The organism is Acidicapsa borealis (assembly GCF_059115245.1).
This window is the reverse complement of the sequence record NZ_JCACNY010000001.1, coordinates 3,395,863-3,511,205: the sequence shown is the minus strand read 5'-3', so window position 1 is coordinate 3,511,205 and position 115,343 is coordinate 3,395,863. Positions and strand designations below refer to the sequence as shown.

Below are 115,343 nucleotides of genomic sequence, written 5' to 3'. Positions count from 1 at the left end.
GTTTATCGGTCATTATGTGATGGTCTGCGAAGACCCTTCGAACACGACGCTGTGGGCGCGTGTGGGCACTTCGACATACTTAGACTTTTCAGGCGACGTTCTGCCGCTGAGCGATGACGTAAAGCAGTTGCCGCTTCCGTTTCTGGATACGGAAACGATCTCCTCGCCGAAGATACCGGTGCTCTTCCCGTCTGCTCCTTCGACGAAAGCGATTCAGGCTGCAGGCATCGTAACCTCGTACTTTGGCATGGAGTCCGAGAATCGTCCGGCGCGCTTTCCGACCTACATTGGCGCGGTGCCGGCAGGGAACTCGATCATCATTGCTGAGAATCCCGCGACTCTGCCGGGAGGCCTGAATCTAGGCACGATCACCGGGCCAACCGTGGCGATGAAGCCCAACCCCAGCGATCCGTACAGCAAGGTACTCATCGTTACGGGAGCCGATGCGGACCAATTGTTGATCGCGGCTCAGGCGGTAGCGTTGCATTCGAGCTTTCTCCAAGGCTCGGTCGTGCAGGTAGGGGACACGCTCAAGTTGCCCGACAGCCCAGGCGTAGATGAGGCGCCGCGATGGGCGCGTATTGACGGATCGATTCCCCTATGGGACTACGCCTCCGCGGATTCACTGCAGGGCGACGGTTCAGCGCCTGTCAATGTCTACTTCCGCGTTCCGCCAGACATCTACTACAGCGAGCGCAAGCCCAATGCCGAGCTGAACATGGTTTACCGGTATAACCCAATCCCAATCGGGCCAATCTCGAGCATCCAGGTGCGTGTGAATAATGCGTTCCTCGGATCGCTGCCGTTGACGCCTAGTTCTGAAGCCTCAAAGGTGATGAGCAAGCGGGTTCCGGTGCCGGTCGTCAACCTGCGACCCTTCTCGAACTCGCTCTCCTTCGACTTCACCTTCCAACTGGTGAAGAAGGGCGGTTGCACCGACACCACGCCGATCAACATGCAGGGCGCGATCATGAAGGATACCTTCCTCGATCTGCGCGGCTACGCTCACTATGCGCAGATGCCGAACCTTGAGATCTTCGCCAATGCCGGCTTTCCCTTCACCCGCCGTGCGGATCTGAGTGAGACAACCGTCATCCTGCCGTCCCTGCCGACACCGCAGGAGCTGGAACTGTTCCTTACCCTGATGGGCCACTTCGGCCGCCAGACAGGCATGCCGGTCTTTCGCGTAAAGGTCGATGGTTCAGACGCTATGAAGGCTGGCGCGAATACCGACTTCCTGGTGCTCGGCACGGGCGACGATCAGCCCGGATTCGAAAAGCTGCAGACCAGCCTCCCGGTAAACGTACGCGGCGGCCAGGTCCAGTTGAAAGACACGGAAGGTCTGTTCGGCCTGCCGCACCGGGCCTGGTGGAAGATTCCCGCGCCGGAGCATACAGACTCCGGCGACCTGACTGCCTCTGGAGCTCCTGACTCGGTCATTGAAGGTGCAGAGTCACCCTATCTGGCTGGGCGCAGTGTCGTCGTCATCAACGTGAAGGACGCAGCCACCTACGACAACTTCCTGACCACTTTCCTGAAGGTTCAGCAGGCGAGCGATATCAGCGGCTCCGTTTCGGTACTGCATGGCTCGCTGTTCCAGTCATTCAAGATCGGCAACAGCAAATACTTCATCGGCTCGCTGCCGCTTTGGACCAGGCTGACAAACTGGTTTACGACGGTGCCATGGCTGGCGGCTCTGGGCGCGCTGGGACTCTCCTTTGTTTTGGCGATCTGGGTTCGCATCTGGCTCCGTACGCATGCCCGGAAGCGGCTGCAACTGGACGACAACTAGGGCGTTTCTTCGAAAGATTTTCAAATCAGGATGCTGGCTTCGCAGCGATTCCGCAAATCGAACGGGAAAGCTGCACAACATCGCGGCAGTATTAGGAGAAGCGCTCTCATGCTGGGATTGAATCGACGGGCACTACGGGGAATCGCAATGGCAGGTTTACTCGGGTGGCTTGGATTGAGCGGAGCGCAACGCACCAGCGCGCAGACCGACCATGATCGGCTCTGGCAGGCGTACGCCGGCCGCTTCATCAGCGGCGACGGCCGCGTCATCGATCCGCAGGGCGAGGGGCGCACGACCTCCGAAGGCCAGAGCTACGCGATGTTCTTTTCGCTGGTGAACAACGACCGCGCCCACTTCGACAAGCTGCTGGCGTGGACCGAGAGCAACCTGGGCAAGGGCGATCTGGGCGCTCACCTGCCGTCGTGGAGCTGGGGTCAGGCAAAGGACGGCACTTGGGGCGTCCTCGACGCGAACTCGGCTTCGGACTCCGATCTGTGGATTGCCTACGATCTCATCGAGGCTGGGCACCTTTGGAACGATCAGCGATATGCCCAGCTCGGCCGCAAGATAGCCCGAATGATCGCGCACCAGGAGGTCACCACGCTTCCAGGCTTTGGACCCGCTCTGCTGCCGGGTCCAACCATTGCTTTCAAGCTCGGCCACAGCTACGTCCTGAACCCAAGCTACTCGCCAGTCTTCCTGCTGGACCGCATGGCAGCCGTTGACCCTGCCGGGCCGTGGGCTGACGTGGCGGCGATGGTGCCGGTACTCCTGCAGAAAAGCTCCAAAAACGGTTTCGCGATGGACTGGGTCTGCTACACGCCCGGCGAAGGATTCTCTCCCTGCCAGGCGAACGGGAAAAAGGCGCCCCCGCCATTGGGCAGTTATGACGCCATTCGCGTCTATCTCTGGGCAGGCATGCTGGCGAACTCGAATACGGAGAAGAGCAAGATGTTGCAGGCAGTGCCAGGCATGAACTTTTATCTGCAGCATTATCCGGCCCCGCCAGAGAAAATCAACAGCGACGGTTCAGCCCAGAGCCAGCCCGGTCCGGTAGGATTTTCCGCGGCACTCTTGCCATATTTGCAGAGTGTTTCGAACGACGCAGGGGTTGCCCAACAGATGGTGCGGCTAAAATCGCAACTCGATGAAAAATCAAATCTGTACGGACAGGGTTACGGATCGGGTCCGACGTATTACGATCAGAATCTAGCTTTGTTTGGAACCGGCTGGATGGAGAAGCGCTTTCAGTTTGGAAGCAGTGGGGAGCTACTAGTACGATGGAGTCGCTAATGCGACAGGGCCAACAACGGCGTTTACTTATGCGGGTGGTCGCGGCGGTGTTGTGCCTCGCGATGCCGGCAGCGAGTTCGGCTCCCGCTTTCGGGCAGGTGCCGAAGCAGAGTGACGCGGAAAAAACGCTGATCCAGAAGGCGCAAGCACTGGAGAATCGCGGCCGTCCCGACATCGCAGTCCAGGTCTGGCAGCAGATCCTGGCCGCCGATCCGAACAATCAGCTCGCCCTTCAAGGGGTCGCCAGGGATTACCGGCTCAGCGGCAACTCGTCCGCCTCCGATGCGGCTCTGGACAAGCTCCGCAAGATCAACCCCAGCGACCCAAACATCAGTCGCATTCAAGGCTTATCGAGCAATAAGACCCGCGACGTGCGGTTGGGACAGGCCGGAGCGCTGGCCAAGGCGGGCAATCCGGAAGCAGCAATGAGGATTTATCGCGAGTACTATGGCGACCATCCGCCGGACGGCGACATTGCGCTGGCCTACTACGAAACGCTCTATGCCACTCCGAACGGCAAACAGGAAGCACTGAACGCAATGCGTGCCGGAGCCGCTCGGAATCCGGGCGATCCCCGGTTCATCGTGACCCTGGGCCGGATGCTCACCTACGACGCAAAGACCCGCGCCGAGGGCATCAAGATTCTGCGCGAGCACTCGGACAATTCCGACGCCCAGAACGCGCTACGCCAGGCCTTGATCTGGGATTCTGCCAACCCCACTTCCGCCGCCGAGTTGCGCGAGTATCTCAAGTCGCATCCTCGTGACACAGAGCTCGAAGACAGGCTGAAGGCCAACGAAGGCAAGCTGGCCGAGATGAACGCAGGCATTGCGCGGACTCCGGCAGAAAAGGCAGCATTTGCCGCGTTGAATGCGCACCGTCTGCAGGAAGCAGAAGAACGCTTCCAGGCCATGCTCGCCGACGATGACAAGGATGCACGTGCCGCTGCTGGCATGGGCTTTCTGCGCATGCAGCAGAACAATTTCGGCGAGGCCATCACTTACCTCGTCCGCGCCGAGCAGAACGGCTTCCGCGATCACTCGGTGGTCGAAGGGCTGGCGACTTCGCGATTCTGGTACACCATGGGCGAGGCTTCGCTCAGCTTCGATGTCAACCAGCTCGATGTAGCTGCGGAGAAGTACAAGGCGGCTTTGGAGATGCGTCCGCGTAGCCCCGAGGCGCTGAACGGCTTGGCCGGTGTGTACTCGAAGAACCAGCAATGGGCGGAAGCAGCCGACCTCTATACGCAGATGCTCAAGGTTCAACCCGGCAATCAGGATGCCTGGCGCGGCTTATTCCTCTCCTACGCGAGAAACCATCAGAACCAGCAGGCTCTTGCGCTGATGCAGCGGTTTCCGGCCGGGGTTAAGTCCAAGTTGAACAGCGACCCGGATTATTTGCAGACACTGGCAAGCATCTATCAGGCCAAGGGCGATGATGCTTCGGCCCAGAAGGTGCTGGCTCAGGCGCTGGCTCTCCCGTTCCCCGACGACGGTTCCACGCTCAAGGCTGGAACCCGTCTCCAGTACGCCGGAATCCTGATGCAGGCCAAGCGCTACGATCAGGCCGCGGAACTCTACAAGCAGGTGCTCAGCGACGATACCAGCAGCCTTCCCGCGTGGATGGGACTGGTCACCGCAGAGCATCAGCTTGAACAAGACCGCGACGCAATTGCATTGGTCGAAAAGATGCCGCCCGACACGTACGAGGCCGCATTGACCGACGTTGGATTCCTGACGATGCTCGGTTCCATCTACCAGCAGTCGAACCAGCTCGAAATCGCACAAGGCCTGCTGGAGCGCGCAGCCAAGCTGCAGGCGCAGGCCGGCGGCCAGCCCGCCCTCGGCGCTCAGATTCAGCTGGCTTCGATCTATCTGCAACAGAATGACGCCGCCCGGGCCTACGCCCTCTATCACCAGATTCTCGAAGCGCATCCAGACAACCTCGACGCCTGGCGCGGCCTGATTGGAACTATGCAGCAGACCCATCGCGATGCCGAGGCGCTGCAGGAGATCAAGCTGATCCCTCCAGCCATTCGCAAGCAGCTCGAGAACGATGTGCAGTTCGAGCAGAGTGAGGCAAGCCTCTACGCCGGAGCGGGAGACACGGTCAACGCCATCGCGCTCTTCAACCGCGTCGAAAAGCACTACGCGCAGCTGCAGCAGACGCCTCCAGCCGACGTCGAGATTCAGAACGCCTATCTGCTCTACAACACCTTCAACGACAGGGCGCTCTATCCCGCGCTCATGAAGCTGGGCGCTCGCGAAGACCTGACCAATGCGCAGCGCGAGACGATCCAGGGCCTCTGGGCCAACTGGAGTGTGCGGCGTTCCGCGGTAGCCTTCGAAAACGGCAACAACCAGCGGGCCATCGACATTCTCGATGCCGCAGCGCAGGCCTTCCCGGACAATGTTGGTGTGCGCAAGGCAGTCGCCGGTGGATATCTCAAGGCTGGCAAGACAAAAGAGTCGTTGGCAATCTTCAAAGAAGTAGACTTCCAGGACGCAACCGCCGGAGATTTCCAGGGAGCCATCGCCGCCGCTCTTGCCGCAAACGACAAGGCGCAGGCCGAAACATGGCTGCGGCAGGCGCTCGACAGGTATCCGCGCGACGCCGCGATCCTGGCGGAAGCAGCGCGTTTCGAGCAGGCCCGCGGAGACAATGCGCGTGCCGCCGACTACTGGCGCGCTTCCCTGGCGGCCATGCCCGAAGTGACCCCGGCAAACCGGCTCGCGCACCAGTTGATGAATCCGGAGCCGGTCAAGCCGAACAGCCGGGCGGCCACCCCGAATGACCTGGCGAACCTACTGAATCCTGACGCGGAGCCGGTCTCGAAGACGGGCAGGACGAATCTGCCTCCACTGCCGAGCTACGGTGCGGATCCATATAATCCCGGTTCGCCGGTAGTGCTCGCGCCGAACCAGACAAATTCCTCCCGGGGTATCACTCCGGGACGCGCCCCCGTCTATCCGGTACCAACGACCACGACCACTCCAGTCCCTTCATCGGAGCTCGTGCAGCCGAACACGCCCATCCCGCCCTACACTCCGCAGTCCTCGAATCGCTCGACGAAAACTCCTGGCGTCAAGCCGAGCGCTGCCGGAAAACCGACAGGCGTGAGTCAAAAACGGGACACAGGAACAGGAACCTTTTCGGGACGGATGCACCTGCCCCAAAGCGGCGATACCGTTTCTTCGATCGACACAGGTTCGCAATCGAACGGGTCACAGGTATCTCAGGCAGGCCAGCCTGCGCCGCTCCCGGCATTGCCTGCTCCAAGACCGCTCCAGGCGCAGCAGCCCTCGTACCCGCAACAGGTTCCCCCGACCTACCAGCGGACAACTCCACCGCAGAACTCTCTGCCAGCTCAATCCCAGGCGACCCTCCCCCCGCCCCGGAATGTTCCCGACGCATCAGCAACCACTGGATTACGGCTCTCTTTCGAGCCCATGAATCCAGCGGCTTCGCGCGCGCAGGCAATGCTCGCAGGGGAGACAGATGGGCAACTGGCGCTGAACTATGCCGCCAACCCAATCCACAACCTGCCGAATGCAACACTCCAATCCTCGGCATACACCGGCGGCACAGCGGACGTAAATTCGACGATCAGCAACACGCAGTACACGCCTTCCGCACAGGACGCGGCGGCGGGCGCATACTCGGCCCAGAAACCCGGCCAGGCGCCCCCGCAGCCTATCGTGCAGCAGCCCGCCCTTTTGCCTGCTCCGCCCGTGCCGCAGCAGCCCCAAACTCCCGCGCCGAAGCTGACAGGAAACAAGACCTCGAAGCGGCGCAAAGCGAAAGCGGCGAGTGGCACAGAGCTCCCAACCCTGGTAACAGCGCCAGGCCAGCAGCAACAGCAGCAGCCTACCCCGCAACTTCCAGTAACGGACGCTCCCACGCAGGGAACGCAGCAGACGACCGGTGCCGGTCTGTCTGATCAGGAGCTGCAGGAGCGCAATCTTCCTCCGCTGCGCGGGCCCTGGTCGCGTGCCGCACACCGTGCGCCCGAAGTATTGAGCCCCAGGGATGAAGCAGAGATGCAGCTTCGCCAGATTGAGGGTGGTTACAGCGGTTGGCTCGGCGGCACTGGCGTTATCGCGCATCGTACCGGCGCAGCCGGGTACGACGGACTCAATTCGCTCGATGCGTCCTTTGAAGCATCGGCTCCTCTCGGCACCAAGGCACGGCTCACCATCATTGCGCGTCCGGTCTTTCTGGATTCAGGGCAGGCAGACGGCAATGCGGTTGTCACGCTCACCACGGGCATCGTGCCAGAGCCCTTCGGTACGGGCGACGGCACGACGGGCGGCGCCAACGATCCCTCGGTCAATCCTCCCGCACAGCAGAACGCAGCCGGTATCGGCGGCGAGGCCCAGTTGGCGATCGGCAATTTTGCGATTGCCGGTGGCTACACACCTTACGGCTTTCTGGTTTCGAACTGGACAGGCCGTGTGGCATGGCGGCCGGGAAAAGGGCCGTTCACGTTCAACTTCAGCCGAGACTCGGTAAAAGACACGCAGCTATCCTATGCCGGTCTCCGCGATCCCTACTCCGCAACCTCCTTCTACCCCGGTAATGTCTGGGGAGGCGTAGTCGCAAACTCCGGCAATCTGCAATTCGCCAAGGGCGATCTGAACTCCGGCTTCTACGCCGGCGCGGGCGGGCAGTACATTACCGGCTATAACGTGCTGTCCAATCAGCGCATCGACGGGTCGATGGGTGCGTATTTCCGCGTCTACACCATGCCTGAATACGGCACACTGAACGTCGGCGCCAACTTCTTCGGCATGCACTACAAGACGAACCTGCAGGGATTCACTTACGGCATGGGCGGCTACTTCAGTCCGCAGGCCTACTTCCTGGCCAATATTCCAATCACTTGGAACGGCCACTACATGACCCGCTGGCACTACAACATCCTCGGCAGCTTCGGCGTACAGGCCTTCGAGACGAACTCCGAGACCATCTTCCCGTTAACCAAGGTCAATCCGATCGGAACCCCGGCACTGCCGGCCCTGACCAGCGTTGGACCAAACTACGATCTGCGCGGGCAGGTTGCATACGCCATCAGCGACCACTGGTTCGTCGGCGGATTTGCAAGTGCGAACAACTCACGCAACTATACGACCGTGAATGCCGGTTTCTCCGTGCGCTATCTGTTTCGGTCGCAGCCCTCGACAGTGGCAGGCCCGACCGGCCTCTTCCAGACGGACGATGCCCACGCGCTGCGCCCGCTGACGGTGCCGTAGGCTCTGAGGCTTATCCCTTACGAATCGGCTTCTGCATCGGAACAACCTGAACCGTTACATCGCGGACTTCGGCGAGGAAACGGTTCAGGACCGAGCCGCGCAGCAAAATATCCCAGCGCGAGCGGACAGACTGCCCGAAGACCACATGCGTAATGCTCTCCTGCTGGGCAAAGCGGATGAGCGCATCGGCAATGTTCTTATCGTTCAGCGTAATAATCTGCGCTCCGAGGTCCTTGGCCATGCGCTGCGTGTCCTGCAGGCGCTGAAAAGCCTCCGGATCGCCATGTCCCTTGTCGTGTTTTGGGCTGTCGACGTAGACCGCGTACCAGTTGGTAGCAAGACGGCCGGCGATGCGCGAGCCAACGCGCACCAGCTTTTCCGTACCCGGCCGCGTCGACAGGCAGACCATCACCTTCTCCGGCGTGGCTGCCTGCTCGAGTCCCTGGTTGCGCCTGTATTGCGCCGCCTGGGAACCGACCTGCTCCGCCGTCGTGCGCAGAGCGAGCTCCCGCAGCATATTCAGGTTGCCCTTGCGGAAGAAGTTTGCAAGGGACTGCTCAACCTTGTCCGGAGCATAGATCTTGCCCTGGCGCAGCCGTCCGCGCAACTCATCCACGGTGACATCGACGTTCACCACTTCATCGGCGCGCTTGAGCACGCTGTCCGGGACCGTTTCGCGAATGGTCGTATTGGCAGAGCGGGCAACGGCGTCGTTCAGCGTTTCTAAGTGCTGGATGTTGACCGCTGTGAGCACATTTATGCCCGCGGCGAGCAACTCCATCACATCTTCATAGCGCTTGCGATTCCGGCTTCCCGGAACATTGGAGTGCGCCAGCTCATCGACGATGACGGTATGCGGCCTGCGTGCCAGAATCGCATCCACATCCATCTCCTTGAGCTGGACGGTGCGGTAGGGAATCTGGCGCAGCGGGATCATTTCCAGGTCGCGAATCTGCGCCTCGGTCTCCTTGCGGCCATGCGTTTCCACCAGACCGATAACCACATCGACGCCCTGCTCGCGAAGCAGGTGAGCGTCGTTGAGCATATGAAACGTCTTGCCGACACCAGGAGCCGCGCCGATATAGATGCGCAGGCGGGCGGGTTCCGGGGTCCGTTCGGGAGCGCGTTCGCTGCCGGGGTCAAGCTGCTGCAAATCAGGAGGTGTGGTGCTCATGGTTTAGCCGACCTCGACCGGGTGCCGGCCGGCTTCGACCGTGGCGATGGGTAAAGTAAATCGGAACGTAGCCCCGTGTCCAAGGCGGCTCTCAACCGAGATCTGCCCCCCGAGCGATTCGATGAGGCGCCGGGAAAGCGCAAGGCCCAGCCCGGAGCCACCATCCGAAAAGGAGCTGAAGCGGTCGAAGATCCGCGGAAGCCGGTCAGCAGCAATACCTTTGCCGGAGTCATGCACAGTGAATTGGATAAAACCCTTGCGTTCCTCCGCTTCAAGCATGACTTCGCTGCCCGCCGGGCTGTAGCGAAGCGCATTCGTAAGCAGATTATCGAGAATTGTCCGCACTGCGCGGCGGTCGGCCTGAATGTACGAAAGGTCGGCAAAGGCATGAACCTCAACGCGAATGCCCCGCGAACATGCCAAATCCGTCATGCGGTTCCGCGCTTCTGTCAGTTCGACAAATGGGCGCAGTCGCTCGATCTGCGGCTCGCGCTTGCCGCTGTCGAGCTCGGCCACTTCAATCAGGTCGCCCATCAGGTCGTCCAGCTTCTGAGCCTCCTGCGTGGCGCCCGTCACCAGCTCAGCCTGCAGCGGGCGCAGTTCGCCGGCAAAGCCCATGGTGAGCGCGTACAGCCCCCGCCGCAGCTGCAGCAGCGGATCACGCAGCTTGGCCGAAGCGACGGCAATAAACTGTGTCTTGAAGCGGTCCGTGTCCTGCAGGGAAGTCACATCTTCAAGCGTCGTCACAGCGCCAAGCAGGCGGCCGTCGGAGTCCCGCATCGGCGTGGTGCGCAGCCGGTAACTCTGCTCGCGCTCACCAATCCGCATCGGCAGCATGGCAGCTTCGCCTTCAGCAGCCACAGCGCGCTGCATCGACACAGCATTGCGAATCGCTTCGAGAATCTTGTCGCCGCCCGGCGTGTTGGCCAGGTTGATCAGCGCCATCCGATCGGTCGCAGCCGCGCCCAGAACCTCGGCAGCCGACTGGTTGATCTTGAGTACGTGGCCCTTGGCATCGGTCACGATAATCGGCTCGAAAATGGACTGCAGCACGGCATCCGAAAGCTGAAACTCCATCTGCCGCCGGCCGGCCTCGGTTTCGCGCAGCTCACGAAGCCGGACAGCAAGGCGGTTCATCTCGTTGGCAATGACGCCGAAGCTGTCGGGAGTCTTACCGGTACTCTTCCACTCGGTGCGATGCGCCAGGTCGCCCTGGGCGATACGGCTGATATCCCTGGAAAGCTGCTGAATCGGGCGAAGGACGAAAATCAGCGTCGCACTTGCGACCAGGATCGCAGCACCCGACAGCAGCCACAAAATCGTCGCGGCGCGGCCCTGGGCTGCGTGCAATGGCACCAGTTCGCGGTGCACCCAGACCGCAAGGGTAATCGACAGTGCCACAAGCACCGTGCATCCGAGCGTCAATCGCTGGGTCAGGTTAAGCAATTCGAGTTCTCCATTCCCTATTCTGGGGGATAGAGCATGAATCGCCAAGTCGTCGCGTCACCGTAGTTCAGCGACAGTGGCCACCGGCTGCAATTTGCACACCGCGTAGCCGCGCTCCTGGTACGGGCAATCGAGTCCCGAAGGCGCTGTTCCGTGTACGACTGTCCAGGTCACTGCGGGATATTTCCGCTGCAAATCCCGAAAGTCGGCAGGCGTAAAGTGATTCAGGCCATAGGTGGCGTTGCTCATCTGCTTCCACTCCGGCGCTAGGGCAGGGAACAGCGAAACCACTCCGCCATCCTTGTAGTAGTCCGCCAGTGCCGATCGCTCGGAAACCGCGCGAAAGCCGTGTACGTCCGTGCCTTCTTCCTCGAAATAGCGCGAGTCCACAGCAAAGACAGCATCCTTTGGCGTATTTCCGCGCACCCAGAGGAGCGCGTTCACCCAGGCATTGGAACTGGTCGAGGAAGGCCATTCCACTTGTGGACTGTGGGCGTACGTCTCCTTCGCAACAAAGAACATCCCGATCGCCAGCGGCACAGCAATCGCAGGCACCACCCAGGCTCGACGTCTGGCCAGATATTCACCCGCGATTCCACCCAGCAGGATCACAAACACAATCGTAATCAGATGGAAAGAACGCAGCGGCTGCAGCCGGGCAAACATATCGAATGCGCTGGATGAGGAGAAGACCAGCGCAACGGCGATCGAAAGCAGCCCGAACGGAATCAGCGCAAAGCTGACCCGGCGAAAGCCATCCGTAGTCCCCCGCAGGTTGCCGCGCCAGAACCAGGCAAGAATCGCCAGCGGAGCAAGCATGCCGATCCAGTGATACCAGCTCCAGTTATAGAGAAAATAGTAATCTCGTGAGTAAAGTGCTTCCCGGTATGGCTCCGTTGCGGGCGTAAGGTGGAAGCCCGTGGGAAGCGCACCGGCCAGAAAGGTGAGGGAAGCCATCACCGGGACTGGCTCTTCCACCCGCGCCTTTTTCCGCTCCGACAGCCAGATGACGCCTGTCAGGAATACCAGGTAAACCACCATCTGGGGATGCACCGCCGCCGTGACGAGTGTGGCAACGCTGACGCGCGCATATTTCCGTTCGAGAAAGCTGGCCAGGGCAAAAAGCGTCAGAGGTGTCGAAAGCGACCGGGCCGTGAGGTAAGGATCGATCAGCAGCAGACCCGTATTGGTGGCGGGCATGGTCAGCACAGCAGTTGCAATGATCACGGCGCTCCATCGCGCCCGAGGAGACTTGAAACAGGCTGCAGCCAGCATCCAGCAGGAAGCAAGCATGGCGAACAGCGTTGCAACATACCAGCCGAGGATCGTCCAGTCCATCGGCAAATGGGTCAACTTCGCAGTCCAGGCCAGTATGGGGCTGAACAAAGACATATGTCCATGGGAGAGAAAGAACTCGGTCGCATACGGATACAGTTCCGGATGCACCAGCCGTTTCGCTGCTGGAATATAAATTTCGCCGTCTTCGACGCCTAAGTGATATCCGTGAATGGCCAGCGCAGCACCTGTGAGGGCGGCAAGGCGCAAAAACGGGAAGCGCCCACTGGGGCTCACCCTCATATGTACTCCTGATCTATCGAAATTGTCTCACTCCCAGGGCACATTGAAGGAAGCAGATTCCAAAGGAATTTTGATCCGCCTTCTAGGGATGCGATTTTGGGAAAAGGCTCGCTATCCACGGAAGATCAACAAACAAAAGAAGGGCGAATGCAGCAATGCATAATCCCAGCGCCAACATCAGTTTCGGCTCACGATACAGCTTTTCGGGATTTTGAACCGCGCTCTCATGGCGAAACGACAAACCGAAGTAGATAGCCATCAGCCACGCTACGAGAGGAAAGGCCACAATCAGTTCCATGCGGTAGCGCATGATGAAAGCACCAAAGAACAGCATGGACGTCGCCGCATAGAAGACCACCGAATTCAACAACGACTCCTGGCGGTAATAGCGAAACGACCTGCGATAGCTCGCCGCAACGCTGTGGTCATCGATCTGGCGAAACTCGCTGAACCGCTTGAGCGCCATAAAGTAAGCCCCCAGCATCCAGTACGAGAGCAGCAGCGAAAGCGGTGGCAGTAGCGCCGCCGTCACGATGTACCAACCGAAGCAGAACCGCAACGGATTGTTGATCGATTCGCTCAGAACGTCGATGTAAGGCAGGTCTTTGCTGCGCACCGGCGGAATGTTGTAGATGCAGCCCATCACCCAGAGCGCGATCGCGCTGAGCAGAAATCCGCGGGAAAGAGTGCTCGCCAGTGCCAGCCCGGCGGCCATCATCGCAATCCACTGCGCATAACCCCAGCCGAAGTGCACAAGTCCGCGCGCTGCAGGGCGGTTCCACTTGGTCGGGTGCAGGCGGTCGAATGGTGCGTCCAGCATCTCGTTCAACACGTAATTGCTGCATGCGATCAGAGTGGCCGAGATCAACCCGATGCCAATGCGCAGGATGAGCGGCCAGCTTAACCGTTCTCCGGTAAGGGCCATCGCCAGGATGATGCCTGGAAGGATGAAGATCTGCTTGACGCTGTGGTCAATGCGCGCGATCCGGAAATGAGCCGCCAGACGGTCCCGCCAGGAGACGGGGAGCTGGCCGATCATGATGCTTTCTAGATTTACTGTCATGCAACGCTGGTCCGGCTGTTCCCTTCAAACTGGATGAGCACGTTTCAGTAAGTATAGACGGCGGTTCGGCGAGATCGTATGGATGGCGAGGGAGAAATAAGCGGTTCCTGCGCATCGGTGATCTGGCACCTCTGAACTGACATTGTCACGTCTATCCCTGTCGAACCACGCGTCTCTTCGACACAACTCGTGACAATGCCCTGCGCAAAACTCGTACTTCGTCTACACCGAATCTCTCGTAACTTCGCTCACGGGACGGCGTTGCCGGAATCTCCGGCAGCGAGCGGTTCGAGAGAATCTCCAACGCCAAACGAGTCCAGGAGATCCTTGAGCGTCACGATCCCAACAAGTTTTCCGGAATCGGCGCGGTGCACCACCGGAAGCAGAGCCAGTTGGTACTTGCTCATGCGCTCCAGGGCAAGGTAGGCCGGCTGATCGGTATGCATGTGTGGAACATTGCCCGAGTGCATCAGGCTCAGCAGTGGTCGACTCGAGTTCCCACCCGCGATCGCTTCCTCAACACTTTCACGGCTGATCAATCCACGGTATCGCGCACCCTCGACGACTGGCCACATGCGTGCGGAACCCGTGCTCATGCGTTCCAGAGCATCCGATGCCGGCATGTCTGCTGACAATACTTCCGGATTGCTCTGCATGACCTGGGCAACGGTCCTCTGCTGCCCCTCATCCCGTTCGGCGGAAGTCGGCAGATGGATGCCGTCCTGGTGAGCGAGAGCTTCGTAGATCGGTTCCTTCTGCAGACGCGATGCAATGAACAGGCTGGTCATGTTCGCAATCATCAAAGGCACAATGACCGCATAGTCATGCGTCATTTCAAAGATCATCAGCACGGAAGTCATGGGCGCCCTGACGATGCCCGCAAACAACGCACCCATACCCACCAGTGCGTAAGCGCCCGGCGCAGCGGTGTAGCCAGGCAAGTAGTGATGCGCTACAGTCCCGATGGCTCCGCCCAACATAGAACCGAGCAACAGCGACGGTCCGAAGATGCCGCCGGCGTTGCCACTCGCGTAACTGACCGTCACACCCAGGAATTTCACGACGATCAACAGCAGCATCATTTTCAAGAACATGTTGCCGTTGAGCGCGTCGCCCACGTAGGTGTAGCCGACTCCGAGAGCCTGCGGCACGAACCATCCCATCGAGCCGACCAGAATCCCGCCCACGACCGGCTGCCACCAGCGCGTTTTGGCCGGCAGCGACAGGAAAAATCCCCTGATCCGTATCAGAGTCTGTGTAAAGGCCACGGAAAGAAACCCGCCTGCAACGCCCAGCAGCGCGTAGATGGCAAACTCCAGCGGATGCACGAGAGTGTATTCGGGCACGTGAAACAGGGGATTGTTACCCAGCAGCAGGCGCAACACTGCCCACGAGGTCGCGGATGCCAGTACAACCGATCCCAGGACAGGCGCGTGAAGATCACCCATCACTTCTTCGAGGGCAAACATCACAGCGGCGAGGGGTGTGTTGAAGGCCGCAGCGATCGCTGCCGCCGCGCCTACCGGAATCAGAGCCTTTACTTTTTCCGGACTCAGGCCCAGCCAGCGGCCGAGCACCGATCCGATGCCTGCGCCTACCTGGACGGACGGCCCTTCGCGGCCTAGCGGAATGCCGCTGGCCAGGGTCGCCGCGGTGCAGCCAAATTTGCCAAGCACAGTGCGCAGGGAAATGAAGCCGTTATGCGCGAAGAGAGCAGCCTTGGTCTGTGGCACGCCGCTGCCGCGGGCGTTCGGGAAGTACCTGTACAGCAGATATCCCATTGCCAGCGAGCCAATGATCGGAGTCAAAAGGCGGCGCAGGGCAGCCGCATCGCCGACCGGAAAGAGCCGTGTCCCCAGGCGCTCTGTCACCAGGATGAACGCGACCACGGCAAGTCCAGTCAAGGCGCCGATGACGAGTGAGAGGACGAGGAAGACACGTTCTTCCCGCTTTAGCAGGTCTGAAACCCAGCGAAGACGCCGATCACTCCGCCATTTTCTCTGATATTGATTTTCTGTAGAAGCGACCAAAGACATGTTTTTAGTCTACTCGCTCATTTTATTCAGGATGAGATCGAGATGACACGCAGGCCAGAAACTAGATCGCGGGCATCAGCATGCGCAGCAGCAGGAACCCGGCTACTCCCGCGAAGAAGACTAGAGCCATGCGGATGCCGGGCTCGCGGTTGACCTCGGGTACCAGGTCGGTGGCAGCTACGTAGAGGGCTACTCCGGCGGAGACGGGCAGGCCGTAGCGAACCATCTGCGGGGCGAGGCCGATGACGAGGACTCCGATGAGCGTGGCGGCAGCGAGTGCTATTGCGGAGTAGAGTGCGGTGCGGCTGCTGCGTCCGCTGGCGAGCATGACGGAGGCCATGGTGAAGCCTTCTGGGACTTTGTGCAGGAAGATGGCGGTGAAGATCAGCCAGCCGAGCAGGGAATTGATGGCGAAGCCGGAGCCGATGGCGACTCCGTCAAAGAGCGCGTGAACCGCGAGGCCGATGAGGACCGAGTAGCTGGTGTGTTGCGAGATGAATTCGCCGTGGTGGGTTTCCTTGCCGAAGTGGAAGTGAGCGTTGATGGTGTGTTCGAGGAAGTGGACGGCGGAGTAGCCGGCCATGACCAGCACTGGCGCGAGCTTCGCGTCCTGCTTGAGGCTCTCGGGCAGCATTTCGAGGACGGTTGTGGCCATGAGGAAGCCGGCGCCGAGTGCGACGAAGTAGCGCAGGTAGCGCTGGATGCCTTCGGCCCGGACCAGCACGAGGCCACCGGCCACGTCCGCGAGGGCTGCTGCTGTTCCGAGGAGTAGAGAGAGCTTTAGCATTCGTCAGGATACTACGGCTGGCTCTCTTGCCCTGTCCCGCGAGATTGGCCGGAGCTTATTCGATGTTGCGAACGGCCCTGGCGATTGCTGAAAATGCTCCCAAGATATATCTAGTGGGGGGGAGGGGTATTTATTTTTTGTATCTTCAACGGAATCAGGGAGATCGGGGCGGTTTTTGGTGCGTTTTGATGCACTTTTGTGCACTTTTCTTGTGCGCACCGTGTGTGCGGCCCGAGGGCTACTTTTCATCTGGAATGAGTTTACGCTTCTGGGGAATAAATATACGCAACTGCGCTCAAGAAAATTTCAGGTGCGCTGAGGTGCGTGGATGCTATCGATTTGCGATTTTTGCGGGGGCTGAAGCCCTACTCTCGACTTGACAGTTTTCGGCCCGGCTGAAGCCATGCCCTTTTGCGAAGCTTTGTTTATCGGAGAAGACGAGGTGTGGTGGGCGGTTGCCGATGAATCAACTGAATCGCGCTATTCGGGTGAGAATCGAGAAGATTTCGATGACGTGACTCGGCAAGAGTCTCGAACTGATCCTAGTGCGATGTCACGTACGGTGCGCGAGATCGTGCCTTGGGATTTAGACCATCTTACGATCCGAGCCACCATCAGTATGGAAGCCAAAGCGTCAGAGAAAGGCTAAACGATTCTGCTACGTATATAAAATCGTCCTAAGCGTGCATTATTGTCATTTTCTGACGCAATCCCATTCGAATCCGCATGTAAAAGCTGCATTGGACACTCAATTCTGATGGTAGACTAGCCAAAAAATTAAGGAATAACCAATGTGCCCGAAGGACCTTTTGAATCGCTGTCATACAACGCTGCTGACAGGCGACGTGCAAGGGGCTATGGAATCCCTCGTAGTCGGGCTGTCAGAGGTTCGCTCCTCGTTAAACTCAACAGAATGGGACACCGTAATCCAAACTGTTTGCAGGAAACACCCCATCTTCGATGACCTACTGAGGGATCCCTTTACTAATAGAAGCTTCAACAAGCCGCGCGGTTACTCAGGGGACGCTGTAATGCTGGATATGATCTACGATTTAGGAGCCGACGGACGTAATCAGGATCAGCTTGGCAAATCTATTCATACCTACACCGCTGGCGCGGGAATATCTCCACGGGCTGTTCGCCACAGGCGTTCAGTAATTGCTAAAAATGTGGACGAAATATGTAGAGCAAGAAAAATGCCTCGCATCCTTTCAATCGCTTCTGGACATCTGCGCGAGGTCGAATTATCCGACGTATTCGCCGAAGGATATGATGGCGAATGGGTTGCTATCGACCAAGATGAACAAAGTCTAGATGAGTGTGCTCGATCCTACAGTCATCGTTCTGTAAGAGTGGTGAAGGGCTCAGTCAGGCAGCTTCTCGCTAAGAAGTTTTCGTTAGGCGAATTCGACTTTGTTTACGCGGCTGGACTGTTCGATTATCTGAAGGCCCCCGTTGCTGAAGCGTTGGTAGCTCGAATGTTCGAGATGCTACGACCCGGGGGTAAGCTTCTCATCGCCAATTTTCTCTCAGGTTTTTTGGACGCGGGTTACATGGAAGCATTCATGGATTGGAAGTTGATCTATCGAACTGAGCCCGAGATGAAAATGCTTCTAAGCGTTCTTAATCCCAACTCGGTTGCTGGTAGAGAAACCTTCATTGACCCAATGAAAGCCATAGTTTACGCCACAGCGAATAAAGCAACCGTCTAGTATCGTTGCAGAAGAGATAATCGTTCATACCCTATTGAAGTTGAATCAGCCTGTCGCAGTGCAGTTAAGCATGGCTCAATCGCACATAGAACCGTTTGCCTCGCTCCAACGGAAACAACGACTCCAACAATCAATCTTCTACCGTTTTCGGAAACGTGGCCTCCCCGCTCCGGTTACTTCGCAACAATGGATACAAGTAATGTGTAGGACTCAAATGTGAGGTGTTGATTGTTACGACAAGGGAAACAGCAGATTCCCTTCGGGAATGACAACAAGAAAGGCAAAGGCAACGACAGGCCGCATTCGCCACTCCCACCTTAACCGCATCTGCTCGCCCCAACTACTAAGACCTGTTGGTTGGGGGCCCGGATTGCGTCGGCAAAGGTGAGGCACCCGGTGGACTGCTTGCGGGAATGAAGGCCAGAAAGACAGATGCTAACGGGGACGGGGAGCTTCTACTGCGACTGACGGCTCGGGGCCGTCGAGGCCCCTCGTCGGTGTTCTTGTTTGGGCTGGATTCAGTGGCCTGAACGCCACTGCTCCCTCCGGTTCGTGCTTTGCATGGCGAGGGTGCATCTGTGGGTTGAGGAGTACAGCAAGTGCAGCAGCAGATTCTCTTCAGGAATGACAGAAAGAAGAGCAAAGGCAACGACGGGCGGGCATTTGTTACTCCCACCTTAAGCGCCCAACCACCCCAGCGGCGAGAACCTGCAGTTGGGGGCCTGGATTGCCACCGGCTTCTACCACGCCGCCTCGCATCCTCGGCAACGACGCTGCGTGGCAAATCAGCGCGTCGTGTATCTTTTATGCGATGGATTTCTACCCGGACAAACCGGCAAGTAGGCAAGTGGCCGGTTTGTCCTCGGTAAAGCCTCTGACCAAATATATTTGGAGTCATATGCCCTGCCGTGAACAGCTGCAGTCATCTCTCGAGGCATGTCTTACGCGCGATTCTGTACTACTACAGTCAATTTTCGCGGAGCTGCGATCCACGGCCGCATGGTGAATCATCAGGCACTCACCGTCGGTTGCAGACTTCTCTTCCAGTCCAAAAGTAACTGCAGAGGTCCTTCATGAGAGTCATTCCGTCTACCCTTCGCCGCCTCCTGATATCGCTCCTGCTGTCACCTTCTGCAGCGCTGCTGTTTGGTGAAAAGCCTGTCATCGATTCGATTGATCCTCCTGACTGGTTCATCCAGCTCCCCAATCCCATGCTGCTGGTCCATGGAACCGGACTCGACCATGCCAAGTTATCCATCCAGGCGCATGGAGTCGAAGTTGAGCGCACCCAGGTTTCACCTAACGGTCACTGGGCTTTCCTTTGGCTCAAGACCGCGGCAGCCGAGGCGCAGACGATTGAAATCGTGGCGGCCAATGGAGAGGGTCGCGCCGCACATCCATTTCTGCTGAAGCCACGCACTGAACCGGCGGACGCCCATCGTGGATTCGATCCCAGCGACGTGATTTATCTGGTCATGACAGACCGCTTCGCGGATGGCGATCCTTCCAACAACCGGCCCGCTTCCAGTCCTAACGGCTATGACCGCACGAAGGCGCGCGGCTGGCATGGGGGCGACTTTGCCGGCATCAGGCAGCATATTGACTACCTGCAGTCTCTTGGCGTCACCGCGCTCTGGACCACGCCGGTGTACGACAACGGCGCCATGCCAGAGTCGTATCACGGTTACGCAGCCACGAACTACTACGCGGTCGATCCGCATTTCGGCACCTTGGAGGAGTATAAGAAGCTTTCCGCTTCTCTTCATGCTCACGGCATCAAGCTGATCATCGACCTGGTTCCCAACCACATTGGCGTACAGCATCCATGGGTGCTCGATCCACCGGCGCCGGACTGGTTTCACGGTACCTTGGCCAATCATCCCAAACTCGGTGGACCGAACTTCGACTACGATCGCGACATCTACAACCTGATTGATCCGCACGCTCCGGCCGCCAGTAAAACTCCCATCACCGACAGCTGGTTCACCGATGCTATGCCCGATATGAATCAGGAGAACCCGCTGGTATCGCAATACCTGATTCAGAACGCGCTGTGGTGGGTCGAAACCGCACAGCTGGACGCGATCCGACTCGACACGTTCCATTGGGTCGGCCGCCCCTTCTGGCACGACTACCACGCCGCACTGCATGCGGCCTTTCCGCATCTGACCACGGTGGGCGAAGTGCTGTATCAAGATCCCGTCCTTACCTCCTTCTTCGCCGGTGGCAGAGAGCATGAGGGAATTGATACCGGTCTTGACACGCCGTTTGACTACCCGGTCTTCTTCGCGGTTCGAGACGTTCTGGCCCATGACAAACCCATGACGGAGCTGAGCGCGATCCTTCGTCAAGACTCGCTTTACCCTCACCCGGATCGCCTCGTCCATTTCTTTGGCAACCACGACCAGACGCGTTTCTTCACCGAAGCTCATGGCTCGTTGCCTCGCCTCAAAGAGGCGTTGGGGCTGATGGCCACTCTTCGCGGCGCGGCGGAACTCTACTCTGGTGACGAAATCGCCATGCCTGGCGGAGAAGATCCTGACAACCGTGGGGATTTTCCGGGTGGTTTTCCTGCCAATGGAATTGACGCGCCGCCGTCTGCTTTTTCGGCCTCCACGCGTACTCCGGATCAGCAGTCTACGTTTGCCTGGACCTCTGCTCTGCTGGCCGCTCGCAAGAGTCATCCTGTTCTGCAAGGCGCCGCCCAGCAGGATCTTTTCGCGGATGACACCGCGATGGTATTCGCGCGTACCGCCAGCCTCAAAGGATGCAATCCCAGCGTGCCGGAAGATGCGGTTCTGGCTGTGGTTAACAAGAGCTTGTCCCCACGTACTCTGACTATCTCAACATTCGCCACGGCACTGGCTGGCTGCGGCCGATTTGAGCCGCTGGCGCCGGCCGATGGCGGCCAAGCCAAACTGGAAGATGGAAGGCTTGAAGTGATCGTACCCGCGGATTCCTTCACACTGTTCTCCGTTCGCTGAGATGCATCGGCAGATCGAAAAAGGAGTTGCCAACGGCAAAACGACGCGGGCGACTTGTCGCGAAGGCGGCATCAGGATCCCGAAACAATCTCGAATATGATTCGTCGTCTCCTACGAATCGACGGCAGGTTGGTGCCAGAGTGTTTGCCAGTTTCAGCGAATCGAACTGCGCAACATTCGACACGATGAAGGCGTGAGATTGAATCTGTGGGGTTGGGAATTGTGACCAGTGCAAGAGCAGATTCCCTTCGGGAATGACAACAAGAAAGGTAAAGACAACGACAGGCGCGCATGTGGGGCCGGTGAACAAGACGACGTTGATCAGGGCTCACTTTGTTTGCCCTGGCACGGGGGCGGCGATTCGGGTTTATGACTGTCTTGTGGCGTCATAGGAGCCTGGGGGCTCACGGAACGGTTCGACCTCGATTCGCTCGTAGCGCACTTCGAGTACTGTGAGGGGTTCTTTGCCGCCTGGGGCTTCGAGAAGGACGGTGTCGCCTTCCGATGACCGCATGAGCGCGCGGCCCAGGGGCGATTGCCAGCTGACGTGGTTGCGGTCGAGGTCGACCTCGTCGGTTCCAACGATGCTGACCTGTCGTTCCTCTCCGGCGGCATTGGCGTAGAGCACGGTTGCGCCGAAGTATGCCTTGGTGGCGCGCAGGCCGGATCTTGGAGCTTCCGGATCCACTACTTCCGCCGCTTCGATCCGCTTGGAGAGAAAGCGGATGCGGCCATCGATCTGGCGCAGGCGGCGTTTGGCGTATTGATAGTCGGCGTTTTCACTGCGATCGCCATTGCTGGCGGCCCAGCCTACCACCTCGGTCACTGCGGGGCGGTCCTTCGTGAGGAGAAACTGGTGTTCCTGCTTCAGGCGCTCGAGTCCGCCGGGTGTGATGTAGTTCTTGACCGGTACTGCTGGCGAGTCATCCTGGGGTCTTCTGGTATAGCCTTTTCGCATTTCGTTATTATCCCAGCATCCATTCAAGCAGCTTCTCTCAATGAAGGCGGATAACGGCTCTGAGACTTTTTAGCCGGGTGCTCGTTGTATCAATCCCGGGTAAGGGCTGTCGCTATGTGTTCAAGACATTCCGTGGCGATTAGCCTGTAGTGAGCTTTGTGGCGTGAGCGGACAAGGGGAATCGTAACTGAGTCGCAGAATGCTAAATCCACTGCGCCCAGAGTGATGGGGGTTTCCCTGGTGACCAATTTCTCTTTCAGGGTATGGTGGCTTCCAAGTTCAGGGGCGAGGAAACTTCGAGCCGTCTTCAGCAAGCTCTCACTCACCGATACGACTGCGATAACCGACGCACTCTGTAGTTTGCGGATGAGATCGACCTGCTCGTCCGCGCGAGAATAGACTACCCCGATCGCTGGCCAAAATGGCGATACGAATGGCTTCATCTCTTCAACAAGGTGATTTGCGACCAGCACCTGAGCGCCGATGGCCAGACCTGGTTCTGTTGTGAGTTCCTCAGGGGAGCAGCCCTCCGAGGACCAACCCAATCGCTCGCGAACTTCTGCTTCCAGGATTTTTCTTAGACCCGGCTCCTGCTCTACGACGAGAACGTGATCCGGTGGCTGAGCCAAGAGGTGTTCACGGACGCGTTGTCTCAGTGCCTGCAAGGTGTAGCCCATCTTTCTGGCACGTTCGATGCTGTCATTGATCAGTTCATCAAGATCATGCGGCAGGCCCAGTGGCGAGCCCGATCCTGTCCTTACTACCAGTCGAGATCCATGACGGCGGGTGAGCCAACCTCGGCGAACGAGGTCCTGGTAGGCTTCGCTCACCGTGTTGTGATGCACATCGCTTTGTCGTGCCAGCGCGCGAACGCTAGGAAGTTCCTGGCCAGCACGAAGCTGGGCAGTAGTAATGAGGAACACTATCTGCTCAGCGAGCTGTTGCCGTAGAGGAACCTCACTTTTTTTACTCAGTACAATCTTCATCGGGCCTGCCTCGGGTCTTCCGTCTCGATATGCCAAGGGAGCGGAAGGTTACATATACAGATAGGTGCTCTCCAGTTGAATGGATGGAACTGACGCTGTGACAGTCTGCGAAACTGTCACCTCCCCGGTGTTTCCGATGACACCGTTCTCCTAGCCTCAGTGCATCGCATCTTCGCGATCGAGGAGATAGCATGTTCCCATTCTTGATAATCGTCGCCGCTACGCTGTTGTTCTTCGTCATCGAAAGGATTCTTCCAGGCCGAGAATTGCCGGAAGTACCTGGATGGTATGCCAGGGCAGCCTTTCTTAATCTTTGCCAGATAGGAATAGTTTTATTGGCAGGGATCGCGTGGAATCGCTGGCTGCAGTCTTGGTCTCTCTTTCACATTTCAAAATCGATCCCATCGATACTGCAAGGATTTATTGGTTGGTTTCTTGGTACGTTCATTTTCTACTGGTGGCACCGTGCGCGGCATGAATGCAAATTTCTGTGGCAAGTCTGTCATCAAGTTCACCATAGTCCGGCGAGGATTGAACTGTTAACGGCATTCTACAAGCACCCCATTGAGATAGCCGCCGACTCCATGATTGCGAGCGCGATGATGTTCTCGTTGCTTGGAGCGTCTCCTGCTGCGGGGGCTTGGTTCAATGTGTTCGCCGTACTAGGTGAGTATTTCTATCACAGTAACCTTCGCACTCCGCACTGGGTCGGATACGTACTACAGAGGCCTGAGCATCATTCGGTCCATCATCAATTGGACGTCCACGGGTTCAATTACGGAGACATCACTTTGTGGGATCGTTTGTTTGGCACGTTTCGAGAGGCAGATGCCTTCGCTCCACAATGTGGGTTCCCTGACGCGCATGAGCGGAACCTGGGAGGGATGCTGGCCTTTCGAGATGAATATTGAAAGATTCTAGCGGCCGCTTGCAACGTCAGACCATGCCCCTGAAGCGATAAGCACAGTTGCCGGAGAAATGGGTGGAAAACGGTGCTTCATGAAACTTGGTCTGACGCCTGCTCCATTCGCTGAATTCTTGTCGCAACAGCATAGGCAATGGATGGGAGAGTGCATCTGTGGAGTTGAGGATTACAACAAGGGCAACAGCAGATTCCCTTCGGGAATGACAACAAGTAAGACCGATGCAACGGTCTCAGCAACTGCTGGAACAGCTGGTGGGTCGGGCAGTTGCGGCAACGCGTGGTTTTTTGTGCGAGGAGGGTACAAACAAAATGCTAAATTTTCCGAAGCTCATCCGCCATGAGCTTTCCTATTTGGTTGTTGATGAGCCATGCTGAAGAGCGCTTAAAATAAGCGGCGATGTTGGTGGCCAGGTAGGGGGCCCATGCGGGCTTGCTTTCATCTCGTTCCAGCGCAAAGCGCGCCAAGGCGTATCCGAACTGTTCCTCTGTGAGATATCCCTGCCGGTTAGTCGACCAGCCCTGAGAATTGGTATCGGTGAACTGCTGGAAGCGAAAGGCGGAGTTAGCCGTAAAAACTCCGAAGCCGAGGAATACTGTCAGGAGATCGTTGAGTGGTTCCATGTCCGGCTCGCGGGGATCGACCACGCCGGGACGTAGGAGGATCATGTGGCCTAATTCATGGGCTATTGTGGCGACGAGTGACATCGGGTCTTTGAGTTGTGCTTTGTTGAAGGAAAGGCGAGGTTTGCTCGTAGGGTCGTGATGATAAAGTCCAGCTGCGCCATTGGATCTACCGGAGTAGAAGGGCATGAGGCTTTTTATCGTCTCGCCTTCGGATTGAAAGAGTGTGATTTCAATTTCGCTGGCATCGACGTCCATCGCGTCGGCAACGCGGACGAAGATTCGTTCGAGAGATTCTTCGGAACGATCGTAGGGGTCGGGGAAGTGATCGGCGTTTGGCAATGCGACCACTCCTTGCAACATGCGTTCATAGCCGAGAAGACTGGCCAGACGAACAAAGCTGCTATCGATCCATTTCTGTTCCTCTGCGGAGACGGGCAGCTTTGGCTTCAGGAGTCCGAACATTTTTTCTTTATACCAGCCTATGCGGGCTAGTCGCGGCCCAGGGTGCCGCTGGTGGAGCCTGCGCTTAAGATGACTACGATTACTCCGAGGAGGAGGACTGCGCCTTCTACTTTTGTGCTGCGGTTGTGGAGGGTGTCGAAGTGGGCGCGGTTGGGGTCGTCTTTGGGGACTGCGTCGATGACGCCGCCGGCGGCCTGGCGGTCGCGTTCCATGGCGGGGATGATGCCGTATTGGGAGTAGGCTGTCAGGCCGATCATGGCGAGGACGAGGCAGACTGAGGCGAGGGCCAGGCGCGGCTTGAAGATGCCCCAGGCGGGCGAGAGGGCCAGCAGGGCTATGAGGACTGTTCCGCAGACCAGGCCCGTGCCGTGGAGGATGCGGAGGAGTTGGCCGACGATTTGTCCGGCGGCGTGGGTGTCTGGCGCGAGGGTGGTGAAGGTGACGGCGGCGACTACGGGGAAGAAGGTTTCCGCGCCGAGCCAGACGATCAGCGAGAAGAGTAGAAGGGTGCGGATTACGGTCTTCATTTTGATGCTCCTCTCGGTTTCGCCATTCTGGTCGGTCTGGCCACAATCAAAGTCATTTGCGTGAATCGACCTTATGTTCCAGTCGTGTGAGCCCAGACTTGAAATGCGACTACAGCTATCGCTCTTACCGCAGACGATACGTAAAATCCGAACAGAAAAAACATCATTCCCAGTTGTCCGGAGTTGAAAGTTCGTCCTCTAAAAAATCTAGCGAACCACCACCACACGACGAGTGGAGCAATCAAGGCGTAATAGAAATTCTCCGTTCTTAGCAGCATCCCAATCAGTCCTTCATTCTGGACTGACAGGGGATGGCTCTTGAGCGGAACTAGAAAGAACTCCAGGACTAAACCAAGAGCCATACCCACGATCGCAGGCTTCTGTTTTAGAACGCTTATTTCTTTCATCTTCGAACTCCAAGATGTGGCTAGTATCTGGCGGCCATTCTTAGAAAAACTAGCTGCTTATTCGCGTCCCAGGGCGCGACGCAGGACGGTTTCTAACGCTGATTTCAGGTCGGCGTATTCTGTGGGGCTTAATTTGCCGGCTATTTTTTCGCTTTCAATGGCGAAGAGTTCTTCTTTCAGGGCTTCGAGCAGTAGTTGGCTCTTGGTGGCTGGGGTCATGGCTGGGGTTAAGGCCGGGGCTGGGGTGTAGGTTGCGTTGGAGATGCCGGGTTGCGGGATGGCTTCTGCGGTGGTGGCGGCTACTCCGGTTGGCTTGCGCAGGAGGAAGGCTGCGGCAACGGCCAGGATCAGGGCGAGTGCCCCGAGGATCCAGTACTTGTATTTGTTGAGGGGGTCAGGGGTGTCGATGGGGTTGGCCATGCCGCCGCCGGGTTTGCCGCCGGGGCCGCTGGCGGTGTCGTCGCCTGCCGGCAGTGCTCCGGGGCCGCCTGCTGCGCCTGGACCGCCTTGTGGGCCTTGAGGGCCGGCCTGGGTGTCGCGGGGCATGGCTCCGGTGCCGGCTACGGTGAATTCGAGGGGCTGGCCGGGCTTGATGTTGCGGGCGAGGAAGGTCTGGATGCTGAGGTCGTCGGGGACCGAGGTGTAGCTGGTGCCGGCGCCGGGCTCAAACTTCATGCTCTTGGGGAGCATGATGGCGACGTTATCGGCGTTCTGCATGAGCTTAGGCGAAAACTTATAGCTGCCGTTGTAGGGCAGGTGGTAGGTGAGCTGGAAGCGCGTCCCGCTTTCGCCTTCGTTGGGGCGGATTGGGAAGTTGAAGGCGTAGTGGCCCTTGGGCTGGACCGGGTCGGGGGTGGCGGCGAGGGGCATGTTGCTGGGGCCGACGGTGGCTGCGCCTTCGAGGGTGGCGTCGGAGGGGAGAACGATTTCGTAGCCGTGGTCGTTGGACTCGGTGCGGGGCGGGGAAGAGATGTTCTTCACGAAGTAGTTTTCGGTGACCTTGAGCTGGCCGTTTTCGGCCTCGATGCGGAGGACGTCGGCTTCGGTGGAGACGCCTTCGACCTTGCTGGCTACGTCGTAGACGGTGATTTCGACCTGGGTGGTGCCGGGCGGGACGTTCTTGAAATAGGCGCCCTTCTGATGCTCGACCTTGATGAGATAGGGAGCTTCCGACGGGGTGGTGAGTTTGAAGTGGCCGGAGCCGTCGGTCTTGGTGGTGCCAACTTCATCGAGCGCGGCGGAGAGGCTGAGCAGGGTGACCTTGTCGCCGGAGGAGACTTTGCCGGTGGTCTTGTTGGTGACGGTGCCGTTGATGGTTCCGGCGAAGGCGAAGGGTGCTGCCGCAAGCAGGCTGAGTGCCGCTGCCTGCAAGGTAAAAGTGCTGAAGCGTGTCAACGTGTCGATCCTCGTCGTTTCTTTGGACTGCTTGTCTTGGTGGCGCTTATTTCTAGCGAGCTGGCGCGGAGAGGGTATCCATCTCAGCGAGTACTGCTGCGGCTTCTTTTTCGAGAATGGTCCGCTGCACTTCGTAGTCTTCTTTGGGGTATTTGCCGGCCTGGAACTCGAAGTTGAGGTCGCGCAGGTTGGTGTAGATCTGCTCTTTCAACTCTTCGAGAAAGTCGAGGCGGGTTTTCTGCCGCTGGACGGCTGCGTTCTTTTCGGGCCAGAAGGCGTAGGCGAAGAGAACGAGTGCCAGGATGCCGCCGAGAATGATGCCTGTGGATTCTGTCATTGCTGCCCCTTACTCCGTGTCCGTTTCGCGGCGGATGCGCTCGCGCATGTCATCTTCAAAGCGTGCCTGTGCCGGATTCTTGGATCGCGCGGCTTGCGTGGCCAATGTCGGTTGCTGCTTGGCCCAGTGACGCACTAGCAGCACGGTGCCGAGCAGGCCCGCGAACGCTACGGCGAAGGGCATGATCCAGGCGAGGAGGTCGAAGCCTTCCGTCGTGGGCGCGGCGAGGACGACTGCGCCGTATTTCTGGACGAAGCTCTGCAGGATGAGGCTGTCGTTCATGCCCTTGGAGATGCCGTCCGAGAGCTCGTTGCGCATGACCGGCGAAACGGGGCAGCCGACGTGGTTGCACTCCAGCATGACCTGGCTACAACTGCACTGGCAAATCATCTTGTGGCCGAGGTCGTTGAAGCGCGACTCGGGGTCGGTGGCGCCGAGTGTGATGCCTACGATGGCTACTACGAGCAACGTTTGCGCGAGCCGGGGAAGGAGTCTTCGAATATGCATTAATCTCCACTCCGGGCCATGCTGGTGGCCGGTGTTGCTCCGGGTATACCGACGGGCTTGGCAGGGACTGCAACTGCCGCGCGGTGGGGCTGGATGCTGGGGATCTGTGCGACCAGGGTGCCGAAGACGACGATGGCGAGGCCGACCCAGATCCACATGACGAGCGGGTTGAGGAAGGCTTTGATGATGGGCAGACCCGTTTCGGTACTGCGGCCTTCATAGACGACGTAGAGGTCCCAGCGCATCATGGAGTGGTTGGCGACGATGGTCTGCGGCTGGCCGTTGGAGGCGTAAACGCGCTTCTCGGGAGCCATAGGCTCGTCGAGGACCTTCTTGCCGTTCTGGTAGACGTCGAGCAGAGAGAACTCGGTGTCGTAGTTGGCGTTCGATTCCTGGGTGTTGCCGAGGTTCTTCAACGTGTAGGGGCCGATGTTGAGCTTGTCACCGGGAGCCATGGGCATTTCAACGCTGCGGTTGAAGGCGTATCCGGCGAATCCGATGAAGATGACCACGAGGCCGAAGTGGACGAGGTAGCCGCCGTAGCGGCGGGTGCTGCGGCGGACGAGCAGGATCATGGACGAGAGGAAGTTCTTGCCCGTCTGGCGGTGGATGACGCCTGCGCCGCGGAGGAATTCTGAGGTGATGGCGGTGGCGACGGCGGCTGAGAGCGAGAAGGTCATCAGCGAGTAGAAGACGCCTTCGTCTTCCCAGGGCTTGGTGCCTCCGTTGGCCAGAACGATGGTGAGGACGATGGCTGTGACGAGGAAGGCGACGCCGGGAAGGATGAAGTTCTTGCGCAGGCTGCGGAAGGAGCTGGCGCGCCAGGCGAGGAGTGGTCCGACGCCGGTGAGGAGCAGGAGGAAGATGCCGATGGGGACGGCGACGTGGACGTAGTAGGCGCCGGAGAGGGTGGTTTTGGTGCCTTGCACGTATTCCGACAAGACGGGAAAGAGCGTGCCCCAGAGCAGGGCGAAGCAGGCGGCGAGCAGGACGACGTTGTTGAAGAGGAAGCTGGACTCGCGGCTGACGAGGGATTCGAGGCGATGCTCGGTCTTGAGGTGGTCGCGCTGGAGGATGTAGGTGAAGAGGCAGACGGCCATCGTCAGAACGAGGAACCATACGAACCAGGGGCCGATGGAGGATTGGGCGAAGGCGTGTACGGAGCTGACCAGACCCGCCCGCGTGAGCAGCGTGCCGAGAATTGTCAGCATGAAGGTGGTGAAGATGAGCCAGACGTTCCAGCTCTTCATCATGCCGCGCTTCTCCTGCATCATGACGGAATGGAGAAAGGCGGTGCCGGTGAGCCAGGGCATGAGCGAGGCGATTTCGACGGGGTCCCAGCCCCAGTAGCCGCCCCAGCCGAGGACCGCGTAGGCCCAGTGCATACCGAGGAAGATGCCGATAGTGAGGAACATCCAGGTAAGCATGGTCCAGCGGCGGGTGATGTGGATCCATTTTTCGCCGGGGTATCGCATCATCAGCGCGCCGAGGGCGAAGGCGAAGGGGATGGTGAATCCGACGTAGCCGAGGTAGAGCATCGGCGGGTGGATGACCATCTCGGGATACTGGAGGAGGGGATTGAGGCCGTTTCCGTCTGCCGGGACGATGCCGCCGCGAACGCCCGCGAAGGGGTGGGTGGCGAAGGTGACGAGCAGGAGGAAGAAGACCTGGACTCCTGCGAGGATGGTGCCGGCGTAGGCGTGGAGCTTGACGTCGATCTTATGGCGAAGGCGCAGAACGAGGCCGTAAGTCGATAGCAGGACGACCCAGAGGAGCAGTGAGCCTTCCTGGCCGCTCCACATGGCTGCGAATTTGTAGGGGGTGGGCAGCGCGATGTTGGAGTGTTCGACGATGTATTCGATGGAGAAGTCGTTGTGGAAGACGGACCAGATCATTGCGAAGGCTGCGGCGCAGACGGCGAAGAAGCCTGCGATGCCGGCGCGGCGGGCGGTCTCGGCCATGCGTTCCGGGGAGAACCGTGCGGGTTTGCCGACTGCGATGAGACGCAACGCTGTGGCTCCGGCGATGAGGTTGTAGGACGCCAGGACCAGAGCGATTAGAAGCGCAAAACTGCCAAATGCTGCCATAGGGTAGGAAGACTCCAAGGATCAGGCCACATCTATCATTGTCGCACCAGCAACCGGCGCTCACAACGCGCTGACGCAGCCTGATCTCATCCTACGGAAAATCGATGCGACTTGCGCCCTCCTAAGGATTGACTGCTAGCGAACGCCCCATTGCCAGAGGCCGAAGTTGACTCCCTTTGAGACGGGGTGGCCGAGTTGGCGGGCCAGCTGGGTCATTTGGCCACGGTGGCGGGCTTCATGGCCGATGAGATAGCCGACGAAGGCCCAGGCGTCGGGCTTGAATTTGGGAACGCGACCGGTTTCGAGCGCGGTGCGGAGGAAGCCGGTGAGGGCGGCGGCTCGGCTGGGGATCTGCGGGATCAGGATATGTCAGTCTTGGCAAATTTCGGACGAAGAATTTTGCTGTCGGCCAAGCAGGTAAGTGCTATTGACGCCCCGTAGACGGCGAAATGCCATGGGTCGAAGACTCTGCCGAGGAGGAGGATTCCCGCCGGCGTGAGGCGGAAGGCGTCCAACCCTGGGGAATGGTAGAGGCGGGAGAGTTCAACTAAGCCCGCTACGACGGCGGAAATCGCAGCGATGAGGGATGGACGACGCCGAGGCAGGACGGCTGCCAGCAGGAAATAAACCATTGCTGCCCAGAGGACCGAACCGCCCCATTTCACGAGCGGAAAAGGTAAGCCCATTGGAAGCTTGCGCAGTGCGAGCCCGGCTGCGATCGTGAGGAAGGCCAGAACCAGCATCGACATGCGCGGAGATCTGCGCACTCTCTTGCCGCTTGTGGCAGAACGATTCATGAAGCTAACTCTACCGACACGAGTGGCGTCGCGCCAGGACTAGCGTGGGTACGGCCTGCTCAAGCGGATTGCCTCTGGCCGATGGAGAGGAGCTGACGCACCAGCGTGCGCAACTCATCGGGAGATGTGGTCTGGGAGTGGAAGACGTGTTCTATTCCGGCATATTGAGATTCGACTTCCGGTGTGGCGCTTAACACCAGAACAGGAACCTGCGGCATGCGCGAACGAAATTCAGCTACGAATTCAGGGCCCGAAATTCCGGTCATGACATGGCCGGTTACAACGAGGGACAAGCCCTCCGCGAACTCAGGCGACTCGACAAGACACAATGCCTCGGCTGCATCCAGAGCACGGACTACTCCACGCGCCGCGGTCGACGAGGATCCTTCCAAAAGGGACTGCCGTAGTGAAGCGCGCAGTGGATTGTCATCCACCAGCAGAATTATGTCCATGTGTGCCCGCGACCGAACCAAACTTAGCATCAATCTTTGTCTCGGCATTCCCCGTCCAAAATTGCAACTTTTCATTGGGATGTAAGAGAATGCCCAATGGTTGCCCGGACGCGCGGGGGAAGTAAAACGTTCAAGTAGAGATCGTTCAGCCGATCAGGAACTCCTTTGTGCGGAGGTCTTTGATGGTGTCGCGCAGTTTGGCGGCTTTTTCGAACTCAAACTTCTTGGCAGCCTCGCGCATCTGGGTTTCCAGTCCCTCCAGATACTTGTCCATGTCAGCCTGCGACTTGAATTCGGGGACTCCTTCGGCGGCTTCTTCGAGCGGGTCGCCGTATTCGGCTTTGAGGATGGCAGCGAGGGAGTTGTCGAGTTTGCTCAGGATCGACTGCGGCGTGATGCCGTGCTCTTCGTTGTAGGCGCGCTGGATTTCGCGGCGGCGGTCGGTTTCGTCTATCGCCCGGCGCATGGAGTCAGTCATCTTGTCGGCGTAGAGGATGGCGCGGCCTTCGACGTTGCGCGCGGCGCGGCCGATGGTCTGGATGAGGGCGCCGGTGGAGCGCAGGAAGCCTTCCTTGTCGGCGTCCAGGATGGCGACTAGGGAGACTTCGGGGAGGTCGAGGCCTTCGCGGAGGAGGTTGATGCCGATGAGGACGTCGTATTCACCTTTGCGCAGGCCGGCGAGGATCTTGATGCGCTCCAGGGTTTCGATTTCGGAATGCATGTAGCGGCAGCGGACGCCGACCTCGGTGTAGTAGCCGGCGAGGTCTTCGGACATGCGCTTGGTGAGGGTGGTGACGAGGACGCGTTCGTTCTTTTTGACGCGATCGCGGATTTCGCCGAGCAGGTCGTCGATCTGGCCTTTGACGGGGCGGATTTCTACTTCGGGATCGACGAGGCCGGTGGGGCGGATGACCTGTTCGACGACGACGCCTGAGGCCTTGGTCAGCTCATAGGGGCCGGGGGTGGCGGAGACGTAGATCGTCTGGTGGATGCGGTTCTCGAACTCGTCGAACTTGAGCGGACGGTTGTCCATGGCCGAGGGCAGGCGGAAGCCGTAGTCGACGAGATTCGATTTGCGGCTGCGATCGCCGTGCCACATGCCATGGACCTGGGGGATGGTGACGTGGGATTCATCGATGAAGAGCAGGAAGTCGCGGGGGAAGTAGTCGAGCAGGGTCGGCGGCGGTTCGCCGGGTAGGCGGCCGGAGAAGTGGCGCGAGTAGTTCTCGATGCCATGGCAGTAGCCCATGGACTTGATCATTTCGAGATCGAAGCGCACGCGCTGGTGGATGCGCTGTGCCTCGACCATGCGGCCCTGTTTTTCGAGCTCGGCTTCCCACTCGGTGAGCTCGGCGACGATGGTGTCGACGGCTTGGGCCTTGCGCTCGGGCTGTACGACGTAGTGACTCTTGGGGTAGATGGGCAGGCGCGAGTACTTCTGCTTGACGGTGCCGAAGAGCGGGTCGATCTGGGAGAGGGATTCGATTTCGTCGCCGAAGAGCTCGATGCGGTAGGCGAGTTCGTCGTAGGTGGGGAAGATTTCGATGACGTCTCCGCGAACGCGGAAGGTGCCGCGGCGGAAGTCGTGGTCGTTACGCTCATAGAGGATTTCGACGAGGCGGCGGACGATGTCGTTGCGGTGGATGCGCTGGCCTTTTTCGAGCAGCAGGAGCATGCCGTAGTAGGCTTCCGGCGAGCCGAGGCCGTAGATGCAGCTGACCGAGCTGACGATGATGGCGTCGCGGCGTTCGAAGAGGGAACGGGTGGCGGAGAGACGCAGCTTGTCCAGCTCTTCGTTGATGGTGGCTTCTTTTTCGATGTAGAGGTCGCCGGAGGGAATGTAGGCTTCGGGCTGGTAGTAGTCGTAGTAACTGACGAAGTACTCGACGGCGTTTGAGGGAAAGAACTGCTTGAACTCGTTGTAGAGCTGGGCGGCGAGGGTCTTGTTGTGCGCGAGGATGAGCGCGGGGCGGTTGAGCTCTTCAATGACCTTGGCCATGGTGAAGGTCTTGCCCGAACCGGTGACGCCGAGGAGGACCTGGTGCTGCTCGCCGGCGGCGATGCCCTGTACCAGTTCTTCGATGGCCCGGGGCTGGTCTCCCTTGGGCTGATAGGGCGTCACGAGCTGAAAGTCCATGTAACAAGTATAGCCTAAAGGCGAATCTTAGGCGAAGGAGACTCAATGCTAGAGTCTGTGTTGATTTTCACACTCAACGATGTGTAATACTCTACACATTGAGGTGATGCGTGGCGACGAATCTCGCGATTGAAGATTCGCTTATTGAAGAAGCGCGGCAGGTTGGCCGGCATTTGACCAAGAAAGCAGCGGTCACGGCGGCACTGGAGGAATATATTCAGCGGCGTAAGCAGTTGGAGATTCTGGACCTGTTTGGAACGATTGATTTCGATCCTGCTTACGATTACCAACAGGGGCGTCGACTTGATCGCGTGGAACTCGATGCGGTCGAGGTTGGCCAGTAGGCATATCTGTGAAGACCCTGGTGGACACCTGCATCTGGTCTCTGGTTCTGCGGCGTAGATCTATGATCGCTCTCAGTACAGAGGAGCAGCAGCTAGCCCAATCGCTTTCTGATGCGATTCGTGATGGGCGCGTCGTGATCATCGGCCCAATTCGTCAGGAGATTCTTTCGGGCGTGCGAGAGTCTGTTCAGTTCGACAGGCTAAGCCAGGCGCTCAGCTCCTTTCCAGACGAAGCTTTGGCAACGCCGGACTATCTGAATGCGGCTCGTCTATTCAACATCTGTCGCAGCTTTGGTGTGGAGTGCGGACCAGTCGACATTCTGATCTGTGCCGTGGCAGATCAGCGCGGATGGTCTATCCTTACGAACGATCAAGCTCTGAAGCGGTGCATTGGAGTTATCCGTGGGGCCAAGTAGCTTGGCTTATCTGACCCAGAGGAAAGTTCGTCGGCGGACCAATATAGAACGTCGCGCGGAGTCGTGCTAATCTCAGCGCACAGCCATGCTTGATCTATACGGAGAAGAAGAGTCCGAGGCGCTCTCGATTCTGAAAGTGGAATCGGCGGCAAGCCGGGATCCGCAGTTCAAGACTGCAGAGCTCAGCCATATTCCAGGGACTGAAATATGCGCGATTTGCTCAGAACGCATCCGCGAAAACTACTTCCGGGTGCATGGGCAAATGGCTTGTTCATCATGCGCGGAGCGGGAAAATAAAAGCTTAGTCAGCAGCACACGGTGGGCTGGCGTGCGGACAGCCCTGTTCAGCACCGCTACGGTATCGGTTGGGATTGCAATTCTTACAGCGACAACCTTCTTCGCGGCGGGATACGAATTCGTTTGTTATTTTTTCATCGCATGGATTGCCGGCAAGGCGCTGTTGAAAGCGTCTGGGAATCTGGGAGGGCAGCGCTATCAGATTCTCGCAGCCGTTCTCACTTACCTGGCTGTTGCGCTGGCGAGTATACCGATTCAGATGATTGACGTTTCTCGCCATTCTCATGAGCATAGCCGGCTATTTTCTTTGCCTTCGCAACCTGCGGACGGTTCGAGCGCCGCAGGTCTTGATCAGTCGCACGACAGGTATTTAGGCCATATTCCGGCTGTGATCAGAGAACTCTGGATGGCTTTGATCTCGCCCTTTCCGCAAGTTCTACTGCTACCCATCGTCGGCTCCTGGTTTGTGGGAATGCTCGTGGCGTCCATGCGTGTCGCGTACTGGATTCCACGTCGCAAAATGATTTACGTCGACGGGCCGTACCGCGTGTCGGAAACGTAACGCCGTGATAAGACGCTAGAATAGAGTAGGAACGATCTTGTCTACGCTTACGCATTCTTCGATACGAACTTGCCCTAACTGTGAGGCGGAACTGCCGCTGGAGTCGCTGGCGTGTCCGCAGTGCCAGGCGCTGGTGCATGGAGAGCGGCTGGACCAGCTGGCCAAGGATGCGCGTGCGCTGGAGTTGCGTGGCTTGCTGGCGCAGGCTCGGGAGCTTTGGGAATATTCGCTGACGCTGATTCCGCCGGATGCGAAGCAGGCGCAGTGGGTGCATGACCGGATCAAGGCTCTGCTGGCGGCTGAGGCTGGGCCGCAAGCGGTTGACCCGAATGCGGCTCCGGCTCCAAAACAAAAGGCTCCGCCGCCTGCGTGGGTGAAGAAGCTGGGGCCGTTTGGACCGGTGGCTTTGCTGCTGCTGAAGCTGAAGAGTGCACTGTTCTTTGTCTTCAAGCTGAAGTTTCTCTTCAGCTTTGGGATCTACATTGCGCTGTATGTGGGCCTGTTTGGGTGGCGGTATGGGCTGGGGATTTCGGCCTGCATTCTGATTCACGAGATGGGTCACTTTATCGACATCAAGCGGCGCGGGCTGCCTGCGGATATGCCGGTGTTTCTGCCGGGCATGGGCGCTTATGTGCGCTGGAGCGGGCTGGGTGTGACGCGGCGGACGATGGCGCAGATTTCGCTGGCTGGCCCGCTGGCGGGATGGATTGCTTCTGCGGTGTGCTTCCTGATTTACACGAAGACGGGCGACCCAATGTGGGCGGCGCTGGCGCGTACCGGGGCTTTTATCAATGTGCTGAATCTGATCCCGGTTTGGGTGCTGGACGGTGGCAAGGCAGCCGACGCTCTCAACGTGGTGGAGTGTGCGTCGTTGCTGGTGCTGACCGGCGGGCTCTGGTTTTATTGCCGCGATGGGTTGTTTCTGCTGGTGGGCGCAGGATTTGTGTGGAGGCTCTTCCGCAGAGGACAGCCGGTGCAGTCGGACTGGAGCACGCTGGTCTACTATGGAGCGCTACTGGTGGGGCTGGCGGTGATGCTGCATGCGGTGCCGAATACGCTGGCGGATCAGGCTATGAGCTTCGGGCGATAAACTGGTCGCGTTCCTATTTTGTTTCGCGAGCGTGTTCTCTTCATGACTATTTCTTCCAATCCATATGCCAGCTATCCCAGCCTGCATGGGCGGCGAGTCCTCATTACCGGTGGGGCTACGGGGATCGGCGAGGCGTTCGTTGCGGGCTTTGCTGAGCAGGGTGCACGGGTGGCTTTTCTTGACATTCAGGACGAGGCTGGTGCGGCGCTTTCGCAGCGATTGGCAGCGGCTGGATGTGTTGAGCCGCTCTATCTGCACTGCGATATGACGGATGTTGCGGCGGTGCGAGATGCTGTGGCGCATGTGACGGAAGCGTTGGGTGGACTTGATGTACTGGTGAACAATGCGGGCAACGATCAGCGGCACAAGACTGAGGACGTGACGCCTGAGTTCTGGGATCAATGCATGGCGGTGAACCTGCGGCACCAGTTTTTTGCTACGCAGGCTGCGATTCCGGCGTTGAGGGCTTCGGGTGTTGGTTCGGTTGTGAATTTGAGCTCGATTGCGTGGATGATTCCTTCGGTGGGGCTGCCGGTGTATGTGACGGCGAAGGCCGGGATTTTGGGGCTGACGCGGACGCTGGCGCATGAGCTTGGGGTGCATAACATCCGCGTGAATTGCCTGCTGCCTGGAGCGATTGTGACCGAGAAACAGCGGCGGCTTGTGCTGACCCCGGAATACACTGCCGAGATTCTGGCGAGCCAGGCGTTGAAGCGGCACCTGGCGCCGGAGGAAGTGGTGCGGATGGGCTTGTTTCTGGCGGCGGATGACAGCAGCGCGATTACCGGGCAGGGCTTGATTGTGGATGGCGGGTGGATGTAGTTCGATTAACTTGCTGTCGAAAGTTCCTCTTCCAGCAGCTGCTTTTCGTGCAGACCGGCGTAGTAGCCGCCTTTGAGCAGGAGCTGGTCGTGGGTGCCTCGTTCGATGATGCGGCCGTGGGATAGGACTACGATCTGGTCGGCGTCGCGGACTGTCGAGATGCGATGCGAGATGAGGATGGTGGTGCTGTCTTTGGAGTATTTCTTCAGGCCTTGCAGGATGCGCTCTTCGGTGTAGGTGTCCACGCTGGCGAGAGCGTCGTCTAGGATGAGAATGCGGGGGTGGCGCAGGAGCGCGCGGGCGATGGAACTGCGTTGCTTCTGGCCCCCTGAGAGGGTGAGACCGCGCTCGCCAACGAGCGTTTCGAAGCCTAGCGGGAACTCTTCAAATTCGGTGCGAATATGGGCGGCTTCTGCTGCTGCGAGCATCTCTTCGCGTGTTGCGTTAGGTGCGCCAAAGCAGAGGTTTTCGGCGATGGTTTCGCTGAAGAGGAAGGTCTCCTGCGGGACTACGCCGATGTTCCTGCGCAGTGTGTGCAATGGATAGCTGCGGACTGGACGGCCGTCGATCCAGAGGGTGTCTTCGTGGACGTCGAGCAGGCGGGGGATGAGACCGATCAGTGTGGATTTGCCGGAGCCGGTGGGGCCGACGATGGCGAGCGTTGAGCCTGCTGGGATGGTGAGTGAAATATCGCAGAGGATCTTGGTATCGCCATAGGAAAATTTGAGGTGGCGGAACTCGATGTCGCCACGCAATGTCAGGTCGGCGGGGATGGATGGGTCGGCGTCGCGGTCGTCGATGGTGGGCTCGGAGCGCAGGATTTCGTCGAGGCGCTTGATGGATGCGGTGCCGCGCTGGAAGAGGTTGATGACCCAGCCCACGGCGATGATGGGGAAGGTAAGCAGGATCATGTAGAAGTTGAAGGCGACGAAGCTCTCGACGGGAATCTTGTGCTCGATGACGAGACGGCCACCGGCAAAGAGCGTGATGACCATCGATACGCCGAGGACGAATTCAAGCGTGGGCCAGAGCATGCCCATGAGTTGCACGAGCCGCAGGGCGCGCTTGATGTATTGCTGATTGGCCTTTTCGAAGGAGTCGATCTGCGACTGTTCGCGGGCGAAAGCGCGGATGAGGCGGGCGCCGGAGAAGTTTTCCTGGGCGGCTGCTGTAATTTCGGAGAAGCTCGCCTGGATGCGCTCGAAGCGCTCGTGAATGCGTGCGCCGAAGTACTGCACGAGGATGCTGACGACGGGCATGGGCGCGAGCGCGACCAGCGTGAGCCAGGGGCTGATGTGCAGCATGAAGAAGAGCGCGCCGACCGAAAAGAGGATGGTGTTGGCGCTGTACATGATGGCGGGGCCGAGGAGCTGGCGGACGGCGCTGAGGTCGTTGGTCAGCCGGGCCATGATGTCGCCGGTGCGATAGCGCTGGTAGTAGCCGGAGTCCTGCTTTTCAAGCTGCTTGAAGAGATCGTTGCGGAGGTCGAATTCGATCTCGCGGGAGATGCCGATCAGGATCCACCGCGACGCGTAGAGAAAGACGCCTTTCAGCAGTGCGATGCCGACCAGGATGCCGGCGTAGAAGAAGATTTTCTGGCGGGTGGCGGAGGTGTTCAGGTCCTTGATCGCCTGCTCGATGACCTTGGGCACGAGCACGTAGATGGCGTTGGTGGCCATCAGCGCGAGGGTGCCCCAGAGGTATCCCCAGCGGTAGCGCGCCATGTAGCGAAAGAGCGGTTTCAGGTCCCGAAGCATAGTTTCATTGTACCGGGCGGTGGGTTGCCGTTAGGTTGGGGTGCGGAGGAGCAGGTAGCCGCCGGTTAGGCCGAAGAGAATGTCTGGGGTCCACGCGGCGATGGCTGATGGGAGGTAGTTGACGTTGCCCATGGCGTCGAACATACCAGCTACGACCCAATAGCTGAGGGCGATGCCGATGGCTGCCGCCACGCCGGTGAGTGAGCCGCGCTTGCCCATGGAGAGCGCGAAGGGGATGGCCAGCACGGCCATGATGATGGTGACGAGCGGATAGGCGAGCTTGTGATAGAGCTGCACGCGCAGGCGCATGGTGTCAAAGCCGCTCTGCTGCAGGTCGCTGATGTAGTGTTCGAGCTGGCCGAAGTTCATCTCCTGCGATTGCAGGCTTTCTTTCTTGAAGTAGCCGGGCTCTTCATGAACTTCGGCGAAGGTGGCGGTCTGGAATTCGCGGAAGTTGAGCATGTTAGCGTCGCTGGTGTTGCGCTGCCAGCCGTTTTCGAAGTTCCATGCGTGGGCCTTGTCGTCCCAGACGACGCGCGAGGCGAAGATGCGCCGAGTGAGTTTGAACGTGGTCGGGTCGAACTCGAAGAGGCTCAGGTTGGCGAAGGCGTTCTGGTCGGGATCGAAGAACTGGTAGTAGAAGATGCGGCCGGGTTCGCCGGGATGCTGCTGGCCGAAGATCCATTTCTGGTCGGGGTTGAGGGTGGTCTGGGCGGGGCGGCCTTTGATGATGTTGCGGAGGGCTTCCTGCCTGAGGTTGGCCTGGGGCAGGTAGTACTGATCGAAGGCGAAGAGGCTTGCGGCGAGGGCCGCGGCGATGACCAGGACCGGGATGACGAGCCTGTAGATGCTGATGCCGGTGGCCTTCATGGCGATGATTTCGCTGCTGCGGCTCAGCAGGCTGAAGGTGACGAGGACGGCGATGAGCACGCTGAGCGGCGTGATCTGGTAGAGCATGGAGGGCGCCAGATTGACGAGGTATGCGCCTACGGTCGAAAGCGGGATGCGGTTGCGCAGGATGTCGCCGATGAGCTCGAAGAAGGTGAAGACGAGCATCATAATGACGAAGCCGGAGAGGATCATGGCGAACATTTTCAGGAATTCGCGCAGCACGTACTCGTCGAGGATGAGCGGGAAGCCTCGGGGTTTAAAGCGGTGGAGCGTCTTACTCAGTTGTGGTCCAAATCTTCTGCGGTAGCGGGCACGGACGGCATTGCGCCAGCCACGGTCCGAGATGGGAGCGACTTCGGCGATCTGGCTGGAGTTGGTTTCGTCGATGTCTTCGGCTTTGGGAGTGCGCGAAAACCAGCCGGTGATGGCGTTGAGGACGTTGCCGCCGGTGGCCATCTGGCTGAGTAGGAAGATGCCCGCTGCGGCGAAGACGAAGTTGGCCAGCCAGACTCCGACAGCGGCCGGCAGGCGGCCCTGCTTGGCCCAGGCGATGCCGAAGTTCGAGAGCAGATAGTAGGCGAGCACGAGCAGGATGGTGAAGATGAATCCGCTGCTTTTGCCGCCGCGGCGTGAGGCTGTGCCGAGCGGAACGCCGATCAGCATGAGTACAAGGCAGGCGACAGGGAAGGCCAGGCGGCGGTGGAATTCGATCCAGTAATGCTTGCCATCTGGGCCGTGCGCTAACTGCAGGAGTTCTGAATTGCCGAGCGCGTAGAGGGGGGTGTCCATGCGGCCGAGGTGGACGTCGCTCTGCGGGCTGAAGACGAGTGGGCGGTCGGTCTGGGTGAAGGTGGAGATATTGTACTGGCCGGGCTGATTGGCGACGGTCTCGTGTTCGGAGCCGTTGCGCAGGCGGATGAGCAGGCCCTGGCCGCGATCTTCAACGACGGTGGCGGATTCGGCGGTGGTGATGCGCGGCGCTGTCGGGTCGCTGACGTCGGCAATGAAGAGATTCTGCCAGTTGGATGCGCCTGCGCCGTCGCGGACGTTCTGGACGTAGATGACGGTGTTCTTGAAGTCTTCGTAGAAGACGCGCGGCTGAATTTCGAAAGATGCCTGGGAGGTTGCCAGCTCGCTCTGAATCGACAGGATGGCCTGGTTCGCTTTGGGGATGACATAGAGCGAGTTGACCAGGCCGAATGCGGTGCCGAGTATGGCAACGACAGCGGCCACGCGCACGAAGTACCAGATGCCGAATCCAGAGGCGCGCATGGCGGTGATTTCGGAGTCAGCGGCGAGGCGGCTCAGGCCGAGGAGGACGCCGACCAGCACAGCCATTGGGATGGTGACGAGGAAGGTGTTGGGCAGGGTGAAGAGGAAGATTTGGAGAACGGTGGTGAAGCTGGAGCTGTTCCGGACGACGGCGTCCAGTATCTGTTGCAACGGCTTCATGAAGAGGATAAACGTGAAGAGTGCGCACCCAATGAGGGCGTGAGAGGTGATTTCGCCGAGTATATACCGACTGAGAATGCGCACAGAGATGGGCCTGGGTTTCGTTTCCTGACTCAGTTTATCGTGACGGCCCGTCCGGCGGAGTCACTTTGAAGAATTGAGTGGAGCCTTCCAGCTTCTTAGACGCAAACTGTTCAGCAGGACGCTTACGGAACTGAAAGCCATTGCTGCCGCTGCCATCCAGGGAGTGAGCTGGAGATGGAGCCAGGGGTAGAGCAGGCCGGCGGCGAGCGGGATGCCGATGACGTTGTAGCCGGCGGCCCAGAAGAGATTTTGCCGCATGACGCGGGTGGTGGCACGGGCCAGAGAGATTGCAGTGGCGATGCCAGCCGGGTCGCTGGTGAGCAGGAGGACGTCGCCTGCTTCCTGGGCGAGCGCTGCTCCTGCGCCCATGGCCATGCCTGCGTCTGCCTGGGCGAGCGCTGCGGCGTCGTTGATACCGTCGCCGACCATGGCTACGCTCTGGCCGCCGGTCTGCACGGCGCGGATTCTTGCGAGCTTGTCTGCCGGCATCAGTCCGGCCGATACATAGGTGATACCAACGGCTTCAGCAATGGGAGCGGCTGCCTGCGCGGAGTCTCCAGTCAGCATTTCCACGTTGAGGCCCTGCTGCTGCAGCCAGACGACGGAGGCTTTGGCGGTGGGCCGGATGACGTCCCGTGCGTCGAACCAGGCGGTGATCTTGTTGTCGACCGCCATCCAGAGGCGGGTTATGCCGGGTTGGGCGGGTTTCAGGTCTGGCGGAAGAGAAATCGACCATTCCTGCATCAGTTCGGCATTGCCTAGCAGGATGGATTTGCCTTCGGCCTTGGCTGATAGTCCGCGGCCGGGGATGAGCTGGACGTCTTCGGCGGGCGGCCAGCTTAGGCCCTTGCTGCGTGCCTCGGCGACAACGGCGTGGGCCAGTGGATGGGCGGAGTGATCCTCGGCGGCGGCGGCGATGCGGAGCGCGTCCGTTTCCTGGATGTTTCCTATGGTGGACATGCCGACCAGTGCGGGCTTGCCCAGGGTCAGTGTGCCGGTCTTGTCCATCAACACTGTTTGCAGGCCGGCTACGCGTTCCAGCGCTTCGCCGCCTTTGATCAACACGCCGAACTGCGCGCCGCGGCCGATGGCTACTGTCAATGCGGCTGGGACGGCGAGGCCCATGGCGCAGGGGCAGGCGATGACTAAGACTGAGACCGTTGCTGCGATGGCGTCGGAGATGCTGCCGGTGGTCAACACCCAGCCAGCCAGGGTCAGGACTGAAAGGATGAGAACGACGGGTACGAAGATAGCGCTGGCGCGGTCGGCGAGGCGCTCCATAGGGGCGCGGGAGCCTTGTGCCTGCTCTACGAGGCGGGCGATCTGGCGCAGAGTGGTGCCTTCGCCGGCGGACTCGACGCGGGCGGTGACGGCGCCGTCGTAGTTCACCGATCCGGCGAGGATGCGTTCGCCTACGCTGCGGCCTACCGGGACGGATTCGCCGGTGAGCATGGATTCATCGACGGTGGTGCGGCCGGTGACGATCTCTGCGTCGGCTGGAATGCGTTCGCCGGGGAGGACAACGATTAGGTCGCCGATCGCCAGTTGCTCGATTGGCACGAACCGTTCGCCGTCATCGCGGCGGACTCGCGCTGTGGCAGGCTGCAGTTCGGCGAGGGCATCAACGGCGGCCAAGGCCGAACTGCGCGCTCGGCCTTCCAGCCACTTGCCGAGCAGTAGAAAGCCGAGAATCAGGAGGACGGAGTCAAAGTAGACCGCGGTGGGCTCGGGGCTATCGCTGGTAAAGATGGTCCCGTAGGCCGAATAGAGAAAGGCTACGCCGGTTCCCAGGGAAACCAGCGTGTTCATGTTGGTTTCGCGGTGCAGCAGGGCCTTCCAGGCGCTGCGGTAGATGTCGCGGCCTGCCCAGACGGCGAGGATGGCGGTCACGACCAACAATGCCCAGCGGAGCGGGGTTTCAGGAATCTCATAGAGCCAGGGCGCGGTCACCATGAGGACTGCGTCGAGGCCGCCCATGCTTGCTGAATCCATGCCGAGTGGCATCGAAAACAGCATTGCCGCCACGCCGGCCAGAATGGTGATCGCGGCCTTCCAGCCTGCTCCTGAGGAGTGTCCGGTTGAGGCTGGTTGGGATTCAGCGGTGGAGCGGGGAACGGCTGAATCGTAGCCGGAGTCACGGATGACGTCTACCAATGTCCGAGGAGCGGTCACAGTGCTGTCAAACTCCACCGAGGCGCGGTGGCGCATCAGGTCAACGCGGGCGTAGAGAACTCCCGGTGCTTCTGACAGCGCGCTCTCCACGTGCTGGCGGCAGGCTGTACACGTCATGCCGAGAACCGGCAGGATGATGGTTTGCGTCGACTGCTCTGCTGGTGCCTGGGATTCTATGTCGTTCGGTTTGCCGGAATGGGTCAGTGTCGCCCCCATTATTCGCTTATCCCGACGGCTTCGGGCCGAGCTGCAAAGCCTGCTTTGGCCAAAGCGGCCACGGCGAGCTCAGTCGATGCTAAGGTCGTCTCTTCGGGGGCGTCAAAGCGAGCCGCCCCGAGGCGAACCTCTTCTACCTTGAATGGTCCCGCGTTATGAATAGCCTGCGTCACTCGCCGGATACAGGAACCGCAGTGCATTCCGTCGATGTGTAATGTAATTTCCGCCACGTTCCAACTCCTGTCTACCTAGTTAGGATTCCCCGGGAGTGACAAAAGATGCAACGCGGTCGCAGTGAGCGGGAACAGCGGGCTACCAGACGGCCATTTCTGCCTGCGGAAAGAGATGTGGACCGGCGATTTCGGCCGACAGGGGAGATTCACTGGCGCAGCGCAAAGTGTCGGGCCCGGACAACTTCGCCTGGGCTAGGGTGTGTTCCGTTTCGCGAAGGATGATGATGGGCGATCGTCCGCGGCTGGAAGCGACGGCGGCGCATGCGGTCAGTTGAATTTGCGTCTCTGTACCCTCGTTCGGGGTACTTAGGAAAGGCTCACCGAAGACCTCAATGCGCATGCGCTCGGCCAGCATCATGGCGTTGATGGTGCTGCAGCCGGGGAGAGCCATGAGAAAGGATTCCGGACCGCTGCGCCCGAGCAAATCGTAGCTTCTCAGCATGCGGCCCAGCCGGATGGCGACCTCCCGCAGAAGGTAGTCGGCGGTCCCGGAGCCGAGGTTGTTACGGAGCCGGGCAAAGCCGTCCAGCTCGAGCATCACCGTGCTGAGCGCGCCGCGCAGTCGTTGGACGCGGTCGGTCTCGCGAAACAGGAGGGTCAGCATGGTGTCGCGATTGAAAATGCCGGTCACCGGGTCGTGGCGGACTTCGAGAAGACTGATTTCGCGCAGGTGTTCCAGTTCGCAGTAGAGCCCGTGGCCGCGCTGCATGGAGTGGATGTGGGTGTTCCATCCGGCTGCGTCGAGGTTGCGGGGGACAATGTCGTCGATGGCGCCTTCCCGCAGCCGGGCAATCCATTCGTCGGAAACCTCATCGGCGATCAGAGCAATGGCGCAGCGCTTGTGTACCTCATATTCGGCCATTGCCGCAAGCAATTGGCCGTTGCTCAGACCGGCCAGGCGCACATCCAGCAGCAGAATTCCCGGTGTTCGCAAAGTTTGTATCGCTGCTATGGCCTGGTCTCCAGCGGAGACTGTTTCAACGCGCAGGCCGAGAGAGTTGAGGATGCTGCGCAGGTCTGCGAGCAGGACCGGATCGGGCGAAGCCAGAAGTACCGCTGGGCCGGAGTTGAATGGCTGGATTGTGCGGGAGTGTGTTCCGGAACGCATGGTGGTTCCTCCGTACTCTTCCCATCGGAGGAAATTAGAAAGTCTTTAGCTCATTTCGGGAATTGCCGAAGAGATTTGGACTGTTCTTGGTCGCGTCATATTGCAGGATGGACCTGCGGCTGATGACTCGAAACTGAGCGCAAAGAAAGAGGGTGACCGGATGGCCACCCTCTTCTCTTGTTTGGTGCGGGATTCCGTTAATCGACGAAGTCGACCTTGGGCTTGATGGGAATGATGCCCTTCTCGTAGCCGAGGTCGAGCAGCTTGCGGATGGCCAGCTGGCCGTCGTCGCCATAGCTCAGCGTGCGCTCGTTGACGTACATGCTGACGAAGCGGTTGGCCAGGTTGGCGTCCAGATCGCGGGCGAACTGCATGGCGTATTCGAGGCCCTGCTCCCGGTTGTCGAGCCCGTGCTGGATGCTGTCGCGCAGTGCCTGCGTGACGGTGTGCAGCACTTCCGGTCCGAGCGAGCGGCGGACTGCGTTGCCGCCAAGCGGGAGGACGAGGCCGGTCTGTTCGCGCCACCAGACGCCGAGGTCGATGACCTTGCGCAGTCCGTCGGCGGCGTAGGTGAGTTGGCCCTCGTGGATAATGAGTCCGGCATCAAACTCACCGGCCTGGATGGCTGGAATGATTTTGTCGAAAGGGACGACTTCGGTTTCGAGGTCAGGATTGAAGATCTTGAGCGCGAGATACGCGGTGGTCATGGTTCCGGGAATGGCGATGCGAGTCTTCTTCAGGTCGTCGGTGGTCATGGGACGGCTGGAGACGACCATCGGTCCGTAGCCTTCGCCGACGCTGCCACCGCAGCTCATCAGGGTGTAGTTGTCCTGGATGTACGGGTAGGCGTGAAACGAAACCGCTGTGATATCGAAGAAGGCTTCGTTCATCGCGCGCTTGTTGAGCGTCTCGATGTCGCAGAGCGTATGGGTGAAGCGGTACCCGGGGACACGGATTTTATTCGTGGCGAGGCCGTAGAACATAAATGCGTCGTCCGAATCCGGACTGTGGGCGATGGTGATAGTGCGCGTATCTGTTACCGACCCCGCGCTGGCCTGAGTGCTACTCACTGAAGATGACTCCCTTTCAACTGACTTGCAAATGCTGGCTTACGAATACTGCTTTGCGATTTTGGACTAGCTGTTTTGCTTGCGAAAACGTGCTGCGCCGGCTGCGATCCCAGCGGCGAGGACGACCTTCAAGACGTCGCCCGGCAGGAAGGGAAGGACAGCGTGGCTCAGAACGATCCACGCTGGCGTATGGGTAAAGAGGGCGAACCAGATGGCGCCCATGCCCAGCGTGACGAGACTTCCTAGGCCGGCAGCGACGACGCTGCGCGAGAAGGTTGTTTTGCCGCGACGCAGAAGGGTCGAAACCAGCGGAGCTACAACGGGGTAGCTGAGCAGGTATCCGCCGGTGGGTCCGAAGAGCTGGAGCAGGCCGCCTGGTCCGCTGGGAGTGAAGACCGGCAGGCCAGCCGCGCCTTCTGCCAAATAGGCGACCATGGTGGCGAAGGCCACGCGCGGGCTCAGCAGCAGGCCGAGCAGGATCACTGCAAACGGCTGCATGGTCACCGGCACCGGCGTAAACCAGAGCGGCACCGCGACGTGCGCGGAAATGGCAATCAGTGCTGTCCCGGCCAGGACAATTCCGCCGGTACGCAGCAGGGTCAGGGCGGCACTCGGCTGCCCGGCCGCTACGGCCACACTGCCGTGGTTATCTGTCGTCAAATTCATAGCTTTACCCCCGGTTCGATCTGTTCCACATCTTCGAGCTTTGGTTTTTCTTCGACTGTGACCGCTTCCAGCCCCGGAACTTCTTCCGGCTGGGATCGTCTCTGGCGCCAGACGTGACGCGCTATAGCGCCCGCCACACAGACCAGCGCAACCACGGAGACGAGAAGCCCAATTAGCAACCAGCGCATCAGCACAGCCAATTCGAAGAATATCAGACCCCCGGCATGAGCCTTATGCCCCTACTTCAACTTCAACAAAATCAGCGCTTAGCCCGGATCCCGACTCATTCTGCGCTTGCCGATACCGCTCGCGTGGGGCAAGATTACTGTGCAGCTTCAGGAAGGATATCCATGGCTACCCCCATCAAGTTCGGCACCTCCGGCTGGCGTTCGATCGTCGCCGACGAATTCACGATTGCCAACATTCGCCGCGCTGTCGCCGGCATTGCCGCGTACGTCAAAACTCAGCCCGAGCCGCATCGTGTGCTTGTAGGCCGCGATCCTCGGTTTCTCGGTGAGTCGTTCGTGGATGAGGCCGCACGCATACTCGCTGCTGCCGGTGTGACGCCGATCGTTATCCCCGATGCCGCGCCCACTCCGGCCATCAGCTATGCCGTCAGCACGTTCAAGACTTCCGGCGCGATCAACTTCACCGCCAGCCACAATCCGCCGGAGTACAACGGAATCAAGTTCTCGACGCATGACGGTGCGCCTGCGCTGCCGGAAGTGACGAAGCAGATCGAAGCGGCCATTGTTGCGCTCGGCGACGATCCGGTGATTCCGCGGCTGAACACGCCTGAGCCGAATTTCGAAACAGTGGACGTGAAGCCCGCCTACATCGCGCGGCTGGCGGAGCTGGTGGATCTCAAGGCCATCAAAGCGTCCGGGATCAAGGTGGTCTTCGACCCCTTCTGGGGTGCGGGACGAGGCTACAGCTGCCACATTCTGCGTTCCGTGGGCGTGGAAGTCGCGACGGTGCATGATTATCGCGACGTACTCTTCGGTGGTCATGCTCCTGAGCCGGATGATCACCTGCTTGCGGATGCCAAGGCGAAGATGAACGAGACCGGCGCCAGCCTGGTCATCGCCACCGATGGTGATGCTGACCGCTTTGGGATTGTCGATCAGGACGGTACGTTCATTCAGCCGAACTACATCATTGCGCTGCTCTTTGACTACCTGGTGGAAACGCGCGGGTGGAAGAACGGTGTCGCCAAGTCAGTCGCAACCACGAATCTCATCAATGCGTTGGCCGATTTCCATCAAGTTCCGCTTTACGAAACTCCGGTGGGCTTCAAGTACATTGGCGAACTGATCATTGCCGACAAGATCGCGATTGGCGGGGAAGAGTCTGCCGGGCTCACCATTCGCGGCCACGTGCCGGAGAAGGATGGCGTGATTGCCGGGCTGCTGGTGGCGGAGATGGTTGCGAAACGCGGTAAGTCCATTGGAGTCCAGCTGAAGGAGCTATTTGCTAAAGTAGGTTCCTTCTATCCCAATCGGGAGAACTTCCACTTGACCGCGGATGCCAAGGCCAAGTTCACTGAGAAGTTGAAGGTAGATCCCACGGAGTTAGGCAGCCGCAAGGTGACGGCGGTTGTCCGCACCGACGGCCTGAAGCTGGTTCTGGATGACGGCTCGTGGGTTTGCTATCGCCTTTCAGGCACCGAGCCGGTGGTTCGCGCCTATACGGAAGCCAGGAACGAAGCGGATATGGCGGCTCTTTCTGCCGCGGCAAAAGACTTCGTACTGTCATAGAAACGATCGACTGTATTCGAACGCAGTATCTCTGTAGACCACTCCGTTCCGTCGGGATGGAGTGGTCTACGGGCTAAGGCGAAGTCCCCCGAGCCGCAATGCCAGAGACGAAACAACCCGAGCCCAATCCAACGCTTTTACAGCGCTGGTGGGCACAGTATTTGAGTAACCGTCGCCGTCTGGGCACGGTTGCAGCGATTGTGTTCGCGCTCTTCTTCGCCTGGCACGTGGTCAACGGGCGCAACGGCCTGAACAGCTGGCAGCAGAAGCGTGCAGAAGACAAGTCGCTGACCCAGGAAATCGACCAGTTGACGCAGGAGAATGCGCATCTTTCTCAGCACGTCGATCGCCTGAAGTCTGATCCCGGCGCGATAGAGCATGAGGCCAGGGAGCGCTTCCATTATGCGCGGCCCAATGAGGTCATCTACGCGCTTCCGGACGCGGCACCCAAGCCGGCGGGTCCGGTCGCACTGCCGTGATTTTCTCGATGGCACTCCGCGCCTGAGATATTCCTGCGACGTGACGTGCAGGTAAGCGCGCTCTCCATGAATGCGCAAATAATTTTGCGTAGAGCGATGGATTTCCGCAACAATCAGGCTAGCGATAACGTATGACTTCGAGAGCGCATGTGCGTCTCTAGTTTCGGCGTTCCAGTTTCGGCGTTTATTTGCAGGTTTTCAGTGGTCACAGAATGTGCCTGTTCACCACTCGTTTGTGATCTGTCCGGCAGCGGACAGGCGTGAATGTCTTTGGACACATTTTGCTGCGATCTTCTCTTATGCATTTTTGGCAGGCCGGCTTAATTGCAAGCAGACATTCGAGATAGGCCGGAGGTGGCAGATGACAACTGTGGCTACTGATTTGCTAGGACAAGGCACGAACCGCAGTTTGCCGGAGAGGCCGGCGGCATGAAGAATTTTGATTCGTTTGGACTCGATAGCGTAAATCAGTGTTTGTGGCACAGAGGTGAGCAGATTGCAGTCCCGCTCAAGTGCTTTTCTGTTCTGCGATACCTCGTCGAAAATCCTGGCCGGCTGATCACGCACGATGAGTTGCTGGACGCACTGTGGCCGGAGACCTATGTTCAGCCGCAGGTTCTGCGGACGTATGTACTGGAGCTGCGCAAGCTGCTTGGGGATGATGCGGGAAGTCCGCGTTTCATTCAGACATTGCCCAAGCGCGGCTATTGCTTTGTCGCGAAAGTTTCCGATTCACAAGCGAACGCTGGCCAGCCAGAGCGAAGGCGGGCTTCGGATAAGGCTGCGAAGCCGGATTCCGAGCAACTGGCCCCTTCACCCGCCAGCGGACGCTTTGACAAGACCGACTTCAGTGCGGTTGCAGCGCGCGAAATCGTTGGCCGGAATTCCGAGTTGGCACATCTGGCAGCAGAGGCGCAGTTGGTCGCTTCCGGCCAGCGCAGAGTGTGTTTTGTCACAGGGGAGTCGGGTATCGGAAAGACCTCCCTGATGGATACCTTCTGCAGGCGACCGGACTTGAACGGCAACGCATGCGTGGCCCGCGGACAATGTGTTGAAGGCTTTGGCTCGAGAGAAGAGTATTACCCGGTGATGGAGGCGCTGAGCCAGCTGTGCGGATCGCCTGATGGCGAACGCGTCTGCCGTGTGCTGGCGCGCATGGCTCCAGCCTGGCTCTCGGCGCTTGGTCGCGATTGCGGTCTGGCTGTCGATGCAGGCAGTCTCAAGCGGATGCCTGGCGATCTTTGCCTGGCGCTTGAAGAATTGGCGGCAGAGTGCCCGCTGGTCCTTGTCTTCGAAGACATGCAATGGGCGGATGAGGCGACGCTGCATCTGCTTTCAGCGCTGGCCCGGCGCAGGGCGCCGGTGAGGCTGATGATGATTGCAACATACCGGCCCTGGGGTGGCAGGACGGATGCGTCCGCTGAGTATGCCGACCGCGCCCAGGGGGCTGAGAACGCTGTTCACGCATTGAAGCAGGATCTTTTGGTGCGGCGCCTGTGCACGGAGATTGCTTTGCGTCCTCTCTCGAGGAGCGCAGTCAGGGAACTGTTGATTCAGGAGCTGCAGCACGAAGCCATTCCGGCAACTCTTTCGGAATTTGTGCACCATCGTTCCGAGGGAAATCCTCTCTTCGTGCTTGCGATGTTGGAGCATTTGATTGCAGAAGGGGTCTTGGCGCGCTCCATGGTGGATGGTGTATCTGCGTGGACGTTGGTGCGCCCGCTTAAGGATCTGCAGACCGAAAGAGGCAGCGTACCGGACAGCCTGGAGCAGATGATTGAGCTCGAAATTGGCCGCCTGAATGCTCAGGAGCAGAGACTGCTTGAGGGTGGCAGCCTGGTCAGCTTTGTCTTCTCCGCATGGACGGTGGCGGCGGCGCTGGAGCAGGATGTGGAAGCGACGGAGGAGGCGCTCGACGATCTCGCTCGACGGCTTCCGTACTTGAATCGCGCCGGTGTGGACGAGCTTCCCGATGGCACCTGCTCGGCCTTCTACGTGTTTGCGCATGAGCTCTATCGTGAAGTGCTCTACCACAGGCAGACTGCTACCCGCCGGGCTCGACGACACTGTCGCGTGGCTACAAAGCTGGGCGAGTTGTTCGCAGGTAATGCCGCGAGTGTAGCCAGCGAAATGGCTCAGCACTATGAGGCGGCTGGGGACTGGAAGCATGCGGTGGAAGCGTTGCGTGTTGCCGCAGACCATGCACACGGCCGCCGCGCTGCATTGGAAGCAGCTGCACTGCTGGATCATGCGACACGGATCGCCGCGAACCTTCCGCAACTGGAGCGTGCCCAGGTGCAGGCAGAGATTCGCGAACATCCGGCATTCCGTTTGCAGAACGAATTCGTCGAAAATCATTTTCTGGACACAGCAAAAGCTTGACGCTTTCTCGACGGAAACTTAACACCTTTTATTTTGAAGCTCGCTAGTGTGATTCATGTAGTCAGGAGGACACACACATGCGACTCTCTCTTCGTAACATCGTTCTCGCCCCAGCAGTGATGGCCGTCGTAGTTTTGGCCAGCCAGTCCGCCCATGCCGCAACCACGAGCGTGATCAAGATTCCCTTCAGCTTCACCGCTTCGGGCAAGGTTTGCCCTGCCGGCGAATACACCGTGCGCACCGATTCGGCTTCGCATATCATGACGTTCGAAAACAAGAATGCCTCGGTCGGATTCAACTGGCTGGTCGGGCCCGGAAACGATGCGCCGGCGCAGGACAAGATCCGGCTGAAGTTTGACAATGTCAATCAGAACCAGGTCCTCGACTCTGTGCAGGTTAAGGGGATGGTGGCAAGCGGTCTCGATCGCGGTACTCGCTCAGCGCACGTTGCTGCTCCTCACTCCTCGGGTCGTTAAGGCCATGAAGTCTGGAACGAGTAGTCTGGATCATGCCTTCGAGATTGTGGTTCCCCGAACCAAAATCTCGAAGGCATTGAGCCGGAAACGTTACTCAAGAAGGTTGCACTGGCAACAGCTCTTGAAGGCGGCTTCGCCGGGACTTCCTATCGAGTAGTTTCGGTCAGAAGCGGTACAGCCAGTAGGGCGTTCCGGGAATGGCTGTCCATCCTACTGCCTGAAGATCGGCCGGTTTGGCCATCGCCAGCACGGCTCGAGCGCCGGTGTGATGGAAGTTCTCAAGCATTGCGCGCTGGGCATCCGGCGTCGCTTGCCAGAAGGCATCGAAGTCTATCGTCTGCGTCTCCAGCAGAGAACCACCAAGAATTCCGACAATCTGGAACTCGTCCATGTAGGCCCAGGTGGATCGTGTGGCATCAACCAGGTTTGCCACGATGGCGACCTTGTCGCCCGGATGCAGTCCGGCCTGTCGCAGATACTTTCCGGCTTTCCACTGCTCATCGTTTGAGTAAAGCTGGTGATGGCGGATATGGCCAATCAGGTCACGATCGGAATCATGGGCATTCGCGAGCAGGGTGGCCAGGCAGCCGGCGAGCAACAGAGAAATGGTGACCAGCTTGCGCTGCGATGCTGCGCTGTCCTCCTGCCGGACGGCCTCTCGTCCTACGAGTGACAGCAAGCCCACCAGGAGCGTCATGGCCAGGAACGATGCGATGTAGCGTGCCTCGACAAAAACCAGCAGATAGATCGCTGTTCCGCCGACCGCTACCAGCAGCAGAGGCCAAGCCGTCGCGAGTGTGCCCGGCCTTGGAGAAATTGCCTTACTCCCCGGCCTGCCGACCGCCCAGCACAGCACCATTGCGTAGATGACAAACTGGAGATGCAGAGTCTTGACCAGGCGGAACAGGTTTCCTCCGAAAGCATGAATCTGCGCCTTCATGCTGAAGAAGTGTCGGTACCCCTCGTAGTAGTAGGGAGAGTTAAAGAAGGGGGCAAAGGTGACGGCAAAAGGTCCATCGAAGAGATAGATATGGGGTACGACCGAAACAAGCTTTGCCGGGTGAACCGGTGTTCCGAAGGTTGGCGGCTGCCCCTGCCACAGCCCGCCTGGCTCGAGCTTGTTTACATTCCACGCGTAGTTCAGCGGTCCGGCATCGCCGTAGGTGAATCGCCCGGCAGCCCAGGAGAGTCCTGCAACATACGGCAGAGCGAACACTGCTGTCGTCAGCAGGGTAAGCAGCAGATAGCGAAAGCGCGGCCTCTGCTTCCACATAGCCACAAGGGCGGTGAAGGCGAAGACCAGCGTCAGCGGCAGGAAGATTGCTTTTACAACGAATCCCAGACCAAGCAGCGCTCCCAGCGCTATCGCTCGCTTCGCCGTCGGGCCCTCTTTGAGCCGCACGAGCAGAGCCGCTGCCGCAAAGACGATTCCTGACACCAGCATGTCCGGGCCGACGCGGGAGACATTGTCCATCGTCAGCTCCGTCGAGAGAAAAATCGCAAATGCTCCCAGGATCAGCACCATTCGCCAGGCTGGATTCAGCTTCGCATGCAGGGACAGTGCCTGCGCCGCCGTCCCCGTCAGCCAGTAGAACGCGCCAAAAGTCGCAGCGAGGATCAAGACATTGAGCACATGGACCGCAACCCATTCTCCAGCCGGCGTGGTAGGAAAGAGCGGAGTTGCGATCGAGATGAGCAGCGGATACCCCAGTCCCCAGTAGGAATTCAGCGCCAGCTTCCAGTCGCCAACGTGGATGGCGCGGACGATGTTGAGGTAGTTGATGGCGTCGCCGGAGTAGCGGACACGGCCATACACGCCTTCGACCGCGCCCAGCACAATGGTTACCGCTAGCAAAAGCAGCAGCAGCGCACGGCTGCGCGCAAAAGGGGCTGGAGATGTCTGGGTCGTCACGCACGAAGTATAGCCCAGGATCGTCGCGTGACCAATGATTTCTGAATTTGATCTATTTCGAGAGAACTTACGCTATTCCTTCTGGAGACCTCCGCATCTCTTGCCTTTTCGGTTGAGAATCCAATTGCTAGGATCGGAGGGCGCTGAGAGAATGGTTTCACTCAAGGGAAGTGAGAGATTCGATGAAGTATTGTCCGGTCTGTTTCACGGCGCATCCGACGCATCAGACTAAGTGCCCCGAACACGGGGTCATGCTGATGGAGTCAGGTCAGCTAGAGCCGGGCATGATCATCCGAGAGAAGTACAGAATTGTTCGCATGCTTGAGCGCGGCGGCATGGGTGTCGTCTACCTTGCGGAACACATGCTTCGCGGCAAGATGCGTGCTCTGAAATTTCTCTCCACTGAACTGAGCGGTGATCCCAAGTTGATGAAGCGTTTTCGGCAGGAGGCACAGATTGAATTGCGCCATCCTAACATCGTCGAAGTCATCGATCTGGAGCAGGCTGAGGATGGTTCGCCTTTTATTGCGATGGAGTTTGTCGAAGGCCCGGACCTGCGCAAGGAACTTGCCGGCGGTGCATTACCGGTGGAGCGAGCACTTGCGATTACGCGGGGCGTGGCGCAGGGACTGGCTTCAGCGCATGCGCACGGCATCATTCATCGCGACGTGAAGCCGGAAAACATCATGCTGGCGCGCGGCACAGGGCAGACGGAGATCCCCAAGCTTTTGGACTTTGGGATTGCGGCGGTGAAAGAGAATGTCACGGTTGTGAGCCGCACGCGTGGGCTGATGCTGACTCCGGAATATGCCGCGCCCGAGCAATGGAAGGGCATGCCCTCTGATCAGCTTGACGGCCGCGTGGATCTATATGCTCTAGGCGGCGTGCTGCATGAAATGCTTACGGGCCGGACGATGTTTCATTCGCCGACGCTCGATGGATGGATGTTTCAGCACCTGATCGAGGAGCGCGTTGCTCCGAGCCGAATCGTGCCGCAACTCGCGCAGTGGCCTGGGCTGGACGCGATGGTGCTTCGCATGCTCGCCAAGGAACGTAATGACCGCTTCGAAAGCGTGGATGACTTCCTCCTTGAACTGGAGGCCGTGCGACAGCGCAAACCACGCCCTGCAACTTGGCAGGAGACACGAATCGAAACTCCACCGAAAGTCGAGAGAACTTTCGTCAAGGAGACACCACCGCCGCCGTCGAAGACCGGTCCACAGCAACCACAATGGCAGAGAACGCCGCCGCTTTCACCGCCGCCACCGCCCCGCCGCGTCGATAGTGCGAAGGTAGTGCAGCCCGCGACGCCAGTCCGGCTGATTGGCATCTTCAAGTCTTACGGGCGCTCGAAGACTAATCCGGCCGCCGCGATCGTGTTACTGGTATTGCTAATCATCCTATTGCTCTCGATTGGATTCGCGATACTTAGTAATGGTTCCGGCGGGGAGCTGATGGTCGGCGCAATCCTGGTACTTGGCGGAGTAGTGATTTTCGGCGGGATGATCCGCTGGCTGTCCAGCGGCGTGGCTTTCAGCAAGATATGCGTTCATTACCGTGCGCCATTCGCCGCGCCGGCGGCGGTCGCACTGTTCAAGGCTCTGAAGGAGTTTGGCCTGCAGCCGCAGAACGATTCGGATGTCTATCTTATTCAAGATGCTGGCAGGCCCGTGGTGGCTTTCGCCATGCAGGCCGGCGCATGGGACAGGCCGGAGCAGATACAGGAGATGACCCGCCTGGGTCGAAGTATCGCTGCTTCTGTCGGCGGCCTTCCGCTGCGCATGCAGATGGTCGATTATCAGCTCATTGTGCACAAGGACTTCCTGGTAACCTGATGCCCGACTTAGTCAGATTAATCCAGGCAACTTAGTTCTTGAATTGAAATCGATAACTCCCTGAAGTTACAACGCAGGTGGTTGCGCCGGTTTGCGAATCACAGGATGTAATTCCTTTCGCCTTGGCAAGCGTGCCGTTGCTCTCTCGAATCGAAGCTGCATCGGCAGCAGGAATGACCACGGTGGCCGTGGCGCCGGGTGGGATGCGAACGTTCATGGTGACCACATTCCCCTTGCGTGACCAGCCGCTGGCAATCGTTCCCAGGACCGACTCGTAGGTAGCTGACGCATCGTTCGTGCCGGAGACGGGCGTGGGATGAAGAATGATTTGTCGCGGGGTGGTGCGGCTCATGTCGATGTCGATTCCAGCCAGTCCTCGATAGAACCATTCCTCCGCGTGGCCCAGCATGAAATGATTCTGCGAGTTGTCCTTATTGGTGTCCCATGCTTCTGTCAGCGTGGTTGCGCCTTTCTCCAGTTGATAACCGTAGCTCGGCGAATCCTTGCGCAACAGCATGGCATTGAGCACGTCCGAGCGGCCCGCATCGGTTAGCGCCCGCACCACGTAGTGGAAGCCAATGTCGCCCGCCGTCACGTGATCCTGATGCTGATGTATATCGTCGACCAGGCTCTGCAACACGGCCTGTTTTGCAGCTTCGGGAACGATGCCGAGCGCAAGCGGCATTGCATTGGCAGTTTGACTGTTGCGATCGTACTGACCCTTGTCGCTATGCAAGAGGTGAGCGTTGATGGAGTCGCGAACTCCCTTTGCTTCGGCGTGGAAGGCGGCGGCCTCCGAAGGCTTGCCGAGAATCTCAGCTATATGCTCAAGAGCAATGAGGCACTCAAAGTAAGTTGCCGTTGCTGTCATGCCTTTCTCTGTCAGCTGCGATTCCCCAGGATCTTTCGGTCCGATGTCGTACCAGTCACCCAGCCCGTATGTGAGCATGCCATTCTTCATGCGGCTGCGAAGGTAGCTTGCATACTTCACCATCATGGGATAGCTTTCGCTCAGCACTTCCTGATTCGCAGTCAACTGATACTCAGTCCAGGGACTCAGAATGGAAGCACTGCCCCATTCAGGCGAATCGCGGAAGCTGGTACTCACGCCATTGCTGTCCACGAAGGCTACGAACTCCGGGGCGATCGCCGGCACCATGCCGTTCGGTAGCTGGGCATCACGCATATCAAGCGCCATCTTGTCGTAGAGCGCGGACGCATCGTAGTTGTAGAGAATCGAAGTTCCAGCAAGATGCGTCTGCTCCAGCCAGCCCAGTTTTTCGCGATGCGGACAGTCGGTCAACACGCTCACCATGTTGCTGAGAATGGCCATATCGATCAACGTGTGTATGCGTTCAAAGAGCTGATTTGACGTGGTGAAATGGCCTACGACGGGAGCTGCAGCGTGGATAAAGTCGCCGCGCATGGCTACGATGACAGGCTTGGCCGCAGAGGGCGTGAGCGCTGCGCCCTCCACCTGCACATAGCGGAAGCCGGTATAGCTGAAGCGTGGATGCCAGTGCTCGATGCCGTGTCCGCGCAGCGTGTAGACAAACAGGTTTGCATGCTCAGGATCTGCGTTCATGCTGTGTTGCGTGACCAGTCCATTTGCGTCGAGCAGTTCGCCCGGGATGAGTTTGACAGTGCTTCCGCGCGGCCCCTGCACAACGATTTCCGGCCACCCGGAGAAGTTCTGCCCCAGGTCGTATACCAGCGTTTCGGGCCGGGGACGGGTTGGCATGCGCGCGCTGTAAACGTGGGCAATCTTGATCATCAGCGCTGATTGCGATTGCAGGGTTCCGCCTGGACCGGATACCTCGAGAGCATCCGCCCAGGATGCGTCATGGAAGCCAGGCCGATCCCATCCTGCCTGCTCGCGCTGCGCATCATAGTCCTCTCCGCCGTATATCGATGAATACGTGATGGGCCCAGCAGTCGTCTTCCAGTTGTGATCGCTTACGATCGTTGCGTGGGTGCCGTCGGTGTACTCGATGCGCAGTTCAAGAATCATCTTGGGCTGACCGAAAGTGCCGATGAATTTGGTGTACCGCCCCTTTGTTCCATCGACGTTGTACATACCATTGCCGAGCATCGCACCCAGTGCGTTGCTCCCTGGATGCAGCAAGTGGGTTACATCCCACGAGTTATACAGAACTGTCTTCCGATAGTCTGTCCATCCTGGATTCAGAGTGCTATCGGTGACATCGGTTCCGTTGATACGCAATTCATACTGCCCAACGCCGGAGACGAATGCGATCGCGCGCCGAATGGGCTTTTCCGCAAGAAAATCGCGCCTGAAGATCGGCAACGGGGGAGGGTAGTCGCCGAGTTCACCGACGTTCTCGCGTGTCTGTCCGGGGTCTGGCTTGTCGGGCGAGGCAGCGATCCAATGCGCACTCCAGTCGTTTGCGTTCAACAGCCCGGTCGTCCATTTCGCCACTGGACTCCACGGGGAAGGGTGGCCATCCTGATCCCAGACCATAACCTTCCAGTAATAGCTGGTGCTGGAGCGCATGGATGGCCCTGCGTACGCAATGCCGAAGGTCTGCGACGATGCTACTTTGCCCGTGTCCCAGATATCTCCCTGAGCCTGCATTAGCCTTTCAGGAGACGAAGCGATCAGCACGCGGTAGGCGCTCTGCGATAAGCCTCTCGACGCCGTCGATCGAGCGGCCAGTATCCAACCCAGACGAGGATTCGCCGCGTCGATGCCGAGCGGATCGACGGTAGACTCGGTTTTCAATTGAGTTGCGACGATGCCCGCTGTACCTGCGACCGCCTGACGCGGCTTGTTGATCCGCACCGGAGATTGCGAGTGAGTGTTCAGGGCAAGGCCGGCTGTAACGAGCAAAGCGGCGAGTACGTGGCGGGGCTTGATTCGAGGCAAGGCATCCTCTTCTTCGCGATTTTCCGGCATAACGAACTCTACGCAAGACGCGGTACTTCCGGCAATATTTCATTCTGCAGGCATTTCCGTTCGGGATGCCAACGCAAGTGAAACATCTATTGACGATGGGATTGGCTCTCCACGAATCTCTTTTCTTGACCTGACGCCGGGTGTAGGCAACAATGAGCGAAAGGCTAGTCCCAATCATATTCAGAGGATTCCCATGGACCCTGCCATCACTACGCTCACAAATGTTGATTTCTCGGCTCCGCAAGTCGAAGAGGCCATCGTTATTCCTGAGCAGCCTGCCGTGAAGCCCTGGCCGGTTGCGGCACGAATTCTTTTTCGAATCGCATTCCTATATTTCTTCTGCTTCCTCTTTCTGTTCGGCAACGGCACCGTGTTCGACCTCTTTCCTGTTGTCGGAGGATGGATAGACTCGGTGCTGAACTGGCCGTTCGATCACCTGGCAGAGTGGATGGGCCAGCATGTATTTCACCTCACCGGCATCGCCGCGCACTGGCATCCGACAGGTTCGGGCGATACTACGCTGCACTGGATTCTCAATGGGCTGTTCATTGTCTTCTCACTGGTTGGCGCCATCGTCTGGACTATCGTCGCCATGCTGCGCGGCAACCGGCGCAAGGAATACAACACGCTGTACGCATGGCTGCGTTTCGGCCTGCGCATCACCTGCGGCTTGTTCATGCTGAACTACGGCCTCGCCAAGGTCTTCCCGTTCCAGATGGCGCCCATCTCTGTCGGCATCCTCAACGAGCCAGTCGGGAATATGTCGCCGATGACCTTCCTATGGGCTCTGATCGGCATGAATCCGGTGTACGAGATGGTCTGCGGCGCAGCTGAAGTCATCGGCGGCGTCCTGCTCCTGTATCGCCGCACCGCACTGCTTGGAGCACTGATCTCGGCCTTCGTCATGGCCAACGTGGTGCTCTATAACTTTTTCTTTGATGTGCCGGTAAAGCTGTTTGCTGTGAGCCTGTTGCTTGCTATTTGTTTCCTTACGCTGCCGGATGTGCAATCGCTTTTCAGCTATTTCTGGCTGCATCGGCCCACTGCGCCATCCGCCACGTGGATCCCACCTGCGAAGCGCCGCTGGTATCGCATCACTCTGCTTACAGTGGAATGGGTCTTCTGCCTTGGCTTCCTCATCATGATGCCCGTCTCCGATGGCATTGGATGGTTCCAAAATGCTGCGGCGAACAAGGTGCAGACGCCTCTTATCGGCTCCTGGAAGCTGGACGCTACGCACCCCGCCAGTGGCTCATTCATCACCGGCGAGGGACTTCCGGCAACCGACTTGTACATCGATACAGCGGCCCGCGGCCTGACGCGCGCAAGTGACGGCGCGTTGTGGCGTACTCGCTTCAAGCTGGATGCGAAGGCACATACGTTACGGATCAGCGACTTTCCGACAGACGCAGTGACGTACAACTTTCAAATGCCTGATAACAACCATCTGATCCTGACGTCTGTGGCTCCAGATGCGGCAAAGAACAAGAGTGCTGCCAAGTCTGCGGCGCCGTTTACTCCGGCGGTCGTCACTTTGACTCGCACTCCCATTCCGGCCCACTATCCTCTGCTGGATCGCGGTTTTCACTACGTCAATCAATGGGGCCTGGAACGCTAGACGGGCGATCGAACTTAGAAGTCCACGTGAGCGCGGACCGAGCCAACCCAGGCTGGTCCGCGGTCGCGGTTATAGCCGGGATTAGTGATCTGCTGGACATCCAGGGCGTAGAAAAGGCCTCGCCAGAAGTGGCAGTTGTAGTAGCCTTCGACAATCGTTTCGCGGCCGTAATTCAGATTGCCGTCGCCCAGCAGAAAGCCCTTGCCGCCCAGCTTTAGATACTCCTGATGGTCGCTCTTAATGGCGTTCGAAACGAAGGCTATTGCGACCTTGTCCGCAGGCCGATGCCAGGATGTTCCAGCGTAGTCGGCGCCTGCCGAGACCGTCTGATCGACCTCGGTGTAGGCATACGACTCATGCTGGCCCTCATTCCAGCCGAATCGTCCAAAGACGCGCAGACTGGCGGTGATTTCCTGCTCGGTGTTATAGCCGAAGCCATACTTGAGCGCGCCTTCGTGCTGGTGCTTGGTGATGTCGGGAGTGGCGTCCTCGCCGCGCAGGAAAGCATCGTTGGCTTCGCGATACGTGCCCATGTGTGCGCGATTGGCGAAGAAGAGCAGGCGGGTTACGCCTTTGCGGTTGGGAAACCAGCTGTGCCGTAGTTCAAACTCACCGTTGTGTCCGTGCGCGCGGCTGAAGGCCCAATCCATATCGATGCCGTTTGCCACCACTGGCATCGCAAACAAGCCGTAACGGACAGACCATGAGCGGTCGTCATACTCCGCCATGGCGCCCACGGTGTAGCCGCGCGTATCGGCTGCATAATCCCATGCGCCATTGTTGTCGATCGTCCAGTTCATGAACTGCAGATGACTATCGGTACCGATCGAATTGATGTCGAAGAAGTCGGGCAGCGTGAGCTTGCCTCCGCGCAGTTCGATGCGCCGCACCGGGACAGTGGGAGCCACCGAAAACGGGCCGCGCTGTTGCTCGGTTGTCTCCGAGCTGAGGCCGATGGTCTGGTGGATCTGGTATCGCGCCAGATATGGCTTTGAGCCGAGGTTAGGGTTGCGCACCACGTCGAGGTTGGTGAATCCAGCGAGACCCAGGGCCTCGCTTAATCCGCGGCCACCGGCGCTTTCGAAGTCCAGGATGAGATCGGTGTTATAGCGAGTCGACTTGCTGGCGCGTAGCGCGGTAAAGAGCGTGCCCACCATGGAGGTCTTGTACTCGGCCGAGTTGCGAAAGCTGTTGGTGCTCTCATAGGCGGAGTGAAACGCAGGACGGCCCTGAAAGATGATGTTCGCCTGCCCGGAAAGCCACCATGGACTGGTGTCCGAGTGGGGCGACATGGTGACGATGGGCGCATCGAGATTGTCGGGCGCTGGCACGTCCGCCTTGGGGACGACCGGCTCCGGAGTCTGCGCCAGCGGGGAAGCGGCTGCGTAACCGGCAACAATGGCTATCAGAAGCCAGGTTCTTACATTCGAGCGAACATTAGGCAAAACGAAATCTCCGGTCGTGATATCGGGTGCGATATGATTGCGATGAAGGATACCCTACTAGGGTATATACCATACCCCCTGTGGGTATACCAGTCCTAAATCGCAACTTCACGGGAGATTCACGATGTCGCATGACGAGCGGGAAAAACTGAAACTGTTGCAGCGCATTCGCAAGCTCCGTGGCCAGTTGGATGCGGTGGAGCGTGCACTTGAGGGCAAAAAAGACTGCGGCGACCAGCTTATGCTGTTGGCGGCTGTTCGTGGCGGAGTCAATAGCCTCATGGGAGAGGTTCTGGAAACGCATATCCGCTTTCACCTCACCGATGGTTCCCAGGAGCAGATTGCGCCGGAGCTTGCAGAGGACCTCATCGACCTGGTTCGCGCGTACCTCAAATAGAACGGGCTTTCTACGTCAGAAATGGAAAGAGGCTTGTAAACCTTAAAGCGCGAAGATGAACGTACGATAAAAGACTCGTCTCCCATCTGTTGCGGGGCGCCTACGCAAGGCCCAGGGCATGACCAATTACGTCGGTGTACTTGTTCCCGGAGCCGGTGTTGAAGAGCACAACGCGATCCGATGGGCTGAGAAATCCCTCAGCCATCAGCTTGTCATACGCTGCCGTCGCCGCTGCTCCCTCCGGTGAGAGAAGTACTCCTTCGTTCGATGCCCAGTCGCGCAGCGAAGCAAAGATCTGCTCGTCGCTGAGCGCTACGACGGTCCCCAGCGATTCGCGAACGATATCGAGGATCAGGTAGTCGCCGTAGGGCTTCGGCACGCGCAGCCCGCTGGCAAAGGTCGCGGCGTTCTGCCACATCTGGCTGGCCGCCTGGCCTTCGTCAAAGGCGCGAGCAACCGGTGCGCAACCGGCTGCCTGGATGGCGATCATCTTCGGGCGCTTGCCGGTGACCCAACCCAGCTCTTCCATCTCGAGGAATGCCTTCCACATGCCGATCAGGCCAACACCGCCGCCTGTCGGGTAGAAGACTGCGTCGGGATACGTCCAGCCAAGTTGCTCGACCAGCTCGTAACCCATGGTCTTCTTGCCTTCAATGCGAAACGGTTCCTTTAGCGTGGACAGATCGAACCAGCCCTCCGTCTGCTTGCGCTCGGCTACGATGCGCGCGCAGTCAGAGATCAGGCCATCGACCAGTGTCATCTTCGCGCCGTATGCCACGCATTCGACCTGATTGGCCATCGGCACGTCTTTCGGCATGAAGATGTGCGCTTCGATACCAGCGGCAGCAGCGTAAGCCGCCGCAGCTCCACCCGCGTTTCCAGCCGAAGGAACAGCGATTTTCTGAATGCCGTAATGCCGCGCCATGGTCATCGCCAGCGAAAGCCCGCGCGCTTTGAATGTGCCGGTAGGGTTCGCGCCCTCTTCCTTGAGAAAGACCTGATCGTAGCGGCGGCTCGGCAACATCGGCGTCCAGCCCTCGCCCAGCGTGACGGGTTCAATCGAAGGCAGGACGGACTGGTAGCGCCACATGCCGGACCAGCGCCGATCGTGGGCCGTCGAACCTATGGCATCGCGCACCGCCAGCCCCTTCGCGGCTTCGAGGTCATAGCGTACGTAAAACGCACCAGCGCACTTGCTGCAGACGGTCTGCGGGGTTGAGGCGTCTTGCGGAGCGTGGCAGCGGGAGCATTCGAGATGGGCAATCGGCGGCATACACCCTAGAATAACGAATGCTGCTCATTCGCAAAGGAACCTGATGCCCTCGTCCTCTTCCAAATCCAGTCGCGGGATGCTGATTGCCACCATCGCAGGCCTGTCGGTCTATGGGCTGGGGATTGCCTTGTCACATCCTCCGCTCTGGGGCCTGGTGGTCCGATGTGCAGCATTGCTGCTCCTGCTTGTCGTAACTGCGCGCAGGAGTTCGTTGACAGGATGGACATTTTTTGCCATTCTCGCGGGCGCCGAACTTGGCGTGGATGTGCCATCGCTGGCAGTGCATCTGCACATCATCGTCGAGATCTTCCTGCGCCTCATCAAAGTCATCGTCGGCCCGCTCATTCTCGGCACGCTCATCACCGGTATCGCTGGCCACGGCGAGTTGAAAAGCCTTGGCCGCGTTGCCGTGAAAACGCTGATCTACTTCGAAGTCATCACCACTCTGGCGCTGCTCGTAGGAGCACTGGCCATCAACATCACCCGCGCCGGGGAAGGCGTGGTCGTACCTGCCGCTCTGATGGCGCAACAGCCTCCGCCCACTGCGCTGCATGCCGACGCGACGCACAATGAACTCGAAGGCTTCCTGCTGAACGTATTCCCGGAGAATCTGGTATCGGCTCTTGGCCAGAATCAGATCCTGCAGGTAGCCGTCTTCGCCATCTTCTTCGGGTCAGCGCTCGCCATGCTGCCCAAAGAGAAGAGCGCGCCATTGCTGGCTGTACTTCACTCGATGACCGCGGCGTTGTTTCAATTCACCAAGATCATCATGTACCTCGCGCCCTTCGCTGCGGGCGCTGCATTGAGCTACACCGTTGGTAAGATGGGGATCGCAACACTGCTGCCGTTAGCGAAGCTGCTCGCCACTTTCTACGGAGCGCTGATTGCATTCGTCCTGCTGGTGCTGCTGCCTGCGGCGCTCCTGGCCCGTGTTCCGGTTCGCCGTTTTCTGAAAGCGGTCAGCGAGCCGGCCGCCATCGGCTTTGCCACCAGCGCGTCGGAAAGCGCGCTCCCGCTGGCGATGGAGCGGATGGAAGAGTTCGGCGTCCCGCGCTGGGTGATCTCGTTTGTCATTCCGCTTGGCTACAGCTTCAATATGGACGGTGGCAGCCTCTATCTCTCGATAGCCGCCATCTTCGCTGCGCAGGCTGCAGGCATGCACCTCAGCGTCATGCAGCAGGTCATCATGCTGCTCACTCTCATGCTGACCAGCAAAGGGATAGCCGGAGTGCCGCGTGCCACCATCGTGGTGCTGATGGGCACGGCTGCATCTTTTGGCCTGCCTCTCGCTCCGATCACCATGATCCTCGCCATTGACGCCTTGATCGACATGGGCCGTACCGCGCTCAACGTCACCGGCAACTGCCTCGCGGCAGCAGTCGTAGGCCAATGGGAAGTGCCGGAAGAGATCAAGCCGGCGGTAGCTGGAGAGAGCTAACTAGAAGTCAGGAGGCACTTAGGAGGCAGGAAGCAGCAAATCGAGCGACTGCTTCAGGTCCAGCTTCACTTCTTCCTGTAGCTCGGCGGAGAGCTTTTCTTGCCCTTGGGTCAGGTAGAAGACGTCGATAGCGGTTTCGCCTTCCGTGTCCACCAGGGCAACTTCGATGTTGCAATCATGGCTATGCAGTACCAGCGCGATTTGCCGAAGCAGACCCGGGATATCCTGCGCTACCACCTGCAGCAGAGTGCTGTGCGTCGATGACTCCGAATCGAATTCAAGGCGTGTCGGAGTTTCTACTTTGACCGTGCCATTGCGGGAGCTCTGGCGACGGCTGGCCAGTAGTTGCTCCACCTGCACCTTCTGGTCCAGGATGTCCTGCACATTCTGCAGAAAGCGATCCTTCTCCGTCGGGTTCAGCTCCAGTGTGCGGAAAGTATCGGTGAATTGAAAGCTGTCGACAATGACGCCAGCTTCGTTCGAGAAAGCGTCGGCTTTCACAATGTTCATACCCCAGGCGGCCAGCGCCCCGGCCACGTCGGCAAAGAGCCGGCTGCGGTCCCGCGCTACGACTGTCAGTTCGACGAGCTGCCGGTTGGGCCGCAGTTCAAGCTGGATTGGGTCAGAATCGAGCTTTGCCGCCATGAGGAAGTGATTGCGAATCTGCTCCGGCAGGCGCGTTTGCAGATACCGCTGCGGCAGGCCTTCGAGGAACTTGCGAATGGCAGCTTCCTGGCTTGAATCCACATGATTCTTTGCGCCCTTGCCGGCGGTCTTGCCGTTGGTCCTCGGCAGCATCGAAGCGATGCGGTACAGCAGCGTTGGGTCAAGATCCGCATGATAGCGAACCTCATCCACGCTGCGATCCATGAAGTTCGCCGTCGACATGTAGAGCTGCCAAAGATTCTCAGCCTTCCACGGCGTCAGTGCATCCGGATGCACCGCCTTGATGTCCGCGTAGGTCATAAGCGTCAGCATTTTTAACAGGATCGGGCTGCCGACCTTATCTGCCAGGATGCGGATATTGTCGCCGTCGAAGATATCGCGCCTGAGCGCGTTGGACATTTCGAGATGAATTCGGATCAGCTTGCGCACAATCTCGCGTTCTTCGATATCGAAATCCAACCTTGCGAGAAAGCTGTCCGCCAGTTCCACGCTAGTCGTCGTGTGCTCGCCGGTGCGCCGCGCCTTGCCTGTGTCGTGTAACAACAGCGCAAGCAGCAGCAGATCGAGCCGGTCGAGTTCTGGAAGTAACACGCCAAGCCGTTGACCATCTTCAATGGGCGCGGCATTGTCCGGTCTGCGCAGCGCGTGCACATTGTCGATGGTCAGGAACGTATGCTCATCCACGGTGTAGCGATGGTAGCTGTCGCGAATCACCAGTGCGTCGATGCCGTGGAATTCAGGGATGAGCATTTCGAGGATGCCCAATGCATGCATCGTGCGCAGAGCATGCGCCGCATGCGGCCCCAGCAGCACTTCGCGCAGGCTGTTCCAAAGATATGGCCCTTCCGGCAGGTTGATAGCCAGCATAGGCAGCGCGTCGGTGATGCGATCTTCCGCAGCCTGCGTGAGCGTGTATCCATGGTTGGCAATGGCGGCAAAGACGCGCAGCAGGCCATCGGTATCGTTGGCCTGCGTGAACTGTGCTCCGGGGCTGATGTCGATGCGGCCTTGATCGAGCGAAAACTCCGTTCCCTGGATCGGCGTACGCCGCTTGCGGAACTGTTTGTAAAAACTGACCGGTGCCGGCAGATGCTCCATCAGCAGGACGGCCCGGCGATAGACCGTGCGCGCATGCCGGTAATAAGTGCGCATCCAGTAGGCTGGGTCGGCAGTGCCGCGCGTTTCAAGGCCGATGCTCTGCGCTGCTGCCTCATCCTGCGATTGCCAGTCCAGCGTATTGTCGTCGCGATTATGACGGAAGTGCAGAAAACATCGCGCAGCGGCGAGAAAGTCAAAGGCCGACTCGGCATCCCCATGAGCCGATTGAAAACCGCCGCTGCGCTGTGCGGGCCAGGTCTTGGTTTCCTTCAGATGGAAGAGCAGCGCGAACCACGGCGCCAGGTTGAAATCGCGCAGTCCACCGGGGCAGTCTTTGATGTTGGGTTCGAGATGGAAAATGGTGTTACCGTACTTGGCGTGCCGCGCGCGGGCGATTTCACCGAGCTTTTGCGCGATCGTGTTCCACTCACTCAACACCAGGCCGGGAAACGTCTCATTGTGCAGCTTCTGATAGAGCGGAAAGTTGCCGGCAAGAAAGCGGTGGTCGAAGGTGGAGAGCGTAAATTCCAGGTTGTCCGGATCGAAGCGGCTACATTCCTTGATTGTCCGGAGAGTAGGGCTCGCTCGCAGCCCGATATCCCACATCGCCTGAATGATCGTCCGAATCGCCGGACGAACGGCCTTTTCTACATCGTCGTCAGCATAGGCAAAGAGTACATCGATGTCGGAGAAAGGGAAGAGGTCCTTGCGTCCGTACCCGCCAAGAGCCAGCATCGCTACCCGCGGGTTCGGCTCCGGGCTGCCCTGCCCGTCACTACAGACGCGCCGCCAGATCTCGATCAGCAGCCGGTCGACGATGGAGGCTCGCCGGCGAATGGCAGCCGTGCCGTCTCCCGTACGCTCGTAGGTCTGGCGCACCTGCGCCATCTGCGCGCTGTACTGATCGCGGAGGTCGTCGATAACTAGAGGGGCAGTTTCCATCAATATACTGAATACCTGAATGCGGTACTGGAATGAGTCTCAGAAATCGGTGCGCTTGGAGCAGGGTCACTATGAGAATAAGCGATTAACGGGGTGGAAATTCACACGAGTGGGAAAGAATGCGGTTCAGGCTTCGGATCGTCCCAATATCCACCCTTCAATCGCGCGGATTTCGTCGTCCTCGGCGAGCTCCTCAGGCGGTCCCGGCATTCGCACGCCGAGGGCGACCTCGATCATCCCAAACAGCCCCAGCACCGCATCGAAGGCATCGCCTCCGCCATCTGGAAATCCCGCGTCGATTGCCCGAGACAGCTCTGGCGCAAGCCGAACGGAATTCCGCTCAGCCCAATCCAGCAGTGCAGAACCTTCACGCTGACGAACTTCGATCCGGTTCTTGCCGCTGATCTGATGGCCGACAATCGACCGGTGATATTGCGTCGGATACGCCTCCGCCACGACCGTCACGCCCGGTTGCAGCAACCCAGCCAGACTCCCCTGGTACGGCCAAAGCCGGATGCTGTTGTCGCGCAGTCCGGGCGCCAGTACATGCTTCCATCCCTCAATTGCCCCGCGTCCCGGCGCATTGGCGCCAAGCGTCCAGAAAAGCGGCCCAGCGGCAGGAATTCCTTCCTGGGCCCGCTCGCAACGCCGAAGAAGCTGGTCAAAAGAATCGAGGTCCAGCGCTGCAGTCAGATGTTCCCGCTTCCGCGAACCCTTGGGCGTGAAGTTGTACGGATAGAAAGGCCGATGCGCTGAAATCTCCTCCTGCTCGCGGGCGACCGAGAAAAACTCGCTCTCCGGAGCGAGACTGCGCAGAAATGCCGGAAAATTGGAAATCCCGGCATTCTTCGCATATTGGCGAGGGAGCCCGATAGGAAAGTCGAACCCAACCAGCGCAGTGCCATGTTCTCCACGGAGCTGGTTGGTCCGTTCGATAAGGGAAGGTAGGTCGCCCACCGGCTCTGGGGGCTGCGCCGCGTAGGAGCCGTCAGATTGGATAGCTTTCGCCATCCATCTTGCTTCAGGGCTGCTACCCCAGTCGCAATGAACGATCAGGTCTGGCATTTGTATTCGCCTTACGATGACCTTTCGCCTTCGGCGTTGGATACAGTGCCTTTAGTCCGCGCTACCATTTTCAAATATTCGAGCTCCAGAGCGGCAGAAGTACGAAAGGTCGTCTTGGAAACTAGTGCGCGGTATGTTGTAACCGGGTTAACCAACCCAAACTCGCCGGCCCGCAACAAAACACCGAGCGTACCGGTAGTCATCAACCCTCGGCGTTGAGCGGCTAGTCGGCCTTTGCGTTCGTCGATCAGCAACAAATCCGCGCTTCGCTCTTGAGCTAATTGGATAGCTTCCCGTTCACCCGGGCCTAGGTAGGCAAGGTCCGGATAGGGAGCCTTTGCGGTCTCAAGAACCTCGAGCCAAACTGGCACATGATTCGCCCAGCGGCGCACTATTTGCGGTGCATCTCGATTGCGAAGCTCGCGAACGACAGAAAACGGTACCAGGACACGCTGGTATAGCTGCGTTAGAAGATGATCAGATTCAATTTGAATCAGGTAGTTGAGCGGGGAAGTGTCGGCGACTACGATCACGCAGGAAGATTTTCCTTCGCACGCAACCGGTCGAGCGTCTCCATATCCTGCTGCAGGTCCTGCTCATCGTACGCGTGATCGAAGATTTGACGTTCCTTCAGCAGACCATCGAAGTCGAACCGCCACAAACCGAGCATTTGGCTGGCTTGATGATGGGAGAGCACACCGGTCCGGTAGCCTTCAATAACCATAGCTTCGAGCGCTTCGCGTCCCGCATTGGGATGCGAAGCCACGTCATCCGGAAGCTGGACGGTGATTTGCATAGCCTGAGGGTAGCAGAACCCAAATCAAAAATCGAGAGTCAGGTTCCGCCGATACGGTTGGGCAGTCCGCTAGAGTGCCGACTCGCCGTGCTCGTCGTTGCGGATGCGGATTGCCTCATCCACCCGGGTCACGAAGATCTTGCCGTCGCCGATTTTGCCGGTGCGGGCTGCGCCGATGATGGCCGCGACGGTCTTATCCTTCAACTCATCCGGCACCACGATTTCGATCTTGACCTTGGGCAGCAAGTCGACGGTGTATTCGCGTCCTCGATAGAACTCCGTATGGCCCTTTTGGCGGCCGTGGCCGCGCGCTTCCAGAATGGTCATGCCCTCAATCCCCGCTTCCAGCAGGGCGTCCTTTACTGCATCCAGCTTCGACGGCTGGAGAATTGCTTCAATCTTCTGCATGGCAAAAAAAACCTCGTGCGAGTCATCTCGCATCCTGCGTTAGCCTAACAGGTTGGTGGAGTGCTCGTGGAATCCCACAAAATACCCACTCCACAAGAGGAATCCGGGATGGCACGGGTGCCTGGAAGTTGTACTGCCAGCCGGACAGCTGCACCATCCCCACGTTCCTGCACATCAAGCAAAACCACTGTTGTCTACAACGCGGCCCGCTAAGAGGCCAGGTCGTAGCCCTCTTCTCCGTGTTGCGACAGATCCATGCCCGTGGCCTCATCCTCGGCCGACATCCTGAGCCCGATCGTCTTGTCCACGATAAATAGGATCACCAGCGTGCCGACGATCGAAATACCCCAGGCAATCGCGACACCGACCGACTGATTCACCAGCTGATGCCAGTTGCCTTCAATTCCACCCGAGGCGAGCACTTTGCCAGCCGCATCCTTGAAGACCGGATTGATCGCCGAAACCGCGAATACGCCGGTCAGAAGCGCGCCCAGCGTGCCGCCTGCTCCGTGAACGCCGAAGGCATCGAGCGAATCGTCATAGCCGAACCAGCCCTTGACCCGCGTCACCATCTGGAAGCAGAAGACACCGGCAATGAGGCCAATGATCAGCGCTGGAATCGGCTCAACGAAGCCCGAAGCGGGGGTAATCGCCACCAGCCCGGCTACTGCTCCCGAAATCGCACCTAGAGCCGTCGGCTTCCCGTTATGGATCCACTCGGCAATGGTCCAGCTCACCGCAGCTGCCGCGGCGGCGAAGTGCGTTGCCACAAATGCGCTCGTTGCCAGCGAACCAGCGCTCAGAGCCGATCCAGCGTTGAATCCAAACCAGCCCACCCACAGCAGGCCAGCGCCGATAAAGCTCAGTACCAACGAGTGCGGCGGCATGGCCGTCTTCGGGTAACCAACGCGTTTGCCCAGGTAAAGTGCCGTCACCAGTGCCGATACGCCCGAAGTCACGTGGACAACTGTGCCGCCGGCAAAGTCCAGGCAAGGGAAGCGTCCGCCGGCAATATTCAGCAATCCGCCAACGCCCCAGACCATGTGCGCCATCGGGTCATACACCACGATCGACCACAGGATCAGGAACACGCACATTGCGCTGAACTTCATCCGCTCCGCAAACGCGCCGGTGATCAGCGCCGGCGTGATGATCGCGAACATGAGTTGGTAGACCATGTATGTCTGGTGTGGAATCGTCGGTGCGTAGTCGCTCGGGCTCAGGCTCACGCCGTGCAGCAGGAAATACTGAAAGCTTCCGACGAAGCTATTTCCCGGACTGAAGGCCAGTGAATAGCTGATGATCGCCCACAGCACCGTGATGATGCCCATCATCGCAAAGCTCTGCATCATGGTGCCCAGGATGTTCTTCTTGCGCACCAGGCCGCCGTAGAAGAGGGCCAGTCCGGGCGCAGTCATCATCAGCACCAGTGCGGCCGAAACCAGCATCCATCCGTTGTCCGCGTTGGATTGAGCTGCCGTCACCGCCGCTTTCAGGTCGGCAATCTGCGCCTGTGTCGCCGGTGCATTCGGGGAGGAAACGGTGGGTGCTGCTGCCTGAGCGTGCGCTGCCAGGGGTGTCATCCAAGTACTGGCAGTCATCAGGGACAGGTATAGGAAGGCACGGGAGAGAACCCGAAAAGAACAGAAGTGTCTCATTTGGTCTGATTGTAATGCGAACTTCTCCGGTTTTCGCTATAGGAATTTTTCGTCCCCGCCAAGCCGTTGGCAAACGAATAGTATCGGGTGAGAGAACCACTCGATGCCCACAAAGCCCCAAGCCTATCCAGGCAACTCGCGCAACACGATGGGAGATTGCTGCGTGACCACCCGCAGCGAGACGTTGAAACATCCATTTCGAATGGGTGTATTGCGCCGTGGCCGATCATTTCTATTGCCGATTTTGGTTCCTGCGATCGCGCTTCTGGGTGCGGCGCCGGCCCATCCGCGACAGTCCTCGCATCCTCCAGCATCCGCTACACCAAGCTGCCACAGGCTGATCATCACTGCCGAAGCGAGAGCTGGCCAGGAGTGGTCCGCACCAATCGGTCAGGGATGGTTGCTGCGCCTTGTTCCCATCGCTCCTTCCGGACAGGACTACTCCGGCTGGGATCTCGCCGTTTCTCCCCCCGGTGACACTGCTTATCCGGACGCGCTCTTGCTCGGTACGCCGCCCTATGGCTCTCTCAGCGAGCGTGAAATCGGCACCACCTTCGGTCTCCGTGCGCAGGACGCCATTGCCTGGCAGCTTCGCCACTTTCACTTTCTTCTTTCCGCGCGCGACCTGGCCACGGCACGGCGACTCTTCCAGCAGCTCACCGCGGCCAGTTCCGCACAATCTGCCAGCACTCGCGCCTCCGCCGAACTCATGCAACTGGTCACACACCAGCAAGGGCCGCGAGCTGGTCAGAAACCCGGCTCGGGTCAACTGACAATCCTCGATGCGAAATACGTTGCGGGCACAGCCGATCCCGTATCTTACGCCCAACAGTGGGCAGCCCAACTCGGCCATGTTTCCCACACAGCTGTCGAAACAGGCCACTCCGCCACTGCCAGGGGCGAGTTGCTCTCCATGCGTTTCACAGCGGTACTGTGGCTGCCCGACGCATGGCAATTGCCCGCAGACCTCCCGGCTGGAACCAGCTCGAATCGGACAACTTGTCCCGAATGATACAGATCGGGGCTTTTCGACTCAGAAAATGGGACAGTTCTGTTCGTTAGAGAACAAGTGCATCGTATACTGCTGTTATGTCAGAGAGCACAGTGACCGGACGCTCGGGCGGCGATTTGCAGGAAGCCCCCTTGAAAGATCAATACTTCTTCGGTGCCCTCGAAAGCAGTGGCAAGAATCGCGGTAAGTTGCGCGAAGTCAGCTACGGTTTCGAGCAACCCGAAGGTGTGTTTATGACCTCGCTCGATTTCGCTGTCAACTGGGTTCGCAAGAACTCCGTCTGGCCCATGACCTTCGGCCTCGCCTGCTGCGCAATTGAAATGATGTCGATGGGCGCCTCTCGTTTCGATCTGGCCCGATTTGGCGCGGAAGTGTTCCGTCCTTCGCCACGCCAGTCGGATCTGATGGTGATCGCAGGCCGCGTTTCGCAGAAGATGGCGCCGGTCATCCAACGTCTTTATGAGCAAATGCCCGAACCCAAGTGGGTCATTTCGATGGGTGCCTGCGCGACATCCGGTGGTGTCTTCAACAACTATGCGCTCGTGCAGGGCGTGAATCAGGTCATCCCCGTTGACATTTATGTGCCTGGCTGCCCGCCGCGTCCGGAACAGCTCTTGTACGCGATCACCCTGTTGCAGGAAAAGATCCAGCGGGAGCGCGGCAGCCTAAGGAAATCTCTAAACATTGGGTAGTGAGCAACCTGAATGCCATACCGTACATCGGAACTAAGAGACAACCGGGGAAATTTGTCGAGTACCCTCTCCAGTAACTGTGTCGGCAACTCATTCAAGAAATTTGTGTTCTGCTCATTTCGCCCTATGGTAAGTTGATATTGTCGTTCGTGTTCTTGGCTTTACCTCGATTTCAAACCATCAATGTCCGTCATAAAACGGACAAAACAATTCACCAGTTGGAGACTTGAAATGCATTTTTGCTTTCAAGCCAATGTTGCGGAGGAAAACGTATGAAATCTCGTGTTACGAAGTCTGTAGTTCTGGCTGTTGCGGCAGCGGCCACATTGATGTCCGCGGGCGCCTATGCTCAGGACAAGCCGGCCGCCAAGCCCATGCCCCCTGCGGACACTTCCGCATCGCGCTGGGATATTTTCGCTGGTTATAGCTACCTCGCCCCTCACGACACGGTTCAGGTTAAGCAGTCCGACGGTACAGTTCTGCCGGTCGACTATAAGGCCGTCAACGTTGGCGGTATCGCCAGTGGTTCCTACTTCTTCAACAAGTACGTGGGTGCCCAGCTCGAGTTCGGCGAACACTTTTACGGCAGCGACTCGAAGAACGGCGGCAACAACGACTCGTTCTTCACGGGTTCTGCGGGCTTGATTTTCCGTTATCCTACGGCTGACATCACTCCGTTTGCGCACGGCCTGGTCGGCGGCGCTCTGGTGGGCGGCCCTGAGCACGAACCTCTTACCTGGGGTCCCGCTCTCACCGTCGGCGGTGGTATGGATTACAAAACGCCGCTGCTTGGCGGCAAGCTTTCGGTTCGTCTGTTCCAGGCGGACTACGAATACATGCACGTCAACTTTGGACCTGTAGTCTTTGGTGGCCGCGCGAACATCAATGCGGCTCGCCTCAGCGCCGGTCTGGTCTACCACATCGGTAGCATCGTTCCTCCTCCGCCGGTAACCCTGGCCTGCTCGGCAAGCCCTGCTACAGTTTTCCCGGGCGACCCGATCACCATCTCGGCAACGGCTGACATGTTGAACCCGAAGATGAAGGCGACCTACACCTTCACCGGTGATGGCGTCACCACCTCGGGAACGACCGCAACTGTTGCAACCGGCTCGCTTGCTCCCGGGACTTACACGGTCAAGGGCAACGTAAGCGAAGGTCCGAAGCCTGGCCAGTCCGCTGACTGCTCGGCCACCTACACCGTCAAGGCCTTCGAGCCGCCGACAGTGAGCTGCTCGGCGAACCCGACCACCATCAAGCCGGGCGACACCAGCGCGATTACCGCCAGCGGCGTCAGCCCGCAGAACCGTCCTCTGACCTACTCGTACTCGGCTTCGGCTGGTTCGGTCAGCGGCAGCGGCACCTCTGCAACCTTCTCTTCAGCCGGCGCACCGACGGGCACGTCGACAGTCACTTGCACCGTAACTGACGACAAGGGTCAGACCGCAACCGCGACCACCCCGGTCACGATTGAAGCTCCCTACGTCGCTCCTGCACCGACCGTTTCCGCTCTTTGCTCGATCACCTTCGACAAGGACAAGAAGCGTCCGGCCCGCGTGGACAACGAAGCCAAGGCCTGCCTCGACGGCATCGCCCTTACCCTGAAGAGCAAGTCGGATGCGACCGTAGCCATCGTTGGTTCGGCCACCGCAGACGAGAAGATGCCTCCGAAGGGCCACAAGAAAGCCAAGGTTGAAGACCTCGCAGCGCAGCGCGCCGTCAACACCAAGGACTACCTCGTAACCGAAGGCGGCATTGATGCTTCTCGCGTCAACGTCTACACCGGTTCCGGCGACGGCAAGAAGGTCGAAGACTACCTCGTTCCTTCCGGCGCAACCTTCGACGTAGCTGGCGCAACGAAGATCAGCTCCGAGCCGAAGGCTCAGCCCCGCAAGGCTCTTCCTGCCAAGCACCACAGCAAGAAGGCTGCCAAGTAGTCCAATCAGCAAATACAGCGCGGGCAGAGACTCTCAGTCTCTGCCCGTGCTGCATAAGTAAGTCAAGCAACAGCCGGGGCTGACCGATTCATCCGGTCAGCCCCGTTTTCTTTGCCTCAATGATCCATCGATTTTGTTTTCGATTCAGCCAGTTCACGCAATCCTATCCGGTGTCGGAGACTCGTAGTTGGTAATGACGCACCCCTCACATCCTTTCCGCTTTGTCGCCCGCTCGATCCGGATGATATGTCTTCTGGGAGCCGCGGCGGTTTCAATGAGCCTGACTGTACTTGCTCAGAGCACGCCATTCCAGTGGCGATCCATCGGTCCTTATGGTGGTGACGCGCGATCCTTTGCGGCCGTTCCAGGCGAACCGAACCATCTCTATCTCGGCGACACGAATAACTGGATCTTCGAATCCCACGATGCCGGAGCTAATTGGACCCGTCTCAGCAAAGTCGAAGCCGGCGACGATCTGATCGTCGACAGCATCGTTGTCGACGCCTCCGATCACAACACCGTCTTTGCAGGCGCATGGCGCGTCGATTTTTCAGACGGCGGCCTCTACGTCAGCCACGACGGCGGCAGAACCTGGAAGCAAACTCCCTCGCTGAAGGGGCAATCTGTTCTGGCACTTGCCCAGGCTCCTTCCGATCCAGCCATCCTCGTTGCAGGATCTCTCAAGGGCGTCTACCGCAGCAGCGATCATGGCATCAACTGGGAGCTCATCAGCCCGCCGCAGGACAATCCTCTCAGCAAAGAGATTCACGAAGTCGAGTCGATCGCCATCAGCCCGAAGAACCCGGAGATCGTCTACGCTGGCACCTGGCATCTGCCCTGGAAGACCACCGACGGCGGCAAGACCTGGCACAACATCAAGCAGGGCGTCATCGACGACTCCGACGTCTTTTCGATCATTGTCGACCCCGAGCGCCCCACCACGGTCTATGCCAGCGCCTGCTCCGGCATCTACAAGAGTGAAAATTCGGGTGAGCTCTTCCACAAGATTCAAGGCATCCCAGCGACCGCCCGCCGCACCCGCGTCCTCATGCAGGACACGCATCACCGCGAAATCGTCTATGCCGGCACCACCGAGGGTCTTTATCGCACGCGCGACGGTGGCCGCGAATGGCAGCGTCTCACCGGCGATAACGTCATCATCAACGACATCTATCTCGATCCCTCCCACGAAGGCCATATTCTACTGGCGACCGACCGCGGCGGAGTGCTATCCAGCACGGACAATGGCGTGAGTTTCGCCGACTCCAACGAAGGCTTCTCAGCCCGCAAGGTCGAAGCGCTCGTAGCCGACGCCCGCGATCCGCGCCGCATTCTGGCCGGCGTGGTCAATGACAAGGCATACGGCGGCGTTTTCCTCACCACCGACGGCGGCACCACCTGGGCGCAGATCTCCGGAGGACTCGACGGCCGCGACGTCTTCACCCTCGCCGAAGCCAAAGACGGCACAGTTCTCGCAGGCACCAGCCATGGCATCTTTGCGCTTGAGGCCGGACAGGGATTCACCGACCCGCACTGGGTGATGCGCAGCAGTATCGTCAACTACGGTACAAAGATCGTTACCGAGACCGTCAAAGGTCGCAAGGTCAACCGCCTCGAAAAAATCACCATCCCGGCCCGCGCCATGAGCTCCCGTGTCTCCAGCTTCGATCTCTCCGGCGAAACCTGGATTACCGCAACCGCGGAAGGCGTCTTCACCAGCGCCGACAAGGGCGTGACCTGGCAGGGCGGACTCGTCCTCGGCTCGGCTGCCTATCATTCGGTCGCTGTCTGGGACGGACTCATGCTGGCCGCCCGGCGCGAAGGCGTCGTCTATTCCAAGGACCAGGGTAAGAGCTGGGACCCGCTGCATCTGCCCGCGCGCGTCAAGGACGTTCGCAAGATCGCTTTCTCCAAAGAGGGTGGCCTTTGGGTCGGAGCCGGCGATGGCGTCTACTTCTCCCGCGACCTCAAGAACACCAGCAATCCATCGTGGTTCTGGCTCGAGAAGGTTCCTGTCCGCGACGTAGGTGATCTCTCTTTCGACGAGCAGACTGGACGCATGCTGGTCACCTCTCGCAGCAGCCAGGTCCTCTACTCCGTTGACCCGGCCTCGCTCAGCTTCAACGGCGAAGGCACCGGCTTCCGTCTGTTCCTGGCCCGTTCCGCAGGAGGCGTCCGCTTCGCCACATCGCTTCAGGATGGCGTTTTGGCCGAGCCGCCAGTCGCCGCCAAGGAAGGGAAGAAGGAAACCCCAAGGGCTGCCGATCCCAAACCGGAACCCAGCGCCAGCTCACCGATCAAGCCCGCGCTACCGCACAACTGACCTGCGAACTGGTGACCGAAGCAGTCCTTGCCGAAATCGAATCTGTTCAAAATCCGAATCCTCAGGGCGATTTCCAGTATCATCTGTATAGGTGAACTCGATATGCAGACTGACTCCGTAGCCGCGCGCCACTCCTTCCACACCTACGACCCACGTATCGAGACCATCGCTGAAAAAGTCTTCGCCAACGAGCGCCTCAGCTTCGACGACGGCGTAGCCCTCTACGGCACCAGCGACGTGCTGGCCGTGGGCTGGCTCGCCAACCACGTCCGCGAACGGATGCACGGCGACATCACCTACTTCAACGTAAATCGCCACATCAATCCGACCAATGTCTGCGTTGCCAACTGCCGCCTCTGCGCCTTCGGCCGCAAAAAGGGCGACGCCGCCGGCTATACCATGGCGCTCGAAGAGGCTTTCGAGACCGCCGCCTCCGGCTACACCGAGGCAGTTACGGAGTTTCATATCGTCGGCGGCCTGCACCCCGACCTGCCTTTCGAATACTTCCTCGACCTCGTCCGCGGGCTCAAACAGCGCTTCCCCAAGGTCCACATCAAGGCCTTCACCATGGTCGAGGTCGCCTTCCTCGCCCGCCGCGCCAAGCTCACCATCGACGAGACTCTGGTCAAGATGAAGGAAGCCGGAGTTGACTCCATGCCCGGTGGCGGCGCTGAGATCTTTGCCAGTCGCGTCCGCAGCATCATCTGCGACCACAAGATCGACGGCAGCGAATGGCTCAACACCGCTCGCCTCGCGCACAAGCACGGCTTCCGGTCGAACGCGACAATGCTCTACGGCCACATCGAGAACAACGAAGACCGCGTCGACCACATGCTCAAGCTGCGCGAAGTGCAGGACGAAACCGGCGGCTTCCAGACCTTCATCCCGCTCGCCTTCCATCCCGAACACACCGCGCTGGACCACCTGCCCGTGACGACCGGGCTGACCGACATTCGCCAGGTAGCTGTTGGGCGCCTGTTGCTCGATAACTTCGCGCATATCAAGGCGTACTGGCAGATGCTGACGCCGAAGATCGCCCAGATCGCCCTCCGCTTCGGCGCGGACGACCTCGACGGTACCGTCATCGAAGAGAAAATCTATCACGACGCAGGCGCGACCACGCCGCAGGGCATGACCCGCAAGCAGCTTTGCCACCTCATCGAAGCCGCAGGCCGCGTCCCTGTAGAGCGCGACACTCTCTACCACTCAGTCACCCGCACAGAAGACAGTTTTGTCGTCGCTGTATAGACTGGGTTCGCGCTATCCTTGAACCAAACGAGGGTTATCATGTCCACCGTGAGCATCCCAGAAGCGAAGACACAGCTCTCCGAGTTAATCGACCTTGCTCAGCAGGGGGAGGACACGATCATTGTCCGGGAAGGGAAGCCAGTTGCTCGCTTAAGTGGCCTGGACGCGGGAAATAAGACCATCCGGTACGGCGCCCTGAAGGATTCAATCTGGATAGCCGAAGATTTTGATGAGCCTTTATCGGAAGACTTTTTGCTAAGGTCTGGCTTCTGATGCCCTCTGTTTTACTGGATACACATATCTTTCTTTGGCTCACGGCAAATGATGTCAGATTAACTCCACAGGCAAGACAGCAGATTGAAGCGGCAGAAGCCGTATTTATTTCAGCTGCTTCTGTTTGGGAAGTCGCAATCAAAGTTCGGTTAGGCAAGCTCAAAGTAGGCGTGTCAGATGTGATAGATGAAATTCACAACAACGGGTTTATCGAACTTCCAGTGACTTCACGACACGCGCAGGAAACAACACAACTGCCTATGCTTCATGGCGATCCTTTTGATCGGTTGCTGATCGGCCAAGCCATTTCGCAGGGCTTTCACTTACTCACCGCCGATGCGCATCTTGTCCCCTACTCTGGCTTGGTAGTCCAGGTCTAGTGATCTCGAATACAACGAACCACTGCTTGCACCTTTGCTTTTCTTGTTGTCATACCTACAGGGAATCTGCTTCTTAGAAAGAGCCTGCACGATGGAAGTCTTTGGCTTCGCAGCCTTATTCGGCTTGATCCTCGGTTTCATGTTCGGAGTAGGATGCGCAGCCGCGGTCATTTATACGATCTATATGGGCGGCTACCGAAAAGCAATCCAGGACTCGCTCAGCGAAGCAAAGCCGGTTCGTTACCGGGATGCTCTCAAGAAAATTCTTCTCAAGACCCAAATGCCAAAAGCATCCTCACCGCTGTAGAACGTCGCCGCGCAACATGAATGATAACCCGCTGCGAGTTTGCTCGCGTGCCCTGCCATTGAGTATGGTGGTCGGATGTCATCCGCACATCGGTGCCGCTTTCTCTCGCTCACTGCAGCAATTCTCATCGCCATCGCCACTTACGCACCTGTCCGTGCGCAGAATTCACCGCAATATGCAAGCGTGCAGAAGCGCCTGGCGCGCGGTTGGAACACCTGGGACAATCACAGCGTCACCACGCACGTATTGCTTCCGGAAGGTCTCGCGGTCAGAATCGGCGTGAAGACGCAAGGGACAGTCAGCGGAGAAGCCTTCCTGCCGGCAGCCCTCATCGGCCGCCAAGGCGCCACGGATGAGCATGTCATGCCCGGCGCGCATTCCTACGATGGCAGCTACAGCGACGTCAAACTCACCTGGCAGCAGCGCACCCTGCGAATCCAAAGCGCTCATGACGGGGCCGACCTCGTCCTGCTCGTCTCCCCACTTGATCCACCCGTTGCATCACGGCTTCCACTCGAAATCGTCTTTTCGCTCGGCATGCTGTGGAATCGTCCCGGAATGATCGCGAAATCCGGCAACCTAATCACAGCGAGGTTCGCCGCTGGAAGCATCCCGTTCTTTCTCGCAGGCTCTGACACCGCTGACGTCAATCTTCCCGTGACCGGCTCGTACTTCTCTGCGAAGCTGGACGCACCGGTCGGTCTCAGCTCCGGTCATCCGCGAACCGTCGCTCAGATTCAGGCTGTGCTGGACAGGCAGAAGTCAGCCTATCAAGCCTCCTTTGCGGAGTTTGGCAACCGCGCATCGGTCGCCGAGGCAATACAGACCGTCATCGGCTGGGACACCATCTACGAACCAAGAGGGAAGCGTGTCATTTCTCCCGTGAGCCGTATCTGGAGCGAAGGCTGGGGAGGCTATGTCCTCTTTGACTGGGACACCTTCTTTGCCGCCACGCTGGCCTCCGTCGGCAGCCGTGACCTGGCCTACGCCAACGCGATTGAGATATGCAGAGAGGCCTCGTCGCAAGGGTTTGTTCCCAATTTTGCCCGCGGCTCCGGCTGGAAGAGTGAAGACCGTTCCGAACCTCCCGTAGGCGCCGTCACAGTTCTCAATCTCTACGAAAAATTCCACGACAGCTGGCTGCTCGAAGACACCTTTCCAGCCCTGCTGCGATGGAACCGCTGGTGGGCTGCGCATCGAGACCGGCAGGGATATCTTGTCTGGGGAACCGACGAACAAAATCAGCCGCGCAATCTCGACGACTCGTCAGTCGGCACAAAGGCTGCCGCCATGTTCGAGTCCGGCCTCGATAACAGCCCGATGTACGACGGCGCCGTCTTCGATCCCGCCACACACCAATTGCTCCTTGCCGATGTCGGCCTGCTGAGCATGTACGTCGCCGATTCCGACGCGCTGGCTCGCATCGCCGGCATCCTCAACAAACCTGCAGAAGCCGCCGAACTGACCGCGAGAGCAGCCAAATATCGCGCCACGCTCAACACCCTCTGGGACGAAAAGTCAGGGATCTTCCTCAACAAGGATTTGAGTACTGGAGAATTGAGCCATCGTCTTTCGCCGACTAACTTCTATCCGCTTCTGGCCCACGCGGCCACGCCCGGGCAGGCCCACCGCATGGTGCAGGAGCACCTGCTCAACCCGAGCGAGTTCTGGGGTCAGTGGATCATGCCTGCCATTGCGCGCAACGACCCCGCCTTCCGCGATCAGGACTACTGGCGCGGCCGCATCTGGGGTCCGATGAATTACCTCGTCTACCTCGGCCTGAAGAATTACTCAGGCCCCGAGATTTCAGCCGCACGCCAGCAATTCGCCGAAAAGTCCCTGCAGCTTTTCAACAAGGAATGGCAAGCCAACGGTCATGTCCACGAAAACTACAACGCCATCACCGGCGAGGGCGATGACGTGAGCAGCAGTGACCGCTTCTACCACTGGGGAGCGCTGCTGGGCATCATCGACCTGGAAGAGCATCGTCCGAAAACAGCAAAGGATTAGCGGATACCCTTAAGAATCCAAAGACCTCGATCGTCCGTTAAAACGCAGCAATCCCCGTAATGTTCTGCCCGAACAACTATTCATGGCCATAAGCGATAGAAGGCCGAGACAGCAAGGACACAGATAAACCACTCAATCAAGATTCCGGCGAAGACAGCTGTTCCAGATATCACGAACAATACAATCGGTGAGCTATTCCTGTCTCTTCTTAAATCACAGTAAATAGCTACCCACGCAGCCAGATAGAAAGTCCCGAAGACGGTCCAAAAGATACTTAGGTGGACGGAAAGGTTAGCGTCCTGCGAATGACCGCCGATGACAATCGGTTTTAGCCCGATGCTTGCCATCGTGCAGGTAATCAGGAAAATAGAGAGCGGAAGGTTAATCCGATTCCGTACCTGTCTGCGTCTTCTTTCCAAGTAGGGAGCATCTTTCATCTTTTGAGTCTCTCGGTCAGCGCATAAGTGTTCACTGACCGAAAGACGCGAAGAGCCTGAATGCGCTCGCTAGAACGCAGCAATCCCAGTAATATGCTGCCCCATGATGAGCGCATGAATATCATGCGTGCCTTCATACGTAATCACAGACTCCAGATTCATCATGTGCCGCATGATCGGATAGTCCTCGGTGATCCCGTTGCCTCCCAGAATCTGCCGTGCACTCCGCGCACATTCGAGAGCCATCCATACGTTGTTCCGCTTGGCCAGTGAAATCACTTCATGTCCCAGAGTCCCCGCATCCTTCATTCGCCCGGCATGCAGCGAAAGCAGTTGCGCCTTCGAGATCTCTGAAATCATCCACACCAGCCGTTCCTGGACAATCTGGTGGCTTGCGATCGGCTCATTGCGAAACTGCTTGCGTACCTTCGCATACTGCAGCGCCGTGTCGTAACAGGCCATCGCCGCTCCAATCGCGCCCCAGCTGATGCCGTAGCGCGCCTGGTTCAGGCACATCAACGGACTCTTCAGCCCGCCCGTCCCCGGCAGCAGATTGCTGGCCGGCACGCGCACTTCCTGAAGCGAAAGCCCTGACGTCACCGAAGCCCGCAGCGACCACTTGCCATGCACCTCATCGGCGCGAAACCCGGCCCGGTCCGTCTCGACAAGAAAGCCGCGAACCTTGTCGTCCTCGTCCGTGACCTTGGCCCAGATGATCGCCACGTCGGCAATGTTGCCGGACGTGATCCACATCTTCTCGCCAGTGATCACGTATTCGTCGCCGTCCTTCGTGGCCCGCGTCGTCATCCCGCCCGGATTTGACCCGAACCCTGGCTCGGTCAGCCCAAAGCATCCCAGCTTCCGTCCCGCGGCCAGCTCCGGCAGCCACTTCTTCTTCTGCTCCTCCGATCCAAACGTGTAGATCGGATACATCACCAGCGCCGACTGCACGCTCACAAAGCTGCGAAAGCCCGAGTCGCCACGCTCAAACTCCTGCATCACCAGCCCGTACTCGACATTGGACATCCCGGCGCAACCATACCCGTGCAGGTTGGCGCCAAAGAAGCCCATCTCGCCCATCATCGGCACCAGCTCACGCGGAAACCGCCCCTCGCGAAAGCAATCCTCAATGATCGGGATCAGGTTGTCTTCAATGAAACCGCGCGCCGTATCGCGCACCATCCGCTCATCTTCATTGAGCAGGGAATCGAACTTGATGAAATCGACATTCTGGAACTTGAAACCCATTCGGCATACCTTTCAAAACACTTGAGGTTACCAGACCGCGCTATCGACGGGAAAGACGGCACTTTCAGCGCCTCTACAACAATTCCGCATTTGTTCAATCCTGCACATTCTGGCAAGTTTGTCCCTGTTACGAATTGCAGTGCTAATGCCTGCGCAATGCGCGAAGGCCGTTAAGCAGCCGGCAAATCCCACACGGAAACCACACAAAAATTGGAGCAAAACCATGCGCATCTCCCCCACGCTCTCCGCCCTCGTACTGTGCGCCGCAACAGCGCTCGCCGCAAACGCTCAACAGCCCGCCAACCCTGGACTCAGCCGCAACCCCACGCCAGTCAGCAAGCTTCCCCAGGGCATTAACTTTGCCTTTGACTCCCAGACCAATGCCGTCACCGCCTCCGGCGTGCGTATGAAGGCGACGACGCAGAAAAGCGGCAGTGTGTCGCCGACGGAAGGCGTGATCATCGTCACCATCAACATCAACGTGGCCTCGAAATTCGAATCCGGCACCACCTACCACTGTTCCGTGTACGCCATTGGCGGGATCATCGATACCGACACAGGCACCGTCGACGGTGGCCTGGAGAACGCCAACAATTTTGCCACCGCATCGGGCGGCAAGTATTCCTGCACCCTGCGCATTCCGTATGCATGGACTCTCCCATCCACGCCCGGCGCGGATAGCGGTCTCATTCTTGGCTTTGGTGTGGCAGCAGTCAATCCGCAAAGCGAAGTCCAGCGCTCCACGCTTCAGGTGGACGGCATCGAGAATCTACCAGCCAACGGCGCGACTTCGAAGTTCACCTTCAACGTTGCTCTCTAAATCCGGGCCCACGTTCCCTTGCATTTCAGCCTCACCGCTCTTGGCGTGAGGCTGAGTTATTTGGAAATCAAATATGGTCTGAGCAATTCCTGGCTGGACTAGTAAAAGGAAATTTCAGGCATCGGGTAATGTTTCCGATTGCGAGTCCACAACAGCGCTTCGCTCTTCACTGCGGAGGCAGCGATAATTGCGTCCGGAACTTCCAATCCATGGCTTTTGCTGAAGCGCCGAAGAAATTCACCGGCAAGTTCGCCGGTTGCATGATCTGTCGGAACGCATTCTAGCTTTTCGAAGAGTCTTGCAGTGCCTTCAAACTCGTTTGGACGAACCCCAGCCCAGATTTCGGCAGCGCTTATGGGGGAGTAGAGAACCGCACTATCACCACCCATGAGCGAACGAAACGCAGACAAGATCGGTTCGTTTCGTCCTCGTGAGGTCTCGATAAGTATGTCGGAATCGACGAATACTATCATTCCTCCAGCATCTTTCTGCGTCGATCCCCTCTACGTAAATCACGAATGTAGCCGTCGACATCATCGAATTCGGGTCGATCCGCGCGAATGCCAATAAAGCCCTCCAGAGCTGCGAGTCTTTCGTTTGGGCTGTCGACGTAACACTTCCGAGCTGCTGAACGTATCAGTTCAGAAACAGAAGTGCCGTCCCGTTTGGCTCGCGCTTCGAGTGTGGTCCAGAGAGATTCTTCTAGATAGAGCTGCGTCCGATGCATGATGTATAACATACATCATGCATCGGCTAGTTCTCAATCGAACGGGAAACTCAGGCTAGAAATTCCTTGATGAACGGATCCTGGCTACCCACCAGTGCCTCAGTGCTGCCATCAAAGGCCACTTTGCCCTGATGGAGCACCATGAATCTGGTCTCAGGATCCGTCTGGCCCTTGGGCAGCGGCGCCATCTTGCCTTGCTCCTGGTCGAACCGGTGCGTCGCCATCGTGAAAGCATCCTGCAACCGGTGCGTCACCAGCAGGGAGGGTGTCTTATAAACGTCCCGTTCCTTCACGATCAATTCCACGATGGTGGTCGAAGTCACAGGGTCCAGCCCGCCCGTCGGCGAGTCATACAGCAGCAGCTGCGGCTGGTCAATGATTGCCCGCGCAATCGCGACACGCCGCCGCATACCGCCCGAGAGCGATGCCGGCAGCATGTCATACGTATGCTCCAGCTCTACAAAGCGCAGCGCCTCGCGTACCCGCTGGTCCACCTCAGCCACGGGCACGGCGCGCTCCATTAACTGGTAGCCGACATTGTCCCGCACCGTGAGCGAATCAAACAGGGCGCCTTCCTGGAAAACCATTCCGGTGCGCAAACGCAGCCCAAGCAGTTCTTCCTCGGGCATCTGGGTAATCTCCTGACCAAAGAGGTACACGTAGCCCGAATCCGGCTTGAGCAACCCGTTGGCCAGCTTCAGCAGGACGCTCTTACCCACGCCCGCCGGACCCAGCAGGATGCGCGTCTCTCCGGGCGCCACCTGAAAGCTCACATTTTCCAGCACCGGAGGCCCATCGAACCGCAACGACACATTGTCGAAAATCACCACCGGGTCCAGGACCGCGTTGGCCGTCTTCGTCAGGTCAAGCTGGGTGTAGGTCTCCATCCGTCAGAATCCCGGGAACAGCCACAGCATAATGCGGCTGAGAATGAAGTCGCTGACGATAATCATCACGGAAGACACGACCACTGCCTGCGTCGTCGACCGTCCAACGCCCTGCGTTCCGCCTGTCGTCTGCATGCCAAAGAAGCAGCCCACGGTTGAAATGATGAATCCGAAGAAGAGAGGCTTCGTCAGCCCCTGCACGATGTCCGCATAGACCAGCGCCTGGTAGGCAGAGGTAAAGTACTGCGTCCCGTTTTGCGCGCTCATGAAGACCGACACAAACGCTCCGCCCGCCGTGCCCACCGTGTCTGAAACGATCGTAAGCAGGAACAGCATCAACACGGTCGACAGCACACGCGGCGTGACCAGCTTTTTCATCGGGTCCGTGCCCAGCGCGCGCATCGCGTCGATCTGCTCGGTCACCACCATCGACCCGAGCTCGGAAGCCATGCCGCTCGCGTTGCGGCCAGAAACCATCAGCCCGGTTAGCACCGGAGCCAGCTCGCGAATCATCGACAGCGAAACAAACCGGCCCGTCTGGGACTGTGCGCCAAACTGCGCCAGCGAAGCCGCCGACTGCAGTGCCAGCACGCCGCCCGTGAAGAAGCCCGTAAGCACCACAATTGGCAGCGATCCCACGCCGATCAGGTCAGCCTGGGTCAGCGTATCGCCCCAGTAGCGCGGCTTGCGGACCACGTTGCTGACCGCCTGCCAGCAGAAAAGCGAATATTCCTGCACCGAATAGATCAGGCGCTTGGCAATGCCGTCGAAGTTTTCTAATGCGAAGGGCATAGGAGACAACAGTGTCCTGATCTGGCATCCCGCAGATGGCCGGGTTCGCTGCGCACGTCTGTACTACCGCTTCATGGTCAGAATAGCCTATCGGCTCGCCCCTGCGGGACCTGCTTCACAACTCATGCACGTTCTGATGCTCGATCCCGCCAATTTGATCGGGAAGTTCCCCGATTGCACACGTTTCCGGCATGCATCCAAGAGACAATGAGCCATATGACCATGCTCTACCTGGCCGGCAAGAGAGCCGCCCGCTCCTCCGCAAAGAGTTCTCATCTACTGCGCTGGCTCATCAGCCTTGGCGGTGTCGGCCTGTTCGCCGTCGCCATCATCGACTCGTCGGTCATCCCCCTGCCCCTGCCTGGAAGCACCGATCTGCTCCTTCTTCTGCTCTGCTCCCACCGCGGAGCAACCGCCGTGACCGCGGTTACGCTCGCCTCCAGCGCTTTCGCCGGATCCATGCTCGGCGGCTACCTCGCTTGGGGCGTCGGCAAGAAGGGTGGCGAGAAGGCTCTCGAACGCTACGTTCCCAAGCGCGCCCTCGGCCGCGTTACGAACTGGGTTGAAAAGCGTGGCGCATGGTCCGTCGCCGTCGCCGCCATTCTGCCCCCGCCAATTCCCCTCACCCCGTTTATCCTCGCCGCCGGGGCACTCGGCGTCCCGCGCAATCACTTCCTCGTAGGCTTCGGAGTCGCCCGCCTGTTCCGCTACGGCCTGCTCGCCTGGATCGGTGTCACCTACGGCCGCCGCGTCGTCCGCCTGTGGCAAAAGGAGCAGAATGGCTGGTCCACCACCATCCTTTGGGTCTACGGAGGACTCGTCCTGCTCGGCATCCTCTACGGCATCTGGAAGTTCAGAAAGGGTCGCAACACCTCCACCCGAAACTTGGCCCCTAGCGAACAATCCTCCTAGGGAATGTCGGAGCTTGTTCTTGCTGTTTGCTCTTGCTTTTCTTGTTGTCATTCCCGGAGGGAATCTGCTGTTGCTTTTCGCAAAAGCCAGCTAGTTCCCACCCGCCTCCTGCACCTCAGGCACATACTTCACAGGGATAATCCCCAACTGCTCATAGATCGGCCGCATCGCCACCCGTACCGTCTTCATCTGCGACCAGAACCACCCCGCCCCCAGAATGCAGCTCACCCCGCTGATCACAACCGTCCAGGGTGCGCCAATCCCCGCCGCTAGCCACCCGGCCAGCAGGCTCCCAAACGGCGCCATGCCCACAAACGCGACCGTGTAGTAGCTCATCACCCGCCCACGCTTGTCCTCCGGCACAATCGTCTGAATGATCGTGTTGCTCGCCGTAAGACCCTGCATCATCCCAAAGCCGATCAACAGCAGCTCCACCATCGACAGCCATTGGTTGGAAGAGAACCCAAACAGCACCAGCCCCACTCCAAAAGTGGCAGCCGCAATCGGAATCATCTTCAGCAGCCCACGCACCGACTTCCGAAGCACCAGCGAAAGCGCCGACCCCAGCGACCCCACCCCCATCGCCGCCATCAGGAAGCCCAGCGTATGCGGTCCGCCCTTCAGCACCTGCCCTGCAAAGATCGGCATCAGCACCATGAACGGCATCCCCATCAGGCTCACGAGAGAGAACAGCAGCAGAATCGTGCGGATCGGCGCAAACCCCCGTACAAAATCCCAGCCATCCTTCAACTGCACCAGCAGGGAAGTCCCGGCCCGGTTCGCCGCCTCGGCAATCTTCGCGGCATCCAGAGCCGGCAGCCGCATCATCAACAGCGACGCAATCACGGCAATATAGCTCACGCCGTCAATCAGAAAGCACCAGCCCTCGCTGGTCACCGCAATCAGCATCCCGGCCAGCGAGGGCCCCACCAGCCGCGCCAGGTTCACCATCGAAGAGTTGATCGCAATCGCATTCGAAAGATCCGCGCGATCCTCGACCATCTCCATCAGAAACGATTGCCTACCCGGCATATCGAACGCATTGATGCACCCCTGCATCGCGCTCAGGATCAGGACCTCAGTGATGTTGATGTGATGTGTCAGCGTCAACGCAGCCAGCGCCAGCGACTGCACCATGGACAGCGCCTGCGTCACCACCAGCACCGTCCGCCGGTTCCAGCGATCGACAAGCACCCCGGCCAGCGGCGCCAGCAGAAATGTAGGAATCTGCCCGGCAAAGCTCACCGTCCCCAGCAGCACCGCCGACTTGGTCAGCTGATAGACCAGCCACGCCGTCGCCACCCGCGTCATCCAGGTGCCAATCAGCGATACACTCTGCCCCGCAAAGAACAGCCGAAAATTCCGATGACGCAGCGCCCGGTACGCATGCGCAAACCCAGTTCCACCTGTCTCAGTCACATCTCTTAGGATGCCAGAAAGCCAAAATTGATGCCGGGCAGCCTCGCCGGCTGCGATCTTTGCACAAGCTATCGCACAGCTTCGTCCTTCCCATGAACAAGCACGGATAGGTCGCTGAAAGCGTTCAAAGCGCCAAAGGCGCGCCACCATACCAGCCCAGCCCAACGGGCTGGGTCAACGAAGGCAAAGAGACCTAAGGGCTGAAAGCCCGCTCTACCTTATGATGTCCAAATGCGCAACGAAGTGAGAGAAGGCTATCCCGTCGCTGACTTCGGCGCAGTTTGGGAGAAATATCGCAAGTACTTCTGGATCTCAATCGCGATGTTCGTGGGCTGGATGCCATTCGGTGTGGTGATCATCGGCGGACTGGAGAGATGGAGTCTCAACTGGGCCGTCTTTCCTGCCATAGCGATTTATATCGTCGCCATGTCGGCTGCGTCCATCAAGGCGTCAGGCCTTCGCTGCCCCAGGTGCGGGAGCAGATTCTTTGAATGGGGACCATTCGGAGCTGGACACAACCCATTCGCAAGAAAATGCGGCAACTGCGGTTTGAAGAAGTGGCAATGCCAAACGATTGCCGAAGCTATCGAAGGCTTGAAGCAAGACGAATATTAGTAGCCTTCCAGTAGCTCCTATTGTGGTTAGGGAGTTACAACCAAACTAGTGCCCATTCAACGCGCTACGCCACCGGCGTCTCCCAATCATCGGCCGCCGTGATCCCGCCCTGTGTCCATGTCCACTCAATCTTCTGGTAAGTAAACGAAATCTGTTCCAGCAGCGGCAGCTTCGCACTGTTGGGATCATCGTTGTCCGGCATATATTCCCGCATCGAAGCAATGCTCGCATTCGTCAGCTGGATCGTATAAATCTGCCTCTCCTCACCAGCACCCGCCGGCGCAGGAGTCCAGAACCGCAGCGTCCATTCCACCAGCGTCTCGTTGGTCACCAGCGCGCTCCACAGCTTCGGCGAACTCGCGTCCACTTCCTTCAGGATCGTCACCGGCTGATGCTGCCGCTTGCCGGTAGCCAAACCTGAGGCAGGGTCGCGCGGACTGGTGATCTCGCAGTTGAACGAGTGCACCAGGATGCTCCCTTCGTGTCCCTTCTGATCCACCGATCCGCCAATGTTCCCCTGCTTTGCTGCTTTCAACGTCAGGTATGCGTTCTGTGCCATGGTCGTACTCTCTTTCTCATTCGTGCTCTTGCATTGGAAACCTTACTGCTTGAACGCCGGATCGCTCTCTGCCCCAGGCCGCGGCTTCCACGCCAGCGAGTAATACTGCCCGCGATCCCGCGCCCATGGGTCGAACGCGTTGATCACCGGATCAAGCTCCGGCTTCAGTTCAGGAATATTCCGGATCAGCACCCGCTTCAGCGGAGAAACCGGCTGCACATGCCCGTTCGGCGCACCCTTCTCCATCTGCTCCGGTCCCGGCCCGTTGTGCACCACCCATTGCACACCCAGCGTTGTATAGAACTCCGGCCGGAAGCTCGATGTAAAAAACCGGTCCGAAAACAGCCGCCGCGAAGCATTCAGAATGAACACCACAAACTGCGTCTCGCTGATCGCAAACCCATGCGGCCGCGTTGACTCCGCAAGATACCCGACCACTGTATCCACATCCTCAATGTTGTCCACCACCGACCCGTTCGGATGCCCCAGGCAGTCGTTGATCGGCGTCTTGTCCTCGTTCACCTGCGCGTCGGTGATGATCTTTGTCGCGTCGCAGACGTGCGTCCCATACACCTGCCGCAGTTCTGTCACGATCGTCTGCTGTTGCTGATAAGCGGCCGACGCCGGATCAAGATGATGATCGATGAAGTCGTCATAGCTGGTAAGCTGACGCAGCCCATACTGCCGCCGGAATTCGTTGAAGCGCGGCACGCCATGTTCGCGATCGCGAATGATATCCATCGCCGCCAGATCGATCTGCTTCGTCGGCGTGTCCAGTCGCGGCAGCGTGATGCTCTGCATGAACTGCGGATGATTGTGCAGCGCAAGAATCCCCAGCCGCTGCCGCCCCAGCGACAGACCCCAGTTCGCCATGCCGCCCGTGCGCATCGCATCCGTAGCCTTGCCTTCGAACGTATTGATCACGGCAATCTTCTGCGTAATCTGGTTTGGGTCCTTGCTCAAATCACGAAATTCAATCAGGTCCGGCACCAGAGGATGCAGCCGATAAACAGAAACGAATTCCTCAGGAAAGTTAAACGGTGACCCAAAGTGATTCACCCCGCCATTGATGCTGTCCGCCTTGGTAATGTCGTAGTGCGGCGCGGTGCTACCCAGACCGAAAATCCCCGGCCCCGAGGCAAACACCGAATACCATTGCGTAGCCTTCTTGTTATCCGCCGACCTGCCGAAGTTATGCGTGATGATATCCGAGAGCGCCTTTGAAACATCCGGATCGCCCGTTCCCAGCAGCCCATTCCAGTTCGCATTCATGCCCTTGTACAGCGGCTCGTTGTAAAGCAGTTGCGGCGTCCACTCCGTCGTATGAATCTTCGCAATCTCTGCAGCAACCACCAGTCGCGCCGCAGCAAACAACTCATCCGCCGTCACCTCTTTGTAAGTGATCACATGCTTGGCCTTCGCAGGATCACGTAGCCCGCTATCCGCATTGGGAGTAAGCGCAGCCTGCCTGCGGAACTCCATCACAAACGAGTTATGCTCGCGCACAAAAAGGTTATGCAGAAAGCTAAGCCCAATGGTGAAGTTATCCGGAAACGCAACCGCCTCCTGCCCGGCCCACTGCGGCTGCTGCGGGTCACTCGGCTGCAGAACCGGCAGATACCCCTGGTCTCCCGCAGGCTCGCCCGGAATCCGCTCCAGCAGCAGCAGGGCCGTATCCGCAGGATCGCGCTTGACACGTTTTACGGATACGTCGTCATACCCATAAATCTGCGAAGCATCCCACCACGCCGTATTCGTATTTGCAAATGTCTTCGCCGCCCGCGACTGGTACTCTTTGCCATTCGCCTTGAACTTGTCCGGAGCCGAATCTTGCGCCACATACGGCTTATCCACCTGGTCATCCGGTCTGCAGCCTAACTTGGCAATATCATCCGCAGTAAGTGGAACCTCAACTCCATCCACTAACTTCGTCTTGCATCCCGTATCTTCGAGGCCCGGCGCATTATGCCCCTCTTCCATATGCGAGAACCAGTCATGCGTCATGAACTGAATCCAGTACGCAGCAAGCACATTGAAGAACGGAGCCTTCTGATAATCGCAGTTCGCCTCGACAGCATTGCCTGCAAGTCCAAACCCACCCTTGCATGTGTCGGGCGTGGATTGATTCCGCGTAAACAGCGTCCTGCTGATCACCTGCGGATCAGGCTGCGTCAGGCTCAGCCTGTTTCCATGGCGGTTGCGCGTCAAATCATTAGCGCCCATCTCAGGGAACGCAGTCTCAAACTCAACATTGCGCGCAAACAACGTCCCCGTCGAGCCCATCAGCGGATTCTTGACGTCATTGCAGATGCCCGTAGTCGTACGTCCACGCACCAGCTCACCCTTGCAAACCTGCTCTCCGTCGCCGCCCACCGCGGCAAAGTTAGGATCCGTCTTCGGCAGCCGCATCTGCGCCCAGGTCTTCAGCGCCTGCCCGCCCGTCCCATGGCGTCCATTGATAAAGTCCTCATACGTCCCCGAGTTATCGAATAAGTTGAACTTGATAAGTTCCACCCGTTGAAACTCAAGATCGATCAGCGCACCGTTCACTCCGCGAAACGCCGGGCCTTTGTTCGAGAGGAATCCCGAGGGCAGGGAAGCCATATCGCCCGTTCCCCAATAGTTCGTCCAGTCCACCCATGGCGTCAGGCGAAACTGCAACGTCCGCTGCCCGCCGCGGCAAAGATCACGCGCCTGGCTCGGCTTGCCCTCGAACCGGAACTCCCGCGAAGGCGCAATCGGCCGTATCCCTTGGAACAACGCGTCGACGCAAGCCTTGGCAGCATCCGCCTCATCCTTCAGCTGGTCGATTTTCTTCGGTTGGTCGGGAGCCTGGGCAGCAGCGGCGAGCGAGACGGCCGTAAGACAGAGCGTGGCGTACATGAAAAGTTTCTTCATGGTGTGAAAGATTCACCCGTATCCCCTCAAAGAGTCAAGCAATTACTTTGTGGGACCGCAAGTGAAATTGTGACTGCTCTAACCAGCTCGCCCTATCTCCCGGAATGGTCGTGCCCGCTCGTCTCCGCCCCAACCAGCTCCGAAGTAAGCCGCTCCGGAGTCTGCGCCAGATGCGCCAGCACGCTCTCCATCTCTGCCAGCAGCCGGTGCGCCATCTCTTGCGTAAAGCCATGCCGGATCAAAATCCGCTGAATCACCAGGTCCTCGCGATTGGGCGGCATCGAGTAGGCAGGCACCAGCCACCCGCGCTCCCGCAGCCGGTCGGCAAAATCATACAGCGTAAAGCTCGACCCCGCCGGGTCCTTCAGCTCCCAGCAAAGCCCCGGAATGCCACCCTCGCCGTCATAAATAATCTTGAACGGGCCAAGCGCCGCAATCTTCTCCGCCAGATACCGGCCGAATGCATAACATTCTGTCTGGATCGCCCGATACCCCTCTTTGCCAAGCCGCAGAAAGTTATAGTACTGGCAGATAATCTCCCCGCCCGGCCGCGAAAAGTTCAGCGCAAACGTCGGCATGTTGCCGCCCAGATAATTCACCTCGAAGATCAATTCTTCCGGCAGATCCTGCTTCTCCCGCCACAGCGCCCAACCCACCCCGAGCGGTGCCAGCCCAAACTTGTGCCCCGAAGCATTGATCGACTTCACCCGAGGCAGCCGGAAATCCCACAGCAGATCAGGCTGCGCAAACGGCGCCAGAAACGCCCCGCTCGCCCCATCGACATGGATCGGCACATGCAGGCCCGTCGCGGCCTCAAACTCATCCAGCGCCAGGCTGATCGCATGCACCGGCTCATACTGCAGCGTGAACGTGACCCCCAGGGTCACAATCACCCCGATCGTGTTCTCATCGCAGCGCTTCACTACTTCGTCAGGAGTCAGCAACAGCCGGTCGCCTTCCATCGGCACCTCACGAATCTCTACATCGAAGTACCGGCAAAACTTATGCCAGCAAACCTGCACCGGCCCCATGATAAGGTTCGGTCGCTCAGTCGATTTCCCCGCCGCAGCCCGCCGTTTGCGCCAGTTCCACTTCAGCGCCAGCCCGCCCAGCATCGCCGCCTCGCTCGAACCGGTCGTCGAGCAGCCAATCGTCGTCGCCGCCGCCGGCGATCCCCAAAGGTCCGCAAGCATGTGCACGCAGCGCTCCTCGATGGCCGCCGTCTGCGGATACTCATCCTTGTCGATCATGTTCTTGTCCGCGCACTCAGCCATCAGCTTTTCAACTTCCGGCTCAATCCACGTCGTGCAAAACGTCGCCAGATTCTGCTGCGAATTCCCGTCCAGCACTAACTGATCATGAATCGTCTGATAGACCTCCTGCGGGTCCTGCGCGGCAACGGGAAATTCGTAGGTCTGCTCCGCCGCATCATGCGACTCGGCCTCAATCTTGCTCGTCGGTTCAGCGGAAAGTTCTTCGGTGTTGTGCAGGGCCATGTATCTCTCCGGGGTTTGCGGGAGTTCCGTGAAAGACAAAGTGTAGCGGGTCGTCTCGAAGCAGCGCGAGAAGAAATGGTGAATCTAGAAATAGAAAGTAAGCGATAGAAGGGCCGTTACTCGCGGCCCTTCTTCCGTATCTCGATATTCAGCCGCTTGATCTTCTGGTTCAGTGTGCTCAGCGGAATATGAAACTGCTCCGCGGCATCGGTCTGGTTCCACCCGCAGCGCTCCAGCTTTTCGACGATGATCCGCCGCTCGATATCTTCCAGAATGTCGAACAGGCTCGCATTCGGATTATGGTCCAGCAGCGCATCCTGAAACGTGCGACCGGTGATATGTCCCGGCAGCAGCGTTGAATCAATCAGCGTCGTGCTCGACAGCACTACGCCGCGCTCGATGATGTTCTCCAACTCGCGCACGTTGCCCGGCCACTCGTAGTCCACCAAAGCCCGCATCGCATCCGGTGTCAGCTTGCGCGGCTCAAGATCGTTCTCCTTCGAGAAGTGGTCGAGAAAGCGATTCACCAGCAGCGGAATATCCTCGCGCCTCGCGCGCAGCGGCGGCAGGTCCACTGAAATCACGTTTAGACGATAGAACAAATCATCGCGGAATTTCCCATCGCGCACCGCCTGCCGCAGGTCCACATTGGTCGCAGCCACAATGCGCACATCCACCTGCATCTCCTGCGTTCCGCCCAGCGGAGTAAAGCGCCGGTCCTGCAGCACGCGCAGAATCTTCGCCTGCGTATCCATGCCCATGTTGCCAATTTCATCGAGGAAGAGCGTTCCGCCATTGGCAACTTCAAACAAGCCCTTCTTCGTGGCAATCGCCGAAGTAAACGCGCCCTTCACGTGCCCGAAGAGCGTGGACTCCAGCAGTTCCGAAGGCATCGACCCCGTATTGATCGGAACAAACGGCTTATCTTTACGCGGCGAATTCGCATGCAGCGCCTTGGCAATCAATTCCTTGCCCGTTCCGCTCTCACCCTGGATCAGCACCGTCGACCTGCTCGGCGCCACCTGGCTCACAAGATCGAAGATACGCAGCATAACATCTGACTTACCGATGATGTTATGGAAGTTATACCGCTGCTTCAGCGCGCGCTTCAGCTGGATGTTCTCCGCCTCAGCCTTGTGTCGCGCAATCGCCGAACGAATATCGGCCAGCAGCTTCTCGTTGTCCCACGGCTTCTGAACGAAGTTCTCCGCGCCTGCGCGCACCGCTTCCACCACGTTATCGACTGTGCCGTAAGCGGTAATCATCACCACCGGCAGCTCCGGATATCTCTCGTGAATCTGCGGCAACAGCTCCAGCCCGGTCTGCCCCGGCAACGCCAGATCCAGCAGCACCAGGTCATAGCTGTTTTTCTCCAGCATCAGCAGGCCTTCTTCGCCGTCGATGGCCATCTCGACGGAGTAGCCTTCCAGCGTCAGCAGCACTTCCAGCGATTCGCGAATGCCCGCTTCATCGTCAATGATGAGAATCTTCGAGGCAGTGGCCCTCGAATCAGTGGAACCATGATCGGCATGTGTCAACAAAGTGGACTTGCTCAATGGAGATAAGACCTCAGGCATGTACAGAATTCCTTAACAGTGGAAACTCAAGATGGAAGGTAGTTCCAACGCCAACCGTGCTCTCGACATTGATCTTTCCGGCGTGTTCCTGAATGATGCCGTAGCTAACTGAAAGACCAAGTCCGGTACCGCGCCGCTCGCCAGGTTTGGGAGCGGATTTTGTCGTGAAGAAAGGATCATAAATACGCTTCAGATACTCGGGCGCAATCCCCGCGCCGGAGTCGGCAATCGTTGCCTCAACATGTCCGTTTGCCGTCGTCGATACTCGCAATTCTCCGCCCTTGGGCATGGCGTCCTTCGCATTCAGCAGCAGGTTCAGAAACACCTGCTGCAGCTTTCCAGGATTGCCATGGATACGCGGCAGCTGTGCATCAAGTTCCATCAGCACCGTGATCCGCGCCGTCTTCATCTGGTGCTCAACGAGAGCCAGCGTATCGCGAATCACCTGGTTCAAGTCCGTATCGCGAAACTCCGTCGTCGAAGTCCGCGAAAAATTCAAGAGGCCATTGGCAATCTCAGAAGCGCGGAACGTCTGCTGTGTGATCCGCTCCAGCAGTGGCGTCAACCGCGTGTCGTCCTTCATCTGCTTGGTCAACATCTGCGCGTAGCTCGAGATCACCGCCAGCGGCGTATTGATCTCATGCGCCACACCCGCGGCCAGCAAACCAATCGAGCTAAGCTTGTCCGCCTGCGAAAGCTGAGCTTCAAGCGACACGCGCTCCGTAATGTCGTCCACCAGCACAATGCGGCCCACAGCAACGAAGTCGCGCGACAACAGCGGAGCAACGGCGATATTGGCAGTGCGCGCCTCACCCGCCCTCGTCGTTAGGCGGAACTTGTACAGGTGATGTACACCAGACTCGTTGCGGAAGCGGTCGAAAGCCTCAACAAACTCGACAGGGAAGACCGCGCTCAACGGCTGCCCAATCGCTTCCTTGCGGCTCAGCGCATACATCGCTTCCATCTGCGCATTCCAGCTCTCGATGCGGTCATGGAGATCCACTGCCAGGATGCCCACATTGATCGACTCGACGATGTTCTCGTTGAACTCCTTCAACCGCTCAAACTCCGACACCTGCTCCTCAAGCCGCGCATACAAACTCGCCGATTGCAGCGCAATGCCGATGTAGCTCGCCAGCGATTCGAGCAACTCAACATCTTCGCTCGAAAGGAAATCGCCGCCAATCGTCCGCCCCAGCCCGATCACCGCGATGGTCCGCGTCCGCCCGCCTGTCAGCGGACCGGTCAGGCTTCCAGCCTGGGTCCCGTCCTGCACACGACAGGGGAGAAAGTAGTTGAGGTCCAACAGCGCAGCGGTGCGCTGCTGTTCCTCCGTCAGATGCAGCGTTTGCTGCGTGTTTTCAAAGAAAATATGCGGCTGTCCGCCCGCCACATCGAAATGAAAGAATCCCGTGTCGAGCCGCGGCACGTATTGCTCTCCGCTGAAGGGCAATCCATGCGAAGCCGCCAGCCGGAACCCGCCGCCCTCCTCCGGACCCTCCGCCAGGAACACCGCCACCTTCGCCACCAGCAGCGTCTTCGGCAGCCGGTCCACAATCGACCGCAGCAGCGCTTGCAAGTCCGTCTCCGAACTCAGCCCGCGCCCAAACTCCACCAGTGCCTTGCGGTAGTCATACTTGTGCCGGTCAAAAACCTTGTCCACCCACCCCTGAAAGCGCCGCTTCAACGGGTCAAAGAGCTGCGCCGTGATCAGGATCGTGATCACCAGCCCCCACTCCCGCACCGCTTCCGGCAGATGCGTATGCACCTGTTCGGAGATCAGCGCAATCGCCCCGAAGTACACACCCACCAGCGTTCCGGTTGCCAGCGTATACGCCACACCGCGCTTGAAGATCAGGTCCGTGTCCATCAGCCGGTAGCGCACGATTGCCCAGCTGAAGGTCAGCGGCAACACCACCAGCGACAGCCCGGCCAGCTTCTGCAGCGCGCCCGGTACAGGAAATCCCGTCAGGAAGGGAACCGCGTACAGCAGCGTGAACGGCAGCACGGCCAGCATGGTCCCGCGCGTCAACCACTTCAACTGCTGGCGCAGCAGCGGCGTGTTCGCCCGCGCATAGCTGCGCAGGAAAAAGATTGTTGCCAGCACAAAGTACGTCGCAACATACGCCGTAGCAACCTGGTCCAGCTTCAGCTTGAGGGCGAACGTCGCCTGCCAGAACAGAAACGCCGTAATGCGCAGCCCCACCGCCGCCAGCCCCGGCACATACAGCATCGGCACCAGCCAGCGGCGCTGCCAAAGCCTCAGCCGCTCCTCAGGAAACACAAGCGCAAAGTGCAGAAACAGCGCCGGCTGGATCGCCTCCGCCAGCACATTACCCCAGTAGACCGTCCAATCCAGGTAATCCAGCTTGGTCGTATAGTGCAGTGTATTCAGCGCAAATGAAACCAGGCAGAACACATAAAAGTGCGTCGCCCGCGGCGCAGTCCACCGGCGAAACAGCACATACAAACCAATCGCCAGATAGACGAGCCCAATGACACGGGTAAACTCCAGCAGGCTCCGGTCCGCCGGCACAGGGTACACCACCACCGGCGTATCCAGCGAAATGCCCCGCCGGATAATGCTGTAGTCTGCCTTACCGTACACATCGGTCCGCTTGAGCTGCTTGACCAGGTCCGCGCCAATTTCAACGGTATTGTCATTGATCGCCGTCAGCAGATCGCCCGGCTCGATACCCGCCTGCGCTCCCGGGCCGCCGGGGAGCACATGGACCGCAATCAGCCCCGGCAACACCCTGCTCGAGGCCTCAGTCCACACCACACCATCGTCCGGCTGCTGATAACGGCCCTCCTGCTGTAGATTGAAGAGCGCAAGCAGAACCAGGGCTACAGTGGCGACAGCCAGCAGCGTAGCGACAACCCGGTTATAAAGATTGGTCTCCATGGGGAGCTCCGAACCGACCAATGATGCACGTACGATGCCATGTTTCTTACTGTCGAGTGGCCCACCTGCTGAAAACGTGACAAACCGTTGAAAAGATTACGCCTATAGACGGAATGAAGTTCCCAAGGTCACTCCAGAATCCCCATTTTATCGGTATTTTACGATCTTCGAGCTGAGATTCTATGTAAATCAGAATTGCGCTATGGAATTGCAGATTAGCTTTGCAATGAGACGGTGACTCGCCAGACAGGGACATGACTGCTTGGGTCTGTGGTTGAGGCGAAAAAGCCAAAAGGATCGTAAGCACCGCTCCATCAGCTCTGCATACGCAACCGAGAATCAGCAGCCCTGCCCGTAAGTAGCCTTCGGACCGTGCTTGCGCATGTAATGATGTTCACCCACATACTCGGCCAGCCTGCACTCAGCGGCCCCCAGCGCCACCGTCCGCCACGCCAGCTTTGCGATGTACTCCAGCAGATCGGCATGCTCTACCGCGGCCGTCGGCGTCTTGCCCCATGTGAACGGAGCATGCCCTGCCACCAGCACTCCCGGCACCGCCAGCGGATCCAGTCCCTTTTCCTTGAACAGCCGCGCAATCACCGCTCCGGTGTTCAGCACGTAAGCCTCGGCCACTTCCTCTGCTGTCAGCTCAGCCGTTACCGGCACCGGCCCATGAAAATAATCAGCGTGCGTCGTTCCATAGCAGGGAATCGCCTTGCCCGCCTGCGCCCATGTCGTTGCGAACTCCGAATGCGTGTGTACGACTCCGCCAATCTGCGGAAACTCCCGGTACAGAAGCAGGTGGGTATCGAGGTCGCTCGAAGGCCGCAGCAACCCCTCCACGATCGTTCCATCGAGAGTCGTCAGCACCAGATCTTCCGGCTTCATCGACGCGTAGGCCACCCCGCTCGGCTTGATCGCCACCAGCGGTCCAGACCCATCCACGCCCGCGCGGTCAATGCCGCTTACATTGCCAAAGGTGTGGATCGCCAGCCCCAGCCGGGCAATCTCCTTGTTCGCTTCCAGGACTTCTTCGCGCAGTACAGGCAGTAGCATCGGGTTTACCTCGATGGTCCGGATGGGCTGGACCAGAAATCGTTTACCCAGACAGCATACCAGCCCTCCGCAACTCCGCCCAATCCGGACCAAGACACGCGGATACCAAGTCTTATACGATGAGCTACCTCAGCAACGAGCTGGCTGCCGAATTTTGAAGGAGTTTCAATTCATGAACCGTCGCAACTTCCTACGCTCCGCAGCCATCCTTCCCATCGCAGCCAGCGCCTCTCCCTCATTCGCCAGCCAGAATCCCGCTCCTACGCCAGTTCCGGCTCTTGCCACGCCAACCGCGGCGAGTCCCCTCCCGTCCGCGGATCAAACGCCCGTCCAGGCCCGCTACCAGCAGACCCTCGACCGCGTCCTCAACGGCCAATCGCCCGCCTATACGCAGGAATTCATCCTCGAAGACGTTATCCCCACCCCCGGCCGCCGCTTTACGGAGTACAGCGGCGACGTCTCCGGCCGCTACATCGGCGCGCTTTCGACAGCCTCGCGCATCTACGGCACGCAATTTCCCGACCTTGACGTTCTCGTCGCCAAAACCATTGCGTTGCAAAAGTCCGAAGGCTACTTCGGCAGCAACTTCCGCTATGATCAGCCCGGCGACCACGACCTCGCGCTCCTCTGGGGCAACGGACGCCTCCTCGTCGGCCTCACCGAGTACTACCGCCTCAAGCCGTCCCCGCAGGTGCTGGCCGCCTGCAACGGTATTGGAAATTTCCTCGTCCGCATCGCCCCGCTCATGATGTCCAAAGCCATCCGCGACGAGTTCGGCGCCCAGCACTTCGCCTCCAGCTACATCTGCTGGACCCAGCAGACCGAAGGCCTCGCCAACCTCTATGACCTCACTCACGACAAACGGTATGCGGACCTGACGACAAAAATTCTCGCCGTCACCGAGCGCCGACCCGGCGATCACGTCCACGGTTACCTCTGCAGTCTGCGCGGAGGGATGGACCTCTACCATCTCAATCACGACCCCGTCCTGCTCGCTACCTGCGAAGCCGCCTGGACCAGCATCAGCAATTCGCCCGATGCCCTCATCACCGGAGGCGTCCCCGAAGGCTGGAGCCCCAATAACCACCGCACCGAAGGCTGCGGCGAAGCAGACTGGCTCCGCCTCAACCTCGCCCTCTGGCGCGCCACCGCCAACCCCAAATATGTGACCACCGCCGAGCGCACCGCATTCAACGAGTTCAGCTTCAACCAGTTCGCCACCGGCGACTTCGGCCACCACGTCTATACCGAAACCGGCCTGCCCGCCGCCGGAGCCATTCGCGCCTGGTGGTGCTGCACCCTCCACGGCCTTCGCGCATTTCCCGACCTCCAGACGCACGCCTTCAGCGAAAGGGTAGGGAAGCAGCACAAGGAGCTCAGCTTCGATCTACCCATCGACGCGCAGTACAAGTTTGGCGAGCAAACCGTGACCGCGACCTCCGCTCTTGCCCAGGACGGCTCCATCCGCATCACCGCCGCCGGCTCGGCGAAGCCGCTGACCCTCCACGTCCGCAAGCCGGAATGGGCCGAAACCCTCACCCTGAGCCTCGACGGCGCCCTCATCTCCGCCCCCATCGACAGCAACTATGCCAAGGTCGAGTGGACTCCCAAGCCCGGCGAACCGCTTACCATTCAGTACAAGATGTCCCTCCGCGTCGAACCCGCCGGCAAGGACCGTGTCTCCTACTGGTTCGGCCCCTGGCTGCTCGGAGCCCCAGCCTCCGACAACCCCGCCTACTTCAACGAACTCACCACCGACAACCGCCTCGTTCGTGCCACAAATCAGCAGGCTACCGCGTCGTCAACCAGCCATTTCGCCGTCCCCATCGCCGCGCAAACCTTCCACTATATCCCCGCCGAATACGCCGACCAGCCCGGCACCGTAACCCTCCGCCCCATTGCCGAACAAGCCGGCCAGCCCACCACCTCCTGGGAACTCCGCCTCCTCACCACCACCTAGACATTGCGCGCCGCCAAAGGAAGACAGATTGGTGCTGAACGCGGCGTGTGGATCGATACTCCACGCAGGGAGATTGAGACACCATGCCGGAGGGAAGCGGTGGCTTCAGTCACCGCACTGGGTGCTTTCGCTTGCGAAGGCTTTAGCCTCGGATACAAGAGCCGGGCAGCCAACATTTTTTGCACCATGTAATCTCCCCGGAAAAACCGCCGTCTACCTGAGTGATGGCGACCACGACTACAATTCTCGAAGGTTTGTCCAAGCCAGCGGTGGCCATGCAACAGATGGATGCACAACAGGCTGCGGCCGAGTTCGCCGCCGTAGCCGCACAGTTTCGGCCACAGATCTTCCGCTTCCTGCTCGCGTCCCTGCGCGATCCGGACACGGCGGAGACCCTGACGCAGGATTGCCTGCTCAAGGCGCATCGCAACTGGCACAGCTTCCGCGGCGAGTCCAGCGTGCTGACCTGGCTTCTGCGCATCGCCATCAATCTGCAAAAGGATCACTGGCGCAATCGCCGCATGCAGTTCTGGAAGCTCACCGCGACCAATTCTGTCGATGCAGATGACGCCAGCGGCTGGCTCCCCAGCGAAGCGTCTTCGCCCGAGCAGCAGGTCGTCGCCAAGGATCAGGTTCGCCTGGTCTGGAAAGCAGTCAAAGGCCTCAGCGAACGTCAGCGCACCGTCTTCGTTCTGCGGCATGTGGAAGAAATGGACATCCCCGAGATCGCCAGCACCATCGGCCTCAGCGAGGGAACAGTAAAAGCGCACTTGTCGCGGGCCATGGTCCGCGTACGTGCAGAGTTAGGAGGCAAACGATGAACAACGATATGCAAAAACAAGACAGCCATCTTCTCCATGAAGAAGACCCTCAGGTAGAGGCAGCGCTGCGCAATTTCCGCCAAAGCGTCCATAGCTGGAGCGAGCAGGAATACAGCCGCACCCGCATTCCCGCATCCTCTTCGCGCCGCGGCAGTTGGTCTCTCTTCTCAAACCCCATCGCCGCCTGGGGCCTCGCCGGAGTCCTTGCCGTCTCCGCTGTGACTGTACCCACCAGCATTCACTATCGCCATGCCCAGCAGCAGCGGGTGGCCGAGCAGGCAGCCGCTGAAGCACAGCGCCAGCAGGAACTGCAGCATCAGCAGCAACTCCAGCAGGCCGCGATGAAGATCACGGACGAGGAGCTGCTCAGCCATATCGACAGCGATCTCGCGCAAGCTGCGCCCGACGCAATGGAGCCGCTGGCCAGTCTCATGACCGAGAGCAAGGAATAGATACAAGCCACGTACGTTACGGGCTCAACCGATACCATCTTGACCAATTGTCCAAGTACGGCACGCAATCGCAGCGGAGCTACGGAGAAAAACATGCAGAACGCGACACGGAACACGAATTTCAAAGCATTACGAACCGGCCTGGCAGTCGTTGCCTTCTCCGCATTTGGCGCGCTTACTGCCTTCGCACAAGGCCCTGGTGATGGTCCCGGTTTCGGTCCCCACCGTCCGCCGATGGAGCGGGCGTTCGGCCCTGGTGGCCCAGGTGGACCCGGCCGCTGGTGGAATGAGCCTCGCGCCATCGAAAAGCTCAAGCTCACCGAAGCGCAGCGCAAGTCGATGGACGATATCTACCAGAAGAACCGCCTGAATCTGGTCGATCTCCACGCTAACCTCGAAAAGGCCGAGCTCGTCATGGAACCGCTCATGCAAGACGAGCAGCCCGACGAAACCAAGATTCTTTCCCAGATCGACAAGATCGCCCAGGCCCGCGCCGAGCTGGAAAAAGCCAATGCCCGCATGCTCCTCGGACTGCGCAAGCAACTCACCCCCGACCAGTGGAAGCAGATTCAGGCCGAGCGTTCAGCCCATCGAGAAGGACGCGAAGGCGGTCCGGGTCGTGAAGGACGCGACGGTGCAGGTCCAGACCGTGACCAGGGTCGCAGATGGCACGGGAAGGGAATCCAGAATGCCCCTCAGGGTGGCACGCCGGGTAGCGGACCCGGCCAATCCACACCTCCTCCGCCTCCAGGACCATCGGGCGATAGTGGTCCTGACGCCGAGCAATAGCAGCTTCGCGTGCTTCCTGATTGAGTTCAGGGAGCACGCCTCAGGTTTGGCGTACCGGGCCATACATCGTAGTTCAGCCCGGTACGCCAAAAAGGAACTCGTTAGCAGGACCCAGATCCTGGCGGGTTCCGTTCAGCAATACAGAGCAGAGAGCATTGCGGTGGCCGGATGGCCACCGCGTTTTTTATGTCTTGAGCAGAGATTTCAGCAACTCGAATGTTGGCCAACAAAGGGGCGACGACGAACGTGCAATTGTCTTTGCTTCTATCGCAGGCATGCCTGCAAGCAATCCGCTCTTGTTCGCTATTCCCTAATCCCTATTCCCTATTCCCTGTTCCCTGTTCTATCGCTTCTTCCGAAATCAGCAGCCGCAGATCCCGCAGGTTATGCCCCGTCGCCCCGGTAACAACCGTATCCCCCAGCGAAGTCAGCAGCGGGCAGGCATTGAACTCGGCCAACGCCTGCTCCGGCGAAAACCCAAAAGCAATCGCCCGCCGTACTGTCGTCGTATCCACAATGGCCCCAGCTGCGCGCGTATTGCCGTCAATCCCGTCCGAACCGGCGCTGAACACGATCAGTTCCTCGCCCTCATACTTCGCCAGCCCCAGCGCCGCCGCCAGCGCAAACTGCATATTGCGCCCGCCCGCGCCCGGCGTCTCGCTTAGCGTCACCGTCACTTCGCCGCCCGAAATCAAACAGCAGCGCGGATGCTCCTTGCGTAGCGCATCGAACCGGTCCAGCAAATACCGCGAAGCGTCCGCATAATCCCAGTCGTCGCAGGTATTGTCCACCACCGTGTAGTAGCCAGCCTGCTGCGCCCGCGCTCGCGCATTTTCCAGCAGATCGTGGCTCGACAGCAGCACCTCAAACATCGAGTTCTGAAACGCCGCATCCTCAGCCTGCAGCGAAATTCCCGTGATCTTCCGCCCGGCAATCGCCCGTCCTTCAAGACGCGCCTCAACCCACGGCAGCCGCGGCAGGAATGAAGCCCGCTTGCTCTTGTTCCCCGGCGACTCCGGCAGATCCTCACGCTCAAAAAAAGCCCGCACCGACGCAGGAAACTTCGCCAGCAGATCGTACTTCGCGAGGATCGCGTGAACTTCCTCCAACGTCGTATGATCCGGCGAACTCGGCCCCGAAGCCAGCGTATCCAGGCTGCGCAGCGGCACATCCGGCAGCAGGATCGAGAGCTTTGTCGCCTCAGCCGCAGCCATCGCCAGCCGTCCGCCCTTCACCGCCGAAAAGTGCTTGCGAATCGTATTGATCTCGGTAATGGGAGCGCCGCTTCCCACCAGGGCTTGGTGAAACGCACGCGTATCTTCGAGCGAAATTCTCTCGTCCAGCGGCAGATCAAACAACGCCGATCCTCCGCCCGAAAGCAGGAAGATCACCAGCGTGTCTTTGTTTGCCTTATGCAGCAATGCCAGCGCAGCTCGAGCCGCTTCCAGCGACTCGACATTGGGCAGTGGATGCCCGCCCTGAAAATAGCGGAACCGCCAGTTTTTCTTCTCCGCAGCCTCGGTGGAACAACACACTCCACGCAGACCCAGCCGCCGCGGCATCCGCTTCAGCAGCACATCCAGCATCGGCAGCGCAGCCTTGCCAATCGCAATCACATGAATCGACTTGAACGCCTTCATATCCAGCGTCGATGGCCCGTTGCCGCCGTCAATCAACCTGTGAAGTTTGCCGTCTTCAAAGCGCAAACGCCGGTCAAACGCGGATTCGATGCTGCAATCGTCAAGAGCCTCGCGGAAGATCTCGGTGGCCGTGGAGTGAAGGGATTCAAGTGCGATATCGGTAGCTGTCATGGAATAAGAACGCTCGTGTCAAGAATCGATGTGGGGAGTAGTGTGTGGACTGCTGATGGGACTCTCGCTCATGTACCTGTCGCGAAGCCATTGGCCCAGCGCCGCCTGCATCTCGGCAAGATGTCCGGTAAAAAAGTGATCCGCGCCGGGAACGAGCACAAATCGCTTCGGTTCCGGCGCGGCATTGGCAATCTCAGTGAGCTGCGAAGCAGGAGCATACTGGTCCCGGTCGCCGCTTAAAAACAATTTGGGGAATCGACATTCAATCATGTGCGGATAGGAATAATCGCGGCCCTCGGCATGGGTGGGCAGACCCAGCGCGGCAAATCCAGCCAGCCCGTCAAAACTCCGGGCAGCCTTCAAACCCATCGCTGCGCCAAACGAAAATCCAGCGCCAACTATTGGCTTGCCAGATTCCGCGCTCATCCAGTCCAGCGCCGTTCGCACGTCTTCAAACTCGTCGCGGCCGCTATGTGCGCCCTCGCTCAACCCGGTCCCGCGAAAGTTGAACCGCAACACCGGCCATCCCAGCCCATGAAATACCTTCATCGCGTGGTAGACGACCTTGTTATGCATCGTCCCGCCGCCCTTGGGATGGGGGTGCGCCAGCACTACGGCATATGGAGCATCCGCCGAGCCCTCGTTCAACAGGGCCTCAAGCCGTCCTGCCTTGCCCTCGAGAAAAAAGCTGCGAATTGCCGAAGCCGGAGCAGCTTGCGCCGTTTGATCTGTCGTCGGTCCCAGCAAAGTCATTTCTCTACGCCTGATCGGAGGAAGCAAAGGCCTTCATATCGCAAAACAGAATCAACATCATCCCGAGCGGACGAAGGACCTGCATTGCTTATCCTTGGCAACCACCACATGGAAAGTAGGAAGGGAATCCGTTTTCTAATCCCTGATCCCTATTCCCTGTTCCCTATCTTTTAAGTGTACCGCGTAAGTTATTCTGGCAACATGATGGCCAGCGCAAACACCACGGATTCCGCCGAATTGACCACAAGTACCCAGAAACCGGCAGCACTTGACCCGATCCAGTTCACCCGCGACCTCGTAGCCATCGAATCCACCACCTACAACGAAGGCGCCGTCGGCGACTACCTCGAATCCTTCCTCGCCGGCCGCGGCTGGTCCGTCGAAAAGACCCCCGTCCCGCAGCCCACCAACAGCGGTGACAGTGGCCACAAAGGCGCCCGCTGGAACGTCTACGGCGGTCCGGCCACCGGCAACCCGGACCTGGTCTTTTCAACGCACATGGACACCGTCCCGCCCTACATTCCCTTCAGTGAAGACCAACACACCATGTACGGCCGCGGAGTATCGGACGCAAAGGGCATCATCGCCGCCCAGGTAGCAGCCGCGGAAATCCTGCGCGAAGAGGGCTACAACATCGGCCTTCTCTTCGTCAGCGGTGAAGAGCGCGACTCCGCCGGAGCCAAGATCGCCAACGAAACCCCCAAGGGGAGCCGCTTTCTCATCAACGGCGAACCCACCGACAACCGCCTCGCCCTCGCCTCCAAAGGCGCCCTGCGCTGCGTCGTCACGGCCAAAGGGAAAATGGGCCACTCCGCCTACCCCGAACTCGGCGAATCCGCCGTCCACAAGCTAGTCGACGTCCTCGCCAAAATCCGCGCCCTTGAGCTACCTATCCTCGAAGACATCGGCCCCAGCACCCTCAACATCGGCCAGATCGAAGGCGGCCGCGCCCCCAACGTCATCGCCGACCACGCCCAGGCCCAGATCCTCATCCGCCTCGTCGGAGATTCCGCCAGCACCCGCGCCGCCATCGAAGAATGTGCCGCCGGCCTGGCCGAAGTCGAATTCACCCTGGAAATCCCCTTCGTCCGCCTCCGCGCCGTAGAAGGCCTTCCCACCATGGTCGCCAAATTCACCACCGACATCCCCCAACTCTCCAAATGGGGCGAGCCATTGCTGCTAGGCCCAGGCTCCATCCACGTAGCCCACACCCCCTACGAAAAACTGGACAAAAAAGAACTCCTCGAAGCCGTAGAACTGTATGTCCAGGTAGCTAAACAACTCCTCGCATAGCAAGTAGCAGCAACTTGGGAACTGCACCCTCTGGCACGGCGTAATGCAGGCATGCCTCCGGTAAATATTCGTGTCAGCCGCTTACGACTTCGATTAGTTCAGTTGGTGATGATCGCCATCGGATCCTATCTGTTTCTTTCGGTCGTTCTGGGCATTCTGCTCATCGAATCCGCGATGCACCCGCAACGCCTGATAACTCAACAGCAGTTCGTGGCAGGCGCAACGCACTCGCACTCGCAAGATGTTGCCCTGACAACCCCGGATGGCGCGATCCTTCGCGCCTCGCTGATCCGGCCGCAACAACCCAACGGCAACTCAGTCCTTTTGCTTCACGGCTCCGGCGATAATTGGCACGGCATGCTCGGCTATGCGCCCATGCTCCTTGATGCCGGTTACAACGTCCTCCTGCCGGACTCCCGCGCTCACGGTGAAAGCGGCGGCAATCTCGCCACATACGGCCTTCTCGAAGCCGAAGACATCCACCGCTGGTCTGAATGGCTGCAAGCTCAGTCCGTCGGTAAAGGCTGCGTGGACATCCTCGGCGAATCCATGGGCGCAGCCATCGCTATTGAAGCCGCTCAATTGCCATTGAATTGCGCTGTCGTAGCCGAAGCACCCTTCTCCAGCTTCCGCGAAATCGGCTACGAGCGCATTTCCCAGAGCCTCGGCACCAGCGTCGGCCTCACCCGCATCGCCGCTTGGCCAACCGTCGAATCTGCCTTCCTCTACGCCCGCCTGCGCTACGGCCTCAACTTCGACAAAGCAAGTCCTGAACGGGTGCTGGCGTCGTCGCATGTCCCAACCCTGCTCATCGCAGGGCTGGCGGACGACAACATCCCGCCACGCCATTCCGAGCGCATCCTGAGCCAGGCGGGACAGGAAACGGAGCTGTGGCGAGTCCCTAAAGCAGGCCACACTGCGGCAGCCAGCATCGCCCCAGGAGAGTTCCGCACCCGGGTACTAAACTGGTTCGCCGCCCATTCCCGCCAAAACCCCTGATTGCATTTTCCGCCCCAGCGCGTCCATCCCACAGCCGCCCGCCCCGCTCGCGGCCGGCTGTAGAAAGCGAAGAGACTGCCTAATACGGCACTTCTCTCGCAATCACCCGTGAATACACTGGTGATTCAGAACGCGCGAAGCGCAACTCCACCCCCAGGAGAATCACGAAATGCGATTGAAAGTCCTCATAGCGGCAATTGCCGTTTCCGCCCTCACATCCGTATCACCTAGCCTCAAAGCTCAGGTAGCCCCAGCCGCCCGCGTCGGCGGAATGCCCATCTCCGTCGGCTTTGGCATCTCCAGCTACGACCTCGATTACGGTCCCGGCCGCCGCATGGAAGGCGCCGACGTCCGCGCCGGAATCGGCATCTTCCACGGCATCGGCATTGACGCCAGCGCTCGCTCCATCTTCATGTTCACCCCCGCCGCGCTCACCCGCATGCAGCAGAACACCTTCCTCGGAGGCGTCTACTACGACGGCAAGCAATTCGGCCGCGTCCGTCCCTTCGTCCGTGCTGCCGGCGGCCTCGGCACCATCGAGTTCCCCTCGCGCAACCCGAAATACACCCGCGATTCCTACACCGTTTACGCTCCCAGCGCTGGCGCGGAGTTCCGCATTACCCCCAAAGTAGCCCTGCGCGCCGAATACGAATACCAGTTCTGGAAAGACTTCCAGGGCCCTCGTTATCTGAACCCCCAGGGCTACACCATCGGCGTTAACTACTACATCCGCCCCCACCGCTACCGCGTCCACAACGACTAACCGGTGATCCCAGCCGCGGCAAAGCCCTGCTATCGTTGGCGGGGCTTTTGTCATTTCACGCTGCTTCCACGCCGGACCGAGCCACCGCTGGACAGCCCTCGCGTTATCCTGAAAGCATGGCCGGTCATGAACTCGCACCTGAATCCGTAGCAAACCTGCTCGACCAATCAGCATCTTCCTACCTGCGTTCCGCCCGCCATCAGCCTGTCCAATGGCATCCCTGGGGCCCGGAAGCCTTCGCGCGCGCCGCCGCCGAAGACAAGCCCATCCTTCTCGACATCGGAGCCGTCTGGTGCCACTGGTGCCACGTCATGGACCGCGAGTCCTACGAAAATGCCGAGCTCGCCGCCATCCTCAACGAGCACTTCGTTGCCATCAAAGTCGACCGCGACGAGCGCCCCGACGTGGACGCCCGCTACCAGTCCGCCGTCTCCGCCATCAGCGGCCAGGGCGGATGGCCCCTGACCGCCTTCCTCACCCCCGACGGCCACCCCTACTTCGGCGGAACCTATTTCCCCGCCGACGAACGCTACGGCCGCCCCAGCTTCAAGCGCGTCCTGCTCACCATGGCCGGCGTCTGGAAAAACCAGCGCGAAGAAGCCCTCGAATCCGCCGCCGCCGTCATGGCCGCCGTCGAAGAAAACGAAAACTTCGCCGCCCCCGCCGGAGTGCTAAACCTCGCCCTCGTCGAAAAAATCGTCGACTCCATCCTCAAGCAGTTCGACCCCCGCAACGGCGGCTTCGGCTCCCAGCCCAAGTTCCCCTGTTCCGGCGCCCTCGATCTGCTGCTCGAAACAGCGACCCGTACCGGCGACTCCAATATCCGCGACACTGCGCTCTTCACCCTGACCAAGATGAGCCAGGGCGGCGTCTATGACCAACTCGCCGGAGGCTTCCACCGCTACTCCGTCGACGAGCGCTGGGTCGTACCGCATTTCGAAAAAATGCTCTACGACAACACCGAGCTGCTCAGGAACTACGTTCACGCCTACCAGAGCTTCTGGCTCCCCGAATTCGCGCACGTATCCCGGGAAATCATCACCTGGCTTGATACCACCATAACCGACCGCGACCGCGGCGGCTTCTACAGCTCGCAGGACGCCGACATCGACCTCGAAGACGACGGCGACTACTTCACCTGGACCAAAGCCGAAGCACAGGCCGTTCTCCCGCCCGAAGAATGGGCGGTCGCCAGCCGCTATTGGGACATCGGCGACCTGGGCGACATGCACCACAACCCCGCCAAGAACGTCCTCCACATCCGCTACAGCGTTGCTGAAATCGCAAAAGAGGCCGGCATTTCGCTCGAAGAGGCCGTAGCCCGCCTCTCCGCCGCCCGCGCCAACCTGCTGGCCGCTCGCCAGACCCGGCTCGCCCCGTTCATCGACCGCACCCTGTACACCAGCTGGAACGCGATGGCCATCACCGCCTATCTCGAAGCCGCCCGTGTCCTGCAGTTGAAAGAACCCCGCGACTTTGCCCTCAAGACCCTCGACCGCCTCTTGGTCCAGGCCTGGGACGGCGCGTCCGAACTCGGCCATGTCATCGCCTATCCCGACAACCTGCAGCCCGCCGAACGCGTCCCCGGCACCCTCGACGACTACGCCTTCACCATCCACGCCTGCGTCGATGCCTGGCTCGCAACCGGCATCGTCGCCTACTACCGCGCCGCCATCACCCTTGCCGAAACCATGATTGCCCGCTTCTTCGATAAGGCCGCCGGCGCCTTCCAGGACACAGCGATCAAAACAAGCGAAGTAGAAAAACTGGGTGCTCTAACCGCCCCCCGCAAACCCCTCCAGGACGCGCCCACTCCCGCAGGCAATCCCACCGCAGCCTCCGCGCTCCTGCGCCTCGAAGCTCTCTCCGGCCGCGGAGTCTTTCGCGACATCGCCGAAGTCACTCTTGCCACGTTCGCCGGCATCGTCGAGCACTTCGGCCTCTACGCCGGCAGCTACGCCCTCGCCCTCAACCGCCTGCTCCTCGACCCCATCCAGATCGTCATCGTAGGCCGCGGCCCCGCGGCCGATAAGCTAGAAATTCTAGCTACCTCCCGCTTTGCCGCGAACAAGACTGTGATCCGTCTCCAACCCCGCCAGTTAAACGCGGACACGCTCCCCGAAGCTCTCGCGGAAACCCTGACGCAGGTTCCCATCCCGCCAGACACCGCAGCGTGGGCGCTAGTATGCAAAGGCCGCACCTGCCTGCCCCCCATCACCGACCCGGAGGAGCTGGCGAAAGCCCTGGAAACTGGCCAGTAGGTGTGACTGGCCAGTAGCTATAGTTACCCCTCTGGTTGTCATTCCCGAAGGGAATCTGCTGTTCCCCTCAAGCCTCACCAGTCAGCGGATTGATCGTCACCGCCGGAATCGTCGTAGGATCAACCGCTGGCTTCTCCTTGGGAGCATTCGACTTCGGACCATCGTCCGTGGCAGCCGGCAATTGCCCAGCCGTTCCCTTGGCCGAAAATTCGCGGAAGACGCGGTTCGGGTCGCCCGGCAACAATCCCGCATCCTCAAGCGCGATGCGTACGCGGCGCCGGAACTCGCGAATCGGCCCATACTGCTTCTGCGCCAGCGTCTTGAAGACCACCGGGTACACCATCTGCGACCCATTGATCGCGTCGACGCCCAGCACCTCCGGATCCTTGATAAACACATCCTTGAAGGCCTTGTCATTGCGAATATCCAGCGCAATCTGGGTCAGCAGCGGCACCACCTTGTCCGGCGAAGCCGAAAAATCCAGCGACACATTCACCGTAGCCACCGAGAAGTCGCGGCTCAGATTCGCCACCGTCGTAATCTGCGAATTGGGCACCACATACAGCGTTCCATCGCCGTCGCGAATCTCCGTCCGCCGCAGCGTCATCACCTCCACCGTCCCCGTCATCCCGGTCAGCCGTACCACTTCACCCACGTTGAACTGGTCTTCCACGATGATCAGCATTCCGTTCAGCACGTCCTTCACAATCGTCTGCGCGGCCAGACCAATCGCCACGCCCGCGATGCCTGCGCCAGCCAGCAGCGGTGCGAGGTTGATGCCTGTAATCTCCAGAAGCTGAATCGCCGTTAGCCCCCAGAGAACGCCATTGAGCGACGTTTTCAGCACGCTGGCAAAGGTCTTTACCTGCGAATGCCGCCCAGGCCGATTGTCCTTCCGTTCCGCCGCTGTCGTAATGCGATTCGCACCGAACACGATTAAACGGCTCAGAACGAACGCGACCAGTAACAGGACAAGGATGTGAGGCAGCTTCGTATGAATGAATTCCTGCGTGTCGTCCACCCACTCATCGAATACCTTGCCCAGGAACTGACCCTTTGCAAACAGGCCAGTTCGAAAAATCATGGCAAAAAGATACATGTTCACTCCTCCTGTTTCTCTCTATACTGTGTGGCATGAGATGCAGGTTCGCACCGCCCGAATCGAACGCCGCCAGGAATTTTTCATATGGCGTACTTCGGCGATCGGCCTCCGCGGCCCTGCGACTGTCTTTATTCTCACCGCGGACACGCTTTTTCTGCTGTCTGCTAGTGGTCACCATATCGCCGCTTCCCATGGTGCATTCGCAGAATCAGCCCATCGGAGTTCCAAGTCCGCCATCGTTGAGCGACCCGGCTTTGGATGACTTCGCAAAGGATAAGTTCGATCGCAAACGTCTGGCGCTCCTGAACGTGCAACGGCAGAAGCAGATGGCGTCCGAAACAGAAAAGCTCCTGGCCTTGGCGCGCGAGGTCAAAGCTGACTCCGACCGGAACGACAAAAATCTCTATTCCACCGCTGAGCTTCGTAAAGTTGAGCAGATCGAGAAGCTCGCTCACTCTGTCAACGAAAAGATGCGTAACCCGATAGGAAACTAGGGAAACGAGGAAGGTGGGTATATGGCTGTTAACTTTCGATTTGGATCACTCTTGTCGTCCCCGTTCTTGCCGTCATGGACAGTGGGCGTGGGCTTCCTGCTGATCGTCATCACAGTGCCCGCGCCTGTTGTCAACTCCCAGGTTCAGTACAACGGCGGCCTTCCCGGTGTGCAGCGCTCAGCATCCGGCTTCCCGGCTCTGCCTGAAAACGCCAATCCACATCCCGATCAGAACCGCATCCTGGAAGACGCCATGCACCTCCAGCTCGACCAGAAGCGGCTGACCATGATCAACGTCGCGCGGCAAAAGGAAATGACCTCGGACACCGCCAAGCTTGTCGCCCTCGCCACGGAAGTCAAAGCAGAAACAGATAAGTCAGGCAAAGACGCTCTCTCGGCCATCGAACTTCACAAAGTCGAGCAGATTGAGAAACTGGCCCACACCGTGCGCGAAAAAATGAGCGCCTCAGTGGTGAAATAACCGGAAATGAGGCAGACAATGAGCTTCGCAACCAATCGAAAACTGGCGCTTCTCGCGGTATTGCTGGCAGCAGCAACCTCCGCCTCGGTGGCCCAGACCTCAGGCAAGCCCGAAGTCCAAGCCAGCCAGGCGCAGGGAATACGCGCCCCGGAAAACACCCCCGACACTCCCGTCGACAAGGCACGCCTCGCCGATATGAAGGCCGAGCTCCGCCAGAAGCAGCTCGCCGAGGACACCGCCAAGCTCCTGGTCCTCGCCAACGAACTCAAAGCCGAAATGGACAAGTCCACCAAGGACACACTCTCGATCGGCGTCATCAAGAAGGCAGAGCAGGTAGAAAAGCTCGCCCACAAAGTCCGCGACGAAATGCGCGCCTCGCTGGTGAACTAGGCAGGGAAGCGAACTCTGCGCCTGTCCCTGCCCTTATCTTGGTTGTCATTCCCGAAGGGAATCTGCTTCTCGCTACACAAACAACGGCGCCAACACCAGCGTCACCGTAGCCAGCAGCTTGATCAGCACATGCAGGCTCGGCCCCGCGGTATCCTTGAACGGATCGCCCACCGTATCGCCCACCACCGCAGCCTTGTGCGCCTCCGAACCCTTCCCGCCAAACGCACCCGTTTCGATGAATTTCTTCGCGTTATCCCACGCGCCGCCGCCATTGTTCATCAGCATCGCCAGCAGAATCCCGCTGATCGTGCCCACCATCAGGAACGAAGCCACCGACTCAGCTCCGGCCAGATTCACAATGTTGCCAAAGCTCGCCGGCAGATCCGTGCTGCTCGCCAGGTGGAACTTAGGACTGAGATGCCGGAACAGCACTCCGATCGTCACCGGCATCAGCACCGCCAGAGCGCCCGGCAGCACCATCTCCTTCAACGCCGCGCCAGTCACGATGTTCACGCACCGTGCATAGTCCGGCTTGCTCGTCCCCAGCATGATCCCCGGATTCTCCTTGAACTGCGCCCGGACATCCTCAATCACTTTCTCCGCCGCGCGACCCACGGCACTGATCGCCATCGAAGAGAAGAGATACGTCAGCATCGCTCCCAGCAGCGCCCCCACAAACACCGGCACGCTCGCCAGGTTGATATTCGAGAACGTCCAACCCGCCGGCATCGTGAATCCGGCGGCCTCAATCCGGTGCGCCACAATCTCCCGGATCGTCGCCAGGTACGCCGAGAACAGCAGAAACGCAGCCAGCGCAGCCGACCCGATTGCATAACCCTTGGTCAGGGCCTTGGTCGTGTTGCCCGCCGCATCCAGCCGGTCCGTCCTGTCGCGAACTTCGTGCGGCTGGTTGCTCATCTCAGCAATCCCACCAGCGTTATCCGTGATCGGCCCAAAAGTATCCATCGCCAGAATGTAAGCCGCGCTC

The 115,343-nt window shown here is 59.1% G+C and carries 95 protein-coding genes (2 of these 95 only partly in view); 43 read left to right on the top strand and 52 right to left on the bottom strand.

Annotation, left to right across the window (positions count from 1 at the left end; all coding sequences use genetic code 11):
* The 3 genes from bcsA to AC5S27_RS14405 form a co-directional block, all read left to right on the top strand.
* Positions 1-1,792, top strand: partial view of a UDP-forming cellulose synthase catalytic subunit gene (gene bcsA, locus AC5S27_RS14415; RefSeq protein ID WP_493935263.1) — the final stretch only. It extends 2,648 nt beyond the left edge of the window; only the last 1,792 of its 4,440 coding nucleotides appear in the window; the start codon falls outside the window, past its left edge; the stop codon is at positions 1,790-1,792.
* A gap of 147 nt (positions 1,793-1,939) precedes the next feature.
* Positions 1,940-3,085: a cellulose synthase complex periplasmic endoglucanase BcsZ gene (bcsZ, locus tag AC5S27_RS14410; RefSeq protein ID WP_493935262.1), complete on the top strand. Its 1,146-nt coding sequence runs from the start codon at positions 1,940-1,942 to the stop codon at positions 3,083-3,085.
* Complete coding sequence (locus AC5S27_RS14405; RefSeq protein ID WP_493935261.1) at positions 3,085-8,337, top strand: cellulose synthase subunit BcsC-related outer membrane protein; 5,253 nt, start codon at positions 3,085-3,087, stop codon at positions 8,335-8,337. The genes bcsZ and AC5S27_RS14405 overlap by 1 nt, the downstream gene beginning before the upstream one ends.
* A 10-nt stretch (positions 8,338-8,347) precedes the next feature.
* Here AC5S27_RS14405 and AC5S27_RS14400 read toward each other — a convergent pair whose 3' ends face one another.
* The 6 genes from AC5S27_RS14400 to AC5S27_RS14375 all read right to left on the bottom strand — a co-directional run bounded on the left by AC5S27_RS14400 (position 8,348) and on the right by AC5S27_RS14375 (position 16,421).
* The gene (locus AC5S27_RS14400; RefSeq protein ID WP_493935260.1) at positions 8,348-9,511 is read right to left on the bottom strand and encodes a universal stress protein; all 1,164 of its coding nucleotides are present in this window, start codon (positions 9,509-9,511) and stop codon (positions 8,348-8,350) included.
* 3 nt (positions 9,512-9,514) lie between these two features.
* The gene (locus AC5S27_RS14395) at positions 9,515-10,957 is read right to left on the bottom strand and encodes a sensor histidine kinase (protein WP_493935259.1); all 1,443 of its coding nucleotides are present in this window, start codon (positions 10,955-10,957) and stop codon (positions 9,515-9,517) included.
* 57 nt (positions 10,958-11,014) lie between these two features.
* Positions 11,015-12,535, bottom strand: coding sequence for a hypothetical protein (locus AC5S27_RS14390; protein WP_493935258.1), 1,521 nt, complete (start codon positions 12,533-12,535; stop codon positions 11,015-11,017).
* 82 nt (positions 12,536-12,617) lie between these two features.
* Complete coding sequence (locus AC5S27_RS14385; RefSeq protein WP_493935257.1) at positions 12,618-13,598, bottom strand: UbiA family prenyltransferase; 981 nt, start codon at positions 13,596-13,598, stop codon at positions 12,618-12,620.
* Positions 13,599-13,846: 248 nt separating this feature from the next.
* Positions 13,847-15,634, bottom strand: coding sequence for a chloride channel protein (locus AC5S27_RS14380; RefSeq protein WP_493935256.1), 1,788 nt, complete (start codon positions 15,632-15,634; stop codon positions 13,847-13,849).
* Positions 15,635-15,695: 61 nt separating this feature from the next.
* Entirely contained in the window at positions 15,696-16,421 is a 726-nt protein-coding gene (locus AC5S27_RS14375; RefSeq protein ID WP_493935255.1) for a ZIP family metal transporter, read from the bottom strand.
* Positions 16,422-16,797: 376 nt separating this feature from the next.
* Here AC5S27_RS14375 and AC5S27_RS14370 point away from each other — a divergent pair, with 376 nt between their 5' ends.
* The 3 genes from AC5S27_RS14370 to AC5S27_RS14360 all read left to right on the top strand — a co-directional run bounded on the left by AC5S27_RS14370 (position 16,798) and on the right by AC5S27_RS14360 (position 21,117).
* Positions 16,798-17,070, top strand: a complete 273-nt coding sequence (locus AC5S27_RS14370; RefSeq protein ID WP_493935254.1) for a hypothetical protein — start codon at positions 16,798-16,800, stop codon at positions 17,068-17,070.
* Positions 17,071-17,452: 382 nt separating this feature from the next.
* Positions 17,453-18,133, top strand: coding sequence for a class I SAM-dependent methyltransferase (locus tag AC5S27_RS14365; protein WP_493935253.1), 681 nt, complete (start codon positions 17,453-17,455; stop codon positions 18,131-18,133).
* A 1,073-nt stretch (positions 18,134-19,206) separates the two neighbouring features.
* Positions 19,207-21,117 carry an alpha-amylase family glycosyl hydrolase gene (locus AC5S27_RS14360; RefSeq protein WP_493935252.1) on the top strand — a complete coding sequence of 637 codons (1,911 nt, stop codon included), beginning with the start codon at positions 19,207-19,209 and terminating at the stop codon, positions 21,115-21,117.
* Between the two features lie 367 nt (positions 21,118-21,484).
* Here the strand turns inward: AC5S27_RS14360 and greB are convergent, their stop codons facing one another.
* Positions 21,485-22,075: a transcription elongation factor GreB gene (gene greB / locus AC5S27_RS14355; protein WP_493935251.1), complete on the bottom strand. Its 591-nt coding sequence runs from the start codon at positions 22,073-22,075 to the stop codon at positions 21,485-21,487.
* A gap of 89 nt (positions 22,076-22,164) precedes the next feature.
* Positions 22,165-23,061: a GntR family transcriptional regulator gene (locus AC5S27_RS14350; protein WP_493935250.1), complete on the bottom strand. Its 897-nt coding sequence runs from the start codon at positions 23,059-23,061 to the stop codon at positions 22,165-22,167.
* A 191-nt stretch (positions 23,062-23,252) separates the two neighbouring features.
* On the opposite strand from AC5S27_RS14350, the gene AC5S27_RS14345 reads away from it, so the two are divergent.
* Entirely contained in the window at positions 23,253-23,972 is a 720-nt protein-coding gene (locus AC5S27_RS14345) for a sterol desaturase family protein (RefSeq protein WP_493935249.1), read from the top strand.
* A gap of 326 nt (positions 23,973-24,298) precedes the next feature.
* Here AC5S27_RS14345 and AC5S27_RS14340 read toward each other — a convergent pair whose 3' ends face one another.
* The 10 genes from AC5S27_RS14340 to uvrB form a co-directional block, all read right to left on the bottom strand.
* Positions 24,299-25,072, bottom strand: coding sequence for a hypothetical protein (locus AC5S27_RS14340; protein ID WP_493935248.1), 774 nt, complete (start codon positions 25,070-25,072; stop codon positions 24,299-24,301).
* A gap of 26 nt (positions 25,073-25,098) precedes the next feature.
* Positions 25,099-25,599 (bottom strand): DUF4149 domain-containing protein, encoded by a 501-nt coding sequence (locus AC5S27_RS14335; RefSeq protein WP_493935247.1) that lies wholly within the window; start codon positions 25,597-25,599, stop codon positions 25,099-25,101.
* A gap of 464 nt (positions 25,600-26,063) precedes the next feature.
* On the bottom strand, positions 26,064-27,401 hold the full coding sequence (locus AC5S27_RS14330; protein WP_493935246.1) for a carboxypeptidase regulatory-like domain-containing protein: 1,338 nt from the start codon (positions 27,399-27,401) through the stop codon (positions 26,064-26,066).
* 52 nt (positions 27,402-27,453) lie between these two features.
* Positions 27,454-27,738, bottom strand: coding sequence for a hypothetical protein (locus AC5S27_RS14325; protein ID WP_493935245.1), 285 nt, complete (start codon positions 27,736-27,738; stop codon positions 27,454-27,456).
* Between the two features lie 9 nt (positions 27,739-27,747).
* Entirely contained in the window at positions 27,748-28,245 is a 498-nt protein-coding gene (locus AC5S27_RS14320) for a cytochrome c-type biogenesis protein (RefSeq protein WP_493935244.1), read from the bottom strand.
* Positions 28,245-30,332: a heme lyase CcmF/NrfE family subunit gene (locus AC5S27_RS14315; RefSeq protein WP_493935243.1), complete on the bottom strand. Its 2,088-nt coding sequence runs from the start codon at positions 30,330-30,332 to the stop codon at positions 28,245-28,247. The genes AC5S27_RS14320 and AC5S27_RS14315 overlap by 1 nt, the downstream gene beginning before the upstream one ends.
* A 135-nt stretch (positions 30,333-30,467) precedes the next feature.
* Positions 30,468-30,683, bottom strand: coding sequence for a DinB family protein (locus tag AC5S27_RS14310; RefSeq protein ID WP_493937315.1), 216 nt, complete (start codon positions 30,681-30,683; stop codon positions 30,468-30,470).
* An 8-nt stretch (positions 30,684-30,691) separates the two neighbouring features.
* A complete protein-coding gene (locus AC5S27_RS14305; RefSeq protein WP_493935242.1) occupies positions 30,692-31,129 on the bottom strand; it encodes a ribosomal maturation YjgA family protein in 438 nt (145 codons plus the stop codon).
* Between the two features lie 59 nt (positions 31,130-31,188).
* Entirely contained in the window at positions 31,189-31,581 is a 393-nt protein-coding gene (locus tag AC5S27_RS14300; protein WP_493935241.1) for a response regulator, read from the bottom strand.
* A gap of 145 nt (positions 31,582-31,726) precedes the next feature.
* A complete protein-coding gene (uvrB, locus tag AC5S27_RS14295) occupies positions 31,727-33,718 on the bottom strand; it encodes an excinuclease ABC subunit UvrB (RefSeq protein ID WP_493935240.1) in 1,992 nt (663 codons plus the stop codon).
* A 110-nt stretch (positions 33,719-33,828) separates the two neighbouring features.
* Here uvrB and AC5S27_RS14290 point away from each other — a divergent pair, with 110 nt between their 5' ends.
* The 5 genes from AC5S27_RS14290 (at position 33,829) to AC5S27_RS14270 (ending at position 37,249) form a co-directional block, all read left to right on the top strand.
* The gene (locus tag AC5S27_RS14290; RefSeq protein ID WP_493935239.1) at positions 33,829-34,062 is read left to right on the top strand and encodes a type II toxin-antitoxin system VapB family antitoxin; all 234 of its coding nucleotides are present in this window, start codon (positions 33,829-33,831) and stop codon (positions 34,060-34,062) included.
* A gap of 8 nt (positions 34,063-34,070) precedes the next feature.
* On the top strand, positions 34,071-34,478 hold the full coding sequence (locus AC5S27_RS14285; RefSeq protein ID WP_493935238.1) for a PIN domain-containing protein: 408 nt from the start codon (positions 34,071-34,073) through the stop codon (positions 34,476-34,478).
* Positions 34,479-34,563: 85 nt separating this feature from the next.
* Positions 34,564-35,337 carry an RING finger protein gene (locus AC5S27_RS14280; RefSeq protein WP_493935237.1) on the top strand — a complete coding sequence of 258 codons (774 nt, stop codon included), beginning with the start codon at positions 34,564-34,566 and terminating at the stop codon, positions 35,335-35,337.
* 37 nt (positions 35,338-35,374) lie between these two features.
* Positions 35,375-36,427, top strand: a complete 1,053-nt coding sequence (locus AC5S27_RS14275) for a site-2 protease family protein (RefSeq protein ID WP_493935236.1) — start codon at positions 35,375-35,377, stop codon at positions 36,425-36,427.
* 42 nt (positions 36,428-36,469) lie between these two features.
* Positions 36,470-37,249 carry an SDR family NAD(P)-dependent oxidoreductase gene (locus tag AC5S27_RS14270; RefSeq protein ID WP_493935235.1) on the top strand — a complete coding sequence of 260 codons (780 nt, stop codon included), beginning with the start codon at positions 36,470-36,472 and terminating at the stop codon, positions 37,247-37,249.
* Positions 37,250-37,254: 5 nt separating this feature from the next.
* On the opposite strand, the gene AC5S27_RS14265 is transcribed toward AC5S27_RS14270, so the two are convergent.
* The 8 genes from AC5S27_RS14265 to AC5S27_RS14230 form a co-directional block, all read right to left on the bottom strand.
* Entirely contained in the window at positions 37,255-39,006 is a 1,752-nt protein-coding gene (locus AC5S27_RS14265; protein ID WP_493935234.1) for an ABC transporter ATP-binding protein, read from the bottom strand.
* Positions 39,007-39,036: 30 nt separating this feature from the next.
* Positions 39,037-41,433 carry an LPS export ABC transporter permease LptF gene (gene lptF / locus AC5S27_RS14260; RefSeq protein ID WP_493935233.1) on the bottom strand — a complete coding sequence of 799 codons (2,397 nt, stop codon included), beginning with the start codon at positions 41,431-41,433 and terminating at the stop codon, positions 39,037-39,039.
* A gap of 60 nt (positions 41,434-41,493) precedes the next feature.
* A complete protein-coding gene (locus AC5S27_RS14255) occupies positions 41,494-43,821 on the bottom strand; it encodes a heavy metal translocating P-type ATPase (RefSeq protein WP_493935232.1) in 2,328 nt (775 codons plus the stop codon).
* Entirely contained in the window at positions 43,821-44,051 is a 231-nt protein-coding gene (locus AC5S27_RS14250) for a heavy-metal-associated domain-containing protein (protein ID WP_493935231.1), read from the bottom strand. Before AC5S27_RS14250 ends, AC5S27_RS14255 begins: the two co-directional genes overlap by 1 nt.
* Before the next feature lie 82 nt (positions 44,052-44,133).
* On the bottom strand, positions 44,134-45,162 hold the full coding sequence (locus AC5S27_RS14245) for a GGDEF domain-containing response regulator (RefSeq protein ID WP_493935230.1): 1,029 nt from the start codon (positions 45,160-45,162) through the stop codon (positions 44,134-44,136).
* A gap of 197 nt (positions 45,163-45,359) precedes the next feature.
* A complete protein-coding gene (locus AC5S27_RS14240; protein ID WP_493935229.1) occupies positions 45,360-46,232 on the bottom strand; it encodes a menaquinone biosynthesis family protein in 873 nt (290 codons plus the stop codon).
* A gap of 66 nt (positions 46,233-46,298) precedes the next feature.
* Complete coding sequence (locus AC5S27_RS14235) at positions 46,299-46,898, bottom strand: biotin transporter BioY (RefSeq protein ID WP_493935228.1); 600 nt, start codon at positions 46,896-46,898, stop codon at positions 46,299-46,301.
* Positions 46,895-47,086 carry a hypothetical protein gene (locus AC5S27_RS14230; protein WP_493935227.1) on the bottom strand — a complete coding sequence of 64 codons (192 nt, stop codon included), beginning with the start codon at positions 47,084-47,086 and terminating at the stop codon, positions 46,895-46,897. The genes AC5S27_RS14235 and AC5S27_RS14230 overlap by 4 nt, the downstream gene beginning before the upstream one ends.
* A gap of 162 nt (positions 47,087-47,248) precedes the next feature.
* Between AC5S27_RS14230 and AC5S27_RS14225 the strand changes: the two genes are divergently transcribed.
* The 4 genes from AC5S27_RS14225 to AC5S27_RS14210 all read left to right on the top strand — a co-directional run bounded on the left by AC5S27_RS14225 (position 47,249) and on the right by AC5S27_RS14210 (position 51,992).
* Positions 47,249-48,655, top strand: a complete 1,407-nt coding sequence (locus tag AC5S27_RS14225; RefSeq protein WP_493935226.1) for a phosphoglucomutase/phosphomannomutase family protein — start codon at positions 47,249-47,251, stop codon at positions 48,653-48,655.
* 98 nt (positions 48,656-48,753) lie between these two features.
* Positions 48,754-49,134 carry an FtsB family cell division protein gene (locus AC5S27_RS14220; protein ID WP_493935225.1) on the top strand — a complete coding sequence of 127 codons (381 nt, stop codon included), beginning with the start codon at positions 48,754-48,756 and terminating at the stop codon, positions 49,132-49,134.
* Positions 49,135-49,563: 429 nt separating this feature from the next.
* Positions 49,564-51,516, top strand: coding sequence for an AAA family ATPase (locus AC5S27_RS14215; RefSeq protein WP_493935224.1), 1,953 nt, complete (start codon positions 49,564-49,566; stop codon positions 51,514-51,516).
* Between the two features lie 77 nt (positions 51,517-51,593).
* Complete coding sequence (locus tag AC5S27_RS14210; protein WP_493935223.1) at positions 51,594-51,992, top strand: hypothetical protein; 399 nt, start codon at positions 51,594-51,596, stop codon at positions 51,990-51,992.
* A gap of 163 nt (positions 51,993-52,155) precedes the next feature.
* On the opposite strand, the gene AC5S27_RS14205 is transcribed toward AC5S27_RS14210, so the two are convergent.
* Positions 52,156-53,904, bottom strand: a complete 1,749-nt coding sequence (locus tag AC5S27_RS14205; RefSeq protein WP_493935222.1) for a hypothetical protein — start codon at positions 53,902-53,904, stop codon at positions 52,156-52,158.
* Positions 53,905-54,086: 182 nt separating this feature from the next.
* Between AC5S27_RS14205 and AC5S27_RS14200 the strand changes: the two genes are divergently transcribed.
* Positions 54,087-55,739, top strand: coding sequence for a serine/threonine-protein kinase (locus AC5S27_RS14200; RefSeq protein ID WP_493935221.1), 1,653 nt, complete (start codon positions 54,087-54,089; stop codon positions 55,737-55,739).
* 31 nt (positions 55,740-55,770) lie between these two features.
* Here the strand turns inward: AC5S27_RS14200 and AC5S27_RS14195 are convergent, their stop codons facing one another.
* Entirely contained in the window at positions 55,771-58,656 is a 2,886-nt protein-coding gene (locus AC5S27_RS14195; RefSeq protein ID WP_493935220.1) for a family 78 glycoside hydrolase catalytic domain, read from the bottom strand.
* Between the two features lie 193 nt (positions 58,657-58,849).
* On the opposite strand from AC5S27_RS14195, the gene AC5S27_RS14190 reads away from it, so the two are divergent.
* Positions 58,850-60,274, top strand: coding sequence for a hypothetical protein (locus tag AC5S27_RS14190; RefSeq protein WP_493935219.1), 1,425 nt, complete (start codon positions 58,850-58,852; stop codon positions 60,272-60,274).
* A 14-nt stretch (positions 60,275-60,288) separates the two neighbouring features.
* On the opposite strand, the gene AC5S27_RS14185 is transcribed toward AC5S27_RS14190, so the two are convergent.
* The gene (locus AC5S27_RS14185) at positions 60,289-61,719 is read right to left on the bottom strand and encodes a carbohydrate porin (protein ID WP_493935218.1); all 1,431 of its coding nucleotides are present in this window, start codon (positions 61,717-61,719) and stop codon (positions 60,289-60,291) included.
* A gap of 124 nt (positions 61,720-61,843) precedes the next feature.
* Between AC5S27_RS14185 and AC5S27_RS14180 the strand changes: the two genes are divergently transcribed.
* Entirely contained in the window at positions 61,844-62,116 is a 273-nt protein-coding gene (locus tag AC5S27_RS14180; protein ID WP_493935217.1) for a metal/formaldehyde-sensitive transcriptional repressor, read from the top strand.
* A 100-nt stretch (positions 62,117-62,216) separates the two neighbouring features.
* Here AC5S27_RS14180 and AC5S27_RS14175 read toward each other — a convergent pair whose 3' ends face one another.
* Positions 62,217-63,389, bottom strand: a complete 1,173-nt coding sequence (locus AC5S27_RS14175) for a threonine synthase (protein WP_493935216.1) — start codon at positions 63,387-63,389, stop codon at positions 62,217-62,219.
* 43 nt (positions 63,390-63,432) lie between these two features.
* Here AC5S27_RS14175 and AC5S27_RS14170 point away from each other — a divergent pair, with 43 nt between their 5' ends.
* Positions 63,433-64,827, top strand: a complete 1,395-nt coding sequence (locus tag AC5S27_RS14170) for a dicarboxylate/amino acid:cation symporter (protein ID WP_493935215.1) — start codon at positions 63,433-63,435, stop codon at positions 64,825-64,827.
* Between the two features lie 18 nt (positions 64,828-64,845).
* Here the strand turns inward: AC5S27_RS14170 and AC5S27_RS14165 are convergent, their stop codons facing one another.
* From AC5S27_RS14165 to AC5S27_RS14140, 6 genes are all read right to left on the bottom strand, one after another.
* Positions 64,846-67,533 (bottom strand): [protein-PII] uridylyltransferase family protein, encoded by a 2,688-nt coding sequence (locus tag AC5S27_RS14165; RefSeq protein ID WP_493935214.1) that lies wholly within the window; start codon positions 67,531-67,533, stop codon positions 64,846-64,848.
* A gap of 126 nt (positions 67,534-67,659) precedes the next feature.
* Positions 67,660-68,544: a hypothetical protein gene (locus AC5S27_RS14160; RefSeq protein WP_493935213.1), complete on the bottom strand. Its 885-nt coding sequence runs from the start codon at positions 68,542-68,544 to the stop codon at positions 67,660-67,662.
* 65 nt (positions 68,545-68,609) lie between these two features.
* A complete protein-coding gene (locus tag AC5S27_RS14155) occupies positions 68,610-69,131 on the bottom strand; it encodes a PIN domain-containing protein (RefSeq protein WP_493935212.1) in 522 nt (173 codons plus the stop codon).
* On the bottom strand, positions 69,128-69,394 hold the full coding sequence (locus tag AC5S27_RS14150; RefSeq protein ID WP_493935211.1) for a UPF0175 family protein: 267 nt from the start codon (positions 69,392-69,394) through the stop codon (positions 69,128-69,130). The genes AC5S27_RS14155 and AC5S27_RS14150 overlap by 4 nt, the downstream gene beginning before the upstream one ends.
* 69 nt (positions 69,395-69,463) lie before the next feature.
* The gene (locus tag AC5S27_RS14145; protein WP_493935210.1) at positions 69,464-69,802 is read right to left on the bottom strand and encodes a P-II family nitrogen regulator; all 339 of its coding nucleotides are present in this window, start codon (positions 69,800-69,802) and stop codon (positions 69,464-69,466) included.
* Positions 69,803-70,011: 209 nt separating this feature from the next.
* Positions 70,012-71,385 (bottom strand): ammonium transporter, encoded by a 1,374-nt coding sequence (locus AC5S27_RS14140; protein WP_493935209.1) that lies wholly within the window; start codon positions 71,383-71,385, stop codon positions 70,012-70,014.
* Between the two features lie 238 nt (positions 71,386-71,623).
* Between AC5S27_RS14140 and AC5S27_RS14135 the strand changes: the two genes are divergently transcribed.
* From AC5S27_RS14135 to AC5S27_RS14095, 9 genes are all read left to right on the top strand, one after another.
* On the top strand, positions 71,624-72,472 hold the full coding sequence (locus tag AC5S27_RS14135) for a hypothetical protein (protein WP_493935208.1): 849 nt from the start codon (positions 71,624-71,626) through the stop codon (positions 72,470-72,472).
* Positions 72,473-72,549: 77 nt separating this feature from the next.
* Complete coding sequence (locus tag AC5S27_RS14130) at positions 72,550-73,164, top strand: NADH-quinone oxidoreductase subunit B (RefSeq protein WP_493935207.1); 615 nt, start codon at positions 72,550-72,552, stop codon at positions 73,162-73,164.
* Positions 73,165-73,436: 272 nt separating this feature from the next.
* A complete protein-coding gene (locus AC5S27_RS14125; protein WP_493935206.1) occupies positions 73,437-75,098 on the top strand; it encodes an OmpA family protein in 1,662 nt (553 codons plus the stop codon).
* Between the two features lie 274 nt (positions 75,099-75,372).
* Positions 75,373-77,421, top strand: a complete 2,049-nt coding sequence (locus AC5S27_RS14120; RefSeq protein ID WP_493935205.1) for a WD40/YVTN/BNR-like repeat-containing protein — start codon at positions 75,373-75,375, stop codon at positions 77,419-77,421.
* A 102-nt stretch (positions 77,422-77,523) separates the two neighbouring features.
* Positions 77,524-78,669 (top strand): aminofutalosine synthase MqnE, encoded by a 1,146-nt coding sequence (gene mqnE, locus AC5S27_RS14115; RefSeq protein WP_493935204.1) that lies wholly within the window; start codon positions 77,524-77,526, stop codon positions 78,667-78,669.
* A 39-nt stretch (positions 78,670-78,708) separates the two neighbouring features.
* A complete protein-coding gene (locus AC5S27_RS14110; protein ID WP_493935203.1) occupies positions 78,709-78,942 on the top strand; it encodes a type II toxin-antitoxin system Phd/YefM family antitoxin in 234 nt (77 codons plus the stop codon).
* The gene (locus tag AC5S27_RS14105) at positions 78,942-79,322 is read left to right on the top strand and encodes a type II toxin-antitoxin system VapC family toxin (protein WP_493935202.1); all 381 of its coding nucleotides are present in this window, start codon (positions 78,942-78,944) and stop codon (positions 79,320-79,322) included. The genes AC5S27_RS14110 and AC5S27_RS14105 overlap by 1 nt, the downstream gene beginning before the upstream one ends.
* 91 nt (positions 79,323-79,413) lie before the next feature.
* Positions 79,414-79,629, top strand: coding sequence for a hypothetical protein (locus AC5S27_RS14100; protein WP_493935201.1), 216 nt, complete (start codon positions 79,414-79,416; stop codon positions 79,627-79,629).
* Positions 79,630-79,704: 75 nt separating this feature from the next.
* Complete coding sequence (locus AC5S27_RS14095) at positions 79,705-81,639, top strand: MGH1-like glycoside hydrolase domain-containing protein (protein ID WP_493935200.1); 1,935 nt, start codon at positions 79,705-79,707, stop codon at positions 81,637-81,639.
* Positions 81,640-82,145: 506 nt separating this feature from the next.
* Here the strand turns inward: AC5S27_RS14095 and AC5S27_RS14090 are convergent.
* Positions 82,146-83,324 carry an acyl-CoA dehydrogenase family protein gene (locus AC5S27_RS14090; protein ID WP_493935199.1) on the bottom strand — a complete coding sequence of 393 codons (1,179 nt, stop codon included), beginning with the start codon at positions 83,322-83,324 and terminating at the stop codon, positions 82,146-82,148.
* 223 nt (positions 83,325-83,547) lie between these two features.
* Here AC5S27_RS14090 and AC5S27_RS14085 point away from each other — a divergent pair, with 223 nt between their 5' ends.
* Entirely contained in the window at positions 83,548-84,144 is a 597-nt protein-coding gene (locus AC5S27_RS14085; protein WP_493935198.1) for a hypothetical protein, read from the top strand.
* A gap of 98 nt (positions 84,145-84,242) precedes the next feature.
* Here AC5S27_RS14085 and AC5S27_RS14080 read toward each other — a convergent pair whose 3' ends face one another.
* Genes AC5S27_RS14080 through AC5S27_RS14065 form a run of 4 tightly spaced genes read right to left on the bottom strand, consistent with a single transcriptional unit; the run spans position 84,243 to position 86,550 of the window.
* The gene (locus tag AC5S27_RS14080; RefSeq protein WP_493935197.1) at positions 84,243-84,617 is read right to left on the bottom strand and encodes a type II toxin-antitoxin system VapC family toxin; all 375 of its coding nucleotides are present in this window, start codon (positions 84,615-84,617) and stop codon (positions 84,243-84,245) included.
* Positions 84,614-84,871, bottom strand: coding sequence for a ribbon-helix-helix protein, CopG family (locus AC5S27_RS14075; protein WP_493935196.1), 258 nt, complete (start codon positions 84,869-84,871; stop codon positions 84,614-84,616). The genes AC5S27_RS14080 and AC5S27_RS14075 overlap by 4 nt, the downstream gene beginning before the upstream one ends.
* A gap of 50 nt (positions 84,872-84,921) precedes the next feature.
* On the bottom strand, positions 84,922-85,758 hold the full coding sequence (locus AC5S27_RS14070) for an ABC transporter ATP-binding protein (RefSeq protein WP_493935195.1): 837 nt from the start codon (positions 85,756-85,758) through the stop codon (positions 84,922-84,924).
* A gap of 3 nt (positions 85,759-85,761) precedes the next feature.
* A complete protein-coding gene (locus AC5S27_RS14065) occupies positions 85,762-86,550 on the bottom strand; it encodes an MlaE family ABC transporter permease (RefSeq protein WP_493935194.1) in 789 nt (262 codons plus the stop codon).
* A gap of 207 nt (positions 86,551-86,757) precedes the next feature.
* Between AC5S27_RS14065 and AC5S27_RS14060 the strand changes: the two genes are divergently transcribed.
* Positions 86,758-87,462, top strand: a complete 705-nt coding sequence (locus AC5S27_RS14060; protein WP_493935193.1) for a YqaA family protein — start codon at positions 86,758-86,760, stop codon at positions 87,460-87,462.
* A gap of 90 nt (positions 87,463-87,552) precedes the next feature.
* Here the strand turns inward: AC5S27_RS14060 and AC5S27_RS14055 are convergent, their stop codons facing one another.
* A complete protein-coding gene (locus AC5S27_RS14055) occupies positions 87,553-88,881 on the bottom strand; it encodes an MFS transporter (protein ID WP_493935192.1) in 1,329 nt (442 codons plus the stop codon).
* 231 nt (positions 88,882-89,112) lie between these two features.
* Between AC5S27_RS14055 and AC5S27_RS14050 the strand changes: the two genes are divergently transcribed.
* A complete protein-coding gene (locus AC5S27_RS14050) occupies positions 89,113-89,496 on the top strand; it encodes a hypothetical protein (RefSeq protein ID WP_493935191.1) in 384 nt (127 codons plus the stop codon).
* Positions 89,497-89,560: 64 nt separating this feature from the next.
* Here the strand turns inward: AC5S27_RS14050 and tssD are convergent, their stop codons facing one another.
* From tssD to araD, 6 genes are all read right to left on the bottom strand, one after another.
* Complete coding sequence (gene tssD, locus AC5S27_RS14045) at positions 89,561-90,055, bottom strand: type VI secretion system tube protein TssD (RefSeq protein ID WP_493935190.1); 495 nt, start codon at positions 90,053-90,055, stop codon at positions 89,561-89,563.
* Positions 90,056-90,097: 42 nt separating this feature from the next.
* Positions 90,098-92,953 carry a peroxidase family protein gene (locus AC5S27_RS14040; protein WP_493935189.1) on the bottom strand — a complete coding sequence of 952 codons (2,856 nt, stop codon included), beginning with the start codon at positions 92,951-92,953 and terminating at the stop codon, positions 90,098-90,100.
* A 92-nt stretch (positions 92,954-93,045) separates the two neighbouring features.
* Positions 93,046-94,449 (bottom strand): glutamate decarboxylase, encoded by a 1,404-nt coding sequence (gad, locus tag AC5S27_RS14035; protein WP_493935188.1) that lies wholly within the window; start codon positions 94,447-94,449, stop codon positions 93,046-93,048.
* A gap of 116 nt (positions 94,450-94,565) precedes the next feature.
* Complete coding sequence (locus AC5S27_RS14030; protein ID WP_493935187.1) at positions 94,566-96,026, bottom strand: sigma-54-dependent transcriptional regulator; 1,461 nt, start codon at positions 96,024-96,026, stop codon at positions 94,566-94,568.
* The gene (locus AC5S27_RS14025) at positions 96,019-98,931 is read right to left on the bottom strand and encodes a GAF domain-containing sensor histidine kinase (RefSeq protein WP_493935186.1); all 2,913 of its coding nucleotides are present in this window, start codon (positions 98,929-98,931) and stop codon (positions 96,019-96,021) included. Before AC5S27_RS14025 ends, AC5S27_RS14030 begins: the two co-directional genes overlap by 8 nt.
* A gap of 339 nt (positions 98,932-99,270) precedes the next feature.
* Positions 99,271-99,987: an L-ribulose-5-phosphate 4-epimerase AraD gene (gene araD / locus AC5S27_RS14020; RefSeq protein ID WP_493935185.1), complete on the bottom strand. Its 717-nt coding sequence runs from the start codon at positions 99,985-99,987 to the stop codon at positions 99,271-99,273.
* A gap of 172 nt (positions 99,988-100,159) precedes the next feature.
* On the opposite strand from araD, the gene AC5S27_RS14015 reads away from it, so the two are divergent.
* The 4 genes from AC5S27_RS14015 (at position 100,160) to AC5S27_RS14000 (ending at position 104,009) form a co-directional block, all read left to right on the top strand.
* A complete protein-coding gene (locus AC5S27_RS14015; protein ID WP_493935184.1) occupies positions 100,160-101,947 on the top strand; it encodes a beta-L-arabinofuranosidase domain-containing protein in 1,788 nt (595 codons plus the stop codon).
* A gap of 224 nt (positions 101,948-102,171) precedes the next feature.
* On the top strand, positions 102,172-102,768 hold the full coding sequence (locus AC5S27_RS14010) for an RNA polymerase sigma factor (protein ID WP_493935183.1): 597 nt from the start codon (positions 102,172-102,174) through the stop codon (positions 102,766-102,768).
* The gene (locus AC5S27_RS14005) at positions 102,765-103,220 is read left to right on the top strand and encodes a hypothetical protein (RefSeq protein WP_493935182.1); all 456 of its coding nucleotides are present in this window, start codon (positions 102,765-102,767) and stop codon (positions 103,218-103,220) included. The genes AC5S27_RS14010 and AC5S27_RS14005 overlap by 4 nt, the downstream gene beginning before the upstream one ends.
* Positions 103,221-103,313: 93 nt before the next feature.
* Positions 103,314-104,009 carry a Spy/CpxP family protein refolding chaperone gene (locus tag AC5S27_RS14000; RefSeq protein ID WP_493935181.1) on the top strand — a complete coding sequence of 232 codons (696 nt, stop codon included), beginning with the start codon at positions 103,314-103,316 and terminating at the stop codon, positions 104,007-104,009.
* 317 nt (positions 104,010-104,326) lie between these two features.
* Here AC5S27_RS14000 and AC5S27_RS13995 read toward each other — a convergent pair whose 3' ends face one another.
* Entirely contained in the window at positions 104,327-105,820 is a 1,494-nt protein-coding gene (locus AC5S27_RS13995; protein ID WP_493935180.1) for a glycerate kinase type-2 family protein, read from the bottom strand.
* 18 nt (positions 105,821-105,838) lie between these two features.
* Positions 105,839-106,573, bottom strand: coding sequence for an alpha/beta hydrolase (locus tag AC5S27_RS13990; protein WP_493935179.1), 735 nt, complete (start codon positions 106,571-106,573; stop codon positions 105,839-105,841).
* Positions 106,574-106,810: 237 nt separating this feature from the next.
* On the opposite strand from AC5S27_RS13990, the gene AC5S27_RS13985 reads away from it, so the two are divergent.
* From AC5S27_RS13985 to AC5S27_RS13970, 4 genes are all read left to right on the top strand, one after another.
* A complete protein-coding gene (locus AC5S27_RS13985) occupies positions 106,811-107,866 on the top strand; it encodes a M20/M25/M40 family metallo-hydrolase (protein ID WP_493935178.1) in 1,056 nt (351 codons plus the stop codon).
* A 51-nt stretch (positions 107,867-107,917) separates the two neighbouring features.
* Positions 107,918-108,865, top strand: coding sequence for an alpha/beta hydrolase (locus AC5S27_RS13980; protein ID WP_493935177.1), 948 nt, complete (start codon positions 107,918-107,920; stop codon positions 108,863-108,865).
* 169 nt (positions 108,866-109,034) lie between these two features.
* Positions 109,035-109,628, top strand: a complete 594-nt coding sequence (locus AC5S27_RS13975) for an outer membrane protein (RefSeq protein WP_493935176.1) — start codon at positions 109,035-109,037, stop codon at positions 109,626-109,628.
* Between the two features lie 47 nt (positions 109,629-109,675).
* Positions 109,676-111,889, top strand: coding sequence for a thioredoxin domain-containing protein (locus AC5S27_RS13970; RefSeq protein WP_493935175.1), 2,214 nt, complete (start codon positions 109,676-109,678; stop codon positions 111,887-111,889).
* A 67-nt stretch (positions 111,890-111,956) separates the two neighbouring features.
* Here the strand turns inward: AC5S27_RS13970 and AC5S27_RS13965 are convergent, their stop codons facing one another.
* A complete protein-coding gene (locus tag AC5S27_RS13965) occupies positions 111,957-112,988 on the bottom strand; it encodes a mechanosensitive ion channel family protein (protein WP_493935174.1) in 1,032 nt (343 codons plus the stop codon).
* A gap of 170 nt (positions 112,989-113,158) precedes the next feature.
* On the opposite strand from AC5S27_RS13965, the gene AC5S27_RS13960 reads away from it, so the two are divergent.
* Genes AC5S27_RS13960 through AC5S27_RS13950 form a run of 3 tightly spaced genes read left to right on the top strand, consistent with a single transcriptional unit; the run spans position 113,159 to position 114,355 of the window.
* Positions 113,159-113,485, top strand: coding sequence for a hypothetical protein (locus AC5S27_RS13960; RefSeq protein ID WP_493935173.1), 327 nt, complete (start codon positions 113,159-113,161; stop codon positions 113,483-113,485).
* A gap of 51 nt (positions 113,486-113,536) precedes the next feature.
* Entirely contained in the window at positions 113,537-113,965 is a 429-nt protein-coding gene (locus tag AC5S27_RS13955) for a hypothetical protein (RefSeq protein WP_493935172.1), read from the top strand.
* Between the two features lie 18 nt (positions 113,966-113,983).
* The gene (locus AC5S27_RS13950; protein WP_493935171.1) at positions 113,984-114,355 is read left to right on the top strand and encodes a hypothetical protein; all 372 of its coding nucleotides are present in this window, start codon (positions 113,984-113,986) and stop codon (positions 114,353-114,355) included.
* Positions 114,356-114,427: 72 nt separating this feature from the next.
* Here the strand turns inward: AC5S27_RS13950 and AC5S27_RS13945 are convergent, their stop codons facing one another.
* Positions 114,428-115,343, bottom strand: partial view of a sodium-translocating pyrophosphatase gene (locus AC5S27_RS13945; RefSeq protein WP_493935170.1) — the 3' portion only. 1,373 nt of this gene lie beyond the right edge of the window; 916 of the gene's 2,289 nt are visible here — the last part of the coding sequence; its start codon lies beyond the right edge, outside the window; it ends in the stop codon at positions 114,428-114,430.

Excerpts from the sequence above, each read along its gene's own strand:
- AC5S27_RS14120 (WP_493935205.1), top strand. The coding sequence starts at position 75,373 with ATGAGCCTGACTGTACTTGCTCAGAGCACGCCATTCCAGTGGCGATCC.
- AC5S27_RS13975 (WP_493935176.1), top strand. The coding sequence starts at position 109,035 with ATGCGATTGAAAGTCCTCATAGCGGCAATTGCCGTTTCCGCCCTCACA.
- AC5S27_RS14100 (WP_493935201.1), top strand. The coding sequence starts at position 79,414 with ATGGAAGTCTTTGGCTTCGCAGCCTTATTCGGCTTGATCCTCGGTTTC.
- AC5S27_RS14345 (WP_493935249.1), top strand. The coding sequence starts at position 23,253 with ATGTTCCCATTCTTGATAATCGTCGCCGCTACGCTGTTGTTCTTCGTC.
- AC5S27_RS14010 (WP_493935183.1), top strand. The coding sequence starts at position 102,172 with ATGGCGACCACGACTACAATTCTCGAAGGTTTGTCCAAGCCAGCGGTG.
- AC5S27_RS14375 (WP_493935255.1), bottom strand. The coding sequence starts at position 16,421 with ATGCTAAAGCTCTCTCTACTCCTCGGAACAGCAGCAGCCCTCGCGGAC.
- AC5S27_RS14125 (WP_493935206.1), top strand. The coding sequence starts at position 73,437 with ATGAAATCTCGTGTTACGAAGTCTGTAGTTCTGGCTGTTGCGGCAGCG.
- AC5S27_RS14390 (WP_493935258.1), bottom strand. The coding sequence starts at position 12,535 with ATGAGGGTGAGCCCCAGTGGGCGCTTCCCGTTTTTGCGCCTTGCCGCC.
- AC5S27_RS14235 (WP_493935228.1), bottom strand. The coding sequence starts at position 46,898 with ATGAATTTGACGACAGATAACCACGGCAGTGTGGCCGTAGCGGCCGGG.
- AC5S27_RS14245 (WP_493935230.1), bottom strand. The coding sequence starts at position 45,162 with ATGCGTTCCGGAACACACTCCCGCACAATCCAGCCATTCAACTCCGGC.
- AC5S27_RS14265 (WP_493935234.1), bottom strand. The coding sequence starts at position 39,006 with ATGCTTCGGGACCTGAAACCGCTCTTTCGCTACATGGCGCGCTACCGC.
- AC5S27_RS14320 (WP_493935244.1), bottom strand. The coding sequence starts at position 28,245 with ATGCATATTCGAAGACTCCTTCCCCGGCTCGCGCAAACGTTGCTCGTA.
- AC5S27_RS14270 (WP_493935235.1), top strand. The coding sequence starts at position 36,470 with ATGACTATTTCTTCCAATCCATATGCCAGCTATCCCAGCCTGCATGGG.
- AC5S27_RS14300 (WP_493935241.1), bottom strand. The coding sequence starts at position 31,581 with ATGGACATAATTCTGCTGGTGGATGACAATCCACTGCGCGCTTCACTA.
- AC5S27_RS14180 (WP_493935217.1), top strand. The coding sequence starts at position 61,844 with ATGTCGCATGACGAGCGGGAAAAACTGAAACTGTTGCAGCGCATTCGC.
- AC5S27_RS14050 (WP_493935191.1), top strand. The coding sequence starts at position 89,113 with ATGCGCAACGAAGTGAGAGAAGGCTATCCCGTCGCTGACTTCGGCGCA.
- AC5S27_RS14160 (WP_493935213.1), bottom strand. The coding sequence starts at position 68,544 with ATGGCGAAAGCTATCCAATCTGACGGCTCCTACGCGGCGCAGCCCCCA.
- AC5S27_RS14080 (WP_493935197.1), bottom strand. The coding sequence starts at position 84,617 with ATGATAGTATTCGTCGATTCCGACATACTTATCGAGACCTCACGAGGA.
- AC5S27_RS14340 (WP_493935248.1), bottom strand. The coding sequence starts at position 25,072 with ATGTTCGGACTCCTGAAGCCAAAGCTGCCCGTCTCCGCAGAGGAACAG.
- AC5S27_RS14315 (WP_493935243.1), bottom strand. The coding sequence starts at position 30,332 with ATGGCAGCATTTGGCAGTTTTGCGCTTCTAATCGCTCTGGTCCTGGCG.
- AC5S27_RS14065 (WP_493935194.1), bottom strand. The coding sequence starts at position 86,550 with ATGCCCTTCGCATTAGAAAACTTCGACGGCATTGCCAAGCGCCTGATC.
- AC5S27_RS14215 (WP_493935224.1), top strand. The coding sequence starts at position 49,564 with ATGAAGAATTTTGATTCGTTTGGACTCGATAGCGTAAATCAGTGTTTG.
- AC5S27_RS14150 (WP_493935211.1), bottom strand. The coding sequence starts at position 69,394 with ATGCAAATCACCGTCCAGCTTCCGGATGACGTGGCTTCGCATCCCAAT.
- AC5S27_RS14195 (WP_493935220.1), bottom strand. The coding sequence starts at position 58,656 with ATGCCGGAAAATCGCGAAGAAGAGGATGCCTTGCCTCGAATCAAGCCC.
- AC5S27_RS13995 (WP_493935180.1), bottom strand. The coding sequence starts at position 105,820 with ATGACAGCTACCGATATCGCACTTGAATCCCTTCACTCCACGGCCACC.
- gad (WP_493935188.1), bottom strand. The coding sequence starts at position 94,449 with ATGGCCCTGCACAACACCGAAGAACTTTCCGCTGAACCGACGAGCAAG.
- AC5S27_RS14220 (WP_493935225.1), top strand. The coding sequence starts at position 48,754 with ATGCCAGAGACGAAACAACCCGAGCCCAATCCAACGCTTTTACAGCGC.
- mqnE (WP_493935204.1), top strand. The coding sequence starts at position 77,524 with ATGCAGACTGACTCCGTAGCCGCGCGCCACTCCTTCCACACCTACGAC.
- AC5S27_RS13980 (WP_493935177.1), top strand. The coding sequence starts at position 107,918 with ATGCCTCCGGTAAATATTCGTGTCAGCCGCTTACGACTTCGATTAGTT.
- AC5S27_RS14305 (WP_493935242.1), bottom strand. The coding sequence starts at position 31,129 with ATGAATCGTTCTGCCACAAGCGGCAAGAGAGTGCGCAGATCTCCGCGC.
- AC5S27_RS14075 (WP_493935196.1), bottom strand. The coding sequence starts at position 84,871 with ATGCATCGGACGCAGCTCTATCTAGAAGAATCTCTCTGGACCACACTC.
- AC5S27_RS14400 (WP_493935260.1), bottom strand. The coding sequence starts at position 9,511 with ATGAGCACCACACCTCCTGATTTGCAGCAGCTTGACCCCGGCAGCGAA.
- AC5S27_RS14130 (WP_493935207.1), top strand. The coding sequence starts at position 72,550 with ATGTCAGAGAGCACAGTGACCGGACGCTCGGGCGGCGATTTGCAGGAA.
- AC5S27_RS14385 (WP_493935257.1), bottom strand. The coding sequence starts at position 13,598 with ATGACAGTAAATCTAGAAAGCATCATGATCGGCCAGCTCCCCGTCTCC.
- AC5S27_RS14225 (WP_493935226.1), top strand. The coding sequence starts at position 47,249 with ATGGCTACCCCCATCAAGTTCGGCACCTCCGGCTGGCGTTCGATCGTC.
- AC5S27_RS13990 (WP_493935179.1), bottom strand. The coding sequence starts at position 106,573 with ATGACTTTGCTGGGACCGACGACAGATCAAACGGCGCAAGCTGCTCCG.
- AC5S27_RS14145 (WP_493935210.1), bottom strand. The coding sequence starts at position 69,802 with ATGCAGAAGATTGAAGCAATTCTCCAGCCGTCGAAGCTGGATGCAGTA.
- AC5S27_RS14335 (WP_493935247.1), bottom strand. The coding sequence starts at position 25,599 with ATGAAGACCGTAATCCGCACCCTTCTACTCTTCTCGCTGATCGTCTGG.
- AC5S27_RS14170 (WP_493935215.1), top strand. The coding sequence starts at position 63,433 with ATGCCCTCGTCCTCTTCCAAATCCAGTCGCGGGATGCTGATTGCCACC.
- AC5S27_RS14015 (WP_493935184.1), top strand. The coding sequence starts at position 100,160 with ATGAACCGTCGCAACTTCCTACGCTCCGCAGCCATCCTTCCCATCGCA.
- AC5S27_RS14230 (WP_493935227.1), bottom strand. The coding sequence starts at position 47,086 with ATGCGCTGGTTGCTAATTGGGCTTCTCGTCTCCGTGGTTGCGCTGGTC.
- araD (WP_493935185.1), bottom strand. The coding sequence starts at position 99,987 with ATGCTACTGCCTGTACTGCGCGAAGAAGTCCTGGAAGCGAACAAGGAG.
- AC5S27_RS14165 (WP_493935214.1), bottom strand. The coding sequence starts at position 67,533 with ATGGAAACTGCCCCTCTAGTTATCGACGACCTCCGCGATCAGTACAGC.
- uvrB (WP_493935240.1), bottom strand. The coding sequence starts at position 33,718 with ATGGACTTTCAGCTCGTGACGCCCTATCAGCCCAAGGGAGACCAGCCC.
- AC5S27_RS14095 (WP_493935200.1), top strand. The coding sequence starts at position 79,705 with ATGTCATCCGCACATCGGTGCCGCTTTCTCTCGCTCACTGCAGCAATT.
- AC5S27_RS14350 (WP_493935250.1), bottom strand. The coding sequence starts at position 23,061 with ATGAAGATTGTACTGAGTAAAAAAAGTGAGGTTCCTCTACGGCAACAG.
- AC5S27_RS14060 (WP_493935193.1), top strand. The coding sequence starts at position 86,758 with ATGAGCCATATGACCATGCTCTACCTGGCCGGCAAGAGAGCCGCCCGC.
- AC5S27_RS14070 (WP_493935195.1), bottom strand. The coding sequence starts at position 85,758 with ATGGAGACCTACACCCAGCTTGACCTGACGAAGACGGCCAACGCGGTC.
- AC5S27_RS14325 (WP_493935245.1), bottom strand. The coding sequence starts at position 27,738 with ATGACAGAATCCACAGGCATCATTCTCGGCGGCATCCTGGCACTCGTT.
- AC5S27_RS14105 (WP_493935202.1), top strand. The coding sequence starts at position 78,942 with ATGCCCTCTGTTTTACTGGATACACATATCTTTCTTTGGCTCACGGCA.
- AC5S27_RS14175 (WP_493935216.1), bottom strand. The coding sequence starts at position 63,389 with ATGCCGCCGATTGCCCATCTCGAATGCTCCCGCTGCCACGCTCCGCAA.
- AC5S27_RS14360 (WP_493935252.1), top strand. The coding sequence starts at position 19,207 with ATGAGAGTCATTCCGTCTACCCTTCGCCGCCTCCTGATATCGCTCCTG.
- AC5S27_RS14030 (WP_493935187.1), bottom strand. The coding sequence starts at position 96,026 with ATGCCTGAGGTCTTATCTCCATTGAGCAAGTCCACTTTGTTGACACAT.
- AC5S27_RS13965 (WP_493935174.1), bottom strand. The coding sequence starts at position 112,988 with ATGTATCTTTTTGCCATGATTTTTCGAACTGGCCTGTTTGCAAAGGGT.
- AC5S27_RS14040 (WP_493935189.1), bottom strand. The coding sequence starts at position 92,953 with ATGAAGAAACTTTTCATGTACGCCACGCTCTGTCTTACGGCCGTCTCG.
- AC5S27_RS14210 (WP_493935223.1), top strand. The coding sequence starts at position 51,594 with ATGCGACTCTCTCTTCGTAACATCGTTCTCGCCCCAGCAGTGATGGCC.
- AC5S27_RS13950 (WP_493935171.1), top strand. The coding sequence starts at position 113,984 with ATGAGCTTCGCAACCAATCGAAAACTGGCGCTTCTCGCGGTATTGCTG.
- tssD (WP_493935190.1), bottom strand. The coding sequence starts at position 90,055 with ATGGCACAGAACGCATACCTGACGTTGAAAGCAGCAAAGCAGGGGAAC.
- AC5S27_RS14000 (WP_493935181.1), top strand. The coding sequence starts at position 103,314 with ATGCAGAACGCGACACGGAACACGAATTTCAAAGCATTACGAACCGGC.
- AC5S27_RS14090 (WP_493935199.1), bottom strand. The coding sequence starts at position 83,324 with ATGGGTTTCAAGTTCCAGAATGTCGATTTCATCAAGTTCGATTCCCTG.
- AC5S27_RS14140 (WP_493935209.1), bottom strand. The coding sequence starts at position 71,385 with ATGACACCCCTGGCAGCGCACGCTCAGGCAGCAGCACCCACCGTTTCC.
- AC5S27_RS14025 (WP_493935186.1), bottom strand. The coding sequence starts at position 98,931 with ATGGAGACCAATCTTTATAACCGGGTTGTCGCTACGCTGCTGGCTGTC.
- AC5S27_RS14110 (WP_493935203.1), top strand. The coding sequence starts at position 78,709 with ATGTCCACCGTGAGCATCCCAGAAGCGAAGACACAGCTCTCCGAGTTA.
- AC5S27_RS14280 (WP_493935237.1), top strand. The coding sequence starts at position 34,564 with ATGCTTGATCTATACGGAGAAGAAGAGTCCGAGGCGCTCTCGATTCTG.
- AC5S27_RS14405 (WP_493935261.1), top strand. The coding sequence starts at position 3,085 with ATGCGACAGGGCCAACAACGGCGTTTACTTATGCGGGTGGTCGCGGCG.
- AC5S27_RS14085 (WP_493935198.1), top strand. The coding sequence starts at position 83,548 with ATGCGCATCTCCCCCACGCTCTCCGCCCTCGTACTGTGCGCCGCAACA.
- AC5S27_RS14005 (WP_493935182.1), top strand. The coding sequence starts at position 102,765 with ATGAACAACGATATGCAAAAACAAGACAGCCATCTTCTCCATGAAGAA.
- AC5S27_RS14190 (WP_493935219.1), top strand. The coding sequence starts at position 58,850 with ATGGACCCTGCCATCACTACGCTCACAAATGTTGATTTCTCGGCTCCG.
- AC5S27_RS14380 (WP_493935256.1), bottom strand. The coding sequence starts at position 15,634 with ATGTCTTTGGTCGCTTCTACAGAAAATCAATATCAGAGAAAATGGCGG.
- AC5S27_RS14365 (WP_493935253.1), top strand. The coding sequence starts at position 17,453 with ATGCTGGATATGATCTACGATTTAGGAGCCGACGGACGTAATCAGGAT.
- greB (WP_493935251.1), bottom strand. The coding sequence starts at position 22,075 with ATGCGAAAAGGCTATACCAGAAGACCCCAGGATGACTCGCCAGCAGTA.
- bcsZ (WP_493935262.1), top strand. The coding sequence starts at position 1,940 with ATGGCAGGTTTACTCGGGTGGCTTGGATTGAGCGGAGCGCAACGCACC.
- AC5S27_RS14255 (WP_493935232.1), bottom strand. The coding sequence starts at position 43,821 with ATGGGGGCGACACTGACCCATTCCGGCAAACCGAACGACATAGAATCC.
- AC5S27_RS14200 (WP_493935221.1), top strand. The coding sequence starts at position 54,087 with ATGAAGTATTGTCCGGTCTGTTTCACGGCGCATCCGACGCATCAGACT.